At 71.8% G+C, this 95060-nt stretch carries 57 protein-coding genes and 4 pseudogenes (1 of these 61 running past the window's edge); 29 read left to right on the forward strand and 32 right to left on the reverse strand.

The features are described from left to right. The 3 genes from ligA to ACZ4O3_RS33430 form a co-directional block, all read left to right on the forward strand. Positions 1–1549: the 3' portion of an NAD-dependent DNA ligase LigA gene (ligA, locus tag ACZ4O3_RS33420; protein ID WP_467725816.1), read on the forward strand. 545 nt of this gene lie to the left of the window's left edge; only the last 1549 of its 2094 coding nucleotides appear in the window; the start codon falls outside the window, past its left edge; the stop codon is at positions 1547–1549. Between the two features lie 237 nt (positions 1550–1786). Beyond that, complete coding sequence (locus ACZ4O3_RS33425; RefSeq protein WP_467725817.1) at positions 1787–4807, forward strand: glycosyl hydrolase; 3021 nt, start codon at positions 1787–1789, stop codon at positions 4805–4807. A gap of 86 nt (positions 4808–4893) precedes the next feature. Further along, entirely contained in the window at positions 4894–5571 is a 678-nt protein-coding gene (locus ACZ4O3_RS33430; protein WP_467725819.1) for an alpha/beta fold hydrolase, read from the forward strand. A 22-nt stretch (positions 5572–5593) separates the two neighbouring features. On the opposite strand, the gene ACZ4O3_RS33435 is transcribed toward ACZ4O3_RS33430, so the two are convergent. After that, positions 5594–6622, reverse strand: coding sequence for a S66 family peptidase (locus ACZ4O3_RS33435; RefSeq protein WP_467725821.1), 1029 nt, complete (start codon positions 6620–6622; stop codon positions 5594–5596). Positions 6623–6683: 61 nt separating this feature from the next. Next, positions 6684–7334: an NAD(P)-dependent oxidoreductase gene (locus ACZ4O3_RS33440; RefSeq protein ID WP_467725822.1), complete on the reverse strand. Its 651-nt coding sequence runs from the start codon at positions 7332–7334 to the stop codon at positions 6684–6686. A 210-nt stretch (positions 7335–7544) separates the two neighbouring features. Here ACZ4O3_RS33440 and ACZ4O3_RS33445 point away from each other — a divergent pair, with 210 nt between their 5' ends. Beyond that, the gene (locus ACZ4O3_RS33445) at positions 7545–7970 is read left to right on the forward strand and encodes a DUF6233 domain-containing protein (RefSeq protein ID WP_467725824.1); all 426 of its coding nucleotides are present in this window, start codon (positions 7545–7547) and stop codon (positions 7968–7970) included. A gap of 40 nt (positions 7971–8010) precedes the next feature. Here the strand turns inward: ACZ4O3_RS33445 and ACZ4O3_RS33450 are convergent, their stop codons facing one another. The 11 genes and pseudogenes from ACZ4O3_RS33450 to ACZ4O3_RS33500 all read right to left on the reverse strand — a co-directional run bounded on the left by ACZ4O3_RS33450 (position 8011) and on the right by ACZ4O3_RS33500 (position 18827). Next, positions 8011–8385 (reverse strand): STAS domain-containing protein, encoded by a 375-nt coding sequence (locus ACZ4O3_RS33450; protein WP_467725826.1) that lies wholly within the window; start codon positions 8383–8385, stop codon positions 8011–8013. 169 nt (positions 8386–8554) lie between these two features. After that, a pseudogene (locus ACZ4O3_RS33455) lies at positions 8555–8981 on the reverse strand (lamin tail domain-containing protein). A 412-nt stretch (positions 8982–9393) separates the two neighbouring features. Continuing rightward, entirely contained in the window at positions 9394–10848 is a 1455-nt protein-coding gene (locus ACZ4O3_RS33460) for a WGR domain-containing protein (RefSeq protein ID WP_467725827.1), read from the reverse strand. Positions 10849–10978: 130 nt separating this feature from the next. Next, complete coding sequence (locus ACZ4O3_RS33465; protein ID WP_467725828.1) at positions 10979–11686, reverse strand: beta-glucanase; 708 nt, start codon at positions 11684–11686, stop codon at positions 10979–10981. A 313-nt stretch (positions 11687–11999) separates the two neighbouring features. Next, positions 12000–12536, reverse strand: a complete 537-nt coding sequence (locus ACZ4O3_RS33470; protein ID WP_362716395.1) for a hypothetical protein — start codon at positions 12534–12536, stop codon at positions 12000–12002. A gap of 62 nt (positions 12537–12598) precedes the next feature. After that, the gene (locus ACZ4O3_RS33475) at positions 12599–13978 is read right to left on the reverse strand and encodes a S8/S53 family peptidase (protein ID WP_362716393.1); all 1380 of its coding nucleotides are present in this window, start codon (positions 13976–13978) and stop codon (positions 12599–12601) included. 263 nt (positions 13979–14241) lie between these two features. Further along, positions 14242–15915 (reverse strand): esterase-like activity of phytase family protein, encoded by a 1674-nt coding sequence (locus tag ACZ4O3_RS33480; protein WP_467725830.1) that lies wholly within the window; start codon positions 15913–15915, stop codon positions 14242–14244. A 97-nt stretch (positions 15916–16012) separates the two neighbouring features. Then, a complete protein-coding gene (locus ACZ4O3_RS33485; protein WP_362716406.1) occupies positions 16013–16951 on the reverse strand; it encodes a L,D-transpeptidase in 939 nt (312 codons plus the stop codon). Positions 16952–17158: 207 nt separating this feature from the next. Continuing rightward, complete coding sequence (locus tag ACZ4O3_RS33490) at positions 17159–17719, reverse strand: hypothetical protein (protein ID WP_362716388.1); 561 nt, start codon at positions 17717–17719, stop codon at positions 17159–17161. An 89-nt stretch (positions 17720–17808) separates the two neighbouring features. Beyond that, the gene (locus tag ACZ4O3_RS33495) at positions 17809–18099 is read right to left on the reverse strand and encodes a DUF5133 domain-containing protein (RefSeq protein WP_467725831.1); all 291 of its coding nucleotides are present in this window, start codon (positions 18097–18099) and stop codon (positions 17809–17811) included. Between the two features lie 182 nt (positions 18100–18281). Next, the gene (locus ACZ4O3_RS33500) at positions 18282–18827 is read right to left on the reverse strand and encodes an EF-hand domain-containing protein (RefSeq protein ID WP_467725833.1); all 546 of its coding nucleotides are present in this window, start codon (positions 18825–18827) and stop codon (positions 18282–18284) included. Between the two features lie 336 nt (positions 18828–19163). Here ACZ4O3_RS33500 and ACZ4O3_RS33505 point away from each other — a divergent pair. The 3 genes and pseudogenes from ACZ4O3_RS33505 to ACZ4O3_RS33515 form a co-directional block, all read left to right on the forward strand. Further along, positions 19164–19679 (forward strand): annotated as a pseudogene (locus tag ACZ4O3_RS33505) (lectin); the annotation flags it as partial. A gap of 99 nt (positions 19680–19778) precedes the next feature. Then, positions 19779–20000 (forward strand): annotated as a pseudogene (locus tag ACZ4O3_RS33510) (RlpA-like double-psi beta-barrel domain-containing protein); the annotation flags it as partial. Positions 20001–20086: 86 nt separating this feature from the next. After that, positions 20087–21211: a glycoside hydrolase family 19 protein gene (locus ACZ4O3_RS33515; RefSeq protein WP_362716403.1), complete on the forward strand. Its 1125-nt coding sequence runs from the start codon at positions 20087–20089 to the stop codon at positions 21209–21211. A gap of 91 nt (positions 21212–21302) precedes the next feature. Here ACZ4O3_RS33515 and ACZ4O3_RS33520 read toward each other — a convergent pair whose 3' ends face one another. Next, the gene (locus ACZ4O3_RS33520) at positions 21303–24080 is read right to left on the reverse strand and encodes a lectin (RefSeq protein ID WP_467725835.1); all 2778 of its coding nucleotides are present in this window, start codon (positions 24078–24080) and stop codon (positions 21303–21305) included. Between the two features lie 371 nt (positions 24081–24451). On the opposite strand from ACZ4O3_RS33520, the gene ACZ4O3_RS33525 reads away from it, so the two are divergent. After that, positions 24452–25939: an FGGY-family carbohydrate kinase gene (locus ACZ4O3_RS33525; RefSeq protein ID WP_467725885.1), complete on the forward strand. Its 1488-nt coding sequence runs from the start codon at positions 24452–24454 to the stop codon at positions 25937–25939. A gap of 51 nt (positions 25940–25990) precedes the next feature. Here ACZ4O3_RS33525 and ACZ4O3_RS33530 read toward each other — a convergent pair whose 3' ends face one another. Next, a complete protein-coding gene (locus tag ACZ4O3_RS33530; RefSeq protein WP_467725837.1) occupies positions 25991–26602 on the reverse strand; it encodes a hypothetical protein in 612 nt (203 codons plus the stop codon). A 350-nt stretch (positions 26603–26952) separates the two neighbouring features. Between ACZ4O3_RS33530 and ACZ4O3_RS33535 the strand changes: the two genes are divergently transcribed. From ACZ4O3_RS33535 to ACZ4O3_RS33555, 5 genes are all read left to right on the forward strand, one after another. After that, complete coding sequence (locus tag ACZ4O3_RS33535) at positions 26953–28158, forward strand: glycosyltransferase (RefSeq protein ID WP_467725839.1); 1206 nt, start codon at positions 26953–26955, stop codon at positions 28156–28158. A 149-nt stretch (positions 28159–28307) separates the two neighbouring features. Next, a complete protein-coding gene (locus ACZ4O3_RS33540) occupies positions 28308–28697 on the forward strand; it encodes a cupin domain-containing protein (protein WP_467725840.1) in 390 nt (129 codons plus the stop codon). A 451-nt stretch (positions 28698–29148) separates the two neighbouring features. Next, entirely contained in the window at positions 29149–33144 is a 3996-nt protein-coding gene (locus tag ACZ4O3_RS33545) for a non-ribosomal peptide synthetase (protein WP_467725842.1), read from the forward strand. Beyond that, positions 33141–42488, forward strand: coding sequence for an amino acid adenylation domain-containing protein (locus ACZ4O3_RS33550; RefSeq protein WP_467725844.1), 9348 nt, complete (start codon positions 33141–33143; stop codon positions 42486–42488). Before ACZ4O3_RS33545 ends, ACZ4O3_RS33550 begins: the two co-directional genes overlap by 4 nt. 25 nt (positions 42489–42513) lie before the next feature. Then, on the forward strand, positions 42514–43386 hold the full coding sequence (locus tag ACZ4O3_RS33555) for a TauD/TfdA dioxygenase family protein (RefSeq protein ID WP_467725845.1): 873 nt from the start codon (positions 42514–42516) through the stop codon (positions 43384–43386). A gap of 78 nt (positions 43387–43464) precedes the next feature. Here the strand turns inward: ACZ4O3_RS33555 and ACZ4O3_RS33560 are convergent, their stop codons facing one another. From ACZ4O3_RS33560 to ACZ4O3_RS33575, 4 genes are all read right to left on the reverse strand, one after another. Further along, positions 43465–44616, reverse strand: a complete 1152-nt coding sequence (locus tag ACZ4O3_RS33560; RefSeq protein WP_467725846.1) for a DUF3103 family protein — start codon at positions 44614–44616, stop codon at positions 43465–43467. Positions 44617–44837: 221 nt separating this feature from the next. Then, on the reverse strand, positions 44838–45566 hold the full coding sequence (locus tag ACZ4O3_RS33565) for a FadR/GntR family transcriptional regulator (RefSeq protein WP_467725847.1): 729 nt from the start codon (positions 45564–45566) through the stop codon (positions 44838–44840). Positions 45567–46005: 439 nt separating this feature from the next. Then, positions 46006–47217 carry a 4-hydroxybenzoate 3-monooxygenase gene (locus ACZ4O3_RS33570; RefSeq protein WP_467725849.1) on the reverse strand — a complete coding sequence of 404 codons (1212 nt, stop codon included), beginning with the start codon at positions 47215–47217 and terminating at the stop codon, positions 46006–46008. Positions 47218–47232: 15 nt separating this feature from the next. Continuing rightward, on the reverse strand, positions 47233–47478 hold the full coding sequence (locus ACZ4O3_RS33575) for a BTAD domain-containing putative transcriptional regulator (protein WP_362731442.1): 246 nt from the start codon (positions 47476–47478) through the stop codon (positions 47233–47235). 731 nt (positions 47479–48209) lie between these two features. Between ACZ4O3_RS33575 and ACZ4O3_RS33580 the strand changes: the two genes are divergently transcribed. Both ACZ4O3_RS33580 and mgrA read left to right on the forward strand, forming a co-directional pair. Beyond that, positions 48210–51950, forward strand: coding sequence for a family 78 glycoside hydrolase catalytic domain (locus ACZ4O3_RS33580; RefSeq protein ID WP_467725851.1), 3741 nt, complete (start codon positions 48210–48212; stop codon positions 51948–51950). A gap of 202 nt (positions 51951–52152) precedes the next feature. Beyond that, positions 52153–53196, forward strand: coding sequence for an L-glyceraldehyde 3-phosphate reductase (mgrA, locus tag ACZ4O3_RS33585; RefSeq protein WP_362727972.1), 1044 nt, complete (start codon positions 52153–52155; stop codon positions 53194–53196). Positions 53197–53746: 550 nt separating this feature from the next. On the opposite strand, the gene ACZ4O3_RS33590 is transcribed toward mgrA, so the two are convergent. After that, the gene (locus tag ACZ4O3_RS33590) at positions 53747–54688 is read right to left on the reverse strand and encodes a serine hydrolase domain-containing protein (protein ID WP_467725853.1); all 942 of its coding nucleotides are present in this window, start codon (positions 54686–54688) and stop codon (positions 53747–53749) included. A 320-nt stretch (positions 54689–55008) separates the two neighbouring features. Here ACZ4O3_RS33590 and ACZ4O3_RS33595 point away from each other — a divergent pair, with 320 nt between their 5' ends. From ACZ4O3_RS33595 to ACZ4O3_RS33615, 5 genes are all read left to right on the forward strand, one after another. Then, on the forward strand, positions 55009–55677 hold the full coding sequence (locus ACZ4O3_RS33595) for a response regulator transcription factor (RefSeq protein ID WP_362732030.1): 669 nt from the start codon (positions 55009–55011) through the stop codon (positions 55675–55677). Then, positions 55674–56786 (forward strand): sensor histidine kinase, encoded by a 1113-nt coding sequence (locus ACZ4O3_RS33600; protein ID WP_384994122.1) that lies wholly within the window; start codon positions 55674–55676, stop codon positions 56784–56786. The genes ACZ4O3_RS33595 and ACZ4O3_RS33600 overlap by 4 nt, the downstream gene beginning before the upstream one ends. Positions 56787–56938: 152 nt before the next feature. Then, positions 56939–57559: a histidine phosphatase family protein gene (locus ACZ4O3_RS33605; RefSeq protein WP_362717038.1), complete on the forward strand. Its 621-nt coding sequence runs from the start codon at positions 56939–56941 to the stop codon at positions 57557–57559. Between the two features lie 66 nt (positions 57560–57625). Next, complete coding sequence (locus ACZ4O3_RS33610; RefSeq protein WP_362717041.1) at positions 57626–57805, forward strand: DUF6480 family protein; 180 nt, start codon at positions 57626–57628, stop codon at positions 57803–57805. A 106-nt stretch (positions 57806–57911) separates the two neighbouring features. Further along, entirely contained in the window at positions 57912–60071 is a 2160-nt protein-coding gene (locus ACZ4O3_RS33615) for an ATP-binding SpoIIE family protein phosphatase (protein WP_467725857.1), read from the forward strand. A 21-nt stretch (positions 60072–60092) separates the two neighbouring features. Here ACZ4O3_RS33615 and ACZ4O3_RS33620 read toward each other — a convergent pair whose 3' ends face one another. Next, entirely contained in the window at positions 60093–61277 is a 1185-nt protein-coding gene (locus tag ACZ4O3_RS33620) for a beta-ketoacyl-[acyl-carrier-protein] synthase family protein (protein WP_467725858.1), read from the reverse strand. Positions 61278–61586: 309 nt separating this feature from the next. Between ACZ4O3_RS33620 and nhaA the strand changes: the two genes are divergently transcribed. The 4 genes from nhaA to ACZ4O3_RS33640 all read left to right on the forward strand — a co-directional run bounded on the left by nhaA (position 61587) and on the right by ACZ4O3_RS33640 (position 67237). Next, on the forward strand, positions 61587–63497 hold the full coding sequence (nhaA, locus tag ACZ4O3_RS33625; RefSeq protein ID WP_362717048.1) for a Na+/H+ antiporter NhaA: 1911 nt from the start codon (positions 61587–61589) through the stop codon (positions 63495–63497). A gap of 145 nt (positions 63498–63642) precedes the next feature. Next, positions 63643–65247, forward strand: a complete 1605-nt coding sequence (locus ACZ4O3_RS33630) for an adenosine deaminase family protein (RefSeq protein ID WP_467725860.1) — start codon at positions 63643–63645, stop codon at positions 65245–65247. A gap of 129 nt (positions 65248–65376) precedes the next feature. Then, entirely contained in the window at positions 65377–66690 is a 1314-nt protein-coding gene (secY, locus tag ACZ4O3_RS33635; RefSeq protein ID WP_362728438.1) for a preprotein translocase subunit SecY, read from the forward strand. A gap of 85 nt (positions 66691–66775) precedes the next feature. Further along, a complete protein-coding gene (locus ACZ4O3_RS33640) occupies positions 66776–67237 on the forward strand; it encodes a GreA/GreB family elongation factor (RefSeq protein WP_362728436.1) in 462 nt (153 codons plus the stop codon). 6 nt (positions 67238–67243) lie between these two features. Here the strand turns inward: ACZ4O3_RS33640 and ACZ4O3_RS33645 are convergent, their stop codons facing one another. The 4 genes from ACZ4O3_RS33645 to ACZ4O3_RS33660 all read right to left on the reverse strand — a co-directional run bounded on the left by ACZ4O3_RS33645 (position 67244) and on the right by ACZ4O3_RS33660 (position 73225). Continuing rightward, entirely contained in the window at positions 67244–67981 is a 738-nt protein-coding gene (locus ACZ4O3_RS33645; protein WP_467725863.1) for a DUF3566 domain-containing protein, read from the reverse strand. Between the two features lie 242 nt (positions 67982–68223). Then, complete coding sequence (locus tag ACZ4O3_RS33650) at positions 68224–70284, reverse strand: galactose-binding domain-containing protein (protein WP_467725864.1); 2061 nt, start codon at positions 70282–70284, stop codon at positions 68224–68226. A gap of 133 nt (positions 70285–70417) precedes the next feature. Next, a complete protein-coding gene (locus tag ACZ4O3_RS33655; protein WP_467725865.1) occupies positions 70418–71644 on the reverse strand; it encodes an aminotransferase class V-fold PLP-dependent enzyme in 1227 nt (408 codons plus the stop codon). Between the two features lie 102 nt (positions 71645–71746). Further along, a complete protein-coding gene (locus tag ACZ4O3_RS33660; protein WP_362728797.1) occupies positions 71747–73225 on the reverse strand; it encodes a glutamate-cysteine ligase family protein in 1479 nt (492 codons plus the stop codon). Between the two features lie 269 nt (positions 73226–73494). Between ACZ4O3_RS33660 and ACZ4O3_RS33665 the strand changes: the two genes are divergently transcribed. The 4 genes and pseudogenes from ACZ4O3_RS33665 (at position 73495) to ACZ4O3_RS33680 (ending at position 83861) form a co-directional block, all read left to right on the forward strand. Further along, positions 73495–74628: a S1 family peptidase gene (locus tag ACZ4O3_RS33665; protein WP_467725887.1), complete on the forward strand. Its 1134-nt coding sequence runs from the start codon at positions 73495–73497 to the stop codon at positions 74626–74628. 246 nt (positions 74629–74874) lie between these two features. Beyond that, positions 74875–75281, forward strand: a pseudogene (locus ACZ4O3_RS33670) (PPOX class F420-dependent oxidoreductase). Positions 75282–75330: 49 nt separating this feature from the next. Next, positions 75331–76212 (forward strand): class I SAM-dependent methyltransferase, encoded by an 882-nt coding sequence (locus ACZ4O3_RS33675; RefSeq protein ID WP_467725867.1) that lies wholly within the window; start codon positions 75331–75333, stop codon positions 76210–76212. 671 nt (positions 76213–76883) lie between these two features. Then, positions 76884–83861 (forward strand): glycoside hydrolase domain-containing protein, encoded by a 6978-nt coding sequence (locus ACZ4O3_RS33680; protein ID WP_467725869.1) that lies wholly within the window; start codon positions 76884–76886, stop codon positions 83859–83861. 67 nt (positions 83862–83928) lie between these two features. Here the strand turns inward: ACZ4O3_RS33680 and ACZ4O3_RS33685 are convergent, their stop codons facing one another. The 3 genes from ACZ4O3_RS33685 to ACZ4O3_RS33695 are packed head-to-tail and all read right to left on the reverse strand — an operon-like array spanning position 83929 to position 86145. After that, complete coding sequence (locus ACZ4O3_RS33685) at positions 83929–84807, reverse strand: oxygenase MpaB family protein (RefSeq protein WP_467725871.1); 879 nt, start codon at positions 84805–84807, stop codon at positions 83929–83931. 4 nt (positions 84808–84811) lie between these two features. Further along, positions 84812–85786, reverse strand: a complete 975-nt coding sequence (locus tag ACZ4O3_RS33690) for an alpha/beta hydrolase (RefSeq protein WP_467725873.1) — start codon at positions 85784–85786, stop codon at positions 84812–84814. Positions 85787–85827: 41 nt separating this feature from the next. Beyond that, positions 85828–86145 carry a putative quinol monooxygenase gene (locus ACZ4O3_RS33695; protein WP_467725875.1) on the reverse strand — a complete coding sequence of 106 codons (318 nt, stop codon included), beginning with the start codon at positions 86143–86145 and terminating at the stop codon, positions 85828–85830. A gap of 142 nt (positions 86146–86287) precedes the next feature. Between ACZ4O3_RS33695 and ACZ4O3_RS33700 the strand changes: the two genes are divergently transcribed. Then, positions 86288–87193 carry an AraC family transcriptional regulator gene (locus ACZ4O3_RS33700; protein WP_384994082.1) on the forward strand — a complete coding sequence of 302 codons (906 nt, stop codon included), beginning with the start codon at positions 86288–86290 and terminating at the stop codon, positions 87191–87193. A gap of 83 nt (positions 87194–87276) precedes the next feature. Here the strand turns inward: ACZ4O3_RS33700 and ACZ4O3_RS33705 are convergent, their stop codons facing one another. The 4 genes from ACZ4O3_RS33705 to ACZ4O3_RS33720 all read right to left on the reverse strand — a co-directional run. Next, positions 87277–91350: a beta-galactosidase gene (locus tag ACZ4O3_RS33705; RefSeq protein ID WP_467725888.1), complete on the reverse strand. Its 4074-nt coding sequence runs from the start codon at positions 91348–91350 to the stop codon at positions 87277–87279. A gap of 970 nt (positions 91351–92320) precedes the next feature. Then, a complete protein-coding gene (locus ACZ4O3_RS33710) occupies positions 92321–92965 on the reverse strand; it encodes a hypothetical protein (RefSeq protein WP_467725876.1) in 645 nt (214 codons plus the stop codon). Between the two features lie 652 nt (positions 92966–93617). Then, positions 93618–93782 (reverse strand): hypothetical protein, encoded by a 165-nt coding sequence (locus ACZ4O3_RS33715; RefSeq protein WP_467725878.1) that lies wholly within the window; start codon positions 93780–93782, stop codon positions 93618–93620. A 77-nt stretch (positions 93783–93859) separates the two neighbouring features. Next, positions 93860–95060: helix-turn-helix transcriptional regulator (locus ACZ4O3_RS33720; protein WP_467725880.1), on the reverse strand; the 1201-nt coding region annotated here is incomplete at its 5' end.

Below are 95060 nucleotides of genomic sequence, written 5' to 3' on the forward strand. Positions count from 1 at the left end.
GTACGCCAACGAGGTGCGCACCGAGCACGGTGGGCTGCCGTTCGCCAATCCGCGCAACGCGGCGGCGGGCACGCTCAGGGCCAGGGAGCGCCTCTACACGGTGCCGATGACGTTCTTCGGCTACGGGCTGCTGCCCCTGCCCGGCACCGACCCGGAGCTCGCCGACCGGCTGACCGCGTCCGCGCACAGCGACCTGATGCACCTGGTCGCCGAGCTCGGCGTGCACACCAGCGCCCGCACCGCCGTCCCGGACTCCGTCGCCGAGTCCGTGGCGGAGGTCCTGGCCCGGGTGCAGGACATCGCCGCGGTCCGGGCCGGCCTGCCGTTCGCGATCGACGGCATCGTCGTCAAGGCCGAACTCGCCGCCGACCGGCGGGCCGCGGGCTCCGGCTCGCGCGCGCCCCGATGGGCGATCGCCTACAAACTCCCGGCCGTGGAGAAGATCACCCGGCTGCTGGCGGTCGAGTGGAACGTCGGCCGCACCGGCGTCATCGCCCCGCGCGGCGTCCTGGAACCGGTCGTCATCGACGGTTCCACCATCACCTACGCCACCCTGCACAACCCGTCCGACATCACCCGTCGCGACCTGCGCCTGGGTGACCAGGTCATGGTCCACCGCGCCGGCGACGTCATCCCCCGCATCCAGGCCCCCGCCGCCCACCTGCGCACCGGCGACGAACAACCCATCGCCTTCCCCGAGACCTGCCCGCGCTGCGGATCCGGCATCGACAGAAGCCAGGAACGCTGGCGGTGCACGCAGGGCCGCAACTGCCACCTGGTCGCCTCGCTCTCCTACGCCGCCGGCCGCGACCAGCTCGACATCGAAGGCCTCGGCCACACCCGCGTCGTCCAGCTCGTCGACACCGGGCTCGTCACCGACCTCGCCGACCTGTTCACCCTCACCCGCGAACAGCTCCTCGGCCTGGACCGGATGGGTGCCACCAGCACCGACAACCTCCTCGCCGCCATCGCCAGGGCCACACGGCAGCCGCTGTCACGCGTCCTGTGCGCGCTCGGGGTACGCGGCACCGGCCGCTCCATGTCCCGGCGCATCGCCCGCCACTTCGCCACCATGGACAACATCCGTGCCGCGGACGCCGAAGCGATGCAGCAGGTCGACGGCATCGGCGTGGAGAAGGCCCCCTCGATCGTCGCCGAACTGGCCGAACTCGCCCCGCTCATCGACAGACTCGCCGCCGCGGGCGTCAGCATGAGCGAACCCGGCGCCACTCCGCCCGCGCCCGCCGATGCCGCGGACTCCGACCACGCGGCACCCGCGGCGGCCGCGACGGAGGCGGGCCCGCTGGCCGGGATGGCCGTGGTCGTCACCGGCGCGATGACCGGAGTCCTGGAGAAGCTCTCCCGCAACGAGATGAACGAACTGATCGAACGGGCCGGAGGGCGTTCCGCCTCCAGCGTGTCCAAAAAAACCGCCCTCGTCGTCGCCGGTGCGGGCGCGGGCTCCAAGCGGGCCAAGGCCGAACAGCTCGGCATCCGGCTCGCCACACCCGACGAGTTCGCCGCGCTCGTCTCCGCCCTCCTGAGCTGAACCGTCGATCACCGATGGGGCCCGGCCGGCGCCGGGCCCCGTGGCGGCGGTGCCACGGTCGGCGCGGTGCGAAGGTCAGGTGCGACGCGGCGAGCCTCGTTCACTCGCCTGAATCGTTGTCACACCTATTGACCCCACTTCGGAGCCCGGATTACGGTTCCCGAGCCCACCGTGATTGAAACGATTCAATCTCTGGGCCTGTCCGTGATCGCCCTTGGGACGACTTGGGGTTGAACCATGCACGAATCCTCCGCTCAGCGCGCCGGGACCACCCGCCGGACGGTGCTCGCGGCCGGTCTGTCCGCCGGTGCTCTCGCGGCTCTCGGCCCGGCGGCGGACGCCGTCGCCGCCCCCGGCGGGGCGGTCGCCACGGGCGCCTCGCCCTCCGCGGACTGGTTCGCCGCACCGGCTCGGTCGGTGCGGCCGAAGTTCCGCTGGTGGTGGCCGGACGGACTGGTGGATCCGGCCGAAGCCGCCCGGGAGATCGACCAGATGGCCGACGCGGGCTTCGGCGGCGCCGAGATCGCCGCCGTGCACCACAGCATCACCGACACCTCCGTGCTGGACACCGCCCACCACGGCTGGGGCAGTGCCCCCTGGCGGGAGGGCGTCAAGGCCGCACTGCGCCAGGCGGCCCGGCGCGGCCTGACCGTCGACCTCACCCTCGGCCCGAGCTGGCCCGTCGCCGTACCGGGGGTCACCCCCGACGACGACGCGGCCGCCAAGGAACTCGCCTACGGCAGAGTCACGTTGACGGGCGGCACCACCTACGACGGCCCGGTGCCCGCCTCGGTCTACGGTCCCGCCTCCGGGGTCACCGCGCAGAAACTGTTCGCGGTGCAGGCCGCCCGGGTCAACACCGCGTACTCCAGCGGCAAGGCGACCGGCCTGGACGCCGACAGCGTCACCGACCTGAGCGCCCTGGTCGTCGACGGCCGGCTGGCCTGGACCCCGCCCGACTCCGCGACCTGGGTGATCCTCTCCTACTGGCAGCGGGGCTCGGGACAGCAGCCCGAGGCGGGACCGCACTCCTCCCCCGCCGCGTATGTCGTCGACCACTTCAGCGCGCCCGGCACCGCGGCCGTCACCCGCTACTGGGACCACGAGATCCTCGACGCCACGCTGCGCCGACTGCTCGGATCGGCGGGCGGCGCCTTCTTCGAGGACTCCGTGGAACTCGAGTCCAGCGGCCTGCAGTGGACGCCCGGCCTGCCCGGCGCGTTCCGCCGGCACACCGGCCGGGACCTGTCGCCGTACCTGCCGGCCGTCGTCCTCGACAAGGGCAACCTGATCTTCGCCTTCGAAGCCCGGCTCACCCAGGAGATCCGCCACGACTTCTGGGAGACGGTCTCGAACCTCTTCGACGAGCACCACCTGGGCGCCCTGAAGGACTGGGCGCACGGCCACGGCATGCGGCTGCGCTCGCAGCCCTACGGCCTGCAGACCGACGCGATCGCCTCCGCGGCCCTCCTGGACATCCCCGAGGGCGAATCACTCGGCTTCAAGAACCTCGACGACTACCGCTGCCTCGCCGGCGGCCGGGACATGGCCGGCCACCGCATCCTGTCCTGCGAGGCCGGCGCGTACGCGGGCGGTGCCTACAACACCACCTGGGACAAGTTCCTGCGCACCATGGGCGGCGCGTACGCGGCGGGCGTCAACCAGACCGTGATCCACGGGTTCTCCTACGCGACCGCGCCGGGCGTCGGCTGGCCCGGGTTCGCCGCGTTCAGTCCGTACAGTGGTGCACCCGGATACGGCGAGTCATGGGGGCCGCGCCAGCCCACCTGGCGGCACGTCCCGGACATCGCCGGCTATCTCGGCCGGGTCCACCGGGTGCTCCAGTCCGGCACCGTCCGCGCCGACGTCGCCGTCTTCCGGCAGACCGGCTACAGCGCGACCGGCATCGGCGCGTCCTGGCTGACCTCGACCGGTGTGCCGCTCGGCTGGACCCACCAGTTCCTCAGCGGACCGCTGCTCGACCTGCCCTCGGCCCGGGTGTCCGGCAGACGCCTCGCGCCGGACGGGCCCGCCTACAAGGCCCTCTTCCTGGAAGGCGACTTCTTCTACGGCTCCAGCCCGACGCTGGCCGTCGCCGACGCCCGCAGGCTGCTCGCGTTCGCCCGCGCGGGACTGCCCACCGTGCTGTTCGGCGCCTTCGACCAGGCTCTCACGCCGGGCCTTCCCGACGACGGCGAGACCGCCGAAGTGCGGTCGCTCACCGCGCGGTTGCTGGCCCTTCCGAACGTCCGCCAGGTCACCGACAAGACCCTGGTCGGTGCGGCCTTCGAGGACCTCGGGGTGACGTCCGACGTCTCCTACAGCGTCTCCTCGACACTCCTCAACGCGCACCGCGCGACCGACGAAGCCGACTTCTACTACTTCTGCAACGGCAAGCACGCCGAGACCGTCAAGCCGGCGGTGGCCGCCATCGACCACGACGTGACGGTGCACAGCACCGCGCGCTCCGGTTCCGGCACCGTCCCCTACCTCCTGGACCCCTGGACCGGCCGCGTCACGCGGCTCGCCGAGTACGCCCAGGACGACGACGCGTTCACCTTCCGGGTGACCCTCCAGCCCGGTGAGACCCTGATGGTCGCGCTGGCGCGGCCCGCCCTGTTCGGGGACCGGACCGGTGCCCGTCCGCACGCGGTCGCCACCGACGCGGACAGCGTGCGCTTCGCGGACGGCTCGCTGACCGTGCGCGCGACGACGGCCGGCACGTACACCACCACCCTGTCCGACGGCCGCACGGTCACCGCGAGGATTCCCGAGGTACCGGTGCCTCTCACCCTCGACCAGTGGACCCTGTCCGTCGACGACTGGCGGCCCGGCCCCGACGCCGACAGCACCGAGACCGTCGGACACACCCTCCCGCTGGACGGGCTGCTGCCCTGGTCGCAGATCCCGGAGCTGGCCGACGTCGGCGGCATCGGCCGCTACCGGACGACCGTCACGCTGCCGAGGACGTGGTCGTCCTCGACGGGCGCCCTGCTGCGGCTGGGGAGCGTCACCGACACCTGCCGGGTCACCGTCAACGGCGTCCGGCTGGACCCGGTCGACCGCCTCAACCCCGTGGCCGACCTCGGCGGCCACCTCCGCGCGGGCTCCAACACGCTCGAAGTCGAGGTCGCCGTCCCGCTGTTCAACCGCCTGCGGGTCAGCAACCCCACGGTGTTCGGAACCGCGACACGCCAGGCCTACGGCCTCGTCGGCCCGGTCCGACTCGTCCCCTACGCCGAGCAGACCGTGTCGTGAACAAGCCGGGGACAGGGGCCGCGGGCGCTCGGTAGCCGTACCCGCCGGCTGAACTCCCCGGATTCCGCCTGGCCTACGATGTCGCGGTGAAGTTCGTGATGGTGCCGGGGGGCTGGCAAGGCGGGTGGGTGTTCGACTCGGTGGCCGCCGAGTTGAACCGAGACGGTCACCAGGTCGAGGCGGTGACCCTGTCGGGATTGGAGTTGGACGGTCCGGTCGATGTGGACCGTCCGCCCAATCTCGACACTCACATCGACCAGGTGGCCGAGATCGTGGAGAGCAGCGACGGCGCGCCGCTCGCTCTGTGCGGACACAGTTACGGCGGGATGGTGATCGCCGGTGTCGCGGACCGGCTCGGCGACCGCCTCGACCAGCTCGTCTTCATCGACGCCTACGTTCCGGAGGACGGGGATTCGTGCTGGTCTTTGACCAGCGACGGTTTTCGGGAGTTGTTCGTGGCCGGCGCGCGCGGCGACGGCCGGTGGGTCGCGGTTCCCGACGGGCTCGACCCTCGCGCGCGACCGCACCCCATGGCGAGCTTCGTCCAGTCGGTCAGCCTGGGAGGCGACCCCGGCCATGCGCTCGGCCGGACGTTCATCAGTGGTGGCGCATGGGCGGGCAGCCCGTTCGTGACCCTGACGGAACGGCTCCGGGAGGACTCGGACTGGCAAGTCCACGAGATTCCCGTCGGCCACAACATCGCCCGCCGCGACCCGCACGGCCTCGCCGCGGTTCTCCGCGACTTGCCGCCGGGCTCCGCCTGATCCACAGCCGGTCGCCCCGGCGTCAGTCCAGGGTCTGCGTCAGTTCGCTCCGGCCGGGTGTGTGAACGAGACGGCCGTACGCCCCGTTGACGATCGGCATGTAGGGCGGGACGTGGCCGCACTCGATGTCGGCGACGATCGGCACGTTCAGGGAGCCGAGCGCGTCGAGGACGGCCTCGTGCTGGCTGAGGGAACGGTTACCGGGTGCGTGGGTCCGGCCGACGAGCACCGCGTTCGCGTGGTCGAAGAACCCGGCGAGCCTCATGCCATGCAGGTTCCGGCAGATGGTGAAGGCATCGTCGCCGGCCGCCTCCACGTACACGAGGAGCCCGTCCGGTGACTCCTCGAGGGCGAAGGCCGAGACGTCCAGGCAGGCCGTCCCGGTGAGATTGCACAGTGTCTCGATGCAGCCGCCGATCAGCCTCCCCTCGGCCTCGACGTCACCGCTCCCGTCGAGCCGGGTCCAGGCACCCGCGGAGTCGAGCGTGTACTCGCGTACGTCGGGGAAGGCCGCGAAGTCGTCGAAACCGCTGCTCCGGTGGCGACCGGGCGGGGTCTGGGTGAACCGGTGCCCCGGGGGCGCCGCGACGATGTCGAGCCACGGCCGCAGTCCGTCGGGCACTCGGTAGGGCGTGTCCATGAGGTTGTTGCCATGGAGGGTCGCCGTCCGGGTGAGCAGGGTCATCGGCGTGATCAGGGTCGACATGTCGGAGAATCCGACCAGCCAGGTGGGCTCGGCCTCCCGCAGCCTGTCCCAGTCGAGCAGCGGCAGGAGGTCGATCGCGGTCTCCCCGCCCCACGGCGGGACGACGGCTTTGACGGTGGGGTCGGTCAGCATCGCCATCAGTTCGCCCGCGCGCTCGGCGGCCGACGCACTGACGTGCCCGGAGCCGTCCATGCACCGGCCGACGACGACCTCGTACCCGCGGTCCCGGACGTGCCGGACGGCGACATCGAGACGCGCACGGAGTTCGGTCGGGACCCCGCTCGACGGCGAGGTGACACCGACACGGTCACCGGGACGCAGCGGGGACGGGTAGCGAATGGCCATGCGCCGGATTCTGGCACGGTGCCCTGCCCGTGCGGCACCGAGTTCCCCGCGCCCCGAACGGTCAGTAGCCGACGGTGAAACGCTCACCGATGTGCTGTGGCCGTTCGATCTCGTCGAGCAGGGCCACCGCGTAGTCCTCCGCGGAGATGCGGCTGCTGCCGTCCTCGGCCACGATCAGGTCTTCGGTGGCGGTGCGGTAGGTGCCCGTGCGCTCGCCCGGTTCGATCGTCGCGGCAGGGCTGAGCGACGTCCACCTCACGTCGTCGACGGTGCGGCAGTAGTCCAGGGCGTCCCCGTGGGCGTGCATGATCTGAAGCAGGAACTCCGGCAGACCCTCCGCGTCCCAGACCTGCGAGCCGTCCGGGTTGCGCAGGGAACCGGCACCGCCGACCAGGATGAGCCGCGGTGCGCCGGCGCCCAGCGTGCGGATACCTGCGACGAGGGATTCGGCGCTGGGCTTGATGGTGGCGATGTGGCCCGGCCCGCCACCTCCGCCGACCGCGCTGACGACAGCACTCTGTCCCCCGGCATGCGCGGCGACGGACTCCGGGTCCAGAACGTCCCCGGTGACCACCGTCAGGCCGGCGTCGTCCCGGTCGATCTTCGCCGGGTCACGGACGACGGCGGTGACACTGTGGCCGCGACGGAGCGCCTCGTCCAGGATGCGGGATCCGAGGGTGCCGGTGGCACCGAACAGGGTGATCTTGGACATGCGAGTCTCCTGTTCCCGTTGGTCGTCACTGGGCCCGCAGACTAGTGAGATCACTTCGCTACAGGCCTGCCGCATCGGCTCGCCCCGGACGAACATGACCCCATCGGACGACACCGTCCGACCAGATGGGGAGCGGGACCGGTGACACGGACCCGCCGCCGGCCGCACGTCACACCTGGGTCGGGCGCCGGATCGTCTAGAATCGAACACATGAACGAGTTGCCGCCTGATCCTCCGCGCCTCCGGGCGATCCTGGCGCACCTCGACAAGCAGATCGCCGACACCGAGACCGTCGCCACCTACCTGCGTCTACAGCGCGGTGCCGTCCTGACCGCGATCTCCCGCACCGAACGCAAGGCGGTCCCACGCCCCGCGCCCCCCGCACCCCAGCGGCCCCCGGCCCCGGCCACCCGCCGCGACTCCGACGGCCGCCCGGCGACCCGCTACATCGTCGAACGGCCCACGAGCGCCTCGAAGACCGCGCTCGTCCACACCGGTGACTGCACCAAGGGGCTCACGGCCAGCCGTCCCATCGAGGCCGACGTCGCCCGCGAGGTGCTCACGAACGACCACAAGGGCTTCCAGGCCTGCGATGCCTGCCACCCGGACACCGAACTGGGCATCGGCACCGCATGACCGGTCAGGACCGGTGCCTCCTTGCCGCCCCGCGCGCCCGTCAACGGGCGACCGCGTCCTCCACGGTCGGGCGGACATCCAGGACGGTGTCCGCTCCCGTCAGTTCCAGGACCCTCGCCAGCGGCGGGGCGGGCCTGGCCACGCGGAGCACAGCCGTCCGGTTGAAGTGCAGCAGCAGGTTCAGGACGGTCGAGTCCGCGAAGGTGAGGCCGGCGGCGTCCAGCACCACCTTGTCGTGCGTCCGTGCTCCGGCCTCCAGCGCCGCCGCCAGGGCCGAGGCCGAATTCAGGTCGAAGGCGCCGAACACGGCGACCAGCCACGCGTCGCCGTGTTCGCACTGGACCACACGGGGCAGCGATCCCGCATGCGCCGTGGTCGGATCCTGCCGCCTGTCCTCGCCATCCGCGGAACTCATGCCGGTGAGTATGTCGTGAAGATCTCGCCCGCGCGAGAGAACGGCACCAGCTCGAAGAGACATGCGTCCGGCCCGTCACCACCGCGGAACGGAGTGACGGGCCGGGCTGGGTCAAAAGCACCGGGAGCGCCGGCGACCCCGGCTCAGGACCGGGTCGCCGACGGGTGGGTCAGTGGCGGTTGGGGGTGCTGTTGCGGTGGCCGCCGTTGTGGTGGCCGTGGCGGTGGCCCCAGCTGACCTGGTCGACGATGCGGGCATGGTCGTTGCGCAGGGTCGCGGTGTCGTTGTGGTCGTCCCAGGCGTAGCCGCGGCGGTCCTGGTAGACGTCGCGGGCGTTGTCGCGGCCCACCCCCGGTGTGGACGCGGACGGTGGCCCGTCCTTCCAGACGGACGTGGCGGAAGGTGTAGCGGCGGCCGTCCCTGCCGGTCAGGGTCCAGTGGTCCAGGATCACCGTCCGACGGGTGGCGTTGGTGATGTCCACCCACTCGTTGTTCAGGGAGCGGTTGGAGCGGTCGTCGCGTCCCGGGGAGTCGTACTGCACCCTGCTGATCACCACGTCGCCGTGCGGGCAGGCGACGGGAACGTCGCAGGCCACCCGGGATGCGTGGTGCGGGTCGGCGGCCGGTCGGCCGCACACCCACACCCTGCCCGCCGTGCGGAGGGAAGGTGAGGGGTACGCGAAGGTCACGACAGTTCCGTCATGTTCCTATGACTCTCCCCTGCAACCTCCATGTATGCGCCGAATGCGCGGTGTTGACGCCCACCCACCGCTCGATCCCCCACGGACTGCGGGCTTGCGCCCCACCCGCCGGCCCACCGCACCACCCCCACCACCCAGGCCGTCACCCGAAAGTGAGCAACAACGGGAGCGACCGGGCGGGGCCGGGACTTGGACGGTCGCGGTCGTCGGAAAGTCCGCACGGAAGCGAGAGCGGCGGGACGTTCGCGAAGTGGGCGGAACGTCCAGCGGGATGGTCATCCCGCCCGCCCTGAACCGGTACCTGTGGTCAGAGCAGTCGCCGGATGTCACCGCGCACCCGGTAGAAGCCGCCCGCCGCCGTGTGCAGGGAGTCCACGACGTAGCGGGCCCCGGGTTCGCGTATCGCGCGCGGGAACTGGACGTTCAGCGACTGGTCGAAGCCCTCCGACACGACGTGCACCCGGACCCGGCCCGACTCCTGGACGCACTCCACGACGATCGCCCCGGTCGGCGCCTGCGCGACGGTGGCCACCGCGCTCACGGTCGTGGCGGGCGCGTGGGCCGGCATCGCCGCGGCCAGCTTGACGTCCCGCGGCACCGGCACCGTGCCCCGCTGGGCCGCCGTCACGGCCGCTTCGCTCGCGTCCACGCAGACCAGCGAGCCGTCGGTGGTCACCAGGTAGAGCCGCTCGTCGTGGTACTGCATCGACAGCGCCGAGCCGTCGCCGGTGCCCAGCTTCCACAGCCGGGTGCCGTCCTGGTCGAAGCAGTAGACGGACGAGGACGCGTCACCGGCGAACACGAACCGCCCGCCGGGCGAGGTGGCGCACGAGTACACGGCGCTGTCGCAGGTGTACGTCGCCTCGATCGCGCCGGTCGCCTTCGAGAGCCGCTGGACCGCCTTGTGGGCGGTGCCCGCGTACACCACGTCGCCCTCCTGCCAGCCGAACAGCACCCCGCCCTTGGTGGGCGTGTGCCACAGCTCCCGGCCGCCGTCGGGGGCGTAGGCCGTGACGCCCCTGCTGTGGCCGTGGTAGACGGCATGTTCGTCGGCGCGGACCATCCAGGCCTGCTCGCCCTGGCTGCGGCGGGCCCACTGGTGCTCGTCCTCGTGGTCGATGACGGTGAGCCGGCCGTCGCGGTCGGAGACGTCCAGCACGCCCTCGTGGATGTCCAGCCAGAAGATGTCGACGTCCGCGGCGATGTCGTAGGCCACGAACGGCAGCTTCGAGGACAGGTCGTACACCTTGCCGTCGTCACAGCCCGCGTAGATCCAGAAGTCGTCGGCGACCAGGCACTTCACGCCGTCCGGGAGGCTGAAGCGGGCCAGCACGCCGCCCTCGTGGTCCAGGTTGTACACATCGCCCGACTGGTTGCCGACCCAGCAGCGGTCGTCGTCGACGTGGATGCCGAACGCGGCGGATCCGGTGCGGAAGCGCCACAGCACGGGCGCGGCGGAGCGCGCGGTGGAGGGGGCCGACGCGACCTGACGCCGGGTCACCGAGCGTGGCGCGCGCACTCCCCGCACGGCCGGGGCGTATCCCTTGCGGACCTTCTCGCCGACCTTCTTCGCGGCCGCGGCCCGTGCCTTGTCCACCGTCGCGAACGTCGTCGTCTGTGTCTGCCCCTCGGCGCCGATCCGGCCGTACCGCACCGTCACCACCAGGTCGGCGACGGACACCTCGTAGAACTTGTGCGCGGCGCCGTCTTCCTGGGACAGCTCCAGGTACGTCGTCGACACTGCCGCAGAACCGGTGGACATGGCAGACCAGACCCCTCCCGTTACGGATCCGCCGTTGATCCGGCGAATCCCACTGGTCAAACCGTAGTCGGCGGCACTGACAACGGCCTTCGTGCGCCCGCCCGGTACCGGCCCCGCTCGCTCGCGCCGTCTAGGCGCCCGTCCCGGCCCTCGCCTCGTCGTCGTGGGATTCCGCCGCGTGCGGGATCACGGGGCGGTGCACCGTCAGGTTCTCGACCCGGTAGGAGAGTTCGGTGGTCTTGGGGTCGGGGCGGGGGTGGTAACGGCCGGCGCAGACGGAGAGGTTGACGATGAGGTGCGCGTACCAGCCGGATCCGACACCCCGTCCGTCGGCGAAGACCTGGGTGCCGTTCAGCGCCCAGAGGACACTGCGCCGGCCGAAGGTCACCCCGAGGTCGACGGCCCCGCCCGGACGCACCGCCGGGTGGTGAAGGTAGGTGTGTCCCTGACCGACGTGGTTGGTGAACTCCAGCAGATCGGGGTTGTCGGGGTGGTACTCGAAGACGTCGACCTCGTTTCCGCCGTCCCGCCAGGTCCAGATCGCCGGCCAGGCGCCCAGCCCGGTGGGGAGGCGGACCCGCGCCCGGAGCTGGTCACCGGTGCGGACCGTGAAGCCCTCCTCGCTTCCCTCGGTGGTCAGCAGGCCGGTGTTCCACCAGCCGTCGGTCCTGCGGGTGGCGCGGAACGTGCCGGTGCGGCAGTAGGCCGCATCCGAGGTGAGGCAGTCCAGTTTGTTGTCGTCGGGGTTGGTGGGGCCGCCGCCGGGATAGGCCCAGGAGCGTCCGGCCACCCATTGCCGGGCGGAGGTGAAATCGGCCGTGAAGACGACGTCGCTCACGTGCGTGCTCCCTCGGTGGCGGACACGGCATCGGATGCCGCTGTGCTGCCCGGCCCGGCGGCCGGCCATGCGGTGGCCGCCGGTCCCCCGGTGATCCTCGCACCTGGGCGTGAAGGGGCAACCGTCCGCGTTCGAACCGCTTCACGGCATACGAACACGTTCTCCCGCCGGGCAGGCGACGGCCACCGCGGCTCACACGCCGGTGGGAGGACGTGGCCGGGATCGTACGCGGGGTCGTACGGTTCGGCGGCCCGGACCGTACGACCCCGGGGTCACCGGTGCCCGCGCGGTGTCACCCGCCCGCCCTCGGTGGTCAGCGCTCCTCCTCCTGGCCCAGACCGAGACCGGTCGACCAGGACGTGACGTACACGCCGCCCTTGTAGATGTCGGTCGTACCGGGGAAGAGGAAACTCGTCGCGCGGCTGCTGCCGTCGGGCATGGCGAGCTTCAATCCGCTGACCTGCACCTTGTTCTCCGGTGCGTCGGGGACCGAGTAGGCGATGGTCGTGTGCAGCGGCGAGTCGGAGCGCAGCACGAGGGTGCCGCCGCGGCCGTTGACGGTCACCGGGAGCTTGTGGGTCTCGTCCGGCGGCGAGCTGAAGGTGATCAGCGGGGTGTCGCTGAGGGTGCAGGTGATGCCGTCGTGTGCGAGGAGCGTCAGGTCGAAACTGCGGTGGCTGAGTCCGTAGGAGTAGCCGCCGAAGTAGAACGAGACGTTGTTGGTGGAGCACGGTTTGACGGATGGCTTGGCCGATGGCTTGGCGGGGCTGGCGCTCGCCATCGCGGAGCCGGCCAGGAGCATGGCGGACAGCGCCGCCGCGACGGCCGTGGCCCGAGTCCTTCGACGCATGGGGACGGGTCCTCTCGTTTCTCGTCGGTGGAAGCAGAATCGGTGGTGGCGGAAGAGGTGGGTCAGAACGCGCCCAGGCCGTGGGGCATGCCGATTCCGGTCAGCCCGTCCCAGCCCTTGCCGGCGTTGCACAGCGACGCGCTGGTCCCGGGATAGTCGGCGCACTGCCGGTAGTCCTCGTTGTTCCCGCCCGTGACGTCAGTGAAGTCGGACTGCGGGGCCTTGTAGAGGGTGTTGGGGCCCTGGACGGCGGCCAGGTGGCCGGCCCGGGCGTACAGGCCCGCTATGTAGGGCGCGGAGGCGCTCGTACCGCCCACGATGGTCCAGTCGTCGGGCTCGCCGCTGCTCGGCGCATAGGTGTCGTAGACGGCCAGACCGGTCGCCGGGTCGGCGTCCGCGGACACGTCGGCGGCGGCCCGGTGGTGACCGCAGGCGGCGGTGGCGGACTTCGGCTGCCCGGTGGCCGCGGCGAAGCGGGTCTCGCAGCCGCTGCCGGCGGCCCACCAGCCCGTCGCCGGAGCGTCGGCGGGCAGGGTGACACCACCGACCGCGGTCACCGAGGGCAGGTCGGACGGCCATGACTGGTGGATGCCGCCGTTGAAACCGGAATCTCCGGTGGACGCCGTGATCGCGACGCCCTTGTGCCGGAGAGCCTTCAGGTAGGCACCGCTCGTGTTGGTCACGTCCGCGGTGTACCCGTAACTGATGCTGATCGCCGAGGCTCCCTCGGCCACCGCCGTGTCGACCGCCTTGGCGAAGTCACCGGTGGACACGTCGTTGTCGTCCTCGCCGTCCTGCCAGGGCACGGAGATCTCCAGCAGGTGGCACGTGGGGCAGGCGGCGGAGGCCGCGTCGAGGTCGAGCGAGGTCTCCAGGGCGACGTCCTCCTCCAGTGCCGCCCCGGCCCCGCTCCTCTGCGGTGCCGGCTGCTTGCCACCGGTGTAGTTCTTCAAGGTCAGACAGCCGGACGCGGTGCCGCAGGCGGGCAGCCCGAAAGCGGCGCGGTAGGTGGCCAGATCGGAGGCCAGGGTGGCGTCCACACCCGCGTCGATGATCGCGATGGTGGCGGTGCTCTTCGACTTCGCGGGCAGGCCGTAGGCCTTGGCGAGGTCGCTCGGACCGTAACCGGCGGGCGCGGAGGCGCGCAGCGGGGTGGCGCTGCCGGTCTTCACCGTGACGACCTGGGCCGCGCACCGCGGACATACGCTGCGCACGCCGTGCGCGGCCAGCAGGGACCCGGACCGCACCTCCTGACGCAGCCGCACCACCGGGTCGCCGCCGTCGGTTACGGCGGCCGTCCGGGCGGTCCCGGCGTCGGCCGTCGGCGCCGCGGCCACGGCGTGGGAGGAGGTCAGAGCTCCGACCAACAGGGCGGAGACCACGGTCAGGACGGCAAGCCCCCCGGCCGTCCGGCGCCTCCCGCCGACCGCCCCCGCGGCCAAGCGCAGGACGGTGCGTCTTTCTCTTCTTCGCTGCACGGATCCACGAATCCCTTCTGCGTTCCCCTGGTTGGGTGCGACGCGCCATGCGACGCGTCACGCCCGTGGGATCCATGCAGACGCCGAAGAGTTCGCCGAACGGCCAGGAATTTTTCTGACACCCCGTCATGTCTGTGCCGTCGGCTTCCATGACGGGGTGTGTCGCCGTCACGCGCTGCGGGCCCGTCCGCCGGAGTGGACGGGCCCCGGGCTTCGCTTCGCGTGCGTCACTTCACGTGGATCGTCACCGTGACGGTCTTGAGCACGGCCGGCAACTTGGTGGTGTCGACCCTCAGGATCTCGCCGTTGTCGGTCTGACCCGTGGCCGGAAGCACCTTCTGGTGGACGGTCCACTTCCCGTCGGGGTCGACGGCGATGGTGTCGATGCCGAAGTCGTCGTCGTTGGACAGGTACAGCGTCCTGCCGGCGTCCGTGGTGGCGATGCCCTCGACCTTGTCGTGCGCGAAGAACTTCCCACTGGGGTCGAACTGGCTCACCAGCGTACCGACGTTGAGGTACGGCTGCTTCTGCGCGACCTGGACGCCGGCACCGGTGAGCGCGGTGAGCGCGGCGTCGGTGCCGACCTTGCCGACGAACGCCTCGGGCGACTTGCCGCCGATCGTCACTCCGCTCACGTCGGTCGCGCCGTTGATGTCGACCTCGTAGAGGGACTTCTGGGCGAACGGCTCGACGTTGCCGTCACGTTCGTCGATCACGAACTTCGTGTCGGACAGCGCCGTGATCTCGCTGTTCGCGTCGCCCGTGGTGGCCGGGTCGTCCAGCAGGTACAGGTACTGCTTCGTCTTCAGCGTGCGCAGGTCGACGGTGACGATGCGGGTGGGCGAGAGGTTGGACGCCTTGGTGGTGCCCAGATCCGGCTGCTGGAGCGCGGCCTGCATGACGCCCACCAGGGTCGACCCGTCCGGAGTGACCGTCAGGCCCTCCATGCCCTTGTTCTTCAGGCGGTTGGCGAGCTCGGCCGGCAGGTGGCCGACGACCTTGTGGTACTGGTTGTCCTGGCTGTCCTTGTACGGGGTCAGCCGGCCCAGCTCGTAGCCCTTGGCGTCGAAGTGCGTGAGGTACGGGCCGTACTCGTCCGAGACCCAGAACGTGCCGTCGGGCAGTGCCACCAGGCCCTCGGAGTCGTAACCGTAGGGATCCCGTTGGACGGGCACGGGCGTGCCGCCGCCGGCGTTCGTCGCGTTGACGGCGTCGATCACCTCGGTCGTGTCGTGCGGCGGCCGGCCGCTGTAGGGCACGCCGCCAAGGCTCTTGGGCCCCTTCAGGGTGATCTTCCCGACCAGCTCGGCCTTGCCCTTGACGAGCTTGAACTCGCCGATCTGCGGAATGAAGTCGGTCAGCATCTCGGACTTGTTGCCGTCGGGGGCGTCCGCGTTGGGGCCGCGGTCGGTGAGGCCGTAGAAGCGGCCCGACCTGCCCGGCACCGGGGCGAGCGCGGAGCCGTAGCCCTCACCGGAGATCTGGGTGGTGGTGCCGCCCGGGCCCGCCACCGTCGCGAGCGAGGGCAGCGGGGCGCCGTTCGGCTGCGTGTCCTTGAACAGCTGTACGGCGTCGGTCGCCGTGTAGGTGAAGGTGTCCGTCCCCTTGAAGCCGGGGCTCGGCGTGTAGCTGAACGTGCCGTCCGCGTCGACCGTCGCCGTGCCGTGGGACGGGTCGGTGTGCCGCACGACGGCGGTCGCGCCGGAGTCGTTGCGCAGCACGTCGCCGGTGACCTTGTCATGGCCGGAGAAGGAGTCTGCGGTCGCGTCGAAGTCGTGCGTCGGGGCCGACAGCCAGCCGTGGGCCTGGGCCACGACTGTTCCGGTGCCGGCCACGGCGACGGTGACGGCGATCGCCGTTCCGATCCGGGTGCGCTTGCGCAAGCGAGGTCTCGAGGTCATACCTGAGAACTTGTAGGTCAGTGATGAACTCCGAGTCGTCATTGGGTGAACCGACGGTTCAGAACCGGCCTGCTTTCGCTCTTGCGGCAGCCGTGGCTCAGAGCGTCCCCGTCGTCTGCTCACCCGAGGCACTGCCCGCGAGCCACTCGTCCCAGCCGAGGTTGAAGTCGGCGTAGCCGTTGTCGGCCGGGGCCTTGGCCCGGGGCGAACCGGTGATGGTCACGGGGTCGCCCTGCTTGACCTGGCCGTAGAACCACTTGGCGTCCGACATGGACAGGTGGACGCAGCCGTGCGAGCCGCGGGCGCTGCCGCTGCCCGGGTTCGGGTCGCCGGTCGAGTAGTGCACGTACGTGCCCGACTGGGTCAGGTGGACGTCCCAGGGCAGGGTCAGGTCGTAGTAGTTGGGGCTGCCCTTGTCGCAGCTGATGCCGACGCTGCAGGAGGTCATGTGCACCTTCTCCTGCTTGTCGATGACGGCCATCGTGCCGTTCCACGTCGGGTACTCGGCGCTGCCCGCGTTGATCGACAGGGTGCGTACCGTCTGGCCGTTGCGGGTCACCTTCATGGTGTGGCCGGTCACCGAGACGTCCGCACGCAGGTCGTCGCCGATCTTGAAGGTGTGCGTGTAACCGTGCACGCCGTAACGTCCGTTGCCGTTGCTGACGCCCTTCATGTCGGCGTCGATCTTCACCGTCGTACCGGAGGGCCAGTACGTCTTGGGACGCCAGTCGGCGCGCCTGTCGCCCATCCAGTGCCAGGCGCCCGCCACCGGCTGCGAGGCACTCACCTTCATGTGCTTCTCCACCGTGGCCCGCGCCTTGGCCGCCACCGGGTTCGTGAAGATCACCGAAATGGGCATCGCCACACCGACGGTGGTGCCCGTCTGCGGGGTGATCGTGTCCAGCAGCATCGGCGGACCCGCGGGCTTCGTCGGCGTGGGCGAGGCACTCGCACTTGGTTTCACCGAGGGCTTCGCGTCGCCGCCGCTCGCCTTGTCACTGCCGCCTCCGCCGCAGGCACTCGCACCCACCAGCATCATGCCCGTGACGAGTGCGATTCCTATGCCGCCCTTGCGCCGCCCCACAGCCTGCCCCGCTCTCTCGTTCTCCGGCCCGTACGGACCGGACTCCCAACTTAGTCTCAGACAGTGATGGCATGGCCCGCGGTTGCCTCTCGCGCGTAAAGCCTGTCTCAAGATTCGGCGCGCCCCCCGGGAGGAGCCGGTCAGAAGCCGGCCAGCGCGTCACAGACCGGCCACCCGCGCCAGGGACGCCCGCTCGTCCTCGTCCAGGTGAAAGCCGGCCGGTTGTCCGCCGTCGGCCAGCAGACGCCGTACCCATGCCGCGTCGGCGACGAATGCCGCCCGGCACAGGGCCCGTTCGGGGTGGTCCTCCTCGGGACCGCTGACCGCCAGGTCCCACGCGCTGTCGGGGTTGGCCGGCGCGGACAGCGCGGCGGCCACGAGCACGAGACCGAACACCTCGTTCCGGCGTGGGACCGACGGGTCGGCCGCCAGCCGCAGCAGGTACGGGAGGACCGCCGGCATCGTGGCGCTGATGGACATCGGTCCCGACATCACGAGCCAGTCCAGTGCCCGTTCGGCCATCTCGGCCGCGCCGGGATCGAGCAGCCCGCGCAGGACGACCGGGACATCGCCCGGGCAGCCGGGAATGGAGGACCACTCCACGCCCTCGCACCCTTCCAGTGCCGGATGCGGAGAACCCTCCTGCCTCAGGTATGGATAGGCGGCCGTCAGAGCCGCGGTCGCGGCCACCGCCGCGGCCTCATGGTCCACCGTGCACACCGGCGTGCCTCCTCTCCGCTCACCCGCACCGTACCGGCGGACCGGGGGCCGGGTCTTGCCGCACCCCGTCGGCCAGGCCCCGGGCGGGCCTACGCAGCCAGGGTCTCGTCCTCTTGGATGTCCTCTTCCCTGATGCCCTCTTCCCGGATGCCGTCCTCACGGGTGCCGTCCTCGCGGCTGGAGCGGTAACCCTGCAACAGGCTGTCCGCCATGTGCAGGGCCTGCTCGGTGCCGGTGGCTCCGGTGATCACGCACAGCGTGTAGGTGGCGTCCTCCAGCCGACGGCTGGTGCGGCCGGTGGGGCGTACGTCGTGCTCGATGCGCGCGTCGGCGAACCGGGCCAGCGCGGCCCGCAGTTCCTTCTCCGCCGGAAGAATCATGTCGCTTCCCACTCCCCCAAGCTCGGCTCGCGGGCGCGTCGGCGCCACGGCGAGGCACAGGTTGCACCGATGGCGCCGTGCGCCACCGCTCGACGCGGGATCGCGACGAGTGAGTCTCCGTCTGCCCCGCACCTAGAGGTCTATACCTGGAGGGGCGCCCCCCGAGCGGCGGCCGAGGACACCTACCGGGCGTGCGGCGGCTCACCGCACATCAGGTTGCCCGGCTCGCGAGGGTCGTCGCTGGTCCAGAACTGGGTCCACAGGGCGGCGAACTCCGCGCGGCTGAGGTAGCCGTCGCCGTCCAGGTCCAGGCGGTCGAACACGTCCCCTGTCTCGATGACCTGCCCGTGCCACGTGTCGATCAGGCGTTTGTGCTCGCCGCGGCTGATCTGCCCGTCGCCGTTCTCGTCCACCGCGTCGAAGACGGTGTCGGCCGTGGCGGTGACGGCGTCCGGAACGGAAGGCAGCAGGTCGACCATGGCGAGGAGATCATCCATGTCGATCCTGCCGTCCTCGTCCGTGTCGACGGCGGCCGACAGCTGCTGCCACCAGCCCCTCATCACGCTCTCCACCCGCACGGCCAGCCCCGTCTCCGTTCTCACACGCGGCAACCGGCCCCAACGGATGGCGAGCGCCGCGAAGTCCGCTTCCTCCAGATATCCGTTGCCGTCCGCGTCGAACGCGTCGAACATCGCCCGCAGCTTTTCCCGCTGGAACTCACTGGCCATCACATGCCTCCTCGCACGGTGCTGAGGAGATGCTGTCCGCCGGCGCCGCTTCCCCAACGGCGCACGCGCTCACTGGCCCCCAGGCCGACGACCCCGCCCGCCGGGTCCGCGCCACGCGCGCCGGTTTGGGCCGTCGTCAAGAGCACAGCCATCGCGGGGCGCGGCCCCCGGCGGGCAGGGTCACGCCATTCTGCGCCAGGCGGCGATTCTGTCATGTTCACACCTTGACGGGCTTGGTATAGACCTTTTACTTTCCCGGTGTCAGGTTGTCCCGACGTGCGTCCTGTCGGTGTCCGCCGCACCCACGTGCCGCCTCGGAAAGGCTTCCCCACCCCCATGGCTGCTCGCTCCTCCTCCCCCTCCTCGCTCCCCCTCCTCACCACCGCGTTACGCGGAACTCCTGTCGTAGCCCTGACGGCCTTGCTGCTCAGTCCGTTGACCGCGGCACCGGCGGCCGCGGCGACCGGCACGGTCACCGGTCTCGCCGGCAAGTGCCTCGACGTCGCGAGTGCCGGCACCGCCGACGGCACCCCGGTCCAGCTCTACGACTGCAACGGCACCGCCGCCCAGCAGTGGACCCCTGGCGCCGACAGCACCCTGCGCGCCCTCGGCAAGTGCCTCGACGTGACGGCCAACTCCACCGCCGACGGTGCCAAGGTCCAGTTGTGGACCTGCACCGGCGCCGCCAACCAGCGATGGACCGTCACCGCCGCCCACGACATCGTCAACCCGGCCGCGAACAAATGCCTCGACGTCACCGACCGCTCCTCCGCGAACGGTGCCCGGATCCAGATCTGGACCTGCACCGGCGCCGCCAACCAGAAGTGGAACGCCCCCGCGCAGCAGTCCGGCGAACAGTGCTGGGCCACCCACTACGGTCCCCAGCCGCCCGGCGCCCTGACCGCCAGTGGTGAACTCTTCGACAACAACGCCGACACGGCCGCCACCTCCCTCTCCCGCCAGCCCCAACTGCCGTTCGGTACCCGTGTCCAGGTCACCAACGTCGCCAACGGCCGCTCGCTGACCGTTCGGATCAACGACCGCGGCACGTTCGCCCAGACCCCGCAGGAACCCAAGTGCCTTGATCTGACCGACGGCGCCTTCAGCCGGCTCGGCGGTGTCCTCGACCCCGACGCCGGACACATCGTCGTGACCCAGCAGGTCCTCGGCTGACACGTCCGTCGCCGGCAGGCCGGTCCCGCACTCCCCCCTCCCTCGATCCACGTCAGGAGCAGTCCCCCATGCGCCTTCCTCTCCTCATGTCCCGCCGCCGTCGGCGCGGCGCCCTCGGCCGGCTGACGCTGGGCGTCGTCCTCGCCGCCGTCCTGTCCGCCCTGTTCACCGTCGCCCCGGCCCAGGCGGCCACCGGGCAGATCACGGGGCTGGCCGGCAAGTGCGTCGACGTGGCCGGCGCGAGCAGCGCCAACGGCACCGCCGTCCAGCTCTACGACTGCAACGGCACCGGCGCCCAGAGCTGGTCCAACAACGGCGACGGCACGTTGCGCGCCCTCGGCAAGTGTCTCGACGTGGTCGACCGCGGTACCGCCGACGGAGCGGCCGTCCAGCTCTGGGACTGTTCCGGCGGAGCGAACCAGCAGTGGGTCGTCACCGCCGCCCACGACATCGTCAACCCCGCCGCGAACAAGTGCCTCGACGTACGGGACAACAGCAGCGCCAACGCCACGCGACTGCAGATATGGACCTGCACCGGCGCCGCGAACCAGAAGTGGAACGCCCCGGCCGGTGGTGGCGGCGGCAACCCGTCCGGTTTCGTCGTCAGCGAGGCGCAGTTCAACCAGATGTTCCCGAACCGGAACGGCTTCTACACCTACAGCGGTCTCACCGCCGCGCTGAGCGCCTACCCGGGGTTCGCCACCACCGGCAGTGACACCGTCAAGAAGCAGGAGGCCGCCGCCTTCCTCGCCAACGTCAGCCACGAGACCGGCGGACTGGTCTACGTCGTCGAGCAGAACACCGCCAACTACCCTACGTACTGCGACCGCAGTCAGTCCTACGGCTGCCCGGCCGGCCAGGACGCCTACTACGGGCGCGGCCCCATCCAGCTCAGCTGGAACTTCAACTACAAGGCGGCCGGGGACGCGCTCGGCATCGATCTCCTCGACAACCCCTGGCTGGTGCAGAACGACTCGGCCGTCGCCTGGAAGACCGGCCTGTGGTACTGGAACACCCAGAGCGGACCCGGCACGATGACCCCCCACAACGCCATGGTCAACGGCGCCGGCTTCGGCCAGACCATCCGCTCCATCAACGGCTCCCTGGAATGCGACGGCCGCAACCCGGCCCAGGTGCAGAGCCGCGTCGACGCCTACCAGCGCTTCACCTCGATCCTCGGCGTCACCCCTGGCGCCAACCTGTACTGCTGATCACCTCTGCGGGTGCGTGGAGCCGGCCGGGCATGCGGTTGCCCGGCCGGCTCCGTCGGGTGTGGGGGCCGTCGACTCCCCCGCCGACGGCTCAGCCCGGCAGTCTCCAGTTCTGGGCGGCCGTGGCGTTGCAGGTGTACAGCTGGAGCTGGGTACCGTTCGCCGTGGAGGAGTTGGGGTCGTCCAGGCACAGCTTCGACTGGGGGTTGACCAGCAATCCGTTGCCGCCGGCGGTCCACTGCTGGGCGCCGCTGCCGTTGCAGGTCCACAGCTGGACCAGCGTGCCGTTGGTGGTCCCGCTGTGATCGGCGTCCAGACACTTGCCGAGGGTACGGATCGTCCCGTCGCCGGCGATGATCCAGTCCTGGGCGTAGGTGCTGTTGCAGCCCCAGATCTGGACGTGGGTGCCGTCGGAGGTGCCGGAGGAGGCGTCGTCCACACAGAGGTTCGAGGCCACCGCCGAGGTGAGCGGACCGATGCGCGGCGAAGCGGGCGCCGCGGTGTCTCCGGCGTAGGAGGGCGGTGCCGCGCCGGCCGCGGTCGCCCAGGACGTGTTGGCGCTGGTGCCCAGCGTGAAGTCGAGCGTGCCGCCGGCCGTGATCGCCGTGGTGGGAGCGTAGGCGTTGTTCCACGCCGTGCCGTTCCACGCCGCGGACTGGACGTAGGGGGCGTTGTCGGCGGCGCCGTTGCCGTTGACCGTCAGCGTCGCACCCGAGGGAAGGGTGACCACTGCCTGTGTGAACAGCGGTGACCCGAGGGCGAGGTCGGAGGTGCCGGGCGTCTCGGGGAACATGCCGAGCGCCGACCACACGTACCAGGCGCTCATCGCGCCGAGATCGTCATTGCCGTCGGCCAGGCCGCCCGGGGTGTTCGACCAGATCTGGTCCTGGATCGCCCGCACCGTGCCCTGCGTCTTGTAGGGCTGCCCCGTGTAGTCGTACTCCCACGGAAGCTCGATGCTCGGCTCGTTGCCGACCCAGGCGTAGCCGTTGGCTCCGGTGTAGCTGCGCAGCACGGTGTCCAGGTAGTGGTTCATCGCCGTGTTGCCGCCCTTGGCGCGCGCCAGCCCGCCGATGTCGAAGGGCACCATTGCGGTGTAGATCCACGAGTCGGCCTCGACCATGTCGGTGCCGCTGGTGGGGTCGAAGCCGCCGGTCCACGAGCCGTTGGCGTTGCGGGGCTCCACGAATCCGGAGGCGGGGTTGAGCACGTTGCGCCAGTCCTGCGCGCGGTTGGCGTAGGTCTTCTGGTTGGCGGTGTCGCCGAGCGCTCCGGCCATCGCGGAGATCGCGAAGTCGGCCGTGTCGTACTCCAGGGTGGTGGCGACCGGGCCGTAGAAGTTGCAGCAGCCGTAGCTGCCGTCGTGCGGCATGTACCCCGGCGCGTTCAGGTAGCCGAGGCCGGGCCGGTCGTTGTTGGTGGTGCTCGCCTGCTTGACCATGTCGGCCAGGGCGGTCGTGGTGTCGAAGTTCCGGGCACCGAAGGCGTAGTAGTCGGCGATGACGGCGTCCGCCGGGTCACCGACCATGACGTACGACTCGCCGTTGTTCTCGGACCACTTGGGGAAGATCCCGGTCTGCGCGTAGTCGTCGACCATGGACTGCGCGGTGTCCGAGGCGACCTGCGGGGCGATGAGGGCCTCGAGCTGGGCCTGCGACCGGTAGATGTCCCAGCCGGAGTAGTTCGCGTACGCCGCGCCGTGACCGGCGTCCACGGTGTGCGTCCTCCCGTCGAAACCGTAGTACTGGCCGTTGCTGTCGCTGATCACGTTCGGGTGCAGCAGCGAGTGGTAGAGCGCGGTGTAGAAGCTCTGCTGCTGCGCGGCCGTCCCGCCGGCCACCTGCACCTTGCCGAGCGTGCTGTTCCACGCGTTCTGCGCGGCGGTACGGGTCGCGTTGAAGTCCCAGCCGCCGTTCTCCGCGGTCCGGTTGGCCACGGCGTTGGCGACCGACACGTAGGAGATGCCGACCTTGGCCTGCACGACCGGGTTGCCCGTGGTGTTGAAGGTGACGTAGCCGTTCGAGGCGGCGGCGGCAGGGGTGGCGGCGTCCTTCGTGGCGTTCGGGTCCGCGGTCCTCGAGCTCTTGCCGTGCAGTACAGGCTCATCGGGCTGCTCGGCGGTGTTCTTCGACGCCTTGGCCGCAGCCGCGGAGGTGGTGGGCGACTTCTTGGCGACCGAACTGCCCTGCGACGCGAACGGCTGGTCGAAGACCATGTCGAAGTAGACGTTGTACGTGTTTCCCGCGCCGCAGAAGTGGCCGCTGGTGACCTGCCCGCTCACCTCGGTGTTCGACACCTTGGTGAACTGGGTGGAACTGGCCCCGTTCTGACTGTCCGTCAACTTGAATATCAGGTTGGCCTGGCTGGTCGAGGGAAAGGTGAAGCGGGCCATGCCGCTGCGTGTCGTGGTGGTCAGCTCGGTGGTCACCTGGTTGTTGAGCGTGACCTTGTACGACCCGGCGGACGCCGACTCGTTGGCGTGCGAGAAGGCGTCCGTGGCACCGGTGTTCACGGCTCCCACCGTGGGCAGCACCGGTACGTCACCGGCCGCTCCGCAGCCGGGTCCGGCGATGTGGGTCAGGCTGAAGCCGGTGATCGACGAGTCGTTGTACTCGTAGCCCCCGCCGTCGGGACGCGAGGGTGTGTCCGGGCTCCACTGCACCATGCCGAACGGGACGTCGGCCCCCGGGAAGTCGTCCGCCTGGTTCGACGTCCCGATGAACGGATTGACAAGAGTCGCGGGCGAGGTGACGAGCGCGGCCTTGCCTGCCGCCCACGCGGGCGCGCACAGCCCGGCCGCGGCAAGTGCCGCGGCCGCGAGGAGACCGATCGCCATGGTTCCGGGCGGTCTCGACAGTCGTGTGATCACGGGGTTTGCTCCTCTACTCGGAAGTGGAGGTCCGACAACGTTGTCTTCGCGCCCGAGAGCACGGCCCTGGTGATGAACGATGTGCCGGGACGGTGAGGTCACCGAGGCTGACAACGTTGTCCAACCGTGGAGATGAGGTGCCTGAGAGACGAACGCTTCGAGAGGACCCTGAGCTGCGGGCGCCCAAGGAGCAGAGCGGGAACTCCTCGTGAAGCTAGCCACAAGGCAGGGGCATGTCAACGAGTGCCGCAAGCCTGCCTCCGGGGGCGACACGAACCGCGGCCCGGCGTGCGGGTCGCGGGTCGCGGACGGCGTCCCGGCGGAGCGACAGGCTACGGTGGCGCATCCGGCGCCAAGGGAGGCAGTACGTGATCGATGTCGTCTTCGGAGTTGACGTTGGCACCTCGAGCACCAAGGGCGTGGTCGTCGACACCGCCGGCCGCATCCTGGGCGAGGCGGTTCGCGGCCATGTGGTCGACCGTCCCCGGCCGGGGCACGTCGAGATGGACGCACTCGTGTGGTGGGACGAATTCGTCTCGCTCGCGGCCGAACTGCTCGGCCGTGACGACATCACCGTCCGGGCCGTCGGAGTCAGTGGCATGGGCCCGTGCACCCTGCTGGTCGACGGCGCGGGAGAGCCGGTGCGCCCTGCGGTGCTGTACGGCGTGGACACCCGCGCCGAGGAGCAGATCACGCGGCTGAACGAGGAGTTGGGCGCGGACGCGGTCTTCCGCAGGTGCGGGTCGGCGCTGTCGTCCCAGGCCGTCGGGCCGAAGCTCGCCTGGATCCGCGAGCGGGAACCGGAGGCGTGGGCACACGCCCGCCGCCTCCTGATGCCCGCGTCGTGGCTGGTCCAGCGGCTGACCGGCGCCTACGTGCTGGACCTGCACTCCGCCAGCCAGTGCGCCCCGCTGTTCGACATCCAGGAACAGTGCTGGATCCCCGAGTGGGCCGAGTACATCGCGCCCGGCATCGAACTCCCCCCGCTGCGCTGGCCGGGCGAGGAGGCTGGCCGGGTGAGCAGGCCCGTCGCGGGCATCCCGGCCGGCACACCGGTCATCGTGGGGACGATCGACGCCTGGAGCGAGGCGGTCAGCGTCGGCGGCCACGGCGTCGGCGACCTGATGCTGATGTACGGCACCACGATGTTCCTCGTGAACACCGTCGACCGGCTCCTGACCAGCCCGTCGATGTGGTCCACGGTCGGCGCCCTGCCCGGCACCCGCTGCCTGGCCGGCGGCATGGCCACCTCCGGAGCCGTCACCGACTGGCTGGGGCACCTCTTCGGCGGCGTCGGCCCCGGCGTGCTCTTCGGCGAGGCGGCCGCCTCGCCCCCGGGCGCGAACGGCCTGGTGATGCTGCCGTACTTCGCCGGGGAACGCACACCCGTCATGGACCCCGACGCCCGGGGTGTGATCGCGGGCCTGACACTGCGTCACACCCGGGGCGACCTGATGCGGGCGGCGCTGGAGGCCACCGCCTACGGGGTACGGCACAACGTGGAGACCATGCTCGCGGCCGGTGCCGACATCCGGAGGATCGTCGCGGTCGGCGGCGGTACCCGGGGCGGACTGTGGCCCCGGATCGTCAGCGATGTCACCGGCCTCGAACAGATCGTCGCCCGCACGACCATCGGTGCCAGTTACGGTGCCGCCTTCCTCGCCGCCGGCCTGATCGGCCGACCGGACATCACGGCCTGGAACCCGGCGGAGTCGGTGGTCCGGCCCGACCGTGCCACCGCACCTGTCTACGACCGCCGGTTCACCCAGTACCGGGCCCTGTACGAGAACACCACCGCGGTCACCCACGCCCTGGCCCGCGACCAGGACACCGACCCCGCGCAACACGCCCTTCCGTAGGCGGTGCACCAGAGCCCGCCGGCGTCCCGGTTCCTCACGGCACCCGCGAGTTCAGGCCGCGGGGGTGTTGTAGTTGACGATTCCCTCCACCATGAGCGCCACCGCGCCGGCCAACGGGCTGGCCGTTCCCGTACCCACGACGTCGGGCAGCCGGTGCGCCTCGCTCTCGGTGACGGCCACCATGCCCCAGAACGCGTTGAAGCCGGAGGGATCCGCCGGCTTGTCGGTGGCCGCGCCCACGGTCAGGACGCCTCCCGCCTCGGCCACCGCCAACGCGCCCATCTGCCGCAGCGTGTCGTGATCCCGCTCCGCCGCGGCCACCACGCTCCAGCCCGCCACCTCCACCTGCCGCAGCGCGTCGAGGAGCGTGCCCTGCGCGTCCGCGCCCGAGACAACGATGTCGGGCAGCACGAGGGCCACCGGTCCCCGTGTCATCGGCAGGGCGGACCGGATCGCCCCGTCGAGACCGGGTCCGCAGGACTCGTCCTGGTAGACGAAGACCATCTGGAACATGTCGGCGTAGCGGGCGAGATGACTCACCGTGTCCAGCTTGTGGGGTGCGAACACGACGACCAGGCGCACGTGGAGTCCGCTCTTGGCGAGTTCGACGACGGCCTCCAGGCTGCGGTCCAGGACGGTGACCCCGGGAGCCAGACAGTGCAACTCCTTCGGGTAGGGCGCCCCGAAACGTGTTCCGTGGCCGGCACAGGGCAGGATGACCGAAACATCAGGTACGGGTGTGGACGGACTCTGCATCGCGTAGCACTCCGGTTGTGTGGACGATGGGGGATCTTGCACACCTCGCCGAGCACAGACTGCCCAGAGCCGGCCGCCACCGAACCTCCGGCACCACGCGCACCACGGCCACCTCGATGAGCGCTCTCGCGATTCCCGGATAATCAAGTCCGTTGTGGCGCAACCGAGTTGACCGGCGCGGCCGTGCGTGGAGGGGGGGCGAGGCGAGCATCGCCGGCCCCGGCCGACCGGCAAGACCCGACGGAAGAGGACACTGAATGCGGGTGCTGTTGTCTACATACGGGACGCGTGGCGACGTCGAGCCGCTGGTGGCGCTCGCGGTGCGGCTGCGGGAACTCGGCGCGGAGGTGAGGATGTGCGCGCCGCCGGACGAGGAGTTCGCCAGGCGGCTCGCGGGTATCGGTGTGCGGCTGGTGCCGGTCGGGCTCCCGGTCAGGGAGTTGATGCGCGGGCAGACCCTGCCCTCGGCGACGGACCTGGCCCGCTACCGGGACGAGCTGGTCGAGGCGCAGTTCGACGCGTTCCCCGCGGCGTTCGACGGATGTGACGTGGTGCTGGCGGCCGGTCTGGGGCAGGTCGCCGCACGGTCCGTGGCCGAGGCTACGGGTGTCCGCTACGTGTACGTGAGCTACGCGGCGGTCCATCTGCCCTCTCCATACCACGCGCCCCCGCCGCGGCCGGGGTGGCCGGAACCCGAGGCCGCCGACAACACCAGGCTCTGGGAGCTGGACGCCCGCAACGTCGACGCGCAGTTCGGCGAGGCGCTCAACGGCCACCGGGCGGCCCTCGGTCTGCCGCTGGTGGACAACGTGCGCGATCACGTCATCACCGGCCGTCCGTGGCTGGCGGCGGACCCGGTCCTGGGGCCGTGGCGGACGGCCCCCGGCCTTGACGTCGTCCAGACGGGCGCGTGGACGCTCGCGGACGAGCGTCCCCTCCCGGCGGACCTGGCCGGGTTCCTGGACGCGGGCAGCCCGCCGGTCTACGTGGGCTTCGGCAGCATGGCCCCGGCCGAGGGCGTCGGCGGCATGGCCGTCGAGGCGATCCGCGCCCAGGGGCACCGCGTCCTGGTGTCCCGTGGCTGGGCGGACCTGGACCTCCTCGACGACGGGGACGACTGCTTCGCCATCGGCGAGGTCAGCCATCAGAACCTGTTCCGCAAGGTGGCCGCCGTGGTCCACCACGGCGGCGCGGGCACCACGCTGACGGCGGCCCGGGCAGGCGTGCCGCAGGTGGTGATACCTCTCCAGCTGTCGGACAACCCGTACTGGGCCCACCGGGTGGCGGCCCTGGACCTCGGTGCGGCTCTCGACGCCCCCACCACGACCGTCGAATCCCTGGGCATCGCGCTCAAGACCGCCCTGTCCCCCGAGACCCGCGCGCGTGCGACGTCCCTGGGCGGCCGGCTCCGCACCGACGGAGCGGAGGTGGCCGCGCGCCGGCTGGTCGAGGAGTCACGGTGAACGACGCCGTCCCGTAGCGCCCGGACCGATCCCGGCGAAGGGGCCCCGGGCGGGGTGAGCCGTCCGGGGCCTCGGCGTGTGCGGGCCGTGATCACGTGGTCGATCGTGCCGGGGCCGGCCCGGCACTCCCGTTGCTAGCGTTCGGGTTCATGGACGACGGCGTGTACACAGGCAATGCGGGCAAGGACGCGGCAGCGGACCGGGGTTGGCTGCTCGGGCACTTCAAGGAGGAGGGCGATCCCCGCCACAGCGACGCCGTCGAGGTGAAGTGGGGTGTCCATCCACGCGGTGAGCAGCGGGCGCAATGGGTGAAGGGCGAGGTGCGGACGGCGCTGCTGGTGCTCATCACCGGACGCTTCCGTATGGAGTTCCCCGGCCGCAGTGTGCTGTTGGAGCGGCAGGGCGACTACGTCGTCTGGGGTCAGGGGGTGGATCACTCCTGGCGCGCCGAGGAAGACTCCGTGGTCATGACCGTGCGATGGCCTTCCGTCTCCGGATACGCCGTCCCCGACGAACACGTCGTGCCGCGACCGAAGTGAACCATTGGCCTCGTGTGGTCCGCTATCTTCGGGCAAAACCCTTAATGTCGCATGCCGAACGTAAACGGTAATCCGACGCCCAACGTGTGTGGCGTTGGTCACGGTTGACCGCTTAATCGGAGCACATTTAGCATCGACGGAAATGAGCCACCGCACAGGTGGTCGAATAAACAGCAACGTCCGCAATCGCCACCCGCCCGGATCCGTGAAAGCCCGGTTCGAAATCCGGAACGACCTGCTCTCCACGCCGTTCGCGCGGCAGCGTGATGGAGGCTCTGACCAGTACGGACAGCAGAATGTCCCCACAAGGGTCCCGCCGGGGCCCCGGCCTCGTGGGCATTGTTTTCTGGTCGCACATTGATTGCAACGCACGCGTTCCGGACGTCGGTCCGACACTCCGGGAACGCCGTCCCTGATTTCCGCCGCATTCTGTTCTCGTGAAGGGTAATCCGTGTCTTTACCCCGAATCGCAGTCAGTAATCATTTTGACCAGGAGACGGAATCCGCGCCTTTGTCACTGGCGCAGGAGCGTCTGTGGGTCATGGCGCGCATGGACGGAGACGCCAGCGCCGCCTACAACGAGCCGATGCCCTTCGACATCCGGGGGCCGCTGGACCGGGACGCGCTCATCGAGGCGCTGCATCTGCTCGCGGCCCGGCACGAGGCCCTGCGCACCCGGCTGGTCCCCTGTGAAGGTTCGGCTCTTCAGGTCGTCGATCCGCCGGACACGGGGTTCCCGGTGACGTTCGAGGATCTGACGGGGCTGCCGGACCGGGCCGAACGGTTCACACGCATACGGTCCCGGGTGGAGGGCGCCCCGTTCCGTCTGGGCGAGGAGCCGATGGCACGCGGCTGCCTGATAGCGCTCCGACCAGACCATCACGTACTTGTGCTGATGGTCCATCACATCGTCTTCGACGGCTGGTCCCGCTCCCTGCTGCTGAGAGAGCTGGGCCAGGTGTACTCCGCGCTTCAGCGGGGGCAGGACGTCTCCCTGCCCGAACTGACCTGGCAGTACAGCGATTACACGCGCTGGCAGTGGGAGTGGATGGCCGGAGACGAGCCCGCCCCGCACGCCGACTACTGGACCACCGCGCTGGCGGACACCCCGGCCGTGATCTCCCTGCCGACCGATCGGCCCCGGCCGCCCGAACAGGACTTCCGCGGCGACCGGTTGCCCGTGTTCGTCGACGAGGACCTGACACGGGACCTGCGCGCGCTGGCCTCGGACAACGATGTCTCCCTCTACGCGACCGTCCTCACCGGCTGGTCCGTGCTGCTGTCCCTGCTCTCCGGGCAGGACGACATCGTGGTCGGCGCGCCCACGTCCAACCGCCGACGCGGGGACGTCGAGGGTCTGATCGGCTTCTTCGTCAACACCCTCGCCCTGCGCGCGGATCTCTCCGGCACGCCCAGCGTCAGGGACGCCCTGAAGCGGGTGAACCAGCGGATCCGGGACGGCCTCAAACACGTCGACCTGCCCTTCGAGCGAGTCGTCGAACTGGTCAACCCACCGCGAAGCCCTGCCTGCACAGCCCTGTTCCAGACCATGTTCGCCTGGGTCCCCTCCATGCGGAAGGAACTCGAACTTCCGGGCCTGGACGTCGAGTTGCGGCAGGACGCCGCTCACGTACCCGCGAAGTTCGACATGGTCCTGGCCCTGGCCGACGAGGGCCGGCACCTCACCGGGGAGATCGACTACGCGGTGGCGCTCTTCGACCGGGGGACGATCGAACGGTACATACGTCAGTTCCGCCGCGTGCTGCGTCTGATGACCGAGCAGCCCGATGCCGAGATCGCCGACCTGACACTGCTCGACGAGGACGAGCAGCGGAATCTCCTCGCCGCCTTCGGCACGGGCCCCGCCGTGGCCGACCCGGCGCCGGCGGGCGTGCTGGAGCGCTTCGCCGCGCAGGTCCGCGAACGGCCCGGGCAGTGCGCGGTGGCCGCCGGCGGCACGGAACTGGACTTCGCGACGCTCGACCGCCGGTCCAGCCGTCTCGCCCACGCCCTGATCGCCCGGGGCGCCGGTCCCGATCGTGTGGTGGGTCTGCACGCCGGACGCACGGCCGAACTCGTCGTCGGTGTCCTCGGGATCCTCAAGTCCGGAGCGGCCTACCTGCCCCTGGACCCCGGCCAGCCCCCGGAGCGGCTCACCGCCATGGTGACCGACGCCGCGCCTGTCCTCGTGCTGAGCGACCGGAGGGACTCCGCGGACGACCGCGGACAGCCGTGGGAGCACCTCGCGAAGGTGGAGGCGGAGGGCGGGCACGACGAGCCGCCGGCCGTCGGCGCGGAGCTGGCCCGGCTCGCCTACGTCATCTACACCTCGGGATCGACCGGCCGTCCCAAGGGTGTTGCGGTCACGCACGGCAGCGTCGTCAATCTCCTCGACCACTGGCGCGACCTCATGGGGGACGCGCCCGGCGAGGCGGCCTCGGCCTGGTCGAACATCGGCTTCGACGCGTCGGTGCACGAACTCCTCGTCCCGTTGACCACCGGCGCCGTGCTCCACCTGGTTCCCGACGAACTCCGCGGTGACCCGCGGGCGTTGCTGGACTGGATGCGCGAACGCAAGGTCACCCAGGCGTTCCTGCCCCCGTCCTACGTCCTGTGGATCGGCGAGGACCCGGCGGCGCGCCTGGCCGGATCGAGCCTGCGCCAGCTCCTCACCGGGGTGGAGTCCCTGCCCGAGAGCACCCTGCACCGCATGCGTGAGCTGCTGCCCGGCCTGCGCGTCTGCTTCGGCTACGGACCGACCGAGGCCACGCTCTACTCCACCGCCTACACCGATCCACAGCCGTTGGAGAGGCCGTGCCCCATCGGGCGGCCGCTGCGGGGCACTCGTCTGTACCTGCTCGACGGCCGCATGCGCCCGGTGCCCGTCGGAGTGCCCGGAGAGGTCTACCTCGGCGGCGCGAGTCTGGCCCGTGGATATCTGAACCGCCCCGGCCTGACCGAAGAACTCTTCGTCCCCGACCCGTTCGTCCCCGGTGAACGGCTCTACCGGACCGGCGACTTGGCGCGCTGGCTGCCGGACGGCAACGCCGAGTACGTCGGCCGCCGCGACGACCAGCTCAAGCTGCGCGGCTTCCGTATCGAACCGGGCGAGGTCGAGGCGGCGCTGCTGGCGGTCCCCGGGGTGCGGGAGGCCGTCGTCCTGGCCGATCGCGACACACCCGGCGGCCCCCATCTGGTCGCGGGCGTGGGCTGTGACGCCGAGGCCACGCGGATGCCGTACGAGTGGCGTGCGGCCCTCAGGGACCGGCTGCCGGACTACATGATCCCCGCCGTGGTGGCCGAGTTCCCGCGACTGCCGCTGAACCGCAGCGGCAAGGTGGACCGGGCCGAGGTGCTGCGCGCCGCCGCCAAGACCCGTGCGGGGCGGGTCAACGCGGCCGCGCCCCGCGACCATGTGGAGATGGCGCTGTACCGGGTCTGGCGCCGGGTGCTGCTCCATCCCGACATCGGGATAGGCGACAACTTCTTCGAGCTGGGCGGCACTTCGATCTCGGCCATCAAGATGGCGTCCGCCGTCCAGGACGAACTCGGCGTCGCCCTGCCCGTCCGGGACGTCATGCTGCACCCCACCATCGAGGCGCTCGCCGAACGGGTGCGCGGCAGCGGCAGCGAGGCGGGGTCCGCGGGATCCAGCAGTCTGGTCGAGTTCCGTGCGGGCGGCGGCCGACAGCGCGTGGTGTGTGTGCACCCCGCCGGCGGCACCGCGTTCTGCTACCTGCCGCTCTCCGCCGAACTGGCCGACGACATCGGCGTGGTGGGGCTTCAGGCGCCCGGCATCAATCCCGGCGAGTCCACCCTGCCCGGCGTCGAGGCGATGGCGGCGGAGTACCTGCGGCTCGTCGACGCACGGGCCGACGAGGCACTGGTGCTGTGCGGGCTCTCCTACGGCGGTCTGATCGCGTACGAGATGGGCCGTCGCCTGGTGGCGGCCGGTCACGAGAAGGTGAGTGTGGTCCTTCTGGACACCCATGGTGCCCAGGACGACGAGCAGCGCGCCGCGATCACGCCGGTCGGCATGGCGGAGTTCCGGGAGAAGCTGGTGCGCTTCAACGGCATGTACCCGGGTATCGACGACGACCAGGTGGCCCGGTACCTGAACGTCTACAACCACCACCGCGCGACCGGGCGCGACTACGCCGTACCCGAATCACCCGCCCGTGTCGTGCTGATGCAGGCCACGGACGTGGCGGACGAGGACGCGGACACCGAGGACGCCGCCGCCCGTCTGCGCGCGTTCTGGCGGCGTCGCGTCAGCGGTGAGTTCGCGGTCGAGCCGGTCGCCTGCGGTCACTGGGACATGCTGGAGAGCGACGAACTCCCCCGCGTCGCCGCCGTCCTCACCGCCGAACTCCACCGGCTGACGTCCGCGGACGACGCGGGCCAGACGCGGCGCACCACCCCCTCAGGCACGTCGGAGGCACGATGAAACCGCGCGTCGAGACATCCCCCGCCGACGGAGCCGAGGACCCGGACGCCCCGACCGGAATAGCCCTTTCGGTTCACCGCCGGGCCCTGAGGACACCGCATGCCGAGGCCGTCGCCGACGGTGACGTCGGCCTCGACTACGCCACGCTGAACACCGCCGCGGCCCTCGTCGCCCGGGAGCTGCGGCGCCGGGGCGTCACCGCGGGGCAGGCCGTGGCGGTGGCGCTGCCGCGGTCGTGGCGTCTGGTCTGCGTGATGCTGGGCATTCTGCGGCTGGGGGCACAGGTCGTGCCTCTCGACACACAGAGCCCCGCCGAACGCCGTCACTTCATCCTCCGCGACTCCGCCGCGGTCGCCCTGGTCCACGAGACGGCCGGGACCGCCGCTGACCTTCCGCAGGACCTGCCGGCACTCGCCGCGCACGACCTGCTGCCCGGGCCTCCGGAACCCGGTGCCGCCGTGCAGGACCCGTCCGGCCCCGGCGAGGTGTCCTTCCTCTTCTACACCTCCGGAACGACGGGGCAGCCCAAGGGAGTCGAGGTCCGGGACGCCGGGGTGCGGCGGCTGGCACATCCCGGGTACATCCGCATCGAGCCCGGACTGCGCTACGCCTGCCTGGCCAATCCGGCGTTCGACGCGCTGAGTTTCGAAGTCTGGGCGCCCCTGCTGACCGGTGGCTGCTGCGTGGTCCTGCGCGAGGGTGACGTGCAGACTCCCGAGCGGCTCGCCGCGGCGCTGCGGCACGAGCGGGTGGACACCGTCTTCATCACCACGGCGCTGTTCAACGCGATGGTCACGGCCGTGCCGGACTGCTTCGCCGCGGCAGGCGAGGTCCTCGTGGGCGGCGAGCAGCTCGACCCGCGGGTGATGCGCCGCTGGTACCGGGACAACGCCGGCAGCGGCACCCGCCTGTTCAACATCTACGGGCCGACGGAGTCGACCACCTTCGCCCTGTGCCACCCGATCCCGCGGGACTTCGACGGTGACGTGGTGCCGATCGGCCGGCCCCTGCCGCAGACCGGTGCGGTCGTGGTCGTACCGGGTCAGGAGCGGATCGCCGCATCCGGTGAGGTCGGCGAACTCCTGTTGAGCGGGGCCGGACTCGCCGTCGGATACCGCAGCCTTCCCGAGGAGACCGAACGGCGTTTCGTGCGGCTGCCGTGGCTCGACGGCGGCGAGGAGCGGTACTACCGCACCGGCGACCTCGTGCGGACCGACGACGAGGGCCTGATCGAGTACGTCGGGCGAACCGACCGCCAGGTCAAGGTCCGTGGCTTCAGGATCGAACCCGGCGAGGTGGAACGGCGCGTTCTCACCCACCCGGCGGTCCAGCGTGCCTATGTGTGCACGCGCCGCGCGGGCCTGGCGGGGCCCAACGAGCTGCTGGCGTTCGTCGTCCTCCGACGGGACGTGTCCTACGAGGAGTTCGACAGCCACCTGGCGGCCCAGCTGCCCGCCTACATGCGCCCCCATCAGATTCATCTCGTGGCCGAGCTGCCGCTCAACGCCAACGGCAAGGTCGACCGGGCCGCCCTGCTGCGGCAGACCGACCGTCCCTGGCGGCCCGTCGCCTGCGGCCCCGACGGTCCGGCCGTCACGGAGACGGAGCGTCAGGTCGTCGAACTGGCCGAGGAGATACTCGGCACCACAGGTCTCGGGCTGGGCGACCGGTGGATCGCCAGTGGCGGCGACTCGTTGAAGGCGCTCCGGTTCTGCTTCGCCGTGCGACAGCGATGGGGCCGCGAGCTGACGCAGGCGGCGGTCCTCCACGGCGACCTGGCCGACGTCGCCCGCTCCCTCGCCACGGGCCGTCCCAGCGAGCAGAACACCTTGCCGGCACCGGTGGTCTCCGGTGCCCGCTCGGCGCCCGCCGGCAGCGAGCAGCAGCGGCTGTGGCTGCTCCAGCGCCGCGCCCCGGGCTCCCGGGCCTACTCCGTCAACCAGGCCTTCCGCGTGGACGGCCCCGTCGACACCAGTGCCCTGCGGCGGGCGCTGCGCGGCCTGGTGGCACGCCACGAGGCGCTGCGGACGAGCTTCGGCCTCGGCCCGGACGGCCTGGAGCAGACCGTCGGCGAGCCGTACGACCCCTGGCACGAGCCGGGGCCCCGGCGGACCTGGGACGAGGAAGAGGCGCACACCTTCGCCGACACCTTCTTCGCCGAGCCCTTCGACCTCGCCGTCCCCCGCATGCTCCGCGCCTGCTGGCTGCCGCGAGACGGCGGCGGCACCCTGCTGCTGCACCTTCACCACATCGCCGTGGACGGCTGGTCGTTGGGCATCCTGCTGCACGACCTGTCGGCCGCCTACGCCGGAACCGCGCGGCCCGGCACCCCGGCACCGACCCCGCTGGACTTCGCCGTCTGGCAGAACGACCGGTTCGCGAGCCCGGTCTACCAGACACAGCGCGACGAACTCCTGGCGTTCTACCGGGGACTGGCGGATCCCCAGGAGCCGTTGCCCGCCCCGGACGCGGATCCGGCACCTCGGGCCCGCCTGCTGCACACCTCGCTGGACGTCGTCCGGCGGTCGCACGTGGACCAGTTGTGCGCCGAGTTCGGACTGACCCGGTTCCAGATCCTGCTGAGCGTGTTCTCCTGGTGCCTGTACGGCGTGACCGGCCTGGTGCGCCCACGCGTCGCCGCCCCGGTCGCGGGCCGCCCGGTGCGCGAGTGGGAGAACAGCGCGGGCATGATGGCGAACACCGTACTGCTGCCGCTGACCGTCGCACCCGGCGCGGACCTGCGCTCGCACCTCGCCCGCACCGGGACCGACACCGGGCAGGTACTGGGACGCCAGGACGTGGCACTGGCGGACGTGCTGACCGGCTGGGAGGCCGTCGGGGACAGCACACCGTTCGACTTCCTGTTCGTCCTGGAGAACACCGACTTCGGGGCGTTGCGTCTGCCCGGCTGCGTCCCGACCCCCCTGTGGTGGGCGGCACCGGAGGCCAAATGCCCGATGACGGTCTCCGTGGTCGAGCACGCGGACGGGCTCGACGTGCTGTGGGAGTACGCCGAGGACCGGTTCACCGCCGAGGACGTCGAGGCGATGGCGGACCTGTTCCGGCGGGGCGTGGACGCGCTCGCGGCCGGTGGCCGCGGCACCGCGCGTGAACTCGTCGCGCCCTACCGGCGGTCCCTTCCGGTGCACGGGCGCGGACCCGCCCCGGAACCCGGCTTCACCACGATCGCCGAGGGCTTCGGCCGGCAGGTGGCCCGCACTCCGGACGCCCCCGCCGTCGTCACGGCCGACGGCGCCACCCTGAGCTACGCGGCCCTCGACGCCCGTGCCGCGGCCCTCGCCACGGAACTGGCCGGCCGCTACCCGATCCCGGCCGACGGCGGCCCCTGCCGGGCGGCCCTGTACCTGGATCCCTCCGCCGAACACGTGGTGGCCCTGCTGGCCCTGGCAAGGCTGAACGTCACCGCCGTCCCCCTCGACCCCTCCTACCCGGCCGACGTACTGCGCCGGGTCCTGGAACAGGTCGACCCGCTGTGCGTCCTGACCGCGCAGGACGGCTCGGCCACGCTGGACACGCTGCTCCCGGACGGCGTGGTGCGCCATGTCGTCACGGCGGCGGATCCGGCGCGGCACGGCGGCGACGGCACGGGCGCGGAGCACGACCGGCACAGGGGTGACCGGCACCGGGACGACCAACGCCCGGCCGACGCACCGGCGCACGGCTCCACCCGCCCGCTGTACACGCTGTTCACCTCCGGCTCCACCGGCGTCCCCAAGGGCGTGCAGATCTACGACCGCACGCTGTGCGACCTGATCAGGTGGCAGTCCGGTCCTGGCGGCCTGACCGCCCCCGCGGCCACCCAGCAGTTCTCGATGCTGGCGTTCGACGTGTCCTTCCAGGAGATCTTCGGGACGCTGTGCACAGGCGGCGTCCTCCACCTCGTCCGCCCGGAGTGGCGGCAGGACGTACCCGCGCTCCTCGACCGGCTGGACTCCGCGGGCGCCGAGCGGATCTTCATGCCGTACGTGGCCCTGCACCTGCTCGCCGAGTACGCCGTCCGGCTTAACAGGTATCCTGCCCGCCTGCGCGAGGTGGTCACCGCCGGCGAGCAGTTGGTGTGCACGGACAGCATCCGGCGGTGGTTCGCCGGGCTCCCCGGCGCGCGCCTGTTCAACCACTACGGGCCGACCGAGACACATGTGGTCAGTGCCCTGTGCCTGGAGGGGGATCCCGGGCGCTGGCCCGAGCGGCCCGCCATCGGACGCCCGGTGGCCGGCGCCGACCTGCGGGTGGTGGACGCCCAGGGCGACCCGGTCCCGCCCGGCCGCACCGGCGAGCTGCTGATCGGCGGGACCATGACCACCCGCTGCTACCTCGACGCACCCGCGCTCGACGAGACCCGGTTCGTCGAACTCCCCGGCGCGGGACTGTTCTACCGCACCGGCGACCAGGCGTACTTCGACCGTGCGGGCCTGCTGCACTACGCGGGCCGTGACGACCAGCAGATCAAGCTGAGCGGGCACCGGCTGGAACTCGGCTCCGTCGAGGCGGCCCTGCTGCGCCATCCCGCGGTGGCCAATGCCGTCGTCACAGGCGACGGCGGCCGGCTGACGGCGGCCCTGGAGGTACGTGGCGAGGTGCCGTCCGCCGACGGCCTCACCGCGCATCTGTCCGCCCTGCTGCCCTCCTACGTACGTGTGGACCGCTTCCGCAGGCTGGAGAGGCTGCCCCGCACCCCCAGCGGCAAACTGGACCGGCGGGCCGTCCTCCGGGCACCGGGGGAAGAGATACGTCGTTCCGGGACCGCCCGCACGGGCCTGTCGGCCGAGGAGGAGCGCATCAGCGCCGCCTTCGAGGAGGTCACCGGATCGGCGATCGCACCCGATCAGACCTTCTTCGAGGCGGGCGCCTCCAGTCTGACGCTGATGCGCTTCCATCTGCGCTGCACCACCGAACTCGGCCTGCGCTTCAGCGTCGCTGACCTGTTCGAGCACGTCACCGTCCGCTCGCTGGCCCGCCATCTCACCACCCGGCGGCCGCCCACCCGGCCGGCCGCGACGGACGACGGGCCCCCGGGGCGGACCACCGGACCCGGCGAGCCGATCGCGGTCGTCGGCATGGCGGTACGAGTGCCCGGTGCCCCGGACCTGGCCGCCTTCTGGGAGCTGGTGGTCTCCGGCGGCACCGGGATCCGCCGCATCGACGCGCCGGAAGGAGTCGTCGGCGCGCACAGCACGCTCGACGGCATGCTCGACTTCGACCCGGCTCACTTCGGCATCAGCCCGCACGAGGCACGGCTGATGGACCCGCAACAGCGTCACCTGCTGATGGCCGGCGTGCAGGCCCTCGCGCACGCCGGAGTGGCGGACACCTCGGCCACCCGGGTGGGCCTGGTGGCCGGCGCGGGAGAGAACACCTACTTCCAGTCCCTGCTGCGCGAGGCGGACCCCGCCCGGCTGCCGGACAACTTCCAGCTCGCCCTGCACCACGAGAAGGACTTCCTGGCCACCAAGGTCGCCTACCACCTCGGGCTGACCGGCCCCGCCTTCAGCGCCCAGACGGCCTGCTCCAGTTCCCTGGTCGCCGTGCACCTCGCGGCCGGCCTGCTCCGGCAGGGTGAGGCCGACGTGATGCTCGCCGGCGGAGTGCTCGTCGACCCCGGGCTGACCGGCGGGTACCGCTACCGTCCGCAGCACATCTTCTCCGCGGACGGCGACTGCCGGCCCTTCAGCGACGACGCGACCGGCACGGTCGGCGCGAGCGGTGTCGGCGTCGTGGTCCTCAAGACGCTGCGGCGGGCACGACGGGACGGCGACACCGTCTACGCGCTCATCACCGGCTCGGCGATCAACAACGACGGTGGGGCGAAGATGAGCTACACCGCGCCGTCCCTGGCAGGACAGCGCGAGGTGATCCGCACCGCCCTGTCCCGCGCCGGGCGCACCGGCGCCGACCTCGGCTATGTGGAGGCCCACGGCACCGGCACCCGGCTGGGTGACCCGATCGAAGTGGGGGCGCTGCGGCAGGCGTTCGACGTGAGCGAGTCCGGCCGCTGCGCCCTGAGCTCCGTGAAGAGCCAGCTCGGCCACCTGGGCGCGGCCGCCGGTGTGGTGGGCCTGGTACGGGCGGTCCTCGCCGTGCACCACGGGACCCTGCCGCCCAACCTCAACTTCCGTGCCTTCAACCCGGAGATCGGTCCCGACCCGACGCCCTTCCACGTCCCGGCCGAGGCCGTGCCCTGGCCCGAGGGCCGCGAACGGGTGGCCGCGGTCAGCAGCTTCGGGATCGGCGGCACCAACGCCCACGTCATCGTGGAACAGGACACCGCGACGGGAACGGTGGCGGACCGCGAGGTACCCGGGTGCCTCGTCCTGTCGTCCTCCAGCGCGGACGCCCTCGCCGCCGACGCCGCCCGCATCGCCGACTACCTTCGACTGCACCCGCAACGGTACGGGTTCGTGCTGCGTCATCTTCAGGGCGGGCGGGTCGCCCGCCGCCTGCGGGCGGCGGCACCCGTGACGGACGCCGCCGCGGCCGGGCGCTGGCTGCGCGCGGTGGCCACCGGGGCGGTGCCGCTCGGTACCGCGGACCCGGACGCCGCACCGGTCTCCGCGGCCGGCCGCGCGGCCGACGGCCTCGCCGCGGACTGGGCCGCCGGACGCCCCGTCGACTGGGGGGCAGGCTCCGCTCCGGCGCCCTGGGACTTCCCGCCGCCGTCCTTCTCCCTCGCGGAGTACGACTTCGACCGGCCGCCCGAGGAGCCGCGCGAGGCGCCGGCCGCCCCGCCCCGGCGGCTGCCCCGGGAGAACTGGCTGCACCAGCCGCACTGGGTCCGGCTGCGCCGTGCCGCGGTCGCGGACACCTCCGTGCCGGGCGGCCGCGCGTCCGCCGTGGTCGTCGTGGCCTCCGGGAACACTCCGCGGACGGCGCTCGCGCCCTTCAGGGCGGTGGCGTCGCGCGTCGTCCGGGTGCGCCCGGCCGGCTCCTTCGCGCGCAGCGGACCGGACGCCTACGAGGTGGACCCCACCGATCCGGCGTCGCTGCGCCGGCTGCTCGACGCGCTGTCCGAGGACGGTGTCCCGGTCTCCGCCGACACCGAGTGGGTGCACGCCCTGCCCCTCGACGTGACGGGGCCGGTCGGTCCCGTCACCCTGGAACACGCCCGCCGCACCTGCGTGGACGGCACGGCTGCCCTGGCCCAGGCGCTGACCGGGCGAAACGCCTCACCCCGGGTGTGGTGGCTGTCGTACGGCGCCCGGCCCGTGGCGGGTGTGGTGGACAGACCCGAACTGGCGCTCCTCACCGGGCCGGTCGAGGTCGCCCACCAGGAATCGGTCCTGGAGGGCCACTGGCTCGACCTCCCCGACGGCGACCTCGGCCGGTGGGGCGGTCACGTGGCCGCGGTCCTCGCCGAACCGCGTGCGGCCGGGCGTCCCGACCGACCGGCCCTGCCGCGCCAGCTCGCGCTGCGGCAGGGTTACTGGTGGCGGCCGGGCACCGTCCCCGTGGCGGTACCGGAGGGGACGCGCTCCCTCGTACCGGCCGGAGCGGACACCGTCCACCTGGTGCTCGGCGGCACGGGTGGCATCGGCCGGGCCGTAGCCGCCTGGCTGCTCGAACACACCCGCGGCCGGGTGCTTCTGCTGTCGAGGAACCCGCGGCTGCCCGTGGAGCTGAACGGCTGGGCGCACCGCGTCGGGCTCGTCCCGGCGGATCTGGCGGCCATGCCCGTGCACGAGGTCGCGGCGGCCGTCGCCGGCCACACGGCACGGCTGGACGGCGTCGTCCACGCGGCCGGTCTCGGCCACGGAGGGCTGCTCGTACGACGTGACGCCACCGCGATGCGCGAGGCCGCCGCGGTCCGCGACAGGGGCGCACTCGTCGTCGAGCACCTGATCGGAGCCTTCCGCCCGGAGATCGCGGTCTACTGTTCCTCGATGTCCGCCCTGCTCGGCGGTGTCGGCCAGAGCGACTACGCGGCCGGGGCGGGGCTCCTCGACGGCTTCGCCCACCACCGGGCCACCGGGACGGAGACAACCGTCCGGATCGGTATCGACTGGGACATCTGGAGCGAGACCGGGATGGCGACCCGGGTCCGGAACCCGGACAGCCGCCATCAGGCCCACCTCGGGGTCGGCCTGACCGTCGAGGAAGGCAAGGCGGTCTTCGCCGATGCGCTCGCCCTGCAACTGCCGCAACTCCTCGTGTCCACCACCGACATCGAGGTCTCCCGAGCCTTCTACGCGCCGGCCCTGATCGCGGACCGGCCCCCGGGCTCCGGAGCGGTGCCGGCCACGGACGGCGGGGAGACAGACGCGGCCTCCTGCGACACCGGGGGTGCCGGAGCGCGGGCGGACGCCATGGCCCGGGTGGTCCAGGACCTGCTGGGCGTGGCGGAGCTGGACCCCGAGGACTCGCTGTACGACCTGGGCGCGGACTCGCTGACCCTGCTCAGCCTGATCGCCCGGATCGAGGACGACTACGGCGTCGAGTTCGACCTGGCCTCCTTCAGTCACCGTGTCAGTCTCACGGAGATCCTGAAACACATCGAGGCGGCCCTCACCTCCGCCGAGCCCATCGCCGAGTCGGCCGACGGCGCCTGCCGGGTCGTGCTGGACATCTGGCAGGAGGGAACCGGGCCGGCCGTCCTGTGCCTGGTGCACCCGGTGGGCGGAGACATCCAGGCATACCGCGCGCTGGTGGCGGCGCTCGGCCCGGCGCCCACGGTGTGCCTCATCGCCGACCCGGGCCTCCGCGACGCCGGGACGCCCGCATGGTCACTGGCCGAGCGGGCCCGTCACTACGACACGGAACTACGAGAGCGCTTCGGCGGACCGGACCACCGGCTGCACCTCGCCGGATGGTCCTACGGTGCCCGTGTGGCGATGGAGATGGCGGGTCTCGCCGAGTCGGCCGGCCGGCCGCTGGAGGCGCTCTACCTCCTGGATCCGCCACCGCCCCAGGCGCAGGCACTGGTCGCCGCCTACGACGAGGCACATCTGGAAAAGGTGTTCGCCGCCGAACTCGGCGCCGGCGCCTCCTCGTCGCCGGCCGGGCACGCACAGGCCTACGCCGAGAGGCTGGCCCGGTGCTGCCGCGCGAACCTGCGCAGCCTCGGGGAACACCGCGTACGGCCGCTCGTCTCCGTCCCCACGTATCTGTGGCTGGCCGGACACCCCACGGCGGGCATGCCCACCCCCGTGGGTCCTCGGGAGCCGGACCGGCAGTGGGCCACCTGCCTGCCCCCGTCCGCCGTCCTCAGGTCTCTGCCCACGGACCACTACGGCATCGTCGCGGCACCCCACGTGGACACGGTCGCCGAGACGATCAGGACGACGCTGGCGGCATCGGGCACCGCTGCCCGCGGGATCGCCGACCTGTAAACCGCATCCCCCTCAGGAGGTTGACATGGAGTCATACGAACGCGAGGCACTGGAAGCGGTGACCACGCGTCCCGCGTACCCCTACCGCACGCTGACCGTCGAACGGATCACCCCCGTTCTGGGGGCGGAAGTCTCGGGCGTCGACCTGTCGCAGGAGATACCGGCGCAGCAGCTGGAGGAGATCCGGGCCGCCTTCCGCGACCACCACGTCCTCGTCTTCCGCGATCAGACGATCACCGCCGAGCACCACAAGCGCTTCGCCGCCGCCTTCGGTGAACTGCGCCCCGTCAACCCGCCGCCGGAGGAGGGTGATCCCTGCATCCTGGAGATCCGCACGACGTCGGCCGCGGCGGATGTGGCGGGCAACGGCTGGCACGCGGACGGCACCGCCGACGCCGAACCGTCACTGGGGTCGATGCTCTACATCACCGAGATCCCCGAGCCGGGATGCGGCGGCGACACCCTGTTCGCCAACATGCATCTCGCCTACGAGATGCTCTCGCCGGCCATGCGTGCCCTGCTGGACCCGCTGACCGCGATACACGACGGCGCGCAGGCCCTGGCGGGATACACACCGCCCGCCGACTACGTCGTCCCCAAGAGCGAACACCCGCTCATCGCCCGGCACCCCGAGACCGACCGCAAGCTGCTGTATGTCAACAAGGCCTACACCAGCCGCATCCCGCAGCTCTCCGCCGACGAGAGCCGGGCCCTGCTCGACATGCTCTTCGACATCACCGCCCGCAGGCCGGTCCTGCACTGCCGCGTCCGCTGGACGCCGGGCACGCTCGTCTTCTGGGACAACCGGTGCGTCCAGCACCACGCGTCGTACGACTACTACCCGTACGCCCGCTACGGCCAGCGCGTCGCCATCAACGGCGGCCCCGTCAAGGGCTGATGCCGTGCACAGGTGCGGCGTCGTACGCGGGACCGGTCCCGTGTACGACGCCGCCCGGTCAGCTTCTGTCCGTGAGGTCTAGAACTGCTCGACGAAGTAGGGCTCGACGGTCATCCAGCCGTTGCCCGAGGCGCCGTTCAGGCGGCCCGAGGAGTTCTGGGCGAGGGTGTACCAGGACTCCACGTAGTCGGGGTCGTCGGTGAACCACCCGTCGGGGATCGCGCTCAGGACCGCGTTCACCAGCGGGATGTAGGTGCCCTGGTCGGTCACCGTGAGCAGCGCCGTGGTGATCGCCTGGGCCAGCGCACGGTAGTTGGTGCCGTCGTCGTCCTCCATCATGACGACGTCGGCCAGGTTGTACTTGTAGTTCGACCAGTTGACCAGGATCTGGTTCGGGTAGTAGACGGTGCCGTCGTAGTCCAGGTAGGGCATGTCCACCGAGTCGACGCGCGCCGCGCCGTCCTGGCCGAATCCGGTCACCAGCGAGAACATCTCGGCGGAGCCCTTGAACCACGGCTCCTCGTCGTCGTTCACCTCGATGGCCGTGACCTTGGTCGCCCACCAGCCGGCGCTCGCGGCGGCGGCGCTGTTCGCCGCCTTCGGCGCAGAGGTCAGCCCCTTGTCGACGAAGGCCTTCTGCAGCACCTGCAGGCCGGCCCGGTGCGCCTTGGTGACGTCGATGTCCAGGATGTACAGCGGGCGGTCCGGGACGCGCGCGGTGCCGACGGCGTGGGCGTGGCCCTGGCTGTCGTACGCCGTGATGGTCGTGGCGTCGTCGTCGGTGGCGGCGACGGCGATCCAGGGGGTGACCTTGGTGTTCAGGTGCGACCGCATGGACGGCGCGCCCAGCCGGACGCGCAGCAGCGAACCGGTCGACGCGGGCAGGCCCTTCAGGTCCGCGATGCGACGGTCCGCGGCGGAGACGGCGGCGAGCAGGTTCCTGCCCTGCGGAGCCGCGGTGCGGCCCGCCAGCGACTGGAGGTCCACGTCCTCGGTGCCGAGCGCGGCCGCACGCACCTGCGCGCGCCACCGCGGGTCGCGCAGCGAGGCGGACAGTGCCCGCGCGATGTCCTGTTCGGTCGACCGCACCGGGGACTTCCGCAACGGTGTGGCCTGGTCGCCCGCGTCCCGCACCGGCGCGGCGATCGCCGGCTGGACGGCGCCGCCGATGACCGCGGACAGCATCACGCCGATGAGGACGCCGCGTCTCTTGCTTGATCTGCTCACCATGCTCCTCGTGTTGGTGGTCGCCGCCGCGCCCACGGTGAACGGGCGGCCGTGCTGGGGTGGTGGGCCCGAAGTGCTCCGGGCATCCGGAATTAGCCCGTACATGACACGCGTAGACACAGCGGATGAACGGGCGGCCATGCTTGATCGGCGCCGGGCCGCACAGCGGCACTCGTCGCCTCGAGGGGAGGCTGTGGGAACGGAGTCGCGGCCGGGAGGCGCGGCTACCGGGTACGGTCGGCGGCCGGGCGCCCCCGCGGACTGCCCAGCGACCTGAGCATGATCTTCTCGGTGCCTGCCAGGTACGTCTCCGCCGCGCGGCACGCCTCCTCGCAGTCCCGGTCGACCACCGCGCGCACCACCGGCGCGAGCCGGTCCGCGGCCCGCGCGGCGTCCTCGAACGGCGCCCGCAGCGAGGCCCGTACCGGAAGATATGCGTTGAACAGCGTGTTCGTGAGGAGGAGATAGACCCGGTTCCCCGTGGCCCGCGCCAGTTCGCGGTGGACCTCCGCGTCGGCGAGCTGGACGGCGTCGGCGTCCGGGCCGTCCGCGACCAGACGCAGCAGGTGTTCCAGGCGCCGGGCCTGCCGTTCCGTGCGCCGTACCGCCGCGCGGCCGGCGATCAGAGTGCCGACCTGCCGCCGCACCTCGAAGACCTCCCGCAGCCAGGAGGGGTCCTGCGCGGCCAGCATCGGGAGCAGGTCGGCGCCGCCGACCCGCAGGTAGTCCAGGATGCGCGTACCGATGCCGTGCCGGGTGCTCAGCAGTCCCGCCTGCTCCAACCGGGACAGCGCGTGCTTCAAGGTCGTCCGGGTGACCCCGTACCCGGCGGCCAGCTCCCTCTCGGGGGGCAGCAGGGCGCCGGGTACGTGCGTGCCGCTCAGGATGTCGTCACGCAGCCGTGCTTCCAGCAGGTCGACCACGGTTCGGCGCGGAATGCTTTCGACGGCCACGGAGGATCTCCCAGGCTTCGGTCAGTGGTTCAGCGGCCCGCTGGTCCAGCGGGCCCCCGGTTCAGCGACTTCTTGGTCCAGTGGCTCAGCCACTGCCTCAGTGAAGCAGCCTCCTGGCACCGCGTCAATTGCCTGACGGAGAGGTTCGGTTGCCCACGGTCTACGCGTGGAGAGCCGGCGCGCGGCCCGGGCCCTCGCCCGGTCGTCGCCTTCCCTGGAGCCGCCCTGACCAAAGAGGGGACCGACCACCACGCCGGCCTCTGAGGACATGCGCGACCGGGCCCCGGCCCCGGGCCTTCATCAGGCACATCCCGCCCGGCCGCGAAGGGCTGTCCGGCCTCATCCGGTCCCTCCCCGGCACACGGCGGTGCGAGAACCGACTCGCGGTCGCCGGGGGTGACCGCGTCGTGCTCTCGCAAGAGCCGGGGAGAGCTGGGCCCTAAGCCGGGTCCAGGCCGGTCATGAGTTCCGCGAAGGCCTGGGCGGCCGTCGGTGAGGTGAAGAGCCGGTCGAGACGGGCCCGGGCCACATGACGCAGGAACGGGCCCGCGTGGGTGTCGTCGCCGGCGTCGTGGACCGTCCGGGTCAGCCAGTGGGAGAACTCCTGGTCGTTCCAGACCCTGCGCAGGCAGCGCCGCGAGTAGGTGCGCAGCCCCGTGTCGTCCTGGTCGCGGACGTGGTCCCGCACCGCGCGGGCGAAGAGATCGGCGTCGTACAGGGCGAGGTTCATACCCTTGCCGCCCATGGGGGACACGATGTGGGCGGCGTCCCCGACGAGGAACAGCCGGCCGTACTGCATGGGGTCGTGGACGAGGCTGCGCAGCCGGAAGGTCTCCCGGTCGGTGATCGGCCCCGCGATCAGGGCCGGGTCGGCCAGGCGGGTGCGCAGCGCCTCCCAGACGCGGGTGTCCGGCCAGGCGTCGGGGCGGTCGTCGGGCGGGCACTGGAGGTAGTAGCGGCTGCTGTGCGGTCCGCGGGGGAAGTGCGCGGCGAAGCCGTGCGAACTGACGGCGAGCAAGGGGTGGGCGGGCGGCGGGGCGTCGGCCAGGACGGTGAGCCAGCCGATGCCGTGGTCGAGGGTGTGCGCGGTGAGCACACCCTCGGGGACGGCGGACCGGGAGACGCCGTGATCACCGTCGCAGCCGGCGACGAAGGCGCAGGTGATCGCATGCCGGACGCCGTCGGCGGAACGGAAGCGCACGGTCGGGCGGTCTCCGGTCAGGTCGTGCAGGGAGACGTCGGCCACCTCGTAGCGCAGGTCGCCGCCGTCGGCGAGATGGGCGGCGGTGAGCTTGTGGACCAGGACCTGCTGGGGACACAGACGCGCCCCGGGGCCTGCGGAGCCGTCGCTGTCGTCGACGAGGTGGCTCTCCCCGTCCACCCGGAACTCCAGGATGCCGTCGTGCGGGGCGCCGCCCAGCACCAGGTCGGCCAGCCCCCAGGACGCGAACATCCGCACGGCACGGCTCTCCACGATGCCGGCCCGCTGCCGCTGCGCCACGTACGCACGGCTGTGCCGCTCCAGGACGACACAGTCGACGCCGCATCTGCGCAGCAGACTGGCGACGGTCAGCCCGGCCGGACCCGCACCGATCACCACGACCGTCGTGGACTGCGACACCTCGGCCGACTCGTGCTCCCCTGCTGCCACTTGCCACCTCCGCGCTCAGCGTAGCGAGGGCCTGGCGGTGTCCGTCGCACGGTCCGCCGCGGGCCCCGTCAACTGCGGGTCGCCGGCCATGATCCGGGCGTGCAGGCCGGCCGGCTCCGGGCCGGGGCCGATGCCCAGTTCCTCGGCGAGCACCTGGCGCGCCCTGCCGAACACCGCCAGTGCCCCGGCCTGGCGTCCGTGAAGCCGATGAGGTCCGCGACGACCAGCCCGTACTGCCCCTCCCCGAGACGGTGCTCGAATTACTGCTCCACGAGGTCGAGACCCCGGCGAGGGGTTCGCCCCACCGGAGCGCGAGCGCCTCGTCCAGCAGGCTGCCGCACCCGGCCTCCCGGCCGGCGTCCCGTGCGTTCATGGCTTCGGCGGCGAGTCCCTCGGCCCGCACCGCGTCCACCGACGCTGGTGGGACCGTCAGTTGGCAGCCGTCGCGCGGCGACACCAGGAGCTTGGGCGCGGCCCGGTCCTCCTCCACGACCTGCCGCAGTCCGGATGCCCTCGGCCATCCCCCTCCCCTGACCCAGCCTCCCCGCCGGGCGCATCCCGATGCTCTGCCAGCCTCGACTCACCTGCAAGCCGCACGACCGATAATCGAGATCTTTTGACCGAAAACAGCACTCGATTTCCGCCGCTCCGTGGCCCCGACCGCGCATCGGAAGCGCCGGAACGGGCCGCGACCTGCTCCTTCGCCGGCACCACCGCCCGTGACGGGCGTCGGCCGGTCGGGCCACGTACGCGAGACCGCCCACCCCGGGTCCGCGGCAGAGGCCGGCGCGGACGCGCCATGGGCGCGCCTCGAAGGCCTCGCGCAAGCAACGCACAGGAGTCGATGAAACGTTGCGCCACTCTATTGACGCCGCTCACCAACTTTCATATGTTGCCACCGCATTACCGATTTGAAACGTTTCAAGTCACTGTCCGCTCCACCGCTCACCGAGCCGCCCTGCTTCGCCCGACGCGTGTGAAGGAGAACTCCGTTGGCCAGTCAGACCACACCCCCCACCCCCGGCTCACCGGAACCCCCGGTCAGCAGACGCGGCTTCCTCGGCACGGCCTCGGCGCTGGCGGCCGGTGCTCTCGCCGCGGGCGCCGTCGGCACGTTCACCGCGGGCGCGCAGGCGGCCACCGGAGCACCCGCGGCCGGGCCCGCCGGGCTGTCCCCGGCCCGCTGGATCTGGTACCCGGAAGGAGATCCGCGCTCCGGCGCCCCCGCCGGACACCGCTACTTCCGCACGAGCTTCACCGTCGCCGAGGGTGAGGTGACCGACGCGCAACTCGTCGTCACCGGCGACGACTCCGTCGACGTATGGCTCAACGGAAAGCCCCTCGCCGCCTCCCCCAGAGCCGCGCAGTCCTGGCGTGAGGCCCTGTACGTGGACCTGCGGTCCGCCGTGACCGCGGGGACCAACACCATCGCGCTGGCCGGCCGGAACGAGGGCGGGTCGGCCGGTGTCATCGGGCGGATCCGAGTGCTGACCAGCGGCGGCACGACCGATGTCGTCACCGACGGCCGGTGGTCGGCGGGCAAGGACGTGCCGACGGGATGGGAACAGCCGGGCTTCGCGGCCGAGGGCTGGCCGGCCGCCCGGGATCTCGGCGGCTACGGAACGGCTCCCTGGTACGCGCGGGTCGCCGCTCCCGACCTCTCCGCCCCGTCCCCGCTGAGCGTGGCCGGCCGCACCGTGGAGCGGCGCGCCCTCCCCCTGGGCGTGGACGCGGACCACCCGCGCTTCGGCTGGAGACTCGACTCCTTGGAGCAGCAACAGCGCCAGGGCGGCTACCGGATCCAGGTCTCGTCCACGGCGGGCGGCTCCGGTGACCTGTGGGACAGCGGACGGGTCGCGTCCGCCAGCCAGACCGACATCGCCTACGCGGGCCGGCCCCTGAAGAGCCTGACCCGGTACTTCTGGCGGGTGCGTGTCTGGGACACCCAAGGCCGGGCGGCCACGTGGAGCGAGCCGGCGTGGTTCGAGACCGGGCTGCTGGCGCCCGCGCAGGAGTGGTCCGCCGCGTTCATCGGGCGGCCGCCGGGCCCGGACCTCTCGGGAGCCACCTGGATCTGGTACCCGGAGGGCGATCCCGCGTCCCAGGCACCCGTCGCCACCCGCTCCTTCCGGCGCACCTTCACGCTGGCGGCCGCACCCGCCGCCGCCGGCCTGATCGTCACCGGCGACGACACCGCGGACGTCTGGGTCAACGGAACGAAGGTGAGCAGCTCCCGGCGCGTCACCGACTCGTGGAAGAGCGCCGCCACGGTCGATGTCACCCGGTATCTCAGGAGCGGCGACAACACCCTCGCGGTCGCGAGCCAGAACACGACCCTCTCCCCGGCCGGACTCATCGCCAAGCTCACGGTCACGGGCGGCCCGACCGTGGTCACCGACGAGGCGTGGAGGTCGCACCAGGACCCGCCCACGGGCTGGCAGAGCCCCGGATACGACGACAGCGCCTGGCCGGCCGCACGCGCGCTCGCCCCGTACGGCAGCGGCCCATGGGGGTCGAACGTCCAGGTCGCGGGGCCGGCACCGATGCTGCGCGGCACCTTCAACGTGCGGGGACGCGTCACCTCGGCACGGCTGCTCACCACCGCGCTCGGCCTTCACGAGACCCGGCTCAACGGCGCTAAGGTCGGCGAGGACGTGCTGGCCCCCGGGTGGACCGACTACGCGAAGCGCCTCCAGTACAAGGTGTTCGACGTCACCGCGGACCTCCGGCGCGGGACCAACGTGCTCGGCGCCTGGCTCGGCAACGGCTGGTACTCCGGCAACCTGGGCTTCGCCGGCAGCCGGCACTACGGCACCCAGCCGTTCTACGGCGCACAGCTGCACATCACCTACGCCGACGGATCCACCCAGCTCGTGACGACGGACCGCGACTGGAGGACGGCCACCGGCGCGATCACCGCGGACGACCTGTACCAGGGCGAGTCCTACGACGCACGCCTGCACGTAGAGGGCTGGGACTCGCCGGGCTTCGACGACAGCGCCTGGACCGCCGTCGCCGTGCACGACGGGGCCGTCCCCCGGCTGGTGGCGCAGGTCGACGGCGGTGTCACCGTGCAGCAGGAATTCCGCCCGGTGTCGGTCACCGAACCGCGGCCCGGGGTGTGGATCTTCGACCTGGGGCAGAACTTCGCCGGCTGGAACCGCATCGCGGTCCGCGGCGACGCCGGCACCACGGTCACCGTCCGGCACGGCGAGGTCCTCAACCCCGACGGCACGCTCTACACCACCAACCTGCGGGCCGCCCAGGCCACCGACTCCTTCACCCTCGCCGGCACCGGGAGCGTGGAGACGTACGAGCCCCGGTTCACCGTCCACGGCTACCGTTACGTCGAGCTCAGCGGCCTGCCGTCCGGGTTCCGGCCGGACGCCGGCGCCGTCACCGGTCGCGCGGTGTGGACGGACGCCCGGCGGCCGGGCACGTTCAGCGCGTCGGACCCGCTGCTCAACAAGCTCCAGCACAACATCGTGTGGGGCGAGCGCAGCAACATGCTCTCGATCCCGACCGACTGCCCCCAGCGGGACGAACGCCTCGGGTGGACGGGCGACATCGCCGCCTTCTGCGCGACCTCCACCTTCAACCTGGACACGCACGCCCTCCTCGCCAAGTTCGTCGACGACCTGGCAGACGCCCAGCAGGCGAACGGCGCCTTCACGGACGTCGCGCCCGCGGTGATCGGCGGCTCCGGCACGGCCGGCTGGGGAGACGCGGGAACCGTCATCCCCTACACGCTGTGGCAGCGCTTCGGTGATCTCAGTGTCGCGGACCGGCACTTCACGGCGATGGCCCGGTGGGTCGACTACCTGCGCGCCACGGCCGGCAGCGACCTGATACGCGATCAGCAGACCTACGGCGACTGGCTCAACGTCGACGACAACACGGCCCAGGACCTCGTCTGCACGGCCTACTTCGCCTGGTCGGCCCGCCTGGTGGCGCGCATGGCGGCCGCCACCGGCCGGGGCACCGAGGCCACCGCCTACGGGCAGCTCGCCGACCGGGTCGCGGCGGCCTTCCGCGCCCGGTTCGTCTCGGACGACGGCACGGTCCGCGGCAACACCCAGACCGGCTACGTGCTGGCCCTGGCCTTCGAGCTGCTGCCCGCGTCCCTGGCCGGGGCGGCGGCGGACAAGCTCGCCGCCAAGGTCGCGGCCACCGGCGGACACCTCAGCGTCGGCTTCCTCGGCGTGGAGAACCTCCTGCCCGTGCTGGCGGACCACGGTCACGTCGAGACGGCGTACCAGGTCCTGCTCCAGCGCGGCTTCCCCGGCTGGGGCTACATGATCGAACACGGGGCCACCACGATCTGGGAGCGCTGGGACGGCATCCGCACCGACGGCTCGTTCAACGACCCGGGCATGAACTCCTTCAACCACTACGGCCTGGGCTCGGTCGGCGACTTCCTCTACCGCCAGGTCGGCGGCCTCGGCCCCGCGAGCCCTGGTTACGCCTCGCTGCGCATCGCGCCGCGGCCGGGCGGCGGCCTGACCTCCGCCGTCAGCACGTACGACACCCCGTACGGCGCCGCGGCGAGCAACTGGGCCGTCTCAGGCGGCCGGTTGCGGCTGCACGTCACCGTGCCCGTCAACACCTCCGCCGCCGTCACCGTGCCCACCTCGCGGCCGGAGTCGGTCGTCGCCCCGGCGCAGGCTGTCCCGGCGGGCCCGGCGACCTACCATCTGCCGGCCGGTCACTACACCTTCACGGCCACCCTCTGACCACTCGGGAGGTACGCGGGGACGGGGCGCACGCGCCGTCCCCGCACGACCACCGGGGCCCGCGCCGACGGGCCCTCTTTGAGAAACGACAGCGATAAATCCGATGTACGTGAGCTGTTGGACTCGGGAATCAAGCCGGGGCACAGTAGGCACGTTCACCCCCCGAACGGTATGAAACCCACTGCCACCTGCGGAGACCCCCATGAACCACGTCGCGGACCCCGAGCGGTACAACGGCACGATGCGCTATCGGCGCACCGGGCGCTCGGGCCTCGACCTGCCCGTCCTGTCGCTGGGTTACTGGCACAACTTCGGTGACGACCGGTCCTTCGAGAGCCAGCGGGACATCGCGCTGCGCGCCTTCGACCTCGGGATCACCCACCACGACCTGGCGAACAACTACGGCCCGCCCTACGGCTCCGCGGAGATCAACTTCGGGCGGCTGATGAAGCAGGACCTCGCGCCGTACCGGGACGAGCTGGTCGTCTCGACGAAGGCCGGATGGGACATGTGGCCCGGCCCCTACGGCCAGGGCGGTGGCTCCCGCAAGTACCTGCTGGCCTCCCTCGACCAGTCCCTGCGGCGCACGGGCCTCGACTACGTCGACATCTTCTACTCGCACCGGCTCGACGCGGGCACGCCCCTGGAGGAGACGATGGGCGCGCTGGACACCGCCGTCCGCCAGGGCAAGGCCCTGTACGTCGGGATTTCCTCCTACGACGCCGAGCGCACCCGGCAGGCCGCCGCGATCCTGCGGGACCTGGGCACACCCCTGCTCATCCACCAGCCGTCGTACAGCATGGTGAACCGCTGGATCGAGACGGACGGGCTGCTCGACGCGGCGCAGGAGGAGGGCTTCGGGGTCATCGGGTTCACGGCGCTCGCGCAGGGCCTGCTCACCGGACGCTACCTCGACGGAATCCCCGAGGACTCGCGGGCCGCGGCCGGCACGTCGTTCGACACGGACTGGCTGTCGGACGACATGGTGAACAGGCTCCGCGCCCTCGACGCCGTCGCCCGGCGCCGTGGGCAGACCCTGGCGCAGATGGCGCTCGCCTGGGCGCTGCGTGACCGGCGGGTCACCTCGCTGGTCATCGGCGCGTCCCGTACCGAACAGCTGGAGCAGAACGTCGCCGCGCTGGAGAACCTGGAGTTCACCGCGGAGGAGCTGGCCGAGATCGACACGCACGCCGTCGACGGCGGCGTCGATCTGTGGCACGACGCCCGGACCGGGAAGATGAACTGAGGCCCCGCGCCGGACGTTCGGCGGCGGCCGTGCCGGGGTGCCACCCGGGACGGCCGAAGCGGTGGGCGGCCCAGAGCAGGGCCGTGGCTCCGGCGGCCAGCAGGAGCGCGCCCTCAGGAGCAGGGGAGGCTGCCGGCCGGACCACTCGACGCCGGGTGTGGTCGCCGTGGCGCAGTTGGCGGCGCACGTGCGCCACCGGCCGGAAGTACTTCCCCCGTTCGACCGAACGGCAGTCGTGACTCGATCAGGACAGAAAGCGGAAGTTGATTCCTTATCAAAATGGCTCGGCGCCGAGATTTCAGGAGTACCGCGGCATTACACCGGCCCCGGCTCCCCCGCCCGTCGCCTCGCTCGTGACGGAGAAACGCACCGCCCCTGGCCCGCACCATGCGCCGGTCCCCCGCTTCGGCGGCGCGATCGAGTGCGCACGAGCAACAGCCGTGACGAGGGCGTAGACAAACGGCGCAGACCGGCCCCCGCTTCACCGCCGCCCTCCGGCCGGCGGTACGCGACGGAGCCGTTGCCCGAGGTCAGCAGGGGCGGGGCGGCATCAGGCGAAGGCGAGCGAGCGGAACGCGTCACGGACGGGGACGAGGGACTCGTATTCCCCGGTGCGGTGGCCGGAGTTGGTCAGCAGGACCGCCCAGCGGCCCTGCCCGGGGGACAGCCATGCCGCGGCCGCGCCGGAGCCGTGGTGTTCCCAGACGTCGTCGGCCCCGGGAGCCGTTTCCGGGGCCGGACGCCAGAACAGGCCGCCGCCCGGGGTGAGTCCGCCGGTCTGGAGGCGCAGCGACTCCTTGATCCAGGCGCTGCCGAAGCCCGGCCCGCCGTCGCCCCGTCCCGGCTGGAGCAGGTGGCGGAGGAAGGCCGCGAGGTCGGGCAGGACGGAGAGGACTCCGGAGGTGCCGCGGGGGCCGAACCGGGTCCGGGTCATGCCGAGGGGCTGCCACACGTCGGTGGCCGCGAGGACCTCGAGTCTCTGACCGGAGACCTCCTCGGCCAGGTAGCCGAGGACGAGGGCGGCGCGCCCGGTGTACTCCACGGCCTCTCCGGGCGGGCGGCGCACGGCGTCATGGAGGACGCCGTCGCGCATGTCCCGCGGGTCGGTGCCGTACAGGTTGCTCAGGTCGGTCCGGAGCGGGAGACCCGCCGTATGGGTGAGCAGGTGACGGGCGCTCACCCGGCCCAGCGGACGGCCGCGCACCTCGGGCCAGAAGTCACCCAGCGGCTCGTCCAGGAGCAGCTTGCCGCCCTCGACGAGCGCTCCGACCGTCGACCACACCGCGAGGACCTCCGTGAGGCCTTCGACATCGAAGACGGTGTCGTGCCGCATCGGTTCGTCGGGCCGGTCGGAATCCGGCAACCCCGGCGTGCCGAGGACCATGTTTCCGGAGGGGTCGCCGACGGCCCAGACGGCGCCCGGGTAGACCTGGTCGCGGACGCCTTCGTCGACGGTCTGGCGGATGCGGTCGATGTCGAGCTCAAGAGCCATGGTCTCCCGATCTGTCCTGATCCATGCCGTTCCATGCCCTTCTGTGCCATCTCCTGCCGCTCAGCGTAGTGAGACGAGCGGGGAGGTCCTGGCTGCGCCACGGCGGCGCGGAGACGTGACACCCGCTCTCCGGCTCCGCGGACCATGGCGGGGGCGGACTTCCGGCCTCGCCCGGGCGGACCGCCCGACCCGCCGCACGCGGCGGCGCCCGCCGACCGGCTGAGGTCGCGCCGCCAACCGGCGGGTTTGTGACCGGCCGCCGGCAGACGGGCTCCCGCGGGGGTAGGCATCGACCGATTGACGCGAGGAGCGGAGCGCCCATGATCCGGGTACTGGTGGTCGATGACGAGGCTTTGATCCGCACGGGTTTCACGCACATCCTCGAATCGGCCGACGACATCGAGGTGGTCGCGGCGGTGCCAGGCGGCGAGGCCATGCACATGGTGCGGGAGCTGCGCCCGGACGTCGTCCTGCTCGACATCCGGATGCCGGACGTGGACGGGCTCACCATCCTGGCGGAACTCCGCCGCATGCCGGAGCCCCCGGTGACCGCCATGCTCACCACGTTCGACACCGACGAGTACGTGGCGACCGCGCTGCGTTCGGGCGCCGCCGGATTCCTGCTCAAGGACACCGATCCCGAACAGCTGCCCTACCTGGTGCGCAGCCTGGCCGAAGAGGGGACCGTACTGTCGTCCAAGGTGACACGCCTGGTGGTGGGCGGCTATCTCGACAACACCGTCCGTGAGCCCGGCGCCCTCCGCCTCACCGCCCGGCTCACCGAGCGCGAGCGTGCCGTGCTCGTCCTGATGGCGGAAGGACTCGCCAACAACGAGATCGGCGAACGGCTGCACCTGAGCACCGGCACCATCAAGGGTCACGTGACCAGCGTGCTCGGCAAACTGCGGGTGAGCAGCCGGGTCCAGGCGGCTCTGATCGCCGAGCGCGCGGGGCTGCTCACCCACGCGCAGGACGAGGGCGCCAGGTGAGCCGCCGCCGGCCGCCGGCCACGCTCGTCGACCTCGTCGTCGTCGGCGTCGCGCTGGCCGACGCCTGGGCGCACGTCGACCTGCAGGACCGGCCGACCACCGGATGCGCGGTGGTCGGCGCCCTTGCCCTGGCGCTGCGTCACCGCACACCCCTGACGACCTTCGTCCTCACGCTCCCCACCGGTCTGGTCACCGACGCCGTGGTCGCGCCCATGGTCGCGCTGTACACGCTGTCCTCCCTCAACCGCCACCGTCTGCTGCTGGGCGGCTGTGCGCTGCTCTACGCGATCATCGACTTCCTGCCGTGGCCGTGGTCGTCCCTGGACGCCACCGAACTGTCCCAGACGAACAGCGTGTTCCACCTCAGCTATACCCTGGCCACCGCCGCCGCTCCCGTCTTCCTGGGCCAGCTCGTCCAGGCCCGGCGCGAGCTGTCGCTGCGGCTCGCCGACATCTCCGAGGCCCGCAGACAGGAACGGCTGCTGACCGCTCAGAGCGTTCTGGCGAAGGAACGCGCCCAGCTGGCCCGGGAGATGCACGACGTGGTCTCCCATCAGGTCAGCCTCATCGCCGTACAGGCCGGAGCGCTCCAGGTGGGCGGGCGGGACGCGGAGACGAGACACGCCGCGGCCACCATCCGTCGGCTGAGCGTGCAGACCCTGGAAGAACTGCGGCACATGGTCGGTGTCCTGCGGGCGTCGGGCAGCAGGCCCACGGAGCTGACCCCGCAGCCCTCGCTCGCCGACCTGGAGCATCTGCTGGAGGCCGGCGGTATCGAGGCGAAGCTGGAGATCGATCTGCCCGACGAGCTGCCGCCCACGGTGCAGCGCGCCGTGTACCGGACCGTGCAGGAAGCACTGACCAACGTCCGCAAACACGCCCCCGGCGCCACCGTGACCGTCCGCATCGGGCTCAGCGACGGCGCCCTGCGCGCCACGGTCACCAACACCGCCCCCACCCGCAGCGCGCTCGCCCTGCCGAGCGCCCACCACGGCCTGGCGGGACTGGCCCAGCGGGCGGAGCTCCTCGGCGGCACCGTCACCTCCGGCCCCACGGCCGAGGGCGGCTACGAGCTCTGCCTCGAACTGCCCCATGAGCGCGGCCGCTGACCACGGACCGCGGTCCGGCTCCACACCCGGCCGGTCGGCCGGGTGCTTTCGGACACCTGGCGGATAGTGCCTGCCGGGTCCTGCGCCGACTGTGGAAGGCACGGGTCTCACCCCGTCGGAAGCCGCACCCGGCCAGGAAAGAGGTAGGTCCCATGACGATCCACCTGACGCTTCTGTGTGCTCCCGGCGGCGACGCCACCGTGGACCCGCTGCTCGGTGACGCCCATCTGAGTGACCAGGCCCTGCACCTGGCGGAATATGCGAGAGCGGTGCTCTCTCCCCACGAGCCGGCCGTCCGGACGCCCTCCGTCCGCTGTTCGGAGACCGCCGACGCCATCGGCCTGGCGGCCTCGTCCGAACCCATGCTGCGCGATCTCGACGTGGGCAGCTGGCGCGGCCGCACGGTCCGTGACATCGCCGCGACCGATCCCGACGGGTTCAGCGCCTGGCGCACGGATCCGGATGCCGCCCCGCACGGCGGGGAGTCGGTACGGCAGCTCTGCCGCCGGTCGGCGGACTGGCTGGGCAGCGTGGCGCAGGACACGGGCCACGCGGTGGCCATCGCCGAGGCGGCCGTCATCCGGGCGGTGCTCGTCCACGCCCTCGCGGTACCTGCACGAGCCTTCTGGCACCTCCCCGTACCGGCCCTGTCCGCGGCCTTCCTCACCCGGCGGGACGAGGGCTGGGACGTCCGGTTCGGCTCGGCCTGGCCCCAGGGGTCCCGGACGCGTCTGGGCTTCGTACCGAAGCCGGCCTCCAGCGGCTGCGGATAGGGGTCCGGCACCGGCCGCCGACGGTCCGGGGATGCGCCGTCGACATCCCCGTACGAGCATGGGGTTATGGCATATCCACTCGTCCCCCCAGGGGAGACCCCGCCGGCCGAAGGCTGTACGGCGGAGGCGCACGAGGAACGCGCGGACGGCGGCGCATGGGAGCACCCCGGCCTGTGGCTGGGGCTGATTCTCATCGGCGTCGCGGTCGTCGCCGCGTACTTCATCGCACGCATCTTCCCCATGTGAGCCGTCAGCGGTCCTGAGCAGCCTCCGTCGGAGCAGACCCGGTGCGAGCCTGCCCGGAGGCGTGGGCGCGTGATCGGCAGGTGCGGGCGAATGCTGAGGGAGCCGTATGGACTCCACGCCCTCCCCCTCGTCCTCTTCGCCGTTCGACATGGTCAGCAGCGCGCTGGGGCGCTACGTGCCGCGCGGTGGGACGGCGCCCGCCGGCAACGGCGACGGACCCGCCGGTCACGCCATGCGCCGGCGTCCGGCCGACGACCCCGCGGCCGGGCGTCAGGACCAGATCCTCGGCGTCGTCAACCTGGACAAGGACCTCAAGGTCATCCGCCGCAATCTGGACGCCCCCGTGTTCGAGGGGCTGGACGCCGTGCCAGGGAGTCCCTTCGTCGGTCTGCTGCCCCCCGGGGACGTTCCGACGGTCACGCGGCGGCTGCGGCAGGTGCTGGACACCGGTGAGGCGCACGTCGCCCGGATCCAGCGCCTGCGGCGCGGAGACGGTTCGGAGCTTGTGGTCTCGCTGAGCATCCTGCCCGCCGCGGCCCCCCAGGAGGGGCTGACCGTCTCCCTGATCGCCATGGCCACGCGACTGCATCTGTACGCCGCCGAGACCGCGATCGGCACCTCCCTGGACATAGGCGAGACCGCGCAGTCACTGGCGGAGTCCCTGCTGGCCTGGGGGGACGTGGCCGCCGTCGACCTCGACTTCACCGTGTGGACGGGCGAGGGGGTCACCGGTCAGGCACAGGGGCGCATCCGGCTGCGACGGGCCGCCCTGGTGCCGGACCGGGCCTGGCCCCCGGGCTATGTGACCCCGGGTGACGACCTGCCGGGCGACGCGAGCCGGCTGCTGACCCAGGCGGTACGGCGGGACGACGCCCCGCAGGCCATCGTCATCCCCGACCGGAAGGCGGTCGAGCGGGTGCTCGGCGACCCGCGGGTGATGCGGGCCCTGGTGCCCGGCGACCGGTCGGCCGGTGTGGCGTGCATACCCCTGGTCCTGGACGGGACGCCGCCCGTCGTGCTGGGCGTGGTGGAGGTCTGGCGGCGGGCGGACCGTCCGTTCCGCGACAGCGAGCTTTTCGACCTGCAGGAACTGGTCGCAAGGACCGCCCACCACGTCGACCTGGCCCGTCAGCACCAGCGCGAACACAAGCAGGTGCTGGCCCTGCAGCGCCGGCTGCTGCCACGGACCGGCGGCGACACGATCGAGATCGCCAGTGTCTACCAGCCGGCCACGCCGGACAGCGCGGGCGTCGGCGGCGACTGGGTGAACAGCTTTCCGCTGCCGGACGGCCGTACCGCGCTGGTGGTCGGAGACGTCGTCGGGCACGGTCTGGGAGCCGCGGCGGCCATGGGCCAGCTGAGCATGGAGGCCCGTGCGCTGCTCTCCGCGGGGCTGGCTCCGGACGAGGTGCTGGAACGCCTGGACGAGACCGTGACGCTGCTGGACGACGCCGAGTCCGGACTGGCGGCCGGCTACAGCGCCCTCGGGTCGACCTGCTGCATCGCTCTCTACGACCCGGTCCGCCACAGCGTCGCGCTGGCCAGCGCCGGCCACCTTCCCCCGATCCTGGTCTCCCCCGACGGGCGGGCGAGCACGCTCGGGGTCCGTCCGCATCCCGGCCTGGGCGCCGAGTTCGCGCTGCGCGAGCCGTTCGACGTACACATGTTCGACGTACCACCCGGGTCCCTGCTCGCCCTCTACACGGACGGTCTCGTGGAGGATCCGAGCGTGTCGATCGACGAGGGCATCGGCGCGCTGGCGGACGCCGTGTCCACCGTGCACCCCTGGGACGGCCTGCAACAGGCCGCGCGGCACGTGGTCGCCGCCCTGGCGCCTCCTCACCAGCGCGACGACGTGAGCCTGCTGCTGGCGCGGATGATCGGCTATCGCAAGGGGGACACCGCGACCTGGCGGCTGCCCGCCCGCGACGACGCGCCCGCCCGGGCCCGCGCGCACGTCTTCGCGCAGCTGGGGCGATGGAGCACCCGGGACGACACCCGCGACAACGTGATGCTGCTGACCAGCGAGCTGGTCACGAACGCGGTGCGCTTCGCCACCGGTCCCCTCACGGTACGGCTGATCAGGATCGGCCACGGCCTGCTGGTCGAGGTGGGCGACACCGGTAACGGCAGGCCCCGGCTGAGCCGTGGCGGCCCTTTCGACGACGGCGGCCGCGGGCTGCACGTCGTGCACAAGCTCACCACCCGCTGGGGGGTGCGCTGGACGGACGCCGGCAAGGTGGTCTGGGCGGAGGTCGTGAGATGACCGGGCCCGGGCAGCCGGGCCCTACAGCCACTCCCCTTCCAGGGCGGTCGCGCTGAGGCCCGGGGCGGCCGCGTACAGGACCGCGCGACTGCCCGGCCTCTGTCCGGCGTCGTACGCCCGGCGCATGATGTCGAACACGGCGGCGCCTCCGCGGTTGCCGGTGGTGTAGCTGTCGCGGCTGAAGTCCAGCAGGCCCGACGGCCACGCGTCGGGCATCGTCTGTTCCATGTACTCCAGCACCCGGGTTCCGCCGGGGTGCGCGAGCAGCACGTCGGGGTGCCATGAGTCGGGGTCGTCCTGGTACCGGACGCGCAGCCACTCCCACATCGCGGTCACCGTCTCCTGCACGGCACGCGGCCCGCGCCGGTCCATCACGAAGTGGGTGCCGTCGGCCCGCGTCTCCAGGCGGTGCAGGTCCTGTGTCCCCGGCAGGGTGTGGTGCCAGGCGGCGTCCAGTCGCAGCACCGACTCGTGCCGCCGGCGGCCCGTGACCACCGCGGCGACCGCGGTGTCCGCGAACAGCAACCGGACGATCAGGGACTCGAGGGTGTCGTCCGCCGGCTGGTAGGTCGTGCTCAGCGCCTCCGAGATCACGACCAGGACCACCCGGTCGGGGTCCGCGGCCACGAGATCCGCGGCCAGTGCCAGCGAGCGGGTTCCGGCGATGCAGGCCCACTGCGTGGCGGGCAGCAGCATCACGTCCTCCCGGAGCGAGAGCCTGTTGGCCAGGGTGACGTCCAGCCCCGGGAGCGCCGGGGTGGTGGAGTGACTGGTGATCAGGCAGTCGACGTCCGAGACGTCCAGACCGGCGCTCTGCAGGGCTCCGCGCGCCGCGCGCTCCCCGTAGGACTGCACCGCCTCCCAGGCGGGCGCGGTGCGCTCCTGGACGGTCTGCGGCGCGGGTATCGCCTCCAGGGCGGCGATCACGCGGTCCACGTCCTGCTGGGTGAACCCTTCGCGCGCCAGGGCCTCTTGGGCCGGCGTGCTGCCGACGGCCCGCAGAGCACCGCCCTTGCCGGGCGCGACGGCGGCCTCCAGCGGCAGCATCCACCCGCGGCTCGTTATCCCCGTACTGGCCGCGATGCCGTCGATCCGTGGTGCCCACGCCGCATGCGGATGCCGGTCGCGCACCTCCGTCACGATCTGGCTGGTTTCCACGGTGTGCTCTCCGTGTATGACGGCAGGAGGGCAGAGGTATGCGGCCATGATGAGACACCTTTCGAATGAAAAGGGACAAATGTCGCGAATGCCGTGCTCTGGGTCACTGTGGAACGCCCAAGAGGTCGGCGACTGGCTCCACTTCGAGCACCGGCCGCCGCATCGAGCATGGAGGGTAAAGGGACATTTCTGCTGTGATGCAGACAACTCAGACGGCCATGGGTTCACGTGACAAGTCACACACCCCGGAAGCCGAGGCCCTCAGGCCCGTGCCGGGTCCCCACCTGACCCGCCGTCAGTCGGGCCGGATGCCGCGCCGTTCGTGAGCCCTCCGCCGGGCGCGGCGATAATCGGCACGTGAGCGCCTACGAGTCCACCGATGCGTCCCAAGGGCTGGCCACGCGGAGCACCACGCGCTGGCGCTCCTTCGTGCAGACCGAGACCGGCAGTGCCGTACTGCTCCTGGGCGCGGTGTGCGTCGCGCTGTTGTGGGCCAACACCGACCCGCGCTCGTACGACGCCGTGTGGCAGGCGCACTTCACCATCGGCTTCGACACGAAGCACCTGTCGCTGACCCTGCACGAGTGGATCAACGCCGGGCTGATGAGCCTGTTCTTCTTCGTCGTCGGCCTGGAGGCCCGGCACGAGTTCGACATGGGGGAACTGCGCGACCGGCGCTGGGTACTGCTGAGCGCGGTGGCCGGTCTGGGCAGCATGGTCGTTCCGGCGCTGGTCTACCTCGCGTTCAACGCGGGCCGGGACTCCGCGCACGGCTGGGGTACGGCGATGTCGACGGACACCGCCTTCGCGCTGGGCATCCTGGCCGTACTCGGGTCGCGGCTGCCGGCTTCCCTCAGGGCGTTCATCCTGTCCATCTCGGTCGTCGACGACCTGGTCGCGCTCCTGGTGATCGCCGTGTTCTACAGCGACGACATCCACCTGCCCGCGCTCCTGGTGGCCGTGGGCACCCTGCTGGTGATCATGCTGCTGCGGCTGGCGCGCGTCCGGAAGGGGCGGTACTGCGCCGTCCTGTCGGTGGTCGTGTGGGTGGCGCTGCACGAGGCCGGGGTGGACCCGGTCGTGACCGGGCTGGCCGTCGGCGCCCTGATCGTGGCCTATCCGGCGCCGCGCGAGGATCTGGAGCAGGCCAGTCGTCTCTTCCGCCTGTTCCGGGAACAGCCCACACCGGAGCTGCAGCGCTCGGCCGTACAGGGCCTGACCGCGGCGATCTCCCCGAACGAGCGGCTGGAACAGAGGTTCCTGCCGTGGGTGAGCTTCGGCATCGTGCCGCTGTTCGCGCTGGCCAACGCGGGCATCGAGCTGAACGGTGCGAAGCTGGCCGAGGCGTTCACCTCGCCGATCACGCTGGGTATCGTGTGCGGCTGCGTGGCGGGCAAGGTGATCGGGCTGGTGGGGTCCATGGCGGCCGCGCGGCTGCTGTCCGGAGGACGGCTGCGGCCCGGTGTCGGCTGGGGCTCGGTCACCGCGGGCGGCGCGATCGCCGGAGCGGCCTTCACGGTGTCCCTGCTGATCGCCTCGCTGGCCTTCGAGGGCGAGGAACTGGACCAGGCGCGCATCGGCATCCTCGCCACGCTGATCGGCGCCTTCGCGGCGAGCTGGGCGGTCACCGGCGTGGTCAACCTGCTGCCCGCCGCCCGCCGGGCCCGGGCTCTGCTGGGCAACACCGATCCGCTGACCGACCTCGCGGTCGCGGTAGACGTGCGCCACGACCGTGTCCGCGGCCCCGAACGGGCGGCGGTCACCCTGGTCGAGTACGGCGACTTCGAGTGCCCCTACTGCGGCCAGGCCGAGGCGGTGGTGCGGGAGTTGCTGGGCACCGACGCCGACGTCCGCTACGTGTGGCGGCACCTGCCGCTCACCGACGTCCACCCGAACGCGCAACTGGCGGCGGAAGCATCGGAAGCCGCCGCCCGCCAGGGGCGGTTCTGGGACATGCACGACCTGCTGCTGGAGAGGCAGGACGCTCTCGGCGCACGCGACCTGCTGCGGTACGCCGAGGAACTCGGCCTGGACGCGGCGCGGTTCCGGCGGGACCTGGAACAGCGGCGCGGAGCCCCCAGGGTGGCCGAGGACGTGGACTCCGCGGACCTCAGCAGCGTCTCCGGTACGCCCACCTTCTTCATCAACGGCCGACGTCACCACGGCGCCTACGACATCCAGACGCTGGCGGCGGCCGTCGACTACGCCCGGCAGCGCGCACTGGCGGAGCACGCGGGCGCAGCCCGGACGAAACCGGCGACGGACTGAGCGGCTGAGCGTCCCGGCGCATTCCACGGCACGGCACGGCGCCGCGGTCACGGCCGGGGGCGCGGCTGCGCCCGCACGGGTGACTCCGTCGTGCCCACCGCGCGGCACCCGGGTCCGGCCGGGCCGACCTGATGATCATCTGAGTGTGACGACCTATCACGGCCCCCGTGCCGCGCACCCCGCACGCCGCACGGCGCTCTCCGCCGGACTCGGCGCCCTCTCGCTGCTCTGCCTCGCGTCTCTGTCGGCCGCACCGTCCGCGACCGCGCACGAGGGGTCCGTCACGGGGGCGCCCCGGCCGATGACGGCCGCCGAGGCGCGTACGGCCGCGTACCTGGAGTCGATCCGCAACGACCCAAGGCTGCTGCGTGGTTTCTTCCGGCATCTGCCCAAGGGCGGCGACCTGCACAACCACCTCTCCGGAGCGGTCAGGACCGAGTACCTGATCGAGCTCGCGGCCGAGGACGCACTGTGCGTCGACACGGCCACACTGACCGCCGTCGTACCGCCGTGCGGCCCCGGCACCCGGCCGGCCGCCGACGCCCGCACCGACCACGACTTCCACGACGCGATCGTGCGGGCCTGGTCGATGCAGGACTTCCCGCCGGACCAGAACGGTCACGACCACTTCTTCGACACGTTCAACAAGTTCGGCGAGGTGCCGTGGCGCCACCGCGGCAAACTGCTCGCCCAGGTCGCCGACGCGGACGCGGCGCAGAACCAGTTCTACCTGGAGACCATGGTCACCCCCGCCTCCGACGGCGCGCGGCAGCTGGCCGCCGAGGTCGGCTGGGACCCCGACCTGGCCGCCCTGCACGCCAAGCTCGTGGCCGGAGGCAGGCTCGACAGGGTCGTGGCCGACGCACTCAAGGAGGCCGACGACGGTGACGCCGAGTTCCGTACCGCCGCCCGCTGCGGCACCAGCCGGCCCCGCCCGGGCTGTGCGCTGACCGTCCGCTGGATCTCACAGGTCAACCGCGGCAGTTCGCCGGAGCGTGTCTTCACGCAGCTGGCCCTCGGCATGCGGCTCGCCGAGCGCGACTCCCGGTTCGTCGCCGTCAACCTCGTCCAGCCCGAGGACTGGGACAGCTCGCTGGCCGGCTACAGCCTGCAGATGCGCATGATCAACTACCTGCGCACCGTCTACCCGAAGGCCCACGTCACCCTGCACGCGGGGGAGTTGTGGCCCGGACTGGTCAAGCCCGAGGACCTGAAGTTCCACATCGCGGAGGCCGTGAACGTCGCCGGCACCGAGCGCGTCGGCCACGGCGTCGACCTGGTCCACGAGGACGGCTGGCAGCAGACGGCCCGGACGATGGCCGCCCGCGAGATCGCCGTCGAGGTGCCGTTCACCAGCAACGCGCAGATCCTCGGCGTGCGCGGCGCCGACCACCCCTTCGAGACCTACCGTTCCTACGGCGTACCGGTCGTCCTGGCCACCGACGACCCCGGCGTCTCCCGTATCGACGTGACCCATGAGTACCAGTACGCCGCCCGGACCTACGGCCTGACCTACCCCGAGCTGAAGGACCTGGCCCGCGCCTCCCTGGAGTACGCCTTCCTCCCCGGCCGGAGCCTGTGGCAGGGCAACCCCACCCGCGACGGCTACCGCCCCGCGACCGCCTGCGCCGGCCAGTTGCCCGGCAGCGGCCGCACCCCGGCCGCGGACTGCCGCCGGCTCCTCGCCGGCAGCGCGAAGGCCGCCGTCCAGTGGCGGCAGGAGACCGCCTACGCCTCCTTCGAGCGGTGAGCGGGGGACGCGCACCCGGCCGGTGTGAGCCCATCGGCTGCAAATTCGGTTGAACAGGTGTCGGGCGACGCATGGTGAGTCATTCATGTGTCGCCCGGACCGATCAGGACAAGGGGTGCAGGAGGCACCGTGCTCACCGCGTTCGTCAATGCCTTCAAGACGCCCGACCTGCGTAAGAAGCTGCTCTTCACGTTGGGCGTCATCGTGCTCTACCGGATCGGCACCCACGTCCCGATCCCCGGCGTCAACTACCGAGCCGTCCAGACGTGTGTGAACGAGGCGTCCGGCAACCAGGGTCTGTTCGGACTGGTCAACCTCTTCAGCGGGGGCGCGCTGCTGCAGATCACGGTCTTCGCGCTCGGCATCCTGCCGTACATCACCGCCAGCATCATCCTTCAGCTGCTGACCGTGGTCATCCCGCGCCTGGAGGCCATGAAGAAGGAAGGCCAGGCCGGCACGACGAAGATCACCCAGTACACCCGCTACCTGACGGTGGCCCTCGCCGTCCTGCAGGGCACCGGCCTGGTGGCCACCGCCCGCAGCGGCGCCCTCTTCTCCGGCTGCTCGGTCGCCGCCGGCATCATCCCGGACCGGTCCGTCTTCACCACCATCACGATGGTGATCTGCATGACCTCCGGCACCGCCCTCGTCATGTGGCTCGGCGAGCTGGTCACCGACCGCGGCATCGGCAACGGCATGTCGATCCTGATGTTCATCTCGATCGCCGCCTCGTTCCCGTCGGCGCTGTGGGCCATCAAGAAGCAGGGCACCCTGGCGGGCGGCTGGATCGAGTTCGGCTCGGTCATCCTCGTCGGCCTCGCCATGGTCGGCCTGGTCGTCTTCGTCGAGCAGGCCCAGCGCAGGATCCCGGTCCAGTACGCCAAGCGCATGATCGGCCGCCGGGCCTACGGCGGCACCTCGACCTACATCCCCGTGAAGGTGAACCAGGCGGGCGTGATCCCGGTCATCTTCGCCTCCTCGCTGCTGTCGATCCCGGCCCTGGTCGCACAGTTCTCGGGCGGCGACTCCGTCTGGAAGCGGTGGATCGCCCAGAACCTGACCAAGGGCGACCATCCCGTCTACATCATCCTGTACTTCCTGCTGATCGTGTTCTTCGCGTTCTTCTACGTCTCCATCTCCTTCAACCCGGAGGACGTCGCGGACAACATGAAGCAGTACGGCGGCTTCATCCCCGGCATCCGGGCCGGGCGGCCGACCGCGACGTACCTGTCGTACGTGCTCAACCGGATCACCTGGCCGGGTTCGCTGTACCTGGGGGTGATCGCCCTGGTCCCGACCATCGCGCTGGTCGGGTTCGGGGCGAGCCAGAACTTCCCGTTCGGCGGCACCAGCATCCTCATCATCGTGGGTGTCGGCCTGGAGACCGTGAAGCAGATCGAGAGCCAGCTCCAGCAGCGCAGCTACGAAGGCTTCCTCCGCTGACCCCCGACCGGACAAAATCGATAAAATCGGTACGACGTGCGGTCCGGACTCCGACTTCAGTCATCCCGTCATCGAAGGAGTGGCCATGGGTGGGCCTGAACCGATCAGCGCCGAGGGCCGTCGCGCGCTGGAGCAGCAGCTGGCCGATCTCCACGCCGAGCGGCAGGACGTCGCCGCGACGCTGGTCGGCGACGACTCCCCGGGCGACCACGCGGACCAGGCCGACGAGTTGCAGCGGGCCGACGAACTGCGGCGCCTGGACGCCCGCATCGAGGACATCACGCTGCGGCTGCACCAGGCGGTGGCCGCCGGGCCGGCCCCCGCGGGCGTGGTCGGTGTCGGCAGCACCGTCACCGTGCGGTTCACGGACGGCGCGGTGCAGAGCGTCGCGATCGGCGAGATCGCCTCCGCGGCCGACGAGAACCTGGTGACGGAGGACAGTCCCCTCGGGCGTGCGCTGCTCGGGCATCGGGTCGGCGACACCGTCAGCTTCGAGACACCCCAGGGCAGCGCGCACGCCACCGTGGTGTCGCTGGGCGACTCCTAGGGCGTGTCACTCCCCCTGGCCGGTGTCCGGCGTGACGGGGGCCGCCTGGTCGGCCGGGGCGGCGGGCTCCCCGCGCCGGAGGACGGTGAACCTGGCCGGCAGCCGCCGCACCGCGCCGATCACCCAGGCCTGGGTGTGCGCGCGGAGGTAGCGGCGGGCGCGGACGTGGGCGCGGTCCACGGCCAACTGAGCCCTGGAGCCCGCCTCGGTGGGCCCGAGGTCGTTGGTGAGGGAGATTTCGAGACCGCCGTTGTACGGGGCGGTCAGGTTGTACAGAAAGGTGGTCAGGGCGGCCAGACACGAGCCCAGGACGACCTCGAGGACGATGACGCTGAAGGCGATGGTCAGGAACGTGCTCAGCCGGGGCAGGGCGTCCGGTGCGAGGAGCGCGGCCAGACCCCAGGCGGCGACCGAGGCGAGGACGGTGAGGACGCCGAGACCGCCGAGGAGCAGGAAGCTCATCACCGTCACGGACCAGGGCTGTGCCTCCGATATCCGCATGCGCATCGTCCGCGGCCGGGACCTGCGGGCCGGCGCGGGGCGGTCCGGTATGGACTCACGCCGTGCGACGGCCGTCGCCGCGGTCCCGGTGCGACCGGGCGCGGTGGCGTCGCCGTCCCGGCCGTGCGGCGCGGGTCCCGGCCCGGCGGCGCGGCTCTTCCGCTCCGTTTCGACGGTTGCGTCGAGCCCGGACGTGGCCCGCTTGCGGGAGGTGTTACGGGTCCTGCGCTTGGCGCGACTCATACGTGTCTCCCTGAGTGGCCCGGCAGCCTCGCAGGGACTCCTCCCGCATCGGACGGGCCCCCGACGGCCGCCCGGCGGCCGGTGGGGGCCTGCTGGTCGTTGCCTTCGACGGTATGGGCTCCCGCGTGACCCTGCACTCCTGGTGGCGCACCCGGGGGTGTCCAGGGCCGGCCGCGGCACGGGCGCGGACCGCGGACGCCCGCGGCGCCGGTGGTGCGTGCGGGCCGCCGGCGAAGGGCGGCTCAGGCGCTGTGGACCCCCACCTCGTACAGCGAGTACCCCCAGCCGGTGCCGCGGGCGAGGCCGTGGACCCGGACGTAGCGGGCCGGGGTCCCGGTGAACCGGGCCGTGTCCAGGCCGCCGTCGCCGGAGGTGGTGGACCAGGCGGTGACCCAGTCCGTGCCGTCGGTGGAGAGCTCGATGCGGTACGACCTGCCGTAGGCGCGCTCCCAGTCCAGCGTCACCCGGGACACCAGGTGGGTGGAGCCCAGGTCGACCTGCCACCACTGGTCCTCGCTCCAGTCGCTGGCCCAGCGCGTGGAGTCGTCGCCGTCGGTGGCACGGCCCGGCTGATAGCTGGTGAACGGGTTCCACTCGGACGAACCGGCGCTCGCCGGCCGTCCCCCGGCGAGGTTCACCGAGGCCTGGTGCCGCTCCGTGGCCCCCCAGGTGCCGAGGTAGGACTCGGCGCCCCGGAAGAGGTCGTCCACCGCGTCCCGGCCGCCGGCCTGCCGGATGTCCTCGATCCAGTCGGGGACCATGCCGACGTGCGCGGCGCCGTCGGTGTTGATGTCGAAGGTGCGCTCGCCGGAGGTCTGCCGGTCGATGACGGAGCCCCCGTCGACGCTCCTGAAGGGGTACGTCACCTTGTTCGCGGCGTCCGCGCCGCGCGGGGCGGGGTGGTCGCCGACGCCGTTGAAGTCGGTGCCGAAGCCGTAGCCCACGCCGTACCTGTCGCGCAGCGCCTTGGTCCGGGCGGCTTCCGCGACGAATCCTTCGGAGCCGTGCATGTACTGGGCGACGAAGCCGCCGAGGGAGTAGACGCGCTCGGTCCAGTTCAGGTCCATCCAGCTGTGCGAGGAGATCACGCCCGGGTAGGACTCGGACTCCAGGATGTCCAGGGCCTGGCCGACGGCCTTGACGCCCATGTGGTCGATCTCCAGCATCATCTTGCGTTTCGTCATGCCGCGCACCGCGTACGCCCCGAGCTCGGTGAGGCCGCGTGTGTTGCACCGGGCGTCCGAGTCGTAGGCGGGAACGGGCACACCCGCCGGGAGGTCCGACTCCGCCTGCGACGAGGCGTTGCCGATGGGGTTGTCGTGCTGCGGGCCGGCGCACTTCTCGGTCTGCCAGAACGTGCCGGTCGACAGGAACTGCCCGACGTTGACGGCCGTTCCGAGGCCACCGGAGTCGAAGCGGACGCCGCACAGCGCGTTGTCGAACTTGTGGCACAGGAACATGGAGCGCACGCCGAGCGCGTACAGCTCGTCCAGCCCCTTGTCGATGTCCGCCTTGCCGCACTGCGGGATGTCGAGGACCTGCTTGCAGCCGAAGGGCTCGGAGGTCTCGACGCCGAGGACGACGGCCAGCTTGCCCTGCTCGACGACCGCGCGTGCCTGCGCGCTGTCGGTGACGATCCGGAACCAGCCCTTGCCGGTGCCGCCGTACATCCGGTCGATGTACGCCTGGAGGTCGTACGTCATCTTCGCCTGCAGCCGGATCGACGTCATCTCGTCGCACCCGCGGTCCTTGAAGGGGTAGACCGAGCAGATCATCCCGTTGGTGACCAGGTCGTCGACGAGCACCCGCTGTCCGCCGCGCCAGGCCCGCTCGACCCAGGCGTAGTAGTCGGCCTGGTGGGTCATCGAGTCGTACGCCGGCCAGTCCTTGAACGTCGGCCAGCCGACCGGGTCGTGCCTGCCGTCGCCGCCGTGGGTGATGTAGTCGAAGAGCGCGAGTGAGCCGTCGGGGTAGTGCTCGGGACAGTCCTTCAGGGCGTCGGCGACCCCGGCCTCGGAGAAGACCTTGCCGCAGATCAGCCTGCCGCCGAAGGCCTCGTTGCCGAACAGGTGGTTGTGCGCGTCGACGAACCCGCGCACCTCGCCCGTGGCGGTGGTGCCGGTGAACGGTTCGCCCGTGACACCGATCTGGACGTCCGGGGCGGGTCGTGCGGCCGGGATCCACCAGTCGCCGCCCGCCGCCGAACTCGGGGTGGGCCCGAGGACCACGGCCAGTACCAGGAGGAGCAGCGACAGCACAGTGACGTTTCTGCGCCTGCGGTACGAGCCTCGAACCTGCGCCACGGCCACATCCCTCGGTCGGCGGGAAGGCGCGGTTGACGGACCCTTGAGGTTGTCATGACCCGCGCAATACCTCGGACGAGGATGGGGCCGCCCGGCTACCGAGTCAAGGGTCCCGAACGCTTGACCCGCGGACTCAACAGCGCGACTGGCGGGCCCAGTTGCCGAGCACGGGCCCACACTTCTCAGCGAAGTACTCGTAGTCGGCCGGGGTGTTGTAGACGTGGGCGGACACGCGGAGGTAGCCGATGCCGCCGAAACTGGTGAAGGCCGCCTCGACGGCGAGTTCGCGGGCCACCCGGTCGCGCAGCGCGTCGGCCTCGATCCGGCTGCGCCCGAGTCCCTCGGGCAGCCGTACCAGACGCATGCCGGGGACGGGCATCCCGACGTCGGCCCGGCTGTCGTCACCGGTGAGCCGGGTGAACGCGGCGCCGATGACGTGGGCCGCGTGGTCCGCGAGGCCGTCCATGTACCGGCGGGCGGCGGCCCAGCCCCAGGTGCGCTCGACGAAGTCGAGGGACGTGGGCGCGGCGAGGTAGGAGGTCGCGTCGAGCGTGCCCTGCTGGTCGAAGCGGTCGGGATAGGGGTCCTCGGCCCCCCAGGAGTCGATCAGCGGGTAGAGCAGGTCCCGCTGGGGTCCGCGGGCGACCAGGGCCGCCGTGCCGCGCGGGGCGCAGCCCCATTTGTGGAAGTTGCCGGTCCAGAAGTCGTAGGTCGCGCCGTCGAGCGGTGCCGCGAGCAGACCGGGCGCGTGGGCGCCGTCCACGAGCATCGCCGCGCCCTGCCGGCGTGCCTCCGCGCCGATCCGCTCGACCGGCAGCCGGCGGGCGGTCGCCGAGGTGATCTGGTCGATCACCACCAGGTCGGTGGCCGGCCCGATCTCGGCGGCCACGGCCTGGTACGCCTCGTCCTCGTCCGCGCCGAGCGGTACCCGCGCCGTGCGCACCCGGCCGCCCCAGCGGCGGGCCAGCCGTTCGGCTCCCATGGTGACGGCCCCGTAGCCGTGGTCGGTGACGACGATCTCGCCGCCACCGCGGCGTGGGAGGACGTTGCAGACCACGCTGGCGCCGGCGCTGGCGTTCGGAACCAGGGCGAGGTCACCGGCGTCGACCTGCAGGAAACCGGCGAGTTCGACGCGGGTGGCGGCGATCCGTTCCGGCAGCTCGGGGAACCACACCACCGGAGCGCGCTCCATCTCGGCGCGCAGCTGTGCCTGCCGCTCCTGTGCCACCAGCGGAACGGCACCGAACGAGCCGTGGTTCAGGTGGGTCAGAGCCGGGTCCAGGGACCACGCGTCGGCGGCGGGTGCGCCGTCGGCCAGCAGCAGGGGGTGCGGCGCGACGGCCACCTCGGTCTCACTCACGTCAGGAAGCCTCCGGGAACACAGCGATCTCCCGGCATCCTGACACGACGCCGCTCGCTCCCCGGGACCGGGTCGGCGCTCGTCCTCAGCCCGCCGCGGCGCTCAGTCCACGGGCCACGTGTGCGCCGCCGCGTTCAGGTGCATGTAGTCCATGTACGCGGTGGTCATGCGGCGCAGCGCCTCCCGGCGGTCGCGGACGCCGGTCCGCTCCAGGTGGTGGACCGTCTCCGCCTGCCACAGGGCACCGTTGCGGCCGTTCACGCAGCGCTGCTCGACGATGCCCAGCATGGGCTCGCGCCAGGAGGCGTCCAGGCCGGCCAGCTCCAGACCCCGGTGCGCCAGCGGCAGCAGGCGCCTGAGCACCAGTTCCGTGACCGGTACCTCGCCCACCCCCGGCCAGTACAGCCGGGCGTCGATGCCGTCCCGGGCCGCGGCGTGCAGGTTCTCCTCGGCGACCGCGAAGGACATCCGCGACCACACCGGACGGTCCTCGTCCACGAGGGCCCGGGTCAGGCCGTAGTAGAACCCGGCGTTGGCGATGATGTCGGCCACGGTGGGGCCGGCCGGCAGGACGCGGTTCTCGATGCGCAGGTGCGGCCCGCCGCCGGTGACGGCGTAGACGGGCCGGTTCCAGCGGTAGATCGTGCCGTTGTGCAGGGTGAGTTCCCCGAGCTGCGGCACGCCCCCGGCGTCCAGCACCCGCCGTGGGTCCTCGTCGTCGCACAGGGGCAGGAGCGCCGGGAAGTAGCGCACGTTCTCCTCGAACAGGTCGAAGACACTGGTGATCCACCGCTCGCCGAACCACACCCGCGGCCGTACCCCCTGCGCCTTGATCTCCTCCGGACGGGTGTCGGTGGCCTGCTCGAACAGGGGGATACGGGTCTCGCGCCACAGTTCCCTGCCGAAGAGGAAGGGCGAGTTGGCGCCGAGGGCGACCTGCACGCCCGCGATCGCCTGAGCCGCGTTCCAGTAGGCCGCGAAGTCCCTGGGAGCCACCTGCAGATGGAACTGGGTGCTGGTGCAGGCGGCCTCCGGGGTGATGGCGTCGGCGTACATCGAAAGGCGCTCCACGCCTTCGAGGCCGATACGCAGGTCCTCGCCGCGCGCCGCGAAGATCTGCTCGTTCAGCAGCCGGTAGCGCGGATCACCGGACAGCGCAGCCTCGCCCACGTCCGGCTCGCCCAGCGTCGGCAGGATCCCGATCATGATCAGGTGGGCCCCCACCGTCGCGGCACGGTCCTCGGCGTGGTTGAGCGCGTCCCGGATGGTCTGCTCCCAGGCTCCGGGGCCACCGGAGGTCAGCTCCCGGGGCGGGATGTCGATCTCCAGGTTGAAACGGCCGAGCTCGCTCGACCAGGCCGGGTCGGCGATCGCCCGCAGCACCTCGGTGTTCCGCATCGCCGGCAGCCCGTCGCCGTCCACCAGGTTGAGCTCGATCTCCATGCCGACCTGGGGGCGCTCACTCTCGAAGCCCGCATCACGCAGCATCTGCGCCAGTACGTCGAGACAGGTGTGCATCTTCTCGCGATACCGGCGCCGGTCCTCCCGTGTGAACACCCGGGCCGGCACATCACGTCCCATCGGGCCCTCCCGGGTCCCCTCGGCGGATGCCTTCCGGGTCCAGCGTCGCACTTCCCGGGCATCCCGGACACTCGCGGCGCCCGCGTTCACGGGGCGCACCCGGCGAGGCGGCCGGGAGTGACCAGCCGATCCCGTGATTGGCATGGACCTGCCCATGATCCACGGCTAGGCTCTGCCGCGCACGTCTGAGAGCGCTCTCACCGGTCTGCTGTTCCACCCCCACACCACCGGAACGACGAAGGGGCATTCCCTTGAGACGCACCACAGCCATGCGCTCCGCCCTGTCCGCGCTGCTGCTCCTCGGCACCTGGGCGACCGCGAACACCCTGCCCGCCTCCGCCGCGGACACCCCGGCACCCTCCCCCCAGGCACCGGCCTCGACCGCCCTCCTCTCCGCCATGCGCCACGATCTGGGCCTCACCGAGGCGCAGGCCGAGGCACGTCTGGCCGCCGAGAAGGCGGCGACCGCCGTGGAGCGGAAGGCCGAGCGGGCCGCCGGCTCGTCGTACGGCGGCTCCTGGTTCGACGCCGCGAGCGGCACCCTGACCGTCGCCGTCACCCGCGGCGCGGACACCGGAGCAGTGCGCGCGACGGGCGCGACCGTACGCCTGGTCGCACACAGCGCACGGCAGCTCGACGCGACGAAGGCGCGCATCGACAGGATCCACGCCCCCGCAGGGGTCGCGAGCTGGCACGTCGACCCCGAGGCGGGCGCGGTCGTCGTGAACGTGGTCCGCGCACATCGTGCCGACAACGATGTCCGGACCTTCCTGTCCCGCGCCCGCGCCTCGGGACCCGTCGTGGTGCGGCAGACCGCGCGCACGCCCGGCACGCTGGCCGCCGGAACCGTGGGCGGCGACCCCTATTACACGGGCAACGTCCGCTGCTCCATCGGCTTCTCGGTCTACGGCGGCTTCGTCTCCGCCGGGCACTGCGGTCAGCCCGGCGCCGCCGTGTACGGCTGGGACGGCTCCTACGTCGGGAACTTCCAGGGCTCCTCGTTCCCGGACAACGACTACTCCTGGGTGAACGTCGGCAGCGGCTGGTGGACCGTACCGGTGGTCCTCGGCTGGGGCACGGTCTCCGACCAGCTCGTCCGCGGTTCCGCCGAGGCGCCCGTCGGTGCGTCCATCTGCCGTTCGGGCTCCACCTCGCACTGGCACTGCGGGACCGTCCTGGCCAAGAACGAGACGGTCAACTACAGCCAGGGGGCGGTCCACCAGCTCACCAAGACCAGCGTGTGCGCCGAACCCGGTGACTCAGGCGGCTCCTTCATCAGCGGCGACCAGGCGCAGGGCGTCACCTCCGGTGGCTGGGGCAACTGCGGCTCCGGCGGCGAGACCTGGTACCAGCCGGTCAACGAGATTCTCAGCCGGTACGGGCTGACGCTCCACACGGCCTGATCCCGGGCCCGGGTGCACGACGCGCAACCGCCCCGGCCACAGCGGCCGTTCGGCAGGGCGGCCGCCCGCGCGGGTTCGCGTCGTGCACCGACGGCCCTCGTCCCACCGGACCCACCGGACCCACCGGAAGGCCTCGCCCGCCGTCACCGGCGTGTACAGGGGCCGGTACGGGCACCCGTGCGGTTCGATCACGTAGGGTGGGCGGGTCGAGCGCCGGTTCACGAGCGGGGAAAGGGGCGTCCCGCCTTGTCCGACACGTTCTCGGACGATCTGAAGCAGCTCATCGACAGCACACCGGTCTTCGCGGTCGTCGCGACCGTACAGCCCGACGGCAGCTCACAGCAGTCCGTCGTCTGGCTCCGGCGCGACGGCGGCGATCTGCTGTTCTCCACGACCGTCGGCCGCCGCAAGGGCAGAACCCGCGCCGCGACCCCCGCGTGAGCATCATGGCCAACCCGCCGAACGCGCCCTACACCTGTGCGGAGATCCGTGGCACGGCCGAGGCGACCACCGAGGGCGGCCAGCGGCTGATCGACGAACTGTCCCTCAAGTACACCGGCAAGAAGTACCGCGACTTCGACCCCGCGTCCGGGGACGACGCGCAACGGGTCGTCGTCCGCGCGACGCCCCGCAAGGTCGTGGGCAACATCTGAGTCCGCTCGCGGGCGGCGCGGTCGGGGGCGTGGTGTTGAATGCGGGTTCATGAGTGACAGCGGACGCGCGGCGAGCCGGACAGCGGTACTGGTCTGCCAGGGCCGGGCGGCGGCGGACGGGCGGATCGCCGCGGACCGGTTCACGGATCCGGTGGCGGTCCGGCTGCTGAGCGGCGCGGAGCGGGTGCCCGTGGACGAGGTGCGCGCGGGCACGGTCCCGGAGGGCTGGCGGGCGCGGGTCGCCTTCGAGAGCGTGCGCGCGTGTGCCGAGGTGGTCGCGGTGCGCACGCCGGCGATCGACGAGGCCCTGCGCGCCCGCCCGGCCGGCCAGCTCGTGATCCTCGGCGCGGGCCTGGACACCCGCGCGTGGCGGCTTCCCGAGCTCGCGCGCACGCGGGTGTGGGAGATCGACCATCCGGCCTCCCAGCAGGACAAGCGCGCCCGGCTCGCCGGGATCCCCGAGTTGCCGGCCGTCGCCCGCTCCGTGCGGTTCACGCCGGCCGATCTCGCCGTCGACGACCTCGGCGAGGTCCTGGACGCGGCCGGCCACGACGCCTCCGCTGCCACGACCTGGCTGTGGGAGGGCGTCGTCCCCTACCTCACCCGTGACGCGGTCCGCACGACGGTCGCCGCGCTCACCGCCCGCTCCGCCCCGGACAGCACGCTCGTCCTCAACTACCAGGCGCCCTCGGCGCGGGCGTCCGCGGGCCGGCTGCTGGCACGCGTGCTCGGCAGTTCCGTGACGTCGGGCGAGCCGTGGCGGTCACTGTGGCCGCCGAAGCGGATGGCCGAACTGCTGGCGGAGTACGGCCTGCGGGTGGTCTCGGACGACGACCTCCTCACGCTCGCGCGGACCGCCGGCACTCCGGCGCGGCACCGCTCGTCCTTGCGGTCGGGCCGCGTGGCGGTCGCCGCCTGCCACGGCGGCTGAGTACGGCGGTTGTCACCCTCCGGACCGACGACGGGACCGGCCCGTCGCTCCGAGCCGGACGGTCGCCGCGGCTGCGTGCCGCCGGCGAGGCCGCACGTGAAGCCGAGCGGGGTCGCGGGCCGTGACATCCGGGGCGGGGGCGTCGAGTTCGGGACGGGGCGACGGGTCAACCCTCCCGGCGGCGGCCGGCGGGGACGACGGACGGCACGGCAGGGGCGGCGTCCGTCTCCCGCTCGGCCGCCGCCACGGTCTCGGCGTCTCGATCCTCCCGGAGTCCTGGCTCTCGCAGAGCAGGGCCGGGTGAGAGCCAGGCCCGCTCCACCGGTCGTTCACTCCCGTCCGCCTCACCGCGTCCGCGCGACCGCGGGGCCGCTCCCCCGGGTTCGGCGTGCAGAGCCGAGCACGTCACGCCCCGTCCCACCAGGGCGGTCTGACGTGCGGTCGGCCGGCGCTCCGCGGGCGCCCGCACACGCATCTCCTGTACGAATACTGTTTGCCTGCTGCATGCTTTCCCCGTGTCTGATGGCGGCGGCCGCGCACGCTACCGGGGGGTTTTGTGCGTCCGCCGCCATCTCGCCCCGAGTCCGCACGGTCCGGGTGCCGTACGGGCTGACAACGTTGTCCCCGATGGGCCCGAACCGTGCCGTGTATCGCGACGTTGGAGAGGTTCCGTGCCTGTCAGACCCGATGCCCTGCTGCCCCGCCCACTGCCACCGAGAACCGCCCGCCGGCGTCGCCGGTCACTGCGCGCGGCGGTCGCCTCGCTGCTCGCCGGGGCGCTCGGCGCCGCCGCGCTGGCGGGCGGCGGCGCGGCGCTCGCACTGCCCGCCACCGCCGGGTCCGCGGGGACGTCCGGGGGCACCGACTACACGAAACTGGTCGACCCGTTCGTGTCGACCGCGGGCGACGACGGCAACGACCTGCCGGGCGCGCAGGCACCCCACGGCCTCGCCAAGGTCAACCCGCTGACCACCCCGGACCGCAACCACACCGGGTACGACTACAACGAGGACCACATCGCGGGCTTCACCGCGACGAACCTCGACGGCGTCGGCGGCTCGGGCGGCGGTGGCGACCTGCTCGTCGTACCGACCTCCGTGCAGTACGACAAGCGCCCCGCGCCCAGCACGTACGCCCACACCTACCGCCACGACGACGAGAGCGCGACGCCCGGTTCCTACCAGGTGGGCCTCGGATCCGTCTCCGGTACCGCGTCGTCGGTGACGCAGGACCCCGGCACCGTCAAGGCCGAGATGACCGCGACGACGCGCACGGCGCTCGAACGGTACAGCTTCCCCGCCGGATCGAACCCCGAACTCGTCCTCGACCTGGCGAACAACTTCACCAGCCGCACCCGTTCGACGATGAAGGCGACGACCCTCGCCGACGGGACCACCTCGATCTCCGGGCTCGTCGCGGGGTCGTTCAACGGCGCCGCGTACCAGCTGTACTACCACGCCACCACGAACGTCCCGGTGACCTCGCTCAAGAGCTGGGGCAACGACGGCAAACTGACCGACGCGACCAGTCAGGACGGCTCCGACACCGGCGCCGTCCTCGGATTCGACAAGTCCGCCGGGGACGACGTCGAACTGCGCGTCACGCTCTCGCCCGTCAGCGCGGAACAGGCCGCGACCGACCAGAAGAACGAGGTGGGGGGACTCACCTTCGACCAGGCCCGCGCCCGGACGAAGGCGGCCTGGAACAGCGCGCTCGGCGCGGTCGACGTGCGCTCCTCGGCGAAGTCCGACCCCGGGTCGACGCTCACCAAGGAGTTCTACACGCACCTGTACCGCATGTACGCGCTTCCGGTGAACGCCACCAGCACCAGCGGCACCTACCGCGGCGCGGACGGAGCGGTGCACAAGGCGAACGGCTTCACGTACTACGACGGTTGGTCCACCTGGGACGACTTCCGCAAGTACTCCGTCGAGGCGTACATCGACCCGGCGACCTACCGGGACATGATCCAGTCGCTGATCGAGCTCTTCGCCGACCAGCGCGCCTCCGGCAAGAGCCTCGGCAGTCTCACCCACTCGGTTCCCACGGTGCGCTGGGAGCGTTCGGCCGTCCTGGTCGCCGACGCGCTGTCGAAGGGCTTCAAGAACTTCGACCGGCTCGACGAGGCGTACCCGGCGCTGCTGGCGTACTCCGGGTACTACACGGGGGCCCAGTTGCGGCAGGGTTACGTCAGCGGCGACCCCGGAACGACCGTCCAGCGCGGCTACGACCAGTGGGCGCTGTCCGTCATCGCCGACGCGCTCGGCAAGGACGCGGACGCAAAGAAGCTGCGTACGCAGTCGACCATGGCGATCGACAACCTCGTGAAGTCCGACGCCTGGACCGCTGCCGACGGCACCGCGGTCGGTCTGCTCACCCCGCGTGCCACGGGCGGCGACTGGCAGGCCGCCGACTACGAGAGGTTCGAGGCGGCCGGCCTCTACCAGGGCACGCTCTGGCAGTACCACTGGTACGACGCGTACGACATGGGCGGCCTCATCAAGGCCATGGGCGGCGACAAGGCGGGCAGGGCCGCGGTCAACCACATGTTCGGCGAGGACTCGGCCGCCGACGACGGCTCGACCATGCTGCACTCCAACGCCAACGAGATCGACCTGCAGGCCCCGTACCTCTTCAACTACGTCGGAGAGCCGAGCCTGACCCAGAAGTGGGTGCGGTCCATCTACACCGGCACGACCTGGAACCGCTACATCGCGACGGGCTCCACGAACGAAGCCCCCAGCTCCGGCGGCCAGTTCACCCCGCCGGTCAAGACCCAGGTCTACAAGCTCTCCCCGAACGGCTTCCTGCCGACCATGGACAACGACGCCGGCACCATGTCGACCATGTTCGTCGGCGCCGCCCTGGGCCTGTTCCCGGTGACCGCCGGTTCCAGCCAGTTCCAGATCGGCAGCCCGTTCTTCGACGCCACGACGATCACCTACGCCAACGGCTCCAAGTTCACGGTGAAGGCCGACGGCGTCTCGCCGAGCAACTACTACGTGCAGAGCGCGACCCTCAACGGCAAGCGGTTCGACAACACGTGGCTCGACTACTCCCAGATCATCTCCGGCGGCACCCTGGACTTCACCATGGGGTCCAAGCCCTCGCAGTGGGGCACCCACTCGCAGCCCGCGTACTCGCTGAACACCGACGGGGGCGACACGGGTGACGGCGGCGCCGGAACGGGCAAGGGCGACACCGTCGTCTCCGCCCGTCCGGACACCGTCGACACCGGCGCGGACGGCGAGGTCGACGGCAGCGTGAAGCTCACCCTGTCCGGGCCGGCGTCGTTCGCCGCCCGCAACGGAACCAGCCTGACCAGGACGGGAGCGGCGACCGTGACCGGCCTGCCGGGCGGTGTCACCGCGGACCTCCGCGTCACCGGTTCGCGGACGGCGACGCTGTCGCTCACCGGCAGCACGCAGGTCGACGCGCACTTCGGCATCACCTTCGCCGACTCGGCCTTCGCCCACGGCGTGCGGGCCTCGACGGTGCGCGGCACCGGGGTGTCCCCGACCGACCCGCTCGCCGTCTCCGCCGCGAAGGTGCACCGCAAGGCCCTCCGCACCCTGGTCGACCAGGCGTCCCTGGTCCGCAGCGGCAACTACTCCGACGGTTCCTGGAACCTGTTCCGGTCGGCGCTCGAACGCGCGCGGACCGTCCTCGCGGACCCCGCCTCCGCGACCGGTACGATCATGGCCGCCGCCGACGGGCTGCACTCCGCCGTCGACACGCTCACCATCGACGAGGGCGGCTACGCCGTCCTGCAGGCCGAGTCCCCCGACCAGAAGGAGGGCCCCAGCCTCGTCAGCGAGCGGAACAACTCGGACGGCAACCTCGGTGGCGTCACCGACGGCGCCTGGGAGCGGTACACCAAGCTGGACTTCGGCGGGGTCGCGCCCAGGACCATCTCGGTCCGCTACGCCAACTCGCAGGCGACCACCGCGAAGCCGAGCAGTGTCGACATCCACGCCGGCGCCGCCGACGGTCCCGTCGTCGCCACCGTCCAGCTCCCGGGAACCGGCGGCTGGCAGTACTACAGCACGGTGCAGGCGGCCGTCACCGACCCGGCCGCGCTGCTGGACGCGTCGAGCGCGACGTTCGTGTTCCACGCGCCGGCCGGCCAGCAGTGGGTGTCGAACTTCGACTGGTACCAGTTCTCGCCGTACGAGGTCGCCACGTCCCCGACGACGACCCTCGCCACCCTCACCGCGGTCAACAGCACCACGACCGGCGGCGGTTCAGCCCCGCTCAACCTCTCGAACGGCATCTTCGAGAACGTGACGAACGGCGCCTGGGGCGAGTGGAAGGACACCGACCTCCGGGACGGTGCCGACACCCTCACCGTCCGCTATGACAAGCCCCAGTCGCGGGCGGCCTCGGACTCGCACATCGAACTGCACCTCGGTTCCAAGGACGGCCCGAAGACCGTCTCCGTCCCGCTCGACTACAGCGGATCGGGCTGGGGGACCATCGCGACCACGAGCGTCCACCTCGATGCGAGCCTCTTCACCGGCGTCCAGGACGTGTACGCCGAATTCGTCTCCAGCACGCAGTCCTCGTCCCAGCCCTACGTGGGCAACATCTACTCGCTGGCCCTGACGCAGCAGGCCGACGCGCCCGTCGGCTTCGACGCCACCGCGTTCCGCGCGAACAGCGGCGGCGGGCTCAAGAGCGAGCCGGTCGGCTGGACCGGCTCCGGCTCCACCACCGACCTCGGCGGCACCTACGACGGAGCCTGGCTCGACTACGGGGACATCGACTTCGGTGCCTCCCAAAAGAGCACCGTCACGATCACCTACGTCAACAACTCGGCGCGCTGCGGCACCGGTTCCGCCGTCGGCCTCTACCTGGACTCCTTCGACACCGCCGACCCGGGCACGCCGTACGCGACCGTCCCGCTGCCGGTCACGGGAGCCGCCTGGTCGTCCGGAGGGACGACGAGCCTGACGCTGCCCAAGGCGATCACCGGCAAGCACACCGTCCACCTGCGGTTGACCACGACCCCGGACTCCTCGCACCCGTACGTCGCGAACCTGGGCCGGATCACCTTCAACCACGTCGAGACGCCCGCCGTCACCGACAAGTCCGCCCTGCGCAAGGCCATCGAGCAGTACGAGGGCCTCTCTGCCGACGAAACGCGCTACGACACCATCGACTTCGGTGTGTACCGGCGCGAACTCAGCGCCGCTCGGGCCCTCGTGGACGCCGACGGCACGAGTCAGCTGGAGGTCGACACCCAGACCCGGAGCCTGACCCTCGCCGCCAAGCAGCTCGTCCCGGTGCCGAGGCTGCGGCTGGAGAACCTGGTCGCCACCGCGTCGGCGCTCCAGGACACCCGCTACACCGACGCGTCGTGGAAGACGTTCACCCAGGCGCTCACGGACGCGAGGACCGCGCTCGCGGCCGAGACGGCCACGGACGCGACCCTGACGGCAGGGTACGACGCGCTCCAGCGCGCCCTGTCCGCGCTCGCCACGAAGCCGAGGACGGTACCGGCCGCGCCGGACACGGTGTCGGCGACGTCCTCCGGCACGAGCGTGACCGTCGCCTGGGCCGCGCCCGGGGACACCGGCGGATCGCCGGTCACCGGGTACAGGGTCACCCTGGACGACGGTCACCAGGTCGAGATCCGGGACCCGGACAGCCGGAGCACCACGTTCACCCGGCTGCGGTCCGGCAGGTCGTACACGGCACGTGTCCGTGCGGTGAACGCGGTCGGCGCCTCCCGCCCCAGCGCGGCCACCGCGCCGGTGGTGACCAGCGGCGGCAAGCCGCAGAAGCCCTCCGTCACAGGCGTCGTCACCACGGGCAAGCAGGTCCGGGTGACCTGGCGGCCGGCCGGCGACGGCGGGTTCCCGATCGTCGGGTACACCGTGGCCCTGAGGGACGGAACCACCGCGCACGTCTCCGCCACCGCGGACACGGCACTGCTCACGACCGCGGGCAAGGCGAAGGCGCACACGGCCACCGTCACCGCGGTCACCCTGGCCGGGACCTCGGACGACTCCGCCCAGAGCGCCTCGGCGGACGACTCGGCGGCGGACGCCCCGGTGGACACCGCCGACCCGGCGTACGAGTCCTCCCCCTTCCCGGACGAGACGCTCGACGCGTCCTACCCGTCGGACAAGTGGCCGGGAACCGGTGACGGGACCGACTACTTCTACGGCCTGCTCAACGGCATCGGCGATCTCGGCTCCGGCATCATCGGCGCCGACACCAAGGTGTCCCAGGGCACCCCGCCGACCGCGGAGAACGACCGGATCGCCGTGCGGATCAACAACGCGGCCACCCAGAAGGAGGTGGACCGGGCCGAGGTCGACGCGACGAACAGCTCCACCGTCACGATGGCGGACGGCCTCGGGTCACGGCTCGGGCAGATCTACGGCGACGCCCTGAAGGACGGTCGGCTGCCCAAGACCAGCGCCCTGTTCTCCCGTGTCACGCAGAACCTCGACAAGGTCGACGCGGCCAAGACCCACTACGGCTACCAGCGTCCTTACGTGCGGCTCGGGTTCGTCGGCGACGGCGGCTCCGTCTACGAGTCGCAGGACGGTTCGTACGGCAGCCTCGCCACCAGCGGCTCGTACCCGAGTGGCCACACCTACGGCGGCTACGAGGCCGGCACGATACTCGCCACCCTCCTGCCGGAGCTGGCGCCGTCCATCCTCGCGCGCACCTCGGAGTACGGGGACAACCGCGTCGTCCTCGGGTTCCACTACCCGCTGGACGTCATGGGCGGCCGGATCTCCGGCCAGGCCACCGTGGCGCACCGGTGGGCGGACCCCGACTTCGCGAAGCTGCTGCTGCAGGCCCACACCGAGATGGAGAACGTGCTGCTCGCGCAGTGCCAGGAGGAGGGATACGGCGACACGCTCGCGGCCTGTGAGGGCGACCCGTACGCCGGCCTGAGCACGGCGCAGGACGTCGACCTGTACACGCGGCGTCTGACCTACGGGTTCTCCCAGGTGGGCAAGGCCGGGCAGGCCCTCAAGACGCCGTCCGACGCGGCGGCCCTGCTGATCACGGCCTTCCCGGACCTCACCACCGCTCAGCGCAGCCAGATCCTGGAGCAGACCGCGACGGACTCCGGGTACCCGCTCGACCTCACCGCCGACGGCGGGGCGAGCTGGCAGCGGATCAACCTCGCGGCGGCGATGGCGGCGAAGGTGGTCGTCAACGCCGACGGGTCGGTCACGGTGAAGAACTTCTCGGACGCCACCGGGGCCAGCGTCGCCGACGCGAAGGCGCTGACCGTCGGAGGTGCGGCGATCGACGGGTTCGACCCGGAGGTGTCCACCTACGTCGTCGACTGGCCGAAGAACGGCAGGATACCGGCCGTCTCCGCCGTGCCGGTCCGGTCCGGTGAGCGGGTGAAGGTCACCGAGGGCAGTTCGGTCCTCTTCTCGGCCGGGTCCGGGTTCACCACCCGCACCATCAGGGTGACCTCGGCGAACGGCGCGGTCACCCGGACCTACACGGTCGGGTTCCAGCGCACGGACCGCGACGAGCGGCGGGTACCGGCCGCGGGTGACGGTGACGTCGCGGGACCGGGCGGGTGGAACACCTCCGGCGCCCCGGGCGGCGGCGGGCTCTGGTCACGGGGAACGGAGTGGGCGGAAACCCGCGGCATGCCCTGGGCGTAGCGCACCGGGTGACGCCGGGACCCGCCGTGCCCTTCGGGGCACGGCGGGTCTTCGCCGTTGCGGGCCGCTACGAGACGTCGGGGGTGTTCATGGCCCAGCGGATCGTGCGGGTGAGCAGCTGACCGGCCGGCCGCACCGTGACGTCCTCGACGACCGCGAGACGGGGCAGCCCCAGCAGTGACCGGGCCCAGGAGGGCAGCAGGGTCACGGCGTTCGCGGCCAGGATGCCGTACAGGGGACGGACCGGCAGCGGCAACGGGGGTTCGAGGAGCAGGAAGCGCGCCGCGGACCGGGCGTCGGGCGTGGCCCTGAGCTCGGGCCGGTAGCCGGCCAGCCGGGCCGACAGTTCCCTGCGGTCACGCGGCGGATCGATCACCCCGAGTGCCTCGGCGACCCGTGCGGTGTCGGCGACGTAGGCGTCGTAGCCGGCCCGGTCCAGCGGAACGCAACCGTAGCGCTCGTGGGCGCGCAGGAAGCACTCCGTCTCGGCCGCGTGCACCCATCCGAGCAGGTGCGGGTCGGCGGCGTGGTAGGGCTGGCCGTCCGGCGTCGTGCCGCGCACCTTCGCGTGGATGCCCCGGACGGCGGCCACGGCCGCCTGGGCGTCGTCCGCCGTGCCGTAGGTGGTCACCGCCAGGAAGGCGCTGGTGCGCTGGAGCCGCCCCCAGGGGTCGCCGCGGTATCCGGAGTGCGCGGCGACCGCGGCCATGGCGAGGGGATGCAGGGACTGCAGGAGAAGGGCGCCCAGCCCTCCGACGAACATGGCGGCGTCCCCGTGCACGACGCGGATCGGACGGCCGGAGACGAACCAGCGGGGGCCGGGTGTGCCGTGGATCCGGGCACGGGTGGCCGGTCCGTCGGGGCCCGCCACCCGGCGGAAGAGCATCGCGCCCAAAGACGCGCGGACGTCCGGAACCACGGCTGCCGCCTTTCTCGCCCCTCGCATCGTGTCACCGGCCGGCCGGTCCGTCACCCCCGATCACCCGGGCCAGCCACTCGGTGCGGGTCCGGCGGGCGGTGACCGAGAGGCGGGCCTGCGGGAAGAGGGCGTCGAAGCCGTGGAAACCGCCTGCCCAGACGTGGAGTTCGGCCTGGCCGCCGGCCGCCCAGATACGGCTCGCGTAGTCGGTGTCCTCGTCCCGGAAGACCTCGGCGGAGCCGGTGTCGATGTAGGTCGCGGGCAGGCCGGAGAGGTCGTCGGCGAGCGCGGGTGAGACGTGCGCGGGCACCTCGTCGCCGGCGAGCCGGCCGAGCACGGCCCGCCACCCGAACGCGTTCATCTCGCCGGTCCAGACCCCGGGCACGCCGGTGTACTGGCGGCTGGAGACGGTGGTGTTGCGGTGGTCGAGCATGGGACAGATCAGCACCTGCGCGGCGATCGCCGGGGTGCCCAGATCGCGTGCCAGGAGCGTGAGACCGGCGGCGAGTCCGCCGCCCGCGCTGGCGCCGGCGACGATGATCCTTCCCGGGTCGATGCCGAGTTCGGCGGCGTGCTCGACGGTCCAGAGCAGGCCCTGGTAGCAGTCGTCGACGAGCGTGGTGCCGGTGGCCTCCGGTGCGAGCCGGTAGTCGACGGAGACGACGACCGCGCCGAACTCGTCGAGCCACTCCAGCGGGATGTCGAGCTGCGAGAAGCGGTCGCCCATGACCATCCCGCCACCGTGGATCCAGTAGACGCAAGGGGCGGCGGCGGCGCGGGGGGTGTGTGCGGGGCGGACGACCGAGAGGCGGATCGGGGTGCCGTCCTCGGCCGGCACGGTGATCTCCCGCCGTTCGGCCTGCCGGTGCGCGAGGAGGGAGTCGACCGGCGGGGAGGGGAGCCGGCGCAGCTGGGCGAGCAGGTCCGGGGTGAGGCGGGACATCAGCGGCATGCCGGCGAGCAGCCGGTGCAGTTCGGGGTCGAGGGCGGGGCGTGCGATGGTCATCGTCTGGCCTTTCTTCCGGTGCCGGAGCGGAGTGCGGGGGTTCAGAACGCGGCCCTGCCGCGGACCGGGACGTAGTCGGTGTACTCGGCCTCCTTGGCCAGCAGACCGCCGATCCGCGCCACGATGGCCTGGGCGGCCTCGCCGGCGAAGATCCGGTGGTGGTCCTCCTCGCTGGTCCAGCCCTCGGTGACATGGACGACGTCCGGGTCGGACGCGGACCGGGAGACCAGGTAGACGACGCAGAATTCGCTCGCGCCGGGGCTGCCCTCGTCCAGGCCGGTCAGCAGCAGGTCGACCAGCCGGTCGCCCATGCCGGGCCCGGCGGTCAGGGTGGCGTTGAAGCCGTAGGTGGCGATCATGGTTCCCTCTTCCCTGTGATGGAGTGCGGTGATTCCATTCAAGCGGCCTGACCTGCGGGAACGTTAGAACGATGCTCGCGTGCACTTGCACGATCCTCTCGACTGCGCGAGCACGATGGCAGCGGGGTGCTGCAATGGAGGCATGTCCCTCGACGAGTTCCGCAGCCTGCTGGACCGGCATGCCCGGTCCGACTGGACCACCGCCATCGACGGCGTCCTCATCTCCAGGGTCGACCGGCCGGACCCGCCGGCGCCCTCCATGTCCGGCACGGTGCTGGCCGTCATCGCCCAGGGCGCCAAACGCCTCGCCCTCGGTGAACGGGTCTACGAGTACGGCGCCGGCCAGTACCTGGTGGCCTCCGTCGACCTGCCCGTCACGGGGCAGTTCACCCAGGCCGGTCCCGAGCACCCGGCCCTCGGGTTCGGTCTCACCCTGGAGCCGTCCGCCGTCGCCGAACTGCTGTTGCGGGCCGGACCCGGGGATCTCCCCCGGGCCGGCGGAGGAGTTCCGTCCGGGATCGCCGTCAGCGACGCCCCGGCCGCACTGCTCGACGCGGTGGTCCGGATGCTGCGGCTGCTCGACGAGCCTCGCGACCGGGCCGTGCTCGCCCCGCTCGTCAAACGCGAGATCCTGTGGCGCCTGATCACCGGCGAGCAGGGGGCGACGGTGCGTGAACTCGGCCTGGCCGACAGCGGTCTCAGCCATGTCTCCCGGGCCGTGCGCTGGATCCGCGAGCACTACGCGCAGGCCTTCCGCGTGGAGGACGTGGCCCGCATGTCCGGCATGAGCGTCTCCGCCTTCCACCGCAGCTTCCAGGCGGTGACGGCGATGAGTCCCATCCAGTTCCAGAAGCAGATCCGGCTCCAGGAGGCCCGGCTGCTGCTGGCCACCCACCCCGGCGACGTGACCGGTGTCGGCCGGCGCGTCGGCTACGACAACGCCTCGCAGTTCAGCCGGGAGTACCGACGGCAGTTCGGCGCGCCCCCGAGCCAGGACGCGGCCCGGCTGCGCGGCACCACCCGGGCACCCGCGGGCGTCCTTCCCTGAGCGGACCCGCAAGACCCCGACCGGCTGCGCCGGAACGCGCCCCGTCCGGCGCGCACACCTGGACCGTCGAGCCGGGCGCCGCCCTATCCGCAGGTCAGTGTGGGTGTCCCCCAGTCTCCGTGGTCGTTGCCGTTGCCGTCGCCCGCGTCACCGACCTTGAGGTCGATCACCTGCGCGCCGCTGACGTCGACGTCGATCGGCACGGCGGCCTGTTTGCCACGGACGGTCGGTGTGGTCACCAGGGTCCTGCCGTCGGCGATCACGGAGAAGGTGACCGTGCCCGCCCCGCCCGTCTCGTCGTCGACCCCGACGTCCGCGGTCAGCCTTGAGCACTGTCCGCCGAGGTAGAGCTGGACGTCGCTGACGGAGTTGGTGCCGAGGCCCTTGGCGTGGCCCGCGCCCGCGATGGTGATCGGACGGCCGTCGCCGGCGGCCTGCTCGCCGACGCTGCTGTCACGCTCCACCGGGCCCCACCCGTTGGTGGACGACAGGAACGGCAGGTCGCTCACCGCGCTCCGCCCGGCCGGCGGCGCCGGTGGGATCCCGCCGACGATGCGCTCGTCGGTGCCGGTGGCCGGCCGTCGGTTCTGCCGGTAGCGCACGGTGGTGGTGAGGGCCGAGGCGGACGGCAGTGTCCCGGCCGGTGGCTGGACCTTCCAGGTGACGGCGGCCGAGGTGCCGGGCCGCACCCGCTCGACCGACGTGGGGCTCATGGCGGTCACGGTCCAGCCGTCGGGCGCAAGGAGCGCGGCCGTCAGCCCGGTGACGGCGGGCCTGTCCTTGGGCACCTCCACCGTCGTACGGGCGGTGAACGCCTGCTCCGGCCGGGCGGTGCCGGGCACGTCCAGGGTGACGTCGGCTCCCGGACGCTTCGGCATCGCGTACGTCCGGGCGTCGTAGCGGGGAGCGTCGTTCTGCGCGACGCGCAGGGACGAGGCGTAGCTGCCGTAGTCGGTGAGCGAGACCTTGCCGAGGCCGCCGGTACTGCCGTCGAGGTTCCAGACGGCGATGGCGATGCTGTTGTGGCCGTTCGGGTTCAGGATGCCGTCGGGGACCGGGAAGGTGTGCTGCGGGCCGAGGTAGTTGACGTAGTTGCCGACCTGCCAGCCGTTCACGAAGATCGTGGCGCGGTACTTGCGGGACGGGTCGTCGGTGAACGTCAGCCCGAGTGAGGTGTCCTGGCCGTGCGGCAGATCCAGACGGGCGTCGGTGCGGTACCAGGAGACCCCTGGGCGGGTGTCGGCCGTCGGCAGGGAGACCCGGTCCCAGGCGCCGTCCGGGTACCCGGGCAGGGACCAGCCGGCCCGTTCGCCGTACAGACCGCCCGTCGAGAGCGGACCGCGCACGGGGTCCTGGAGATCCTCGCCGCCCCGTACGCCCTGCAGCCGCCAGGTGACGGAGGTCAGCGGCGCCCCGACGAGGGAGGCGCTGGTCAGGCCGCGCGCGGTCTTGTTGCCGTTGGTGGAGTTGTAGTCCTCCTCGTGCCCCATGTTCACGGTGAGCACGGAGATCACGTCGTCGCCGTCGGACTTCAGCGCGCCGGCCGGGAAGGTGAAGTCGGCGCTCCCCGTGGTGGAGCTGCCCAGGAAGGTGCCGTTGAGCCAGGCGGAGAAGGCCTGCGCGCCGCCGCCGGAGTCCGAGACCAGGTGGATGCCGTTCTCCTTGCCGGTGGCCCGGAAGCGGCCGCGGTACCAGGTGTTGCCGGTGTGGAAGCCGTAGTCGTCGGCGTAGAGCACCGGCAGTGAGTTGACTCCGGAGACGCTGTCGGTGGTCGCCTTGTCGGCCACCTGCCAGCTGGAGTCGTCGAAGCCGGGGGCCGCTTCGGGAGACTCCTCGGCGTGCTTCCAGTGGGTCAGTGCCGGCAGGTGAACGGGGGCGGCCACCGCAATGGTGCCGGCCAGACTCCCCGCGTCGGCCCTCCTGCTCCCCAACGCCTCGCCGTTCCAGGTGACATGGGCGGCGGAGGTGAACACCTCGATGTTCTTGCCGTCGGCGTTGTCGCCGGTGAGGGCCACGGTGCGGCCGCCGTCCCGGCTGGTGGCGGTGCGCAGCAGATGGGTGCCGCGCACGAGTACCGGGCCGGCTGCCGTGTCCTGGCGCCAGAAGGTCTCCGCCGTGGCCTTGTCGCCGAGGAGGAGCAGAAGCGGGCGCTGTCCGCCGCCGCTGACACTGACCCGGATCAGGCCCTTGTGGGTGTAGTTCAGCCGCAGGTCGCCGGTGGCCGCGTCCCAGGTGGCGGCGACCGTACCGCCGGTGGCGGTCACGCTGGGCTTCGCCGCGTAGCGCAGAACGGTCTCGCCGTCGCTGTCCTGGTCGCCGTAGAGCACGGCCACGTCCCGGTCGCCGATCGTGGCGCTGGTCATGATCTCGGAGGTGGAGTACTGCAGCTGTGAGTCCCCGAGCCGGTAGTTCGCCACGATGACGTGCGAGTCGCGTCCGTCGAGGGTGATGGCGGTACCCGGCTGCTGCGGCACGACCGGATAGGTCGGCTGCACGGCGTCGGCCGTCGGCACGTCGATGGCGTCGACGGCCACGTAGTCGTCCGTGGACCCCGCACTGTGGTCGCCGTTCACGACGATCTTCAGGGTGTGCGCGCCGGCCGCCAGGCCGGTCTTCTGGAAGAGCACGGCCTGGTTCTCGTTGCCGGAGTCGTCGACGGTGGCTGCTTTGGCGCCGTCGAGGTAGACGTCGGCGTAACCGTGGTTGTTCGTCTTCGACCCGATCCAGCGGATCGCGGTGCCGTCGAAGGCGACGGTGAGGGAGTCGCCGGCCTTGGCGGAGAACGACTCGGTGTGCTTGTAGTCGCCGCCGGTGTAGCTGGTGTCGGCCACGTGGGACCACGAACCGGAGTACTGCAGCGCGGAGTCGGGGTCGTCCCAGGTGTAGGTGGTGTCCGCGGCCGGCTGGGCGTTGAGGTCGAGCGCGATGTGGGTCGTGTCGACGGCGGTGGACGTGGAGTTGCCGTGCCGCAGGACGTGGAACTGCGTCTTCGTGTCGGGGTTCATCCGGGCGGTGTCCACGACGGCGGAGTCGTCCGGCGGGGTGGCCCTGATCGCCTCGGTCCTGGTCAGCGGGGCGACCGACTGGGTGAAGTACCCGATCAGCTTGTCCTCGTAGTACTTCGGATCGAGCTGGCGGGTCTCCCGGATCGCGGCGCCGTAGTCGTAGGACGTGTAGTTCTCGGGCATGCCGAGCCAGCCCCAGTTGGTGCCGCCGTAGGTCATGTAGAAGCTCTGCGCGGTGGCGCCGACGGCGATGTTCTGCTTGTAGAACACGTCGGCGAACCGGTCGTCGATCAGCTGGGCGCACTTGTCGTAGCCGGGGCCGCCCCAGGGGTCGAAGGCGCCGCCCTGGAACTCCGGTGAGTAGAGCGGCTTTCCGGCCGGGTGGTCGTAGCTGATGTCGGGAACGCCGTTCCACTTCGCGGGGTTCGAGCAGTCGAAGCCCTGCGGGTAGGAGTCCGGGCCGTCCACGTCCAGGGCGCCGGTACCGGAGTTGAAGGTTCCGTTGTTGTTGCCGGTCAGCGGAACGGTGATGCCGTCGGCGCGGGCCTTGTCCTCCAGGTGCTGCATGTAGGAGCGGCCGGCGGCCGAGCCGTTGTAGTACTCGTTCTCGACCTGGTAGGCGATGACCGAGCCGGTGCCGTTGGTCAGTTGGTGGCGCGCGATGATCCCGTCGATCCGCGTCAGCCATTCGTCCGCGTACTTCAGGAACCGCGGGTCGTCGCTGCGGTTGTTCCCGGCCTTGGTGGTCAGCCAGCCCGGCAGGCCGCCGCTGTCCACCTCGGCGTTGATGTACGGCGCCGGGCGGGCGATGACGTAGAGGCCGGCCTCCTGGGCCATGTCGAGGAGTCTGTCGACGTCCCGTACCCCGGTGAAGTCGTACACCCCCGGCTTCGGCGAGTGGTATCCCCAGTCGAAGTACAGGGAGGTGGAGTTGAAGCCGGCGGCCTTCATCTTCTGGAAGATGTCGCGCCACAGGTCCTGGCTCGGCAGCCGGAAGTAGTGGAACTCGCCGGACCACAGGTAGGTGCGTCGGCCGTCCACGAGGAACGAGTAGCCGTCGAGAGTCACCGTGTGCGCCCGCGGGCCGGCGGCGGCCGCCGCGGCGGGCGGCTGCCGGCCGGCGTCCCGCGCCGCGGCGGCGGGCGCGGTCACGCCCACGGCCAGTGCGATGGTCGCGGCCGCCGCGAGGAGCGCCCGCCGCCACCGACGGCGAACGGGTCTCGCGACCTCTGAACGGATCCCATTACCCCGCACTGCGGCCTCCATCCGCCTGAGCAATCACCATCGAACAGACTCAGGCAAAGCCGAACAGTAGGGGGCCACAAGGTTCAACACAATGGGGCGGGAGGACACGGTCGAGGACGGCCGGTTCACTCCCCTGGGGCGGGTCCTCCACTCGCTCCCCACGCCACCAGTGACCGAGCGTCGCTCGTGGCGGCCCGCCGGAAGGTCCGCTCGTACCGCCGTTTCCCGAGGGAACGCACCAGCCGGTCCTCGCACTTGTCGCGCAGCGACGCCATCTCCGGTGTGCCGCACGGCGGATGACCGACCGTCCGCCGGAGGCGGGCCGCCGCGCCGAAGGCGTGGCGTCGTGCGCCTGCCGCTCCGGGAAGGCGATGAGGGCCGGCTGGTGTTCGGCGTGGGAGGGCGTCCAGTGCTCGCCCAACGTCGCGCAGGCGTCGCGGAGTTCCAGTGCCGCCCGCCGGGCCTCGTCCAGCCGGCCGGAGCCGGTGAGTCCGAAGACGTGCACGAGGCGGCACAGCGCGGTCGGCGTGCTCAGCGGCTCCGCAGCGCCGACGGCGCGCCCGCGTTCCGTCGCGCCGACGCCGTTCGCGGCGGCGAGGGGACGCCCTTCCAGCAGGTGCAGCAGGCCGTCCCTGTACGCGGCCCGGCCCAGCCCTTCGTGGTCCAGGGCGGCGGTGGCGGCGCGCCGGCAGTGGACGGCCGTCTCGTGCGCCGCTGCCTGCTCGCCCTGCAGGGTCAGCGTCAGCCCCAGGCTCCACGGGGCCCTGCACCCATGTCCCGCTCCGGGCGGCCGCGGCCGGCCCGATCGCCCGCTCCAGGTACTGGCGGACCTCGTAGAGGTAGCCGGAACAGACCCAGAAGAAGGTGGCGTTCCCGGTCATCCCCGGTGCCGCCCCGGGTCCGTCGCCGGCAGGTGGTCGGCCGCCAGCCGGATGTCCGCGTGCAGGAACCCGATCCGCCGGTACCAGCTCCGCCGGGCAGGACCGAGCCACTCGTGATGGGCCCGCCGGGTCTGCCCGAGCACGTGCCCGGCGTGGCCGCGGGCCAGTTCCGGCGCACCGCCGAGCTCGGACAACCACATCCGGCCGTACTCGCGCACGGCGTCCAGCATCCGGCACGTTCCGCCCCTGCGGACGACGACGGTCTTCTCGCACAACGCCGCCAGCGTCCGCCCGACCCGGCCCGGCGCGAGCGGGCCGCCACCGGCCGGCCGCCGCGCGGTCTCACCGTCGAAGGCGGCGGGCAGGTAGGAGAGCCGCGCCCACAACATCCGTTCCAGCGGGGTGCACAGCGTGGCTCCAGCCGATGGTGGTGCGCAGGGCGGCGTGCCGGGCCGGCCGGGTGCGCGTCCCCCTCGGGGCACGTCCGCCGCCGGCGCCAGGTCCACCGCCGCGTACGGGCCCGCGCACAGCTCCGCCGGCGGCATGCTCCGCAGCCGTGCCGCCGCGAGCTCCGACGCCAGCGGCAGCCGCTCCAGTTGATCGCAGAGACCGGCGGCCAGCTGCCGATCGCTGTCGTCCACGAGCGGCCTGCCCGCCGCCGCGGCCCGGTCGGCGAACAGGGCGACCGCCTGCCCTGCGGTGGCGAGGGGCTCGACCCCGACGACCGTCTCGGCACGGATCTGCAGCGGCTCCCTGCCGGTGGCCGGGACGCACAGGTTCGGGCAGACCGTCAGCAGGTCCCCGACCAGGTCGCGGCAGTCGGCCGGCGGGTGCTCGCACGAGTCGAGGACGCGTAACGTCCTCCGGTCGCCGGCCCACGCGCAGACCGCGTCGGGAGGCGGCCGGGACGTGTGGTCGGACAGCCCGAGCGCGTCCGCCAGGCCGCCGCCAGGAACCGCCCGTCGCGCAGGGGAGCCAGGTCCGCCCAGGCGGCACCACCGTCGGTCCCGTTCACCGAGGACACGGCGCGCCGGGCGAGGCGGGTCCTGCCGACCCCGCCCGGCCCGCTGAGCGTGATCAGCCGGTTTCCGCCCATCGCGGCGCCGATCCGGTCGAGCTCCGCCGCCCGGCCGACATCGCACGCCGGCGTGCACACCAGGATGTGGGCATGGCGTGGGACACGATCGAAACACTGCTGTGCGGCCCGTGCGCCCGGTGGTTGCGAGGCGAATGCCGCCGTGCGCACCGGAGTTGACACCCCCGAGTGAAGGGGGCTGCGCCGCGCGGCGCGTCCTACTTCCCTTCCGTCTCTTCGCCGCCGTTGTCCGGGCCGGCCGCCAGCCATGCCGAGAGCCAGGGTCCCAGTCCGTACGCGGCCGTCCGCTCCGGCTCGCCCTCGGCAGCACCGGGTTCCGGTGCGCCCGGCATCTCTCCCGGGGCCACATCCGTGACGCTCATCGTGCGACGCCCTCCCGATTCCGGCGGGGCGACCGCCACCGCGACCACCAGTGTCGACCGGGCGGGCACGCACGGCATCACCCATGCAGGGGATCTCCGCCGCCGGGCTCCACGCCCGGTCGCTCGGCCGCCTCGGCCCCGGTGCCCCGTTCGATCGCCAGCCGGGTCAGCTCGACGCGGGAGTTGATGCCGAGTTTGGCGAAGATGTGCTTCATATGGGTGTTGACGGTGTGTACGGACACGTAGAGCCGGTCGGCGACGGCCCGGTTGGTGAGGCCCTCGACGACCAGCGGGACGAGTTTCCGCTCCGACTCGGTCAGGTCCTCCCACCCCGGGGGGCCGGTCGTGTGGGTCCGTACCGGTGCGGTACGGACGCCGAGCCGCCGCAGGCGCCCCCTGATCCGTTCCTGGTCGCGGCCGGCCCCCGAGGCCGACATCAGGCGGCCGGCTTCCTCGAAGTACGGGACCGCGGACGCCGTGTCGCCCGCCGCGGCCGTCAGTTCGGCCAGGTCCTCGCAGGCCGCGGCGAGGGCCAGTGGTCTGCCGGTGTTCCGGTAGGCGGCGACGGCGGACTCCAGGGCGCCGGCGTCGTGGTGCAGCAGGCCGTCCACGTGGGCGCGGACGGCCCCGACGACCTGCCGGCTCTCCTCCTGCGCGGCCAGACCGTGCAGGGTCTGCGACACGGCGTGGGCGAGGGACGGGTTCCCGCCGCGGAGCGCCGTACGCACGATCCCGGGCCAGTGGGACGGGGGCAGGACCAGCAGGCGCGCCGGTTCCCGGCTCACGAAGGCCTCCGCGAGTACCGCAGCGGCCGCGCCGTGGTCGCCCTCGGCGTCCGCCAGACAGGCGCGCGCCAGGGACACCCAGGGACCGTACCGCCGGGTTCGGGTGGCGGCACCGGCCGCGCCGAGGTGGTCCCTGGCCCTGGCGAGGTCACCGCGTCTGGTCTCCACGAGCGCCAGGACCGCGCGGGACTGCGGATCCGGGAGGGTGATCTCCAGCTCGCCCGCCACCGCCAGGCTGGCCTCGGCCTCCACGGCCGCGTCGTCCAGGGCACCCTGTTCGAGGAGCGCGCAGGCGCGGGCGGCATGCCAGTGGGGCAGTGACCAGCCAAGGCCCAGCGCCTCCGCGTCGCGTTGTCCCTCCCGCAGGGTCCGCTCGGTCTCGGCGATCCGGTCGGTGACGGTCAGTACGGTGGCCAGCCACAGCGCCGCGATCCGCGGGGGCCGCAGATAGAGCGCGACGGGCACGGTGCCGGCGCGCCGGGTGGCCTCCTCG

It is taken from the genome of Streptomyces sp. NPDC026515, assembly GCF_055567595.1.

Coding starts and splice junctions, on each gene's coding strand:
- ACZ4O3_RS33480 (WP_467725830.1), bottom strand. CDS start 15,915: ATGACCTCGAGACCTCGCTTGCGCAAGCGCACCCGGATCGGAACGGCG.
- ACZ4O3_RS33435 (WP_467725821.1), bottom strand. CDS start 6,622: ATGGCCATTCGCTACCCGTCCCCGCTGCGTCCCGGTGACCGTGTCGGT.
- ACZ4O3_RS33610 (WP_362717041.1), top strand. CDS start 57,626: ATGGCATATCCACTCGTCCCCCCAGGGGAGACCCCGCCGGCCGAAGGC.
- ACZ4O3_RS33445 (WP_467725824.1), top strand. CDS start 7,545: ATGAACGAGTTGCCGCCTGATCCTCCGCGCCTCCGGGCGATCCTGGCG.
- ACZ4O3_RS33440 (WP_467725822.1), bottom strand. CDS start 7,334: ATGTCCAAGATCACCCTGTTCGGTGCCACCGGCACCCTCGGATCCCGC.
- ACZ4O3_RS33685 (WP_467725871.1), bottom strand. CDS start 84,807: ATGCGAGGGGCGAGAAAGGCGGCAGCCGTGGTTCCGGACGTCCGCGCG.
- ACZ4O3_RS33535 (WP_467725839.1), top strand. CDS start 26,953: ATGCGGGTGCTGTTGTCTACATACGGGACGCGTGGCGACGTCGAGCCG.
- ACZ4O3_RS33615 (WP_467725857.1), top strand. CDS start 57,912: ATGGACTCCACGCCCTCCCCCTCGTCCTCTTCGCCGTTCGACATGGTC.
- ACZ4O3_RS33500 (WP_467725833.1), bottom strand. CDS start 18,827: ATGGCCAGTGAGTTCCAGCGGGAAAAGCTGCGGGCGATGTTCGACGCG.
- ACZ4O3_RS33560 (WP_467725846.1), bottom strand. CDS start 44,616: ATGGTGAGCAGATCAAGCAAGAGACGCGGCGTCCTCATCGGCGTGATG.
- ACZ4O3_RS33485 (WP_362716406.1), bottom strand. CDS start 16,951: ATGCTGGTGGGTGCGAGTGCCTGCGGCGGAGGCGGCAGTGACAAGGCG.
- ACZ4O3_RS33620 (WP_467725858.1), bottom strand. CDS start 61,277: ATGGCCGCATACCTCTGCCCTCCTGCCGTCATACACGGAGAGCACACC.
- ACZ4O3_RS33450 (WP_467725826.1), bottom strand. CDS start 8,385: ATGAGTTCCGCGGATGGCGAGGACAGGCGGCAGGATCCGACCACGGCG.
- ACZ4O3_RS33715 (WP_467725878.1), bottom strand. CDS start 93,782: ATGAGCGTCACGGATGTGGCCCCGGGAGAGATGCCGGGCGCACCGGAA.
- ACZ4O3_RS33460 (WP_467725827.1), bottom strand. CDS start 10,848: ATGTCCACCGGTTCTGCGGCAGTGTCGACGACGTACCTGGAGCTGTCC.
- ACZ4O3_RS33595 (WP_362732030.1), top strand. CDS start 55,009: ATGATCCGGGTACTGGTGGTCGATGACGAGGCTTTGATCCGCACGGGT.
- ACZ4O3_RS33690 (WP_467725873.1), bottom strand. CDS start 85,786: ATGACCATCGCACGCCCCGCCCTCGACCCCGAACTGCACCGGCTGCTC.
- mgrA (WP_362727972.1), top strand. CDS start 52,153: ATGAACCACGTCGCGGACCCCGAGCGGTACAACGGCACGATGCGCTAT.
- ACZ4O3_RS33550 (WP_467725844.1), top strand. CDS start 33,141: ATGAAACCGCGCGTCGAGACATCCCCCGCCGACGGAGCCGAGGACCCG.
- ACZ4O3_RS33555 (WP_467725845.1), top strand. CDS start 42,514: ATGGAGTCATACGAACGCGAGGCACTGGAAGCGGTGACCACGCGTCCC.
- ACZ4O3_RS33660 (WP_362728797.1), bottom strand. CDS start 73,225: ATGGGACGTGATGTGCCGGCCCGGGTGTTCACACGGGAGGACCGGCGC.
- ACZ4O3_RS33590 (WP_467725853.1), bottom strand. CDS start 54,688: ATGGCTCTTGAGCTCGACATCGACCGCATCCGCCAGACCGTCGACGAA.
- ACZ4O3_RS33470 (WP_362716395.1), bottom strand. CDS start 12,536: ATGCGTCGAAGGACTCGGGCCACGGCCGTCGCGGCGGCGCTGTCCGCC.
- ACZ4O3_RS33605 (WP_362717038.1), top strand. CDS start 56,939: ATGACGATCCACCTGACGCTTCTGTGTGCTCCCGGCGGCGACGCCACC.
- ACZ4O3_RS33695 (WP_467725875.1), bottom strand. CDS start 86,145: ATGATCGCCACCTACGGCTTCAACGCCACCCTGACCGCCGGGCCCGGC.
- ACZ4O3_RS33665 (WP_467725887.1), top strand. CDS start 73,495: ATGCGCTCCGCCCTGTCCGCGCTGCTGCTCCTCGGCACCTGGGCGACC.
- ACZ4O3_RS33675 (WP_467725867.1), top strand. CDS start 75,331: ATGAGTGACAGCGGACGCGCGGCGAGCCGGACAGCGGTACTGGTCTGC.
- ACZ4O3_RS33645 (WP_467725863.1), bottom strand. CDS start 67,981: ATGAGTCGCGCCAAGCGCAGGACCCGTAACACCTCCCGCAAGCGGGCC.
- ACZ4O3_RS33700 (WP_384994082.1), top strand. CDS start 86,288: ATGTCCCTCGACGAGTTCCGCAGCCTGCTGGACCGGCATGCCCGGTCC.
- ACZ4O3_RS33495 (WP_467725831.1), bottom strand. CDS start 18,099: ATGATTCTTCCGGCGGAGAAGGAACTGCGGGCCGCGCTGGCCCGGTTC.
- ACZ4O3_RS33425 (WP_467725817.1), top strand. CDS start 1,787: ATGCACGAATCCTCCGCTCAGCGCGCCGGGACCACCCGCCGGACGGTG.
- ACZ4O3_RS33515 (WP_362716403.1), top strand. CDS start 20,087: ATGTCCCGCCGCCGTCGGCGCGGCGCCCTCGGCCGGCTGACGCTGGGC.
- ACZ4O3_RS33640 (WP_362728436.1), top strand. CDS start 66,776: ATGGGTGGGCCTGAACCGATCAGCGCCGAGGGCCGTCGCGCGCTGGAG.
- ACZ4O3_RS33540 (WP_467725840.1), top strand. CDS start 28,308: ATGGACGACGGCGTGTACACAGGCAATGCGGGCAAGGACGCGGCAGCG.